Origin of the sequence: Mesorhizobium sp. M1006 (assembly GCF_040318825.1) — a bacterium.
Lineage (GTDB): Bacteria > Pseudomonadota > Alphaproteobacteria > Rhizobiales > Rhizobiaceae > Mesorhizobium.
Window position 1 is genome coordinate 111373 of record NZ_JAMYMZ010000005.1, and the last position, 113787, is coordinate 225159.

General features: G+C 62.9%; 103 protein-coding genes, 1 tRNA gene and 1 pseudogene (2 of these 105 cut by a window edge). 49 read left to right on the forward strand and 56 right to left on the reverse strand.

Features of this window, described 5'->3' with window-relative positions:
• On the forward strand, window positions 1-158 hold the 3' portion of the coding sequence (locus NKH60_RS06595; RefSeq protein WP_023677798.1) for a hypothetical protein. The gene continues 217 nt to the left of window position 1, outside the view; only the last 158 of its 375 coding nucleotides appear in the window; the start codon falls outside the window, past its left edge; the stop codon is at window positions 156-158.
• 111 nt (window positions 159-269) lie between these two features.
• Window positions 270-2258, forward strand: a complete 1989-nt coding sequence (locus tag NKH60_RS06600) for an acetyl/propionyl/methylcrotonyl-CoA carboxylase subunit alpha (RefSeq protein ID WP_352566152.1) — start codon at window positions 270-272, stop codon at window positions 2256-2258.
• Between the two features lie 99 nt (window positions 2259-2357).
• Here the strand turns inward: NKH60_RS06600 and NKH60_RS06605 are convergent, their stop codons facing one another.
• Window positions 2358-3479, reverse strand: coding sequence for a branched-chain amino acid ABC transporter substrate-binding protein (locus tag NKH60_RS06605; RefSeq protein WP_352871534.1), 1122 nt, complete (start codon window positions 3477-3479; stop codon window positions 2358-2360).
• Between the two features lie 390 nt (window positions 3480-3869).
• Window positions 3870-4136, reverse strand: coding sequence for an SEL1-like repeat protein (locus NKH60_RS06610; protein WP_010915070.1), 267 nt, complete (start codon window positions 4134-4136; stop codon window positions 3870-3872).
• A 459-nt stretch (window positions 4137-4595) separates the two neighbouring features.
• Between NKH60_RS06610 and NKH60_RS06615 the strand changes: the two genes are divergently transcribed.
• From NKH60_RS06615 to NKH60_RS06635, 5 genes are all read left to right on the forward strand, one after another.
• Entirely contained in the window at window positions 4596-4940 is a 345-nt protein-coding gene (locus NKH60_RS06615) for a DUF2147 domain-containing protein (RefSeq protein ID WP_023677801.1), read from the forward strand.
• A 210-nt stretch (window positions 4941-5150) separates the two neighbouring features.
• Window positions 5151-5303 carry a hypothetical protein gene (locus tag NKH60_RS06620; protein WP_023677802.1) on the forward strand — a complete coding sequence of 51 codons (153 nt, stop codon included), beginning with the start codon at window positions 5151-5153 and terminating at the stop codon, window positions 5301-5303.
• Between the two features lie 41 nt (window positions 5304-5344).
• Window positions 5345-5539, forward strand: coding sequence for a hypothetical protein (locus tag NKH60_RS06625; RefSeq protein ID WP_352454349.1), 195 nt, complete (start codon window positions 5345-5347; stop codon window positions 5537-5539).
• Between the two features lie 80 nt (window positions 5540-5619).
• A complete protein-coding gene (locus NKH60_RS06630; protein ID WP_352540756.1) occupies window positions 5620-7122 on the forward strand; it encodes an AMP nucleosidase in 1503 nt (500 codons plus the stop codon).
• An 80-nt stretch (window positions 7123-7202) separates the two neighbouring features.
• Window positions 7203-8240, forward strand: coding sequence for an endonuclease/exonuclease/phosphatase family protein (locus NKH60_RS06635; RefSeq protein WP_352871538.1), 1038 nt, complete (start codon window positions 7203-7205; stop codon window positions 8238-8240).
• A gap of 30 nt (window positions 8241-8270) precedes the next feature.
• Here NKH60_RS06635 and NKH60_RS06640 read toward each other — a convergent pair whose 3' ends face one another.
• The 3 genes from NKH60_RS06640 to NKH60_RS06650 all read right to left on the reverse strand — a co-directional run bounded on the left by NKH60_RS06640 (window position 8271) and on the right by NKH60_RS06650 (window position 10947).
• Window positions 8271-8867, reverse strand: coding sequence for a DUF922 domain-containing protein (locus NKH60_RS06640; protein ID WP_352501795.1), 597 nt, complete (start codon window positions 8865-8867; stop codon window positions 8271-8273).
• 111 nt (window positions 8868-8978) lie between these two features.
• Complete coding sequence (locus NKH60_RS06645; protein WP_352871540.1) at window positions 8979-10658, reverse strand: electron transfer flavoprotein-ubiquinone oxidoreductase; 1680 nt, start codon at window positions 10656-10658, stop codon at window positions 8979-8981.
• A gap of 106 nt (window positions 10659-10764) precedes the next feature.
• A complete protein-coding gene (locus NKH60_RS06650) occupies window positions 10765-10947 on the reverse strand; it encodes a hypothetical protein (RefSeq protein WP_198023574.1) in 183 nt (60 codons plus the stop codon).
• On the opposite strand from NKH60_RS06650, the gene NKH60_RS06655 reads away from it, so the two are divergent.
• The 3 genes from NKH60_RS06655 (at window position 10898) to NKH60_RS06665 (ending at window position 13382) form a co-directional block, all read left to right on the forward strand.
• Window positions 10898-11542, forward strand: coding sequence for a hypothetical protein (locus tag NKH60_RS06655; protein WP_023677808.1), 645 nt, complete (start codon window positions 10898-10900; stop codon window positions 11540-11542). The two genes, NKH60_RS06650 and NKH60_RS06655, sit on opposite strands and share 50 nt — an antisense overlap.
• A gap of 37 nt (window positions 11543-11579) precedes the next feature.
• Window positions 11580-12461: a uracil-DNA glycosylase gene (locus NKH60_RS06660; RefSeq protein WP_352501793.1), complete on the forward strand. Its 882-nt coding sequence runs from the start codon at window positions 11580-11582 to the stop codon at window positions 12459-12461.
• 105 nt (window positions 12462-12566) lie between these two features.
• Window positions 12567-13382: a helix-turn-helix domain-containing protein gene (locus NKH60_RS06665; RefSeq protein WP_352685898.1), complete on the forward strand. Its 816-nt coding sequence runs from the start codon at window positions 12567-12569 to the stop codon at window positions 13380-13382.
• On the opposite strand, the gene NKH60_RS06670 is transcribed toward NKH60_RS06665, so the two are convergent.
• Both NKH60_RS06670 and NKH60_RS06675 read right to left on the reverse strand, forming a co-directional pair.
• Window positions 13383-14360, reverse strand: coding sequence for a DMT family transporter (locus tag NKH60_RS06670; protein WP_502896524.1), 978 nt, complete (start codon window positions 14358-14360; stop codon window positions 13383-13385). It abuts the gene before it with no gap.
• The gene (locus NKH60_RS06675) at window positions 14357-14581 is read right to left on the reverse strand and encodes a hypothetical protein (RefSeq protein WP_352685916.1); all 225 of its coding nucleotides are present in this window, start codon (window positions 14579-14581) and stop codon (window positions 14357-14359) included. The genes NKH60_RS06670 and NKH60_RS06675 overlap by 4 nt, the downstream gene beginning before the upstream one ends.
• Before the next feature lie 154 nt (window positions 14582-14735).
• Between NKH60_RS06675 and pepN the strand changes: the two genes are divergently transcribed.
• Both pepN and NKH60_RS06685 read left to right on the forward strand, forming a co-directional pair.
• Window positions 14736-17381 (forward strand): aminopeptidase N, encoded by a 2646-nt coding sequence (pepN, locus tag NKH60_RS06680; protein WP_352871543.1) that lies wholly within the window; start codon window positions 14736-14738, stop codon window positions 17379-17381.
• A gap of 188 nt (window positions 17382-17569) precedes the next feature.
• Entirely contained in the window at window positions 17570-19897 is a 2328-nt protein-coding gene (locus tag NKH60_RS06685) for a PAS domain-containing sensor histidine kinase (RefSeq protein ID WP_352833172.1), read from the forward strand.
• A 51-nt stretch (window positions 19898-19948) separates the two neighbouring features.
• Here the strand turns inward: NKH60_RS06685 and NKH60_RS06690 are convergent, their stop codons facing one another.
• The 15 genes from NKH60_RS06690 to NKH60_RS06760 form a co-directional block, all read right to left on the reverse strand.
• The gene (locus tag NKH60_RS06690) at window positions 19949-20428 is read right to left on the reverse strand and encodes an EF-hand domain-containing protein (protein WP_352833169.1); all 480 of its coding nucleotides are present in this window, start codon (window positions 20426-20428) and stop codon (window positions 19949-19951) included.
• A gap of 145 nt (window positions 20429-20573) precedes the next feature.
• Window positions 20574-23540 carry a bifunctional [glutamine synthetase] adenylyltransferase/[glutamine synthetase]-adenylyl-L-tyrosine phosphorylase gene (locus tag NKH60_RS06695; RefSeq protein ID WP_352871546.1) on the reverse strand — a complete coding sequence of 989 codons (2967 nt, stop codon included), beginning with the start codon at window positions 23538-23540 and terminating at the stop codon, window positions 20574-20576.
• Window positions 23540-25009: a sensor histidine kinase gene (locus NKH60_RS06700; RefSeq protein WP_352819406.1), complete on the reverse strand. Its 1470-nt coding sequence runs from the start codon at window positions 25007-25009 to the stop codon at window positions 23540-23542. Before NKH60_RS06700 ends, NKH60_RS06695 begins: the two co-directional genes overlap by 1 nt.
• A 6-nt stretch (window positions 25010-25015) precedes the next feature.
• Window positions 25016-25690: a response regulator transcription factor gene (locus NKH60_RS06705; RefSeq protein WP_352454335.1), complete on the reverse strand. Its 675-nt coding sequence runs from the start codon at window positions 25688-25690 to the stop codon at window positions 25016-25018.
• 399 nt (window positions 25691-26089) lie between these two features.
• Entirely contained in the window at window positions 26090-27646 is a 1557-nt protein-coding gene (locus NKH60_RS06710) for a Do family serine endopeptidase (RefSeq protein WP_352871548.1), read from the reverse strand.
• Window positions 27647-27762: 116 nt separating this feature from the next.
• A complete protein-coding gene (locus NKH60_RS06715; RefSeq protein ID WP_084641257.1) occupies window positions 27763-28227 on the reverse strand; it encodes a cytochrome c-type biogenesis protein in 465 nt (154 codons plus the stop codon).
• The gene (locus NKH60_RS06720) at window positions 28224-30212 is read right to left on the reverse strand and encodes a heme lyase CcmF/NrfE family subunit (protein WP_352871550.1); all 1989 of its coding nucleotides are present in this window, start codon (window positions 30210-30212) and stop codon (window positions 28224-28226) included. Before NKH60_RS06720 ends, NKH60_RS06715 begins: the two co-directional genes overlap by 4 nt.
• 14 nt (window positions 30213-30226) lie before the next feature.
• Window positions 30227-30670 (reverse strand): cytochrome c maturation protein CcmE, encoded by a 444-nt coding sequence (ccmE, locus tag NKH60_RS06725; protein WP_352471012.1) that lies wholly within the window; start codon window positions 30668-30670, stop codon window positions 30227-30229.
• Window positions 30671-30673: 3 nt separating this feature from the next.
• Window positions 30674-31810: a c-type cytochrome biogenesis protein CcmI gene (gene ccmI / locus NKH60_RS06730; protein WP_352871552.1), complete on the reverse strand. Its 1137-nt coding sequence runs from the start codon at window positions 31808-31810 to the stop codon at window positions 30674-30676.
• 279 nt (window positions 31811-32089) lie between these two features.
• A complete protein-coding gene (locus tag NKH60_RS06735) occupies window positions 32090-32524 on the reverse strand; it encodes an RT0821/Lpp0805 family surface protein (protein ID WP_023677823.1) in 435 nt (144 codons plus the stop codon).
• Between the two features lie 121 nt (window positions 32525-32645).
• A complete protein-coding gene (locus tag NKH60_RS06740) occupies window positions 32646-34073 on the reverse strand; it encodes an ATP-binding protein (protein WP_352471109.1) in 1428 nt (475 codons plus the stop codon).
• Between the two features lie 10 nt (window positions 34074-34083).
• Window positions 34084-34749: a response regulator transcription factor gene (locus tag NKH60_RS06745; RefSeq protein WP_023718390.1), complete on the reverse strand. Its 666-nt coding sequence runs from the start codon at window positions 34747-34749 to the stop codon at window positions 34084-34086.
• A gap of 64 nt (window positions 34750-34813) precedes the next feature.
• Window positions 34814-35113, reverse strand: a complete 300-nt coding sequence (locus NKH60_RS06750) for a hypothetical protein (protein ID WP_352471009.1) — start codon at window positions 35111-35113, stop codon at window positions 34814-34816.
• Between the two features lie 382 nt (window positions 35114-35495).
• Window positions 35496-35906 carry a DUF3168 domain-containing protein gene (locus tag NKH60_RS06755; protein ID WP_352471008.1) on the reverse strand — a complete coding sequence of 137 codons (411 nt, stop codon included), beginning with the start codon at window positions 35904-35906 and terminating at the stop codon, window positions 35496-35498.
• Window positions 35907-35984: 78 nt separating this feature from the next.
• Window positions 35985-36278, reverse strand: coding sequence for a hypothetical protein (locus NKH60_RS06760; RefSeq protein ID WP_352871555.1), 294 nt, complete (start codon window positions 36276-36278; stop codon window positions 35985-35987).
• Between NKH60_RS06760 and NKH60_RS06765 the strand changes: the two genes are divergently transcribed.
• Window positions 36268-36399: a hypothetical protein gene (locus NKH60_RS06765; protein ID WP_352871557.1), complete on the forward strand. Its 132-nt coding sequence runs from the start codon at window positions 36268-36270 to the stop codon at window positions 36397-36399. The two genes, NKH60_RS06760 and NKH60_RS06765, sit on opposite strands and share 11 nt — an antisense overlap.
• A 43-nt stretch (window positions 36400-36442) precedes the next feature.
• The gene (locus tag NKH60_RS06770) at window positions 36443-36634 is read left to right on the forward strand and encodes a hypothetical protein (RefSeq protein ID WP_352501784.1); all 192 of its coding nucleotides are present in this window, start codon (window positions 36443-36445) and stop codon (window positions 36632-36634) included.
• Between the two features lie 30 nt (window positions 36635-36664).
• Here NKH60_RS06770 and NKH60_RS06775 read toward each other — a convergent pair whose 3' ends face one another.
• Both NKH60_RS06775 and NKH60_RS06780 read right to left on the reverse strand, forming a co-directional pair.
• Window positions 36665-36931 (reverse strand): DUF1488 family protein, encoded by a 267-nt coding sequence (locus NKH60_RS06775; RefSeq protein WP_254819951.1) that lies wholly within the window; start codon window positions 36929-36931, stop codon window positions 36665-36667.
• Window positions 36928-37200: a hypothetical protein gene (locus NKH60_RS06780; protein WP_352871559.1), complete on the reverse strand. Its 273-nt coding sequence runs from the start codon at window positions 37198-37200 to the stop codon at window positions 36928-36930. Before NKH60_RS06780 ends, NKH60_RS06775 begins: the two co-directional genes overlap by 4 nt.
• Before the next feature lie 242 nt (window positions 37201-37442).
• Here NKH60_RS06780 and NKH60_RS06785 point away from each other — a divergent pair, with 242 nt between their 5' ends.
• From NKH60_RS06785 to NKH60_RS06810, 6 genes are all read left to right on the forward strand, one after another.
• Window positions 37443-37781 (forward strand): co-chaperone GroES, encoded by a 339-nt coding sequence (locus tag NKH60_RS06785; RefSeq protein WP_352471004.1) that lies wholly within the window; start codon window positions 37443-37445, stop codon window positions 37779-37781.
• Window positions 37782-37882: 101 nt separating this feature from the next.
• Complete coding sequence (gene groL, locus NKH60_RS06790; protein WP_352871561.1) at window positions 37883-39502, forward strand: chaperonin GroEL; 1620 nt, start codon at window positions 37883-37885, stop codon at window positions 39500-39502.
• Window positions 39503-39584: 82 nt separating this feature from the next.
• Window positions 39585-39746 (forward strand): hypothetical protein, encoded by a 162-nt coding sequence (locus NKH60_RS06795; protein ID WP_352871563.1) that lies wholly within the window; start codon window positions 39585-39587, stop codon window positions 39744-39746.
• Window positions 39747-39900: 154 nt separating this feature from the next.
• Window positions 39901-42060, forward strand: a complete 2160-nt coding sequence (locus NKH60_RS06800) for a transglycosylase domain-containing protein (RefSeq protein WP_352871565.1) — start codon at window positions 39901-39903, stop codon at window positions 42058-42060.
• 96 nt (window positions 42061-42156) lie between these two features.
• A complete protein-coding gene (locus tag NKH60_RS06805; RefSeq protein ID WP_352770659.1) occupies window positions 42157-42741 on the forward strand; it encodes a DUF1214 domain-containing protein in 585 nt (194 codons plus the stop codon).
• Window positions 42734-43282: a DUF1254 domain-containing protein gene (locus NKH60_RS06810; protein WP_352471000.1), complete on the forward strand. Its 549-nt coding sequence runs from the start codon at window positions 42734-42736 to the stop codon at window positions 43280-43282. The genes NKH60_RS06805 and NKH60_RS06810 overlap by 8 nt, the downstream gene beginning before the upstream one ends.
• A 14-nt stretch (window positions 43283-43296) precedes the next feature.
• On the opposite strand, the gene NKH60_RS06815 is transcribed toward NKH60_RS06810, so the two are convergent.
• On the reverse strand, window positions 43297-43482 hold the full coding sequence (locus NKH60_RS06815; RefSeq protein WP_352540743.1) for a hypothetical protein: 186 nt from the start codon (window positions 43480-43482) through the stop codon (window positions 43297-43299).
• Between the two features lie 187 nt (window positions 43483-43669).
• Here NKH60_RS06815 and NKH60_RS06820 point away from each other — a divergent pair, with 187 nt between their 5' ends.
• A complete protein-coding gene (locus tag NKH60_RS06820; protein ID WP_352833150.1) occupies window positions 43670-44680 on the forward strand; it encodes a DUF2336 domain-containing protein in 1011 nt (336 codons plus the stop codon).
• A gap of 11 nt (window positions 44681-44691) precedes the next feature.
• On the opposite strand, the gene NKH60_RS06825 is transcribed toward NKH60_RS06820, so the two are convergent.
• From NKH60_RS06825 to NKH60_RS06835, 3 genes are all read right to left on the reverse strand, one after another.
• Window positions 44692-45039: a DUF1491 family protein gene (locus NKH60_RS06825; protein ID WP_352833147.1), complete on the reverse strand. Its 348-nt coding sequence runs from the start codon at window positions 45037-45039 to the stop codon at window positions 44692-44694.
• 94 nt (window positions 45040-45133) lie between these two features.
• Window positions 45134-45901, reverse strand: a complete 768-nt coding sequence (locus NKH60_RS06830; protein ID WP_352833144.1) for a peptidoglycan-binding domain-containing protein — start codon at window positions 45899-45901, stop codon at window positions 45134-45136.
• Window positions 45876-47621: an ATP-binding protein gene (locus NKH60_RS06835; protein WP_352871634.1), complete on the reverse strand. Its 1746-nt coding sequence runs from the start codon at window positions 47619-47621 to the stop codon at window positions 45876-45878. Before NKH60_RS06835 ends, NKH60_RS06830 begins: the two co-directional genes overlap by 26 nt.
• 519 nt (window positions 47622-48140) lie before the next feature.
• Here NKH60_RS06835 and NKH60_RS06840 point away from each other — a divergent pair.
• Both NKH60_RS06840 and NKH60_RS06845 read left to right on the forward strand, forming a co-directional pair.
• Window positions 48141-48509: a DUF5330 domain-containing protein gene (locus tag NKH60_RS06840; protein WP_352771680.1), complete on the forward strand. Its 369-nt coding sequence runs from the start codon at window positions 48141-48143 to the stop codon at window positions 48507-48509.
• A 113-nt stretch (window positions 48510-48622) separates the two neighbouring features.
• On the forward strand, window positions 48623-49051 hold the full coding sequence (locus tag NKH60_RS06845) for a SufE family protein (RefSeq protein WP_352871636.1): 429 nt from the start codon (window positions 48623-48625) through the stop codon (window positions 49049-49051).
• 103 nt (window positions 49052-49154) lie between these two features.
• Here NKH60_RS06845 and NKH60_RS06850 read toward each other — a convergent pair whose 3' ends face one another.
• Complete coding sequence (locus tag NKH60_RS06850) at window positions 49155-49580, reverse strand: Ros/MucR family transcriptional regulator (protein ID WP_023677844.1); 426 nt, start codon at window positions 49578-49580, stop codon at window positions 49155-49157.
• Window positions 49581-50253: 673 nt separating this feature from the next.
• Here NKH60_RS06850 and NKH60_RS06855 point away from each other — a divergent pair.
• From NKH60_RS06855 to NKH60_RS06865, 3 genes are all read left to right on the forward strand, one after another.
• On the forward strand, window positions 50254-52365 hold the full coding sequence (locus NKH60_RS06855) for a S9 family peptidase (protein WP_352871569.1): 2112 nt from the start codon (window positions 50254-50256) through the stop codon (window positions 52363-52365).
• Between the two features lie 77 nt (window positions 52366-52442).
• Entirely contained in the window at window positions 52443-53069 is a 627-nt protein-coding gene (locus tag NKH60_RS06860; protein ID WP_352871571.1) for a LysE family translocator, read from the forward strand.
• A 144-nt stretch (window positions 53070-53213) separates the two neighbouring features.
• On the forward strand, window positions 53214-53597 hold the full coding sequence (locus NKH60_RS06865; protein WP_352683839.1) for an SET domain-containing protein: 384 nt from the start codon (window positions 53214-53216) through the stop codon (window positions 53595-53597).
• Between the two features lie 11 nt (window positions 53598-53608).
• Here NKH60_RS06865 and NKH60_RS06870 read toward each other — a convergent pair whose 3' ends face one another.
• The 4 genes from NKH60_RS06870 to NKH60_RS06885 all read right to left on the reverse strand — a co-directional run bounded on the left by NKH60_RS06870 (window position 53609) and on the right by NKH60_RS06885 (window position 56770).
• On the reverse strand, window positions 53609-54559 hold the full coding sequence (locus tag NKH60_RS06870; protein ID WP_352833135.1) for a cytochrome c: 951 nt from the start codon (window positions 54557-54559) through the stop codon (window positions 53609-53611).
• 9 nt (window positions 54560-54568) lie between these two features.
• Window positions 54569-55012, reverse strand: a complete 444-nt coding sequence (locus tag NKH60_RS06875) for a c-type cytochrome (RefSeq protein ID WP_352449059.1) — start codon at window positions 55010-55012, stop codon at window positions 54569-54571.
• 175 nt (window positions 55013-55187) lie between these two features.
• Window positions 55188-55784: a superoxide dismutase gene (locus NKH60_RS06880; protein ID WP_023677850.1), complete on the reverse strand. Its 597-nt coding sequence runs from the start codon at window positions 55782-55784 to the stop codon at window positions 55188-55190.
• A 107-nt stretch (window positions 55785-55891) separates the two neighbouring features.
• Entirely contained in the window at window positions 55892-56770 is an 879-nt protein-coding gene (locus NKH60_RS06885) for a branched-chain amino acid aminotransferase (protein ID WP_352470990.1), read from the reverse strand.
• A gap of 151 nt (window positions 56771-56921) precedes the next feature.
• Between NKH60_RS06885 and NKH60_RS06890 the strand changes: the two genes are divergently transcribed.
• Both NKH60_RS06890 and NKH60_RS06895 read left to right on the forward strand, forming a co-directional pair.
• Complete coding sequence (locus tag NKH60_RS06890; protein ID WP_352507472.1) at window positions 56922-57584, forward strand: haloacid dehalogenase type II; 663 nt, start codon at window positions 56922-56924, stop codon at window positions 57582-57584.
• A gap of 175 nt (window positions 57585-57759) precedes the next feature.
• On the forward strand, window positions 57760-58584 hold the full coding sequence (locus NKH60_RS06895) for a L,D-transpeptidase (protein WP_352743189.1): 825 nt from the start codon (window positions 57760-57762) through the stop codon (window positions 58582-58584).
• Between the two features lie 145 nt (window positions 58585-58729).
• Here NKH60_RS06895 and NKH60_RS06900 read toward each other — a convergent pair.
• A pseudogene (locus tag NKH60_RS06900) lies at window positions 58730-59122 on the reverse strand (IS110 family transposase); the annotation flags it as partial.
• A gap of 155 nt (window positions 59123-59277) precedes the next feature.
• Between NKH60_RS06900 and NKH60_RS06905 the strand changes: the two are divergent.
• Window positions 59278-60660 (forward strand): IS1182 family transposase, encoded by a 1383-nt coding sequence (locus NKH60_RS06905; protein ID WP_352871575.1) that lies wholly within the window; start codon window positions 59278-59280, stop codon window positions 60658-60660.
• Between the two features lie 176 nt (window positions 60661-60836).
• On the opposite strand, the gene NKH60_RS06910 is transcribed toward NKH60_RS06905, so the two are convergent.
• A complete protein-coding gene (locus NKH60_RS06910; RefSeq protein WP_352832884.1) occupies window positions 60837-62369 on the reverse strand; it encodes a helicase HerA-like C-terminal domain-containing protein in 1533 nt (510 codons plus the stop codon).
• A gap of 275 nt (window positions 62370-62644) precedes the next feature.
• On the opposite strand from NKH60_RS06910, the gene NKH60_RS06915 reads away from it, so the two are divergent.
• From NKH60_RS06915 to NKH60_RS06930, 4 genes are all read left to right on the forward strand, one after another.
• Window positions 62645-64087 carry a methylmalonyl-CoA mutase subunit beta gene (locus NKH60_RS06915; RefSeq protein WP_352832887.1) on the forward strand — a complete coding sequence of 481 codons (1443 nt, stop codon included), beginning with the start codon at window positions 62645-62647 and terminating at the stop codon, window positions 64085-64087.
• A complete protein-coding gene (gene scpA / locus NKH60_RS06920) occupies window positions 64084-66207 on the forward strand; it encodes a methylmalonyl-CoA mutase (RefSeq protein WP_352832890.1) in 2124 nt (707 codons plus the stop codon). Before NKH60_RS06915 ends, scpA begins: the two co-directional genes overlap by 4 nt.
• A gap of 75 nt (window positions 66208-66282) precedes the next feature.
• A complete protein-coding gene (locus NKH60_RS06925) occupies window positions 66283-66513 on the forward strand; it encodes an AbrB/MazE/SpoVT family DNA-binding domain-containing protein (protein ID WP_352501761.1) in 231 nt (76 codons plus the stop codon).
• Entirely contained in the window at window positions 66510-66896 is a 387-nt protein-coding gene (locus NKH60_RS06930) for a type II toxin-antitoxin system death-on-curing family toxin (RefSeq protein WP_352501760.1), read from the forward strand. Before NKH60_RS06925 ends, NKH60_RS06930 begins: the two co-directional genes overlap by 4 nt.
• Here NKH60_RS06930 and NKH60_RS06935 read toward each other — a convergent pair.
• A complete protein-coding gene (locus tag NKH60_RS06935; RefSeq protein ID WP_352501759.1) occupies window positions 66893-67366 on the reverse strand; it encodes a GreA/GreB family elongation factor in 474 nt (157 codons plus the stop codon). The genes NKH60_RS06930 and NKH60_RS06935 overlap by 4 nt on opposite strands.
• Before the next feature lie 131 nt (window positions 67367-67497).
• Here NKH60_RS06935 and NKH60_RS06940 point away from each other — a divergent pair, with 131 nt between their 5' ends.
• Window positions 67498-68874, forward strand: coding sequence for a TIGR03808 family TAT-translocated repetitive protein (locus NKH60_RS06940; protein WP_352832892.1), 1377 nt, complete (start codon window positions 67498-67500; stop codon window positions 68872-68874).
• On the opposite strand, the gene NKH60_RS06945 is transcribed toward NKH60_RS06940, so the two are convergent.
• Entirely contained in the window at window positions 68867-69871 is a 1005-nt protein-coding gene (locus NKH60_RS06945; protein ID WP_352871579.1) for an asparaginase, read from the reverse strand. The two genes, NKH60_RS06940 and NKH60_RS06945, sit on opposite strands and share 8 nt — an antisense overlap.
• A 26-nt stretch (window positions 69872-69897) precedes the next feature.
• A complete protein-coding gene (locus NKH60_RS06950; protein ID WP_352540731.1) occupies window positions 69898-71064 on the reverse strand; it encodes an acetyl-CoA acetyltransferase in 1167 nt (388 codons plus the stop codon).
• Between the two features lie 226 nt (window positions 71065-71290).
• On the opposite strand from NKH60_RS06950, the gene betI reads away from it, so the two are divergent.
• From betI to betB, 5 genes are read left to right on the forward strand one after another with little or no spacing between them, the layout of a single operon-like run.
• Window positions 71291-71881 carry a transcriptional regulator BetI gene (gene betI / locus NKH60_RS06955; RefSeq protein ID WP_352454288.1) on the forward strand — a complete coding sequence of 197 codons (591 nt, stop codon included), beginning with the start codon at window positions 71291-71293 and terminating at the stop codon, window positions 71879-71881.
• On the forward strand, window positions 71878-73407 hold the full coding sequence (gene betC / locus NKH60_RS06960) for a choline-sulfatase (RefSeq protein WP_352832898.1): 1530 nt from the start codon (window positions 71878-71880) through the stop codon (window positions 73405-73407). The genes betI and betC overlap by 4 nt, the downstream gene beginning before the upstream one ends.
• A complete protein-coding gene (locus NKH60_RS06965; RefSeq protein WP_502898575.1) occupies window positions 73407-74414 on the forward strand; it encodes a threonine/serine dehydratase family protein in 1008 nt (335 codons plus the stop codon). The genes betC and NKH60_RS06965 overlap by 1 nt, the downstream gene beginning before the upstream one ends.
• Window positions 74415-74417: 3 nt before the next feature.
• Window positions 74418-76070 (forward strand): choline dehydrogenase, encoded by a 1653-nt coding sequence (betA, locus tag NKH60_RS06970; protein ID WP_352832904.1) that lies wholly within the window; start codon window positions 74418-74420, stop codon window positions 76068-76070.
• A 59-nt stretch (window positions 76071-76129) separates the two neighbouring features.
• Window positions 76130-77593: a betaine-aldehyde dehydrogenase gene (betB, locus tag NKH60_RS06975; protein WP_352832906.1), complete on the forward strand. Its 1464-nt coding sequence runs from the start codon at window positions 76130-76132 to the stop codon at window positions 77591-77593.
• Here the strand turns inward: betB and NKH60_RS06980 are convergent.
• Window positions 77557-79827: an AGE family epimerase/isomerase gene (locus tag NKH60_RS06980; RefSeq protein WP_352832908.1), complete on the reverse strand. Its 2271-nt coding sequence runs from the start codon at window positions 79825-79827 to the stop codon at window positions 77557-77559. The genes betB and NKH60_RS06980 overlap by 37 nt on opposite strands.
• 17 nt (window positions 79828-79844) lie before the next feature.
• On the reverse strand, window positions 79845-81359 hold the full coding sequence (locus tag NKH60_RS06985; RefSeq protein ID WP_502907735.1) for a phosphomannomutase/phosphoglucomutase: 1515 nt from the start codon (window positions 81357-81359) through the stop codon (window positions 79845-79847).
• 205 nt (window positions 81360-81564) lie between these two features.
• On the opposite strand from NKH60_RS06985, the gene NKH60_RS06990 reads away from it, so the two are divergent.
• Together NKH60_RS06990 and NKH60_RS06995 are read left to right on the forward strand one after the other, a co-directional pair.
• A tRNA-Pro gene (locus NKH60_RS06990) sits at window positions 81565-81641 on the forward strand.
• A gap of 501 nt (window positions 81642-82142) precedes the next feature.
• A complete protein-coding gene (locus NKH60_RS06995; protein ID WP_352832914.1) occupies window positions 82143-83168 on the forward strand; it encodes a site-specific integrase in 1026 nt (341 codons plus the stop codon).
• Here the strand turns inward: NKH60_RS06995 and NKH60_RS07000 are convergent.
• From NKH60_RS07000 to NKH60_RS07015, 4 genes are all read right to left on the reverse strand, one after another.
• A complete protein-coding gene (locus NKH60_RS07000; RefSeq protein ID WP_352821482.1) occupies window positions 83143-84762 on the reverse strand; it encodes an ABC transporter ATP-binding protein in 1620 nt (539 codons plus the stop codon). The two genes, NKH60_RS06995 and NKH60_RS07000, sit on opposite strands and share 26 nt — an antisense overlap.
• A 1-nt stretch (window position 84763) precedes the next feature.
• Complete coding sequence (locus NKH60_RS07005) at window positions 84764-85882, reverse strand: ABC transporter permease (protein WP_352832919.1); 1119 nt, start codon at window positions 85880-85882, stop codon at window positions 84764-84766.
• Window positions 85875-86798 carry an ABC transporter permease subunit gene (locus NKH60_RS07010; protein WP_352770573.1) on the reverse strand — a complete coding sequence of 308 codons (924 nt, stop codon included), beginning with the start codon at window positions 86796-86798 and terminating at the stop codon, window positions 85875-85877. Before NKH60_RS07010 ends, NKH60_RS07005 begins: the two co-directional genes overlap by 8 nt.
• Before the next feature lie 166 nt (window positions 86799-86964).
• Complete coding sequence (locus NKH60_RS07015) at window positions 86965-88557, reverse strand: peptide ABC transporter substrate-binding protein (protein ID WP_352771877.1); 1593 nt, start codon at window positions 88555-88557, stop codon at window positions 86965-86967.
• Window positions 88558-88938: 381 nt separating this feature from the next.
• On the opposite strand from NKH60_RS07015, the gene NKH60_RS07020 reads away from it, so the two are divergent.
• Together NKH60_RS07020 and NKH60_RS07025 are read left to right on the forward strand one after the other, a co-directional pair.
• Entirely contained in the window at window positions 88939-89418 is a 480-nt protein-coding gene (locus tag NKH60_RS07020) for a TadE family protein (protein ID WP_084641571.1), read from the forward strand.
• A 1-nt stretch (window position 89419) separates the two neighbouring features.
• Entirely contained in the window at window positions 89420-91204 is a 1785-nt protein-coding gene (locus NKH60_RS07025; RefSeq protein WP_352832921.1) for a pilus assembly protein TadG-related protein, read from the forward strand.
• Between the two features lie 16 nt (window positions 91205-91220).
• On the opposite strand, the gene bglA is transcribed toward NKH60_RS07025, so the two are convergent.
• From bglA to NKH60_RS07075, 10 genes are all read right to left on the reverse strand, one after another.
• Window positions 91221-92849 (reverse strand): beta-galactosidase BglA, encoded by a 1629-nt coding sequence (gene bglA, locus NKH60_RS07030; protein ID WP_352871587.1) that lies wholly within the window; start codon window positions 92847-92849, stop codon window positions 91221-91223.
• Window positions 92839-94872 carry a glycogen debranching protein GlgX gene (gene glgX / locus NKH60_RS07035; protein WP_352871589.1) on the reverse strand — a complete coding sequence of 678 codons (2034 nt, stop codon included), beginning with the start codon at window positions 94870-94872 and terminating at the stop codon, window positions 92839-92841. The genes bglA and glgX overlap by 11 nt, the downstream gene beginning before the upstream one ends.
• Window positions 94872-96500, reverse strand: a complete 1629-nt coding sequence (locus NKH60_RS07040; protein WP_352470957.1) for an alpha-D-glucose phosphate-specific phosphoglucomutase — start codon at window positions 96498-96500, stop codon at window positions 94872-94874. Before NKH60_RS07040 ends, glgX begins: the two co-directional genes overlap by 1 nt.
• 3 nt (window positions 96501-96503) lie before the next feature.
• Window positions 96504-97949, reverse strand: coding sequence for a glycogen synthase GlgA (glgA, locus tag NKH60_RS07045; RefSeq protein ID WP_352832930.1), 1446 nt, complete (start codon window positions 97947-97949; stop codon window positions 96504-96506).
• A gap of 3 nt (window positions 97950-97952) precedes the next feature.
• Complete coding sequence (gene glgC / locus NKH60_RS07050) at window positions 97953-99218, reverse strand: glucose-1-phosphate adenylyltransferase (RefSeq protein WP_352490794.1); 1266 nt, start codon at window positions 99216-99218, stop codon at window positions 97953-97955.
• A 35-nt stretch (window positions 99219-99253) separates the two neighbouring features.
• On the reverse strand, window positions 99254-101467 hold the full coding sequence (glgB, locus tag NKH60_RS07055; protein WP_352871592.1) for a 1,4-alpha-glucan branching protein GlgB: 2214 nt from the start codon (window positions 101465-101467) through the stop codon (window positions 99254-99256).
• 146 nt (window positions 101468-101613) lie between these two features.
• A complete protein-coding gene (locus NKH60_RS07060) occupies window positions 101614-104082 on the reverse strand; it encodes a glycogen/starch/alpha-glucan phosphorylase (RefSeq protein ID WP_352871594.1) in 2469 nt (822 codons plus the stop codon).
• Window positions 104083-104257: 175 nt separating this feature from the next.
• Window positions 104258-105040, reverse strand: coding sequence for an ATP-binding cassette domain-containing protein (locus tag NKH60_RS07065; RefSeq protein WP_352470952.1), 783 nt, complete (start codon window positions 105038-105040; stop codon window positions 104258-104260).
• 2 nt (window positions 105041-105042) lie between these two features.
• Window positions 105043-106104, reverse strand: coding sequence for an ABC transporter permease (locus tag NKH60_RS07070; RefSeq protein ID WP_352503463.1), 1062 nt, complete (start codon window positions 106102-106104; stop codon window positions 105043-105045).
• A gap of 154 nt (window positions 106105-106258) precedes the next feature.
• A complete protein-coding gene (locus tag NKH60_RS07075; RefSeq protein ID WP_502893787.1) occupies window positions 106259-107236 on the reverse strand; it encodes a sugar ABC transporter substrate-binding protein in 978 nt (325 codons plus the stop codon).
• Window positions 107237-107503: 267 nt separating this feature from the next.
• Between NKH60_RS07075 and NKH60_RS07080 the strand changes: the two genes are divergently transcribed.
• From NKH60_RS07080 to NKH60_RS07105, 6 genes are all read left to right on the forward strand, one after another.
• Entirely contained in the window at window positions 107504-108733 is a 1230-nt protein-coding gene (locus tag NKH60_RS07080) for an ROK family transcriptional regulator (protein ID WP_352470950.1), read from the forward strand.
• Window positions 108734-108735: 2 nt separating this feature from the next.
• Window positions 108736-109182, forward strand: a complete 447-nt coding sequence (locus tag NKH60_RS07085; RefSeq protein ID WP_352871597.1) for an RbsD/FucU family protein — start codon at window positions 108736-108738, stop codon at window positions 109180-109182.
• Complete coding sequence (locus NKH60_RS07090) at window positions 109179-110102, forward strand: carbohydrate kinase family protein (protein WP_352871599.1); 924 nt, start codon at window positions 109179-109181, stop codon at window positions 110100-110102. Before NKH60_RS07085 ends, NKH60_RS07090 begins: the two co-directional genes overlap by 4 nt.
• Before the next feature lie 254 nt (window positions 110103-110356).
• A complete protein-coding gene (locus tag NKH60_RS07095; RefSeq protein WP_352490788.1) occupies window positions 110357-111499 on the forward strand; it encodes a DegT/DnrJ/EryC1/StrS family aminotransferase in 1143 nt (380 codons plus the stop codon).
• A gap of 18 nt (window positions 111500-111517) precedes the next feature.
• A complete protein-coding gene (locus tag NKH60_RS07100; RefSeq protein WP_352871601.1) occupies window positions 111518-111724 on the forward strand; it encodes a hypothetical protein in 207 nt (68 codons plus the stop codon).
• 157 nt (window positions 111725-111881) lie between these two features.
• Window positions 111882-112901 carry an LLM class flavin-dependent oxidoreductase gene (locus NKH60_RS07105; protein WP_352871603.1) on the forward strand — a complete coding sequence of 340 codons (1020 nt, stop codon included), beginning with the start codon at window positions 111882-111884 and terminating at the stop codon, window positions 112899-112901.
• Window positions 112902-112939: 38 nt separating this feature from the next.
• Here the strand turns inward: NKH60_RS07105 and NKH60_RS07110 are convergent, their stop codons facing one another.
• Together NKH60_RS07110 and NKH60_RS07115 are read right to left on the reverse strand one after the other, a co-directional pair.
• Window positions 112940-113422 (reverse strand): RES family NAD+ phosphorylase, encoded by a 483-nt coding sequence (locus tag NKH60_RS07110; protein WP_352503465.1) that lies wholly within the window; start codon window positions 113420-113422, stop codon window positions 112940-112942.
• Window positions 113419-113787, reverse strand: the 3' portion of a protein-coding gene (locus NKH60_RS07115; RefSeq protein WP_352470943.1) for an antitoxin Xre-like helix-turn-helix domain-containing protein. The gene runs 66 nt beyond the window's last position; only the last 369 of its 435 coding nucleotides appear in the window; the start codon falls outside the window, past its right edge; its stop codon occupies window positions 113419-113421. The genes NKH60_RS07110 and NKH60_RS07115 overlap by 4 nt, the downstream gene beginning before the upstream one ends.

Here is a 113787-nt window from a genome sequence, read left to right on the forward strand (position 1 = left end):
ATTCCCGGGTGCGTTCGTTGTACATCCTGTGCGGCTCGCGCTTGAATGCGCCCTCGCAAAAGGCTGCCGAGGATATGGCGATGAAATCCTGCCAGGTCACCCGCGACCGTTACAGGGTCACGACCGGGGGAGCTTGCGAAATCGCGGCCTCAAAGTAGGCAGGCCTCCCTTGCCTACCCTTTGACCGCCAGACTACAAAGCAGGGCATTGCCGCAGTTCGCGTGACGAGAATTCGCGCCGTTGGCGGCAGCTCTGCCTGTGGAGGCCCGATGTTCGCCAAGATCCTGATCGCCAACCGTGGCGAGATCGCCTGCCGGGTGATCCGCTCGGCACGCAGAATGGGTGTGCGCAGCATCGCCGTGTATTCCGACGCCGACGCTCACGCCCTGCATGTCGAAATGGCCGACGAAGCGGTGCATATCGGCGCCTCTCCCGCCAACGAAAGCTATCTGCGCGGCGACAAGATCATCGCGGCGGCTTTGGCCACAGGTGCCGCGGCCATCCATCCGGGCTACGGCTTTCTTTCGGAAAACCCCGATTTCGTCGACCAGGTGGTCGCGGCGGGGCTGATCTTCATTGGGCCGTCGGCGGCCTCGATCCGTGCCATGGGACTGAAGGACGCGGCCAAGCGGCTGATGGAAAAGGCCGGCGTGCCTGTCGTTCCGGGCTATCACGGCGAAGCGCAGGAGATCGTGTTGCTCGCCTCCAAGGCGCGCGAGATAGGCTACCCCGTACTGATCAAGGCGCGCGCCGGCGGCGGCGGCAAAGGCATGCGGCGCGTCGAGCATCCCGATGATTTTTCGGAAGCACTGTCGGGCGCGCGGCGCGAGGCGAAAGCCGCGTTCGGTGACGACCGCGTCTTGGTGGAAAAATATGTCGACAAGCCGCGCCACATCGAAGTGCAGGTGTTTGGTGACAATTTCGGCAACGCCGTGCATCTTCACGAACGCGACTGCTCGGCGCAGCGCCGCCACCAGAAGGTGATCGAGGAGGCGCCTGCCCCCGGCATGACGCCGGCACTGCGCAAGGCGATGACGGAGGCGGCGGTGAAAGCCGCCAAGGCAATCCACTATTCCGGCGCCGGTACCATCGAGTTCATCGTCGATGCCTCGCAAGGTCTGAAGGCCGACCGTTTCTGGTTCATGGAAATGAACACCCGTCTGCAGGTCGAGCACCCCGTCACCGAAATGGTTACCGGCATCGACCTGGTCGAGTGGCAGTTGCGGGTAGCCGCCGGCGAAAAACTGCCGAAGACGCAGAGCGAGATCGCGCTCTCCGGCCACGCCTTCGAGGCGCGCATCTATGCCGAGGACGCGGCAAGAGGGTTTTTGCCGGCGACCGGCACCTTGCACCATTTGAAATTTCCGCAGCCGGCACCGGAGGGTGCGACCATGCGCGTCGAAACCGGTGTACGCGCTGGCGATGCGATTTCGCCGTTCTACGATCCGATGATCGCCAAGCTGATCGTTCATGGCAAGGACAGACGGACGGCGCTCATCGCGCTTGGCACGGCACTGTCGCAGACCGAAATCGCCGGCTCGACGGTCAACACTGGCTTTCTTGCCGCGCTGGCCGCTGATGCGGATTTTGCGGCGGGCGATGTCGATACCGGCCTGATCGCCAGGCACCAGCAGGCGTTGACGGCGGTTCCGCCGCCGAGCGGTGAGACGATTGCCGCCGCGGCACTTGCCGCGTCCGGTGCGCGCGACTTGCCGTCCTCGGACGATCCCTGGTCGTCACTGGCCGGCTATGCGCATTTCCACGCTGTAGCGCGGAGCACCCTGCTGAAGTTTGGCGAGCAGGAGATCGGCGCGCGCGTGTCGGTGCGGCCGGACGGGCGGTTCGAGGTGGCGCTGGATGCGCCCTATGACAGCGTCAATTCGCGGGATCTCCGCGCGGCGCCTCGCCTCGCCCGCTGGCCGGGCCACGTCACGGTCTTCGATGGCGCCATCGGCTACGGTTTTGCCGTGCCGGATCCGCTGGCCCGAGCCGACGAAGCCGCCGCCGCTTCCGTCAGCCTGCGCGCTCCAATGCCCGGCCTGGTCAAATTGGTGCGTGCAGGCAAAGGCGAGTCCGTGATCAAGGGCCAGCCGCTGCTGATCCTGGAGGCGATGAAGATGGAGCACACCATTGCCGCGCCCCATGACGGGGTTATCGCCGAGATTGCTGCCGAAGGCGCGCAGGTAACCGACGGCACCGTGCTGGTTCGCTTTGTCGAGGAACCTCAGTTGACTGCTGTTTCCCTATCCACGAAGTGATCTCGAACGCGTGACAAAGGCGTCGCCAAAAAAAATGTGGCCGGGTTTGACCCCCGGCCATGTTCGATTACAGCAGCGCGTCTTGCGGCGCCGCGGCCATCACGGTTGGATCGGCGCGTATTTGCCGTCATGCCACTGGTTGATGTCGTAGCTCGCGTTCTTGAGGTCGCCCTTCTCGTCGAAGGTGACCGAGCCGACAACCGTGCTGATCGGCTGGCCGTTCTTTAACGCTTCGGCGACTTTTGCCGGATCGTCGCTGCCGGCGCGTTTGATGCCTTCGGCGAAGGCCTGGATCACCGCATAGGAAAACAGCGTGAAGCCCTCAGGCACGAAGCCGCCGGCCTTGATCTTGGCGATGGCCTCCTTGGCTTCGGGCTTCGCCTGCGGATTCGATGGGAAGACGAACATGGTGCCTTCGCCGGCCGGACCGGCAACCTGCCAGAATTCCGGCGAAGCGATCGAGTCCGGCATGATCAACTGGAACTTGAGGTTCTGCTCCGCCGACTGGCGCAGGATCAGGCCGGCTTCGGGGTGATAGCCGCCGAAATAGACGACGTCGGCTTTCAGCTCCTTGAGCTTGGTAACAAGAGCGGAATAGTCCTTCTCGCCAGCGTTGATGCCCTCGTAGAGGATTTCATTGAGACCGTTCTGGTTCATCGTTGCCTTCACGGCATCGGCCACGCCCTGCCCATAGGCGCTCTTGTCGTGCAGGATGACGACTTTCTTGCCGGCATATTTCTTGGCGATCCAGGGACCGATGAAAGCGCCCTGCGCATCGTCGCGCGTGTAGAGGCGCATGATCGTCGGCCAGCCGGCTTTCGCCGCTGCATCGGTCAACACCGGGTTCGAGGAAGCCGGACTCATCATCAGCGCACCGGCTTCGGCGTAGACAGCGGAGGCCGGGATGCTGGAGCCCGAGCAGGCGTGGCCATCGATGAACTTGACACCGTTGGCGATGACGCGGTTGGCGACCGAAACCGCCTGCTTCGGATCGCACTGGTCATCCTCGATGTCGAGCTTGATCTGGCGGCCGTCGACGCCGCCCGCCGCGTTGATCGCGTCGGCGGCGGCTTGCGCGCCTTGCTTAAACTGATCGCCGATGTTGGCAAGCTGACCGGTCATCGGTCCGACCACCGAAAAGGTGATGTCATCGGCGAAGGCGACCGGCGCGGTCATCATCAGGCCAAATATGGCTGCGCTGAAAATACTGAATTTCTTCATGGTGACACAACTCCTCCACTCTCGCGCGACCATCCCGGCCGCGCCTCTTCCAGAATGGCGGGAGAATTTCATCCTTCACCGGAGCTGTCTAGACGCATCGTCGGCGCTCGATTGGGCCTGTAATGCGCTGTTCCAAAGACAAAGCCGCGCCAGCCTTGTTCCGGCCGGTCGCAGCTTTTCTCATCGAGTTCCCGAGGTATCCACACCAGGATCCGCTCGCCTTCCCTGTTTGTACGGTTTATGGCGCGGCTCGTCCGCCGTGTTCTTGATCTTGTTGGCCCGGCCGTCTTGCGCGGCCTTGATTTTTCGGGCCCGGCCCTCTGCGCGGCCTTGACCCGAAGCGTCCCTGTCGTGAGGTCAGTACCCCTTGTGAGGTCGATGCCGGCGAATTCAGTGCATCGTCATCCATTCGCGAGCTTCGCGCAGCGCCTTGGCGATCTCGACCTTCGACATGGCGGCAGACAATTCGGAGCGCAGTTCCGCGGCGCGGGCCGAACCCTTGATCGCGGCGATGTTGAACCATTTGTGGGCGGCGACGACGTCGGTCTCGCAATCGCGGCCAGTCGCATACATCATGCCCAACTCGAAAAGAATATCGGCCTGGGCGGTTGCCCCCATGGCGCCGAAGCCGGCTTCAAGCATTTCAAAACGTGCCATTTCAAATCCCCTGTTCTGGCTCCCGAGAGCTGTCTCCGTATGTCCCTCGGTGTCCTTGATTACCGTCGGGGGCGGCCGCTCTTTCGATGCTTTCGAGAATGCCCCGGAGGCTTGAATCCGTCGTTAAATGGCGTGCTTAATTTGAGGAAAACAAAGCTAAAACAAGAGGTAAACACGAAAATTCGTTAAGGATACAAAGCCAGCAATCGCGCCGGTTTGCACAAGATTTGAAGAAAACTTGCGAGGCGCGGATCAAGACTCCGCTAACCACAGAAGACAAAGACGTGTGCGGCCCGTTTCATTTTTCGCCGGCGCGGCCGTTCGGGAGCGGGCAAAAACCCGCAACCCTTCCGTGGCGGCACCGCTTTTGTTTTTCCGGGAGCTGGACTAGCTTACGTTTGCGTAAGGGGCAGACACCCGGGACGGAGCCCGATTGGACTTACCTGAGGGAGGAAAGACATGTTTCGACAAGTGAGCCTGGCCCTCGCGGCCGCAATAATGATGACCGGCGCGGCATGGGCCGATCCGATCGAAGGCAATTGGAAAACGCAAGCCGGATCGACTGCCGCCATTTCGGGTGGCGGCGGGGCATTTTCGATTACGCTCAAATCCGGCAAATTTGCCGGCAAGAACATCGGTTCACTGAAGGTTGCCGGCGACAACAAATATGCCGGCACGATAACCGACCCGGAAACCGACAAGACCTATTCGGGCAAGGCTTCGCTTTCCGGCAGTTCTCTCAAGATGAGCGGCTGCGTGCTCGGCGGGCTGATCTGCAAGAGCCAGACCTGGCACAAGCTCTGATCGTGCCCTTCCTGCCGGGGTGAGCGGGGCCAGTCGGCCCCGTTTTCATGTTATCGGTCTCGCAGCCATGGTGTCGCCATGGGTCGCTGCACTCACAGCGGACCCTCTCAGAGATCATCAACCATTTTTGAACCGCAGATGAACGCCGGGATCAGAGCCGGTTCAGCCGGGGCAAGGCATTGTCATGCGTGTTGAAGGAGACACCGCGCAATGCTTGCCCGCCGCTTCACCATCGTCTGCCTGCTGATGAGTCTGTTCGGCATGTTGTTCGCCGTCCTTGTCGCCGAAGCCGGCCGGCCGTCCCGCTCCTGGGACGTCGCCAGTTCCTGCCGACTCGGTTGCTTGAACCATCTTCACCACTGAAACGACAAAGAGCTGAACCTTTAGAGAAAAGCAAAACGCCAATGAACCGCCTCGCCGCCAACACCCTCAAGACGCTTCGGCTGCTGCCGCGCGCGGCGCTCATCCTGACTGTTCTTTCGGTACCGGTACTGGCCGTGCCGACGATGCGCACCAATGCCGGCTCGACGATCGAGGCGCCTGCGTTGAGGAAGTCAGGCCTCGGCTTTGTGCTGCTGGTTAGCCTGCAGCGCGGTTAGCAGACCGAAAAACGCCGACAGCGCGTATTGAGGCCGCCTTACCCCCTCCCAACCGCGCGTCCAACTCTCTATATTGGGTCATGGAAAAGCGAATCTATCCCCAAGCCATTGAATCGGTGGTCACGCCGGAGCCGTTTGGCCGGCAGAGCTTCAACGACGCCAAGAAGGCGGTCGCCGCCCTACAGGTGCTTTACGACCGCAACACCAAGTTCCTGCGCGATTCATTTACCGCGCTCGCCGCGGGCGGCGACAACAACAAACGCTACCGGGCTTTCTATCCGGAGATCGGCGTCACCACGAGTTCCTTCACGCAAATCGACTCGCGGCAGGCCTATGGCCACATGCCGACGCCGGGGCATTTCTCAACCACCGTCACCCAGCCTGCTCTTTTCGAAAGCTACCTCACCGAACAGCTTCGGCTGATCATGCGCAACCACGGCGTTCCCGTCACGGTTTCGGAATCGACCACTCCCATCCCGCTGCATTTCGCCTTCCTCGAAGGCACGCATGTCGACGGGACTGCTGCCGAGCGCATCAAACGGCCGATCCGTGACCTGTTCGACGTGCCGGATCTCGACGGCACCGACGACCAGATCGCCAACGGCACGTTCGAAGTGGCATTGGGCGAGGCACGGCCGCTGGCGCCGTTCACCGCGCAACGCATCGACTATTCGCTGCACCGGATGTCGCATTATACGGCGACCAGTCCCCAGCATTTCCAGAACTTCGTGCTGTTCACCAACTACCAATTCTACATCGACGAATTCGTCGCCCGTGCACGCGAATTGATGGCCAATGGCGGTGATGGATATGTCGAGTTCGTCGAGCCGGGCAACATCGTGACCAAAGCAGGGGACGGCGCGCCCGGTGAGGGTGCTGCGCCGCCTCGCCTGCCGCAGATGCCGGCCTATCATCTGAAGAAGCCGAATCATGGCGGCATCACCATGGTCAATATCGGCGTTGGGCCTTCCAACGCCAAGACGATCACCGACCATATTGCGGTGCTCCGGCCGCATGCCTGGGTGATGCTCGGCCATTGCGCCGGCCTGCGCAACACGCAGGCGCTCGGGGATTATGTGCTGGCCCATGCCTATGTACGAGAAGACCATGTCCTCGACGACGATCTTCCGGTCTGGGTGCCGATCCCGCCGCTAGCCGAAATCCAGGTGGCTCTGCAGGAAGCGGTCGCCGAGGTCACCGGGCTTTCCGGATATGATCTCAAGCGCATCATGCGCACTGGCACCGTCGCCACTATCGACAACCGCAATTGGGAGCTGCGCGACCAGCGCGGGCCGGTCCAGCGGCTGTCGCAGTCGCGGGCGATCGCGCTCGACATGGAATCGGCGACGATCGCCGCCAACGGCTTCCGCTTCCGGGTGCCCTATGGCACGCTGCTTTGCGTATCCGACAAGCCGCTGCATGGCGAATTGAAGTTGCCGGGCATGGCGACCGAGTTCTACAAGCGGCAAGTAGCGCAGCACCTGACCATCGGCATCAGGGCGATGGAGAAGCTGGCTGAAATGCCGATGGACCGACTGCATTCGCGCAAACTCAGGAGCTTTTCGGAAACTGCCTTCCAGTAAATGCCGAATCGCATGTGTCGGTCCAGGTCAGGACATTTCGTCATCTTGATTGAGCCGCACTTCTGCCGATAGACAAAGCGATGGCACGTGTTCGGGACATGACGGTTGCGCTGGCATTCGTCGCAATGCTTGCACTCTCGGCCGCGCTGGTGGCCGGGTTCTTCGGATCGCTGCATCCGGCCCTCGATTCCTTTGCTCATTTCCGCGTCCATTTTTCGGTGCTGATGGCGCTTTGCGCGCTGCCGCTGCTCGCCACCTCGTTTCGCCTGCAGGCCGCGGTCGCATTGCTGTTTGCGATAGCCTCCTTTGCCACCACGCAGAATGCCTTGCCGCTTTCGCGGCTATGGCAGGTGCAGGCCGCCTACGAAGCCAAACTCGGTGACGAGCCAGTCTACCGCCTGCTGCAGATGAACCTCAGGTTCAACAATCCAACGCCTGAGAAGGTGCTGTCGCTGATCGGCCGGACCCAGCCTGATGTTATCACCCTCGACGAGGTGTCCGAAACGTGGAAGGCAAAGCTTGGGCTGCTATCCGGCGGCTATCCCTACCGGATCCTCTGCCCATATCCCAATGGCGTGTTCGGCGTTGCGCTGCTGTCCAGACGACCGTTTGGCATAGGCACGGAGCCGCACTGCGACAGCCGCGGCGCGATGGCGATCGCCACGGTCGATTTCGGCGGAACCGACGTCGATGTCGCCGCCATCCACCTCACCTGGCCATGGCCGCACAACCAATCACGGCAGATTGGAGGGTTGTCTGACGAAATCGCCTCGCTTGGCGAGACGTCGATCCTGGCAGGCGACTGCAACGCAGCGCCATGGAGCGCCGCCGTCCGGCGCGTCGCATCGCTTGGCAAGCTGACTGTAATGCCGTCGGTCGGGCCGACCTGGCTCTACAGAAGGCTGCCGGATTTCCTGCGCTTCGCCGGACTGCCGATCGACCAGGTCTTCAGCAAGGGCGCCATTGTTATTCAATCGGCGTCGACCCTTGAGGACACCGGCTCAGACCATCTGCCGGTGCTGGTGGAGTTTTCGCTTCGGTCGGATGAACAAAAGCCGCTCGACGAGCACCAGACGGCGACCGCGCTTGCGGCGCTGCCTGGCGGGACGCGAAGCTGAAAATCCGCAGTCCAATCTCGACCTGGCTTATTACTGGCCCACAAAAGCGCGGATGAGGTGCTCGACAGGGCCGCCGTCGCGATGCTCGTGCGCATCGAAGGCGATCTGCTTTGCCTCGTATTCGGCATAGATGGCATTGATCCGGCGCTTTGCCTCGCGACGTGCCTCGAAACAGTGCGGGTCATCACCGACTGTCAGCCCTCGAACCGACTTTTCGGTGGCCCGCATCATCTGTCTGGCGATGCGGCCATGGGTCTCTTCATGGGCGCGAACGCCAGCGAAGAACCGCTTCCAGCGCTTCTGCAGCGCAGGCGACGTGGCTGAGACTAGTTTGGGATAGGTATAGAAGAGATTGAGCGTCCCGTTGGCCTGGCGCAGGCGGCAGACGCCGTTTTCCCGTTGGGCGTCGAAGGTCCAATCATCGACGCTGTAGCCGGTCTGCGCGATGGCGTGGGTCATGAAGCCGTGCTTCGGCCCACTGCGATCCATGGCCTCGATCAGGGCCGCGCCGGTGGTTCCGGCAATGTTGTAAGTTCGTGTCTTGACCAGCACCTTAGTGCCGGCCAAGGCTGCAGGGGCGCACAATGCCCCGATCGCCACAACGCTCGTCAGAACTGCCAGGCGCATTTTTCCTTCCTCCCTGTCGCCGCAGAAAGGAAACACAGGCAGGCGGTTTATTCAACAATCCTACGGTTGCGCTGCTCCTCATCTTGTTTAGTCCGGAGCAAACCTTGTGACTTACATGTTCTGGTAGACCGGGCCCTCGCCGCCCTGTGGCGGCACCCAATTTATGTTCTGGTTCGGGTCCTTGATATCGCAAGTCTTGCAGTGCACGCAGTTCTGCGCGTTGATGACGAAGCGCACATCCTTGGCCGCAGGATCGGCGGCGGCATTGCCATCCTTGTCGACCCATTCGTAGACGCTGGCCGGGCAGTAACGCGTCGAGGGTCCCGCATAGACGTCATGCTCAGAGCGCTTCTGCAGGTCCATGTCGGCGACGAGCAGATGCACCGGCTCGTTCTCCTCGTGGTTGGTGTTGGACAGGAACACCGACGACAGCCGGTCGAAGGTCAGCACCCCGTCCGGCTTCGGGTAGGCGATCTTCTGGTGCGCGGCGGCCGGTTCCAGCGTCGCATAGTCGGCCCTGCCGTGCTTCATCGTGCCGAAGGGCGAGAAGCCGAACAGCGTGTTCAGCCACATGTCGAGGCCGCCAAGGCCGACGCCGACAATGGTGCCGAAGCGCGACCATAGCGGCTTGACGTTGCGCACTTTCTTCAGGTCCTTGCCGATATCGGTGGCGCGCCAGGCGGCCTCGTAGGAGGCCAGCTCGTCATTGGTGCGGCCGGCGGCTATCGCATCACAGACATGCTCGGCCGCCAGCATTCCGGAGAGCACGGCATTGTGCGAGCCCTTGATGCGCGGCACGTTGACGAAGCCGGCTGCGCAGCCGATCAGCGCACCGCCAGGGAAGGACAGTTTCGGCACCGATTGCCAGCCGCCTTCGGTGATGGCGCGGGCACCATAGCCCAGCCGCTTGGCACCCTCGAAGGTGCCGCGGATCGCCGGATGGGTCTTGAAGCGCTGAAACTCGTCAAAGGGCGACAGATAGGGATTCTTGTAGTTCAGGTGAACGACGAAGCCGACTGCCACCTGGTTGTCCTCGAGATGGTAGAGGAAGGAGCCGCCGCCGGTCTTCAAATCGAGCGGCCAGCCGAAGGAATGCTGGACAAGGCCCGGCCGGTGGTTTTCCGGTTTGATCTGCCAGAGTTCCTTGAGGCCGATGCCGTATTTTCCGGGCTCACGACCGTCGGAAAGGTGGTATTTGGCGATCAGTTGCTTGGCCAGCGAGCCGCGCGCGCCCTCGCCGATCAAGACATATTTGCCCATCAGCGCCATGCCCGGCGCAAAGCCCGGACCGTGCGTGCCGTCCTTCTCGACGCCCATGTCGCCGGTGACGACGCCAGTGACCGCACCGGCCTCGTTGTAGAGCAGGCCGACCGCGGCAAAGCCCGGATAGATCTCGACGCCCAGCGCCTCGGCCTTGGTCGCCAGCCAGCGGCAGACATTGCCGAGCGAGACGATATAGTTGCCGTGATTGTTCATCAGCGGCGGCATCAGGATATTGGGCAGACGGAACGAACCGGCGGGGCCGAGAACCAGGAAATGGTCGTCGGTGACCGGTGTCCTGAAGGGATGACCCTCCTCTTCGCGCCAGCCGGGCAGCAGCCGGTCGATGCCGATCGGATCGACGACGGCGCCGGACAGGATGTGCGCGCCGACTTCGCCGCCCTTTTCCAGCGCGACGACGGAAAGCTCGGGATTGACCTGCTTGAGACGGATCGCGGCGGCGAGGCCGGCCGGGCCGGCGCCGACGATGACCACGTCGAATTCCATGCTTTCGCGTTCGATATCGCTCATCGATCCCTCACTGGCTCGCTATTCCCGGCATCTTGCTGGCTCACGCGCTGCATAGCGCATCAAATAGCGACGGGAAACCGGCGCGGACGTGACAATACCGATTTCATCAAAAAGTCGCGTCCTGCCGCACAGATTCGCGGTGACGAGCATCAATCTTCAATCCTATTCCGTTTGCACAGATATGTCGCACTGATGTTTTTAATTGTTCGACGGCTTGCTTATCGGCCATACTTCCCGCCATGCGCATATTCGGGCCGGCTGGCTTTTCATCGACGCGCTTTTTTTTCACGCCCGGCCGGTTTTGCCGTGCGGCGCTCTTGGCGCTTCTGCCACTGACGGCCCTCGATGCCCGTGCCGAGCAGCAACTGGTCTGGGCGACCGGCGCCTATTCCTTTTCCGACGAGCGCGGCGGTTTCCGCATCACCGGGGCTTCCGGCATCGGCACGAAAGAGGATCCGCTGGTCATCACCGAAGAGCTGAATTCAGCGACGCCGGTAACGCTGGCCATTCGCACGACAAGGCCGATCCAGCCGTTCGGCAAGGCGGGAGACTTCGCCAATGGTCTGATGTATATGCGCATCGACGTGCTCAACAATAGCGGCCAAGCCTGGGTCGAGTTCCAGTTCGAACTCCAGGAGATCCTCGACCAGCCGAGCGTGTTCGGCGACGGCCTGTCGTTCGACCAGCGCAACAAAACGCCCGAAAATATCTGGTCGAGCAGCTACGCCGATTTCGACCGCAATTTCGAACCGTATGACCGCCTGCTGTTCAAGAACGGCAAGATCGACCCGCTGAAGACCGCCAGCTTCTATTTCCTGATCACCGACTACACGCCGCGCTGGACGTTCTATCTGGTGCAGGATCCGCGCATACCGTCGAGCTGAACTTGCAAATTCAAGCTCCGCGGCCGAATGTGAAACCATGACTGCCGCCCCCCACACTAGCCGAGCCGATCTCGCCGAGCTGCTGGCCTTCTACGCCAGCGCCGGCGTCGACGAGGCACTTGAAGAACAGCCGGTAAACAGGTTTGCAGAAGCCAGGCCGCCGGAGCGGGTGCCTGCGGCGGCCGCTCTGCCGGCCGGTGAAAATGCATCGCCTCATCGCTCGACGAGCGTGTCGCGCGGCGAAATGGGCGAGAGACCGAATACGGCACCGGCAGTGCGAACGTCCCCGGCCATGTCAACGGTGCCCGACGAGGCGCAGGCGGCATTGGCGCGGCAACTGGCGAGATCGGCGGCAAACCTCGACGAGCTTCGCCAGCACATGGCGGCATTCGACGGCTGCAATCTTAAATTCACCGCCAAGAACCTGGTGTTCGCCGACGGCAATCCGACTGCCGCGGTGATGCTGGTCGGCGAAGCGCCGGGCCGCGACGAGGACATAGAGGGCTTGCCGTTCGTCGGCCGCTCGGGCCGGCTGCTCGACCGCATGCTGGCCGCGATCGGTCTTGACCGGACATCTGCCTACATCGCCAACGTGATTCCCTGGCGGCCGCCGGGCAACCGCACGCCGACGCCGCACGAGACCGAGATCTGCCGGCCGTTCATCGAGCGGCAGATCGAACTGGTCAATCCGAAGGTGCTGGTCAATCTCGGCGGCCCGTCGGCAAAGACCCTGCTCAACACCTCCGAAGGCATATTGCGGCTGCGCGGCAACTGGCGCGTCCACACGACCCCGTCTGGCGTCGCCATTCCCGCCATGCCGACCCTGCATCCGGCCTATTTGTTGAGAACGCCTGCGCACAAGAAGCTGGCGTGGCGGGATTTCCTCGAAGTGAAGGCGAAGTTGCGGGCACTTGGGTAACGGTGCAGAACGCGTCTTCCGTCCTCCCCTTGCGAGGAAGGAAGGGCGGCATCATGATCTCGCAGGTAATTGAAATGCGCCCACTGCCGGCCTAGTCATCTCGTTATGACAGCAGCCCAGATTTCCGCCGGCAGTCTCATTCGCGAATGGCGTACACGCCGGCGCATGAGCCAGCTCGACCTCGCCATGGAGGCCGAGATCTCGCAGCGGCATCTGAGTTTCGTTGAAAGCGGCCGCGCCGCACCCTCGCGTGACATGGTGCTGCATCTGGCGGAGCAGCTTTCGATCCCGCTCAGGCAGCGCAACCAGCTGCTGCTGGCCGCCGGCTTTGCCCCGAGCTTCAGCGAACGACCACTTGACGATGCCTCGATGGCACCGGCGATGGCGGCGGTCGAGACCGTGCTCAAGGCGCACGAGCCGTTCCCGGCGCTTGCCGTCGACCGGCATTGGAACCTGGTGTCGGCGAACGCCGCCATCGGCCCGTTCCTCGCCAATGTCGCCGACGCCTCACTGCTGAAGCCGCCGGTCAACGTTTTGCGTCTCAGCCTGCATCCCGGCGGCATCGCGCCGCGCATCGTCGATCTTGCGGAATGGCGGACGCATCTTCTGGAGCGCCTGAAGCGGCAGAACGACGCTGCCGCCGATCCGGTTCTGGTCGAGCTCGAGCGCGAGCTTCGGGCCTATCCGTCCGGCCTTAAAGGCAGCCGGCCGGCGCCGGTCGAACCGAACGCGATTGTCCATCCGCTCAAGCTTGCCCATGGCGACGCGGTGCTGTCGTTCATCAGCACCATCACCGTGTTCGGCACGCCGCTCGACGTGACGCTGGCGGAGCTGGCGATCGAATCTTTTTTCCCCGCCGACGAGCAGACGCGGGCGGTGCTGATGCGGCTGGCGAAAGAGCGGACCGACGCAGCGGGTTGATCACCCTTCCGGCGCAACGGCCTTGCGGGTGCGGGTGCGTTCGAGACCCAGCTGGCGCTCGCGCCAGATGATGAAAATCCCCGCCGCAACCACGATCATGCCGCCGACCAGCATGTTGATCGTGGCGATATCGCCAAAGACCAGATAGCCGACGACGACGCCGAGGATCATCGAAGTGTATTCGAACGGTGCTACGACGGAAGCCTCGGCATGGCGATAGGCCGAGGTCATCAGGATCTGGCCAAGCCCGCCGCAAAAACCCGCGGCAATCAGAAGCCCCGCCTGCGCTGGCGTCAGCGCCTGCCAGCCGAATGGCAGCGAAAGCAGCGCCATGACGCTCGCGGTTACCGAAAACCACAGCACGATGGTCGCCGTCCGCTCGCTCTGGACGAGGTTGCGAACCAGGAGCATGGCGATGGCCGAGATCGCCGCGGCTATGAGGGCGGCGATGACGCCAAGCACCTCCTGATCGCCGAGGGCAGCGCCCGAACTGAGCAGCGTCAGTTCCGGCCACGAGATGATCAGCACCCCGACCAGGCCGACGGCAACCGCACTCCAGCGATAGATGCGGATGGCTTCGCCGAGGAAGATCGAGCTGAACACCACGACCAGCAGCGGCTGCGCGTAGTTCAGTGTGATCGCCTCCGGCAGCGGCAGCCGCGTCAGCGCGAAGAAGCCGAGCCCCATGGCACAGACACCGACGACGCCGCGCGCAATGTGGTTGAGCGGGCGCTTTGTCGAAAAGGCGGTTCCGAGTTTTCCCTGGAAGGCGAGGAAGGCGATGATCGGAAAAATGGCAAAGAAGGAGCGGAAGAAGACGATCTGGCCCGCCGGCACGGTGCCTGCCGCCTTGATGCAGGACGACATGCCGACGAAGACCGCCACCGATACGATCTTGAGCAAGATCCCGGTCAGCGTGCTGTGCTCGCCGGCAAGGTCGCCAGCTGCAAGCACTGGCAAATCCGGTCTGGCTGTCACGCCCCTTTTGCTTCCTCGATCGCCGCCCAGATGCACGCCGGCGTTGCCGGCATGTCGATATGCCTGATGCCGTAGGTGCGGTAGAGCGCGTCGGTCACCGCATTGAGCGCGGCAGGCGTCGATCCGATCGTACCCGCCTCCCGCGCGCCCTTGATGAAGGCCATATCCTCGCGACGCGACAAAGAGGCGCTCGTTCCGAATTTCGGCGTGACGACGGTCATGGAAGCCTCGCGATGATGCTTGGGAAATGATCGCCTGAAATAGACGTCGCTGCAGTTTTGTCGAGGGAGCGTTTCGTGTAAAGAGCGCAGACTTCAAATTATTTGGACCAGCGGACCCGCCCGCCGCACCCGGATCGACAGGAAAAATCAAGGAATGCGCACAGATACCGGCCAGGTCTTCAAGCTCGAAGACTATCGCCCCAGTGATTATCTCATTCCGGAAACCAGCCTGACTTTCCGCCTTTCGCCTGAAGCAACGCATGTGACCGCCGTGCTGACGGTCGAACGCCGCGACGGGATTGCGGCGTCGGTGCCACTGGTGCTGGATGGCGACGGGCTGACGCTCCGCGGCATCGCCATCGACGGCCAGGAGCCGAGCCCTGCGGATTTTCTCGTCACGCCCGATCAACTGACAATCATCAGCCCCCCTGCGACAAGGCGCTTCCAGCTGAGAATTGAAACCGTGTTGGCGCCGGCGCAGAACGAAGCGCTGATGGGCCTCTATCGCTCGAGCGACGTCTATTGCACGCAATGCGAGGCCGAAGGCTTTCGCCGCATCACTTATTTCCTCGACCGTCCCGACATCCTGTCGGTCTATACGGTGCGTATCGAAGCTGAGCGCAATGAGGCGCCGCTGCTTTTGTCCAACGGCAACCCGGCCGGCAGCGGCGAGCTTGCCGGCGGCTGGCACTATGCGGTCTGGCACGACCCCTTCCCCAAGCCGTCCTATTTGTTTGCGCTGGTGGCGGGCGACCTCGGCAAGATCTCGGACAGTTTTGTCACCCTGTCTTGCCGCAGGGTCGAGCTCGGAATCTATGTCGAACCGGGCAAGGAGAGGCTCGCCGGCTACGCCATGGACGCTTTGAAACGGTCGATGAAATGGGACGAGGAGGCATTCGGCCGCGAATACGACCTCGATGTCTTCAACATCGTCGCCGTGTCCGACTTCAATATGGGCGCAATGGAGAACAAGGGTCTCAACATCTTCAACGACAAATATGTGCTGGCCGACCAGGAAACCGCGACCGACGCCGATTTCGCCAATATCGAGGCCATCATTGCCCATGAGTATTTCCACAATTGGACAGGTAACAGAATCACTTGCCGCGACTGGTTCCAGCTTTGCCTGAAGGAAGGCCTGACGGTTTTCCGCGACCACGAATTCTCCGCCGATCAGCGCTCGCGCGCCGTCAAGCGCATCGCCGAGGTTCGTACGCTGCGCGCCCATCAGTTTCCCGAGGACCAAGGGCCGCTGGCGCATCCGGTCCGGCCTCGCCGCTACCGCGAGATCAACAATTTCTACACGGCGACGGTCTACGAAAAAGGCTCGGAAGTCGTGCGCATGATCCATACCATCCTCGGCGCCGAGACGTTCCGCGCCGGCATGGACCTCTACTTCGAACGTCACGACGGCCAGGCGGCGACGATCGAAGACTTCATCAAAGTGTTCGAAGACGTCTCGGGTCGCGACCTGTCGCAGTTTTCGCTGTGGTATCATCAGGCCGGTACGCCGAACCTGACCGTCAGTTCGGCGTATAATCCGGCAGCGCGGGAATTCACGCTCGAAATCGAGCAGTCGGTGCCGCCAACGCCGTCGGAAAGCCGCAAGCGGCTGATGCACATTCCGCTTGCCTTCGGCCTGGTTGGCGCCGGTGGCGAGGCGATAGCCCACAGCGGCGCCGAAGGGGCGAACGTCGAGGACGGTGTCATCCATATCCGCAAACGCCGCCATGTCGTCAGGTTTTCCGGGATTGCCGAGCGTCCAGCCATGTCGCTCAACCGCGGCTTTTCGGCGCCGGTGACACTTTCGGTCGAGCAGCGGCCCGACGACCGGTTTTTTCTGGCTGGCCACGACAGCGACGCCTTCTCGCGCTGGCAGTCGTTCAACTCGCTTTTGACCGATGCGCTGATTGCAGCCTTCCGCCAGATCCTGGACCACAAGCAACCCGAGTTCAGCGCCCGGCTGACCGGGCTTGCCGGCAAAATAGGCGGCGACGAAGCGCTCGAACCCGCCTATCGGGCACTGGCGCTGGCGCTGCCCGGCGAGGCCGATATCGCCCGCGACATCGGCAAGAACATCGACCCCGACGCCATTTTCGCGGCGCGCGAGGCGCTGGCGGTTGCGATCGCCGAGACCAACCGCGAGATATTCTCCAAACTTTACGATCGGCTCGCCGACAACGGTCCGTTCAGCCCGGATGCGGCCAGTGCCGGGCGGCGGGCGCTGCGCAATGTCCTGCTGGATTATCTGTGCTTGCTGCCGGGAGGTGCGGAACTCGCTGCCCGGCACTTCCAGTCGGCGACCAACATGACCGACCGGGCCGCGGCGTTGACCGTGCTTGCGCACCGTCACCATGGCTCACCGGAGGCGACCAAGGCGCTGGCGGATTTCGAGGCGAAATATGCAACCGATCCGCTGGTCATGGACAAATGGTTCCAGATCCAGGCCAGCGTGCCCGGCCCGCAAACCGTCGACGCGGTGCGCGCCTTGACAGGCCACCCTGCGTTCTCGATGGCCAACCCGAACCGGGTACGGGCACTCATCGGCACGTTTTCCAGCGCCAACCAGACCGGCTTCCATCGCACCGACGGCCAAGGCTACCGGCTTTTCGTCGAAACGGTGCTGCAGGTCGAAAAACGCAACCCGCAGGTGGCCGCCAGGCTGGCGACGGCGCTCAGGTCGTGGCGCTCGCTCGAACCGGTGCGGCAGGCCAAGGCAAGGGAGGCGTTGCTTTCGATCGCCAATACCGAGAAGCTGTCGGCCGATTTGCGAGACATCGTCGAGCGCACCCTGGCGTAAGCGACCTCCGTTGTCCCCTTGTGGGAAAAAGGGAAGACCTCCCGAAAACCCAGTTATTTTAGTCGATTTTTAATCTTTTTTCGCCGCGCCTCTGGACAAGGCGAATCACCTTTGATTCTTTAGTGACGATTCGGAAGTGCGGCGTTGCCGGATCGTCAAGCGGGACAGAAAATCGGGGAGTGCCATTTATGGCGAAGGCGGACGCGTGGGGCGCGCCCGGTGGGACGGCTTTTGGGCGGCGCGAGGCGCGAAGCGACGGTCTCGCGGGCAATACGCGGCTCATCGCCGAACCTGCCTACCGACGGCTGCTGGCAGCCGAGCCGCTGTTGCGGCGATCGATACCGGCCCTCATTATCATGTTTCTGTTGATCATCGCAGTACTGCGCTTTCTGTCACTGATGAACGAGCGCGACGAGATCGAGCGCGACGCCAAGGCGATCCTTGCGCTGGCCGCCGGCCAACTGGCCAGTTCGATCGCTGCCGATGCGACCATGGGTTCCACGCCCGGCGCGATCCAGGACCTGCTGGAGAGCACCGGTCGTCAGGGCGCGATGGGCCGAAGCCACGTACTGGCGATCACCGATAGCGCCTTCAAGATCATTGCCGTATCGCCGCAGTCGATGCACTGGGAGGGCCGGTCGCTCGATGGCGTCGTACAGGGCGGGCAGCCGCTGTTCATGTTCGGCGACCGCGCCGGGGTGATGGAGGTCAGCATCGGCGGACAGGACTGGTACGCGGCAGTGAGCCTGGCGAACGGCCGAAAGGGTGCCGCGGCAGCGTTCGTGCCGCGGGAGGCAGTTTTTGACGCCTGGCGCAAGACGGTCTCACTCAACGTCACGCTGTTCGTGCTGACGGCCGGTGTGCTGATCATCATCCTCTACGCCTATTTCGGCCAGGCGGCGCGCGCCCAGGCCGCCGATCGCATCTATCTCGAAGCCCACCAGCGCATCGACATGGCGCTGGTGCGCGGCCGCTGCGGCCTGTGGGATTGGGACATGGTGCGCGGCAAGATGTACTGGTCGCGCTCGATGTACGACATGCTGGGCTACGAGCCTTGTGACACGATGCTGTCGTTCGGCGAAGTCGATGAAATCATTCATCCCGAGGACGGCGATTTGTTCGAACTCGCCAACAGGATCGTCGCACGCGAGATCGACCATATCGACCAGGTGTTCCGGATGCGCCATGCCGACGGGCAATGGGTTTGGATGCGCGCAAGAGCACACGTTATCGACCCGGAAGCGCCGGAGATCCAGCTGATCGGCATCGCCGTCGACGTCACCGAGCAGCGGCATCTGGCGCTGCGCTCCGAAGCGGCGGACCTGCGCCTGAGGACGGCCATCGAAAACATCAACGAATCTTTCGTGCTGTGGGATTCGTCCGAGCGCCTGATCATGTGCAATTCCAAATACCAGCAGGACAACGGCCTGTTGGATCGCGACGTGATGCCGGGCGCTCCGCGCGCCGTTCTGGAGGAACGCATGCTGGCCTTCGCCTCGGAGCGGCGGCTTGCCAACACCAACGGACCGCAGGGAGGCGTTACCTTCGAGCGCCAGCTTGCCGACGGCCGCTGGCTGCAGGTGAACGAGTTGCGGACAAGGGACGGCGGTACCGTCTCTGTCGGCTCCGACATCACCCAGATCAAGCTGCACCAGGAGAAGCTGGTCGACAGCGAGCGCCGGCTGATGGCGACAATCCATGACCTCAGCCTTGCCCGCCGCGCGGAAGAAGAACGGGCGCGCGAGCTCGTCGAACTCAATCGCAAATACATGAAGGAAACCGAGCGCGCCGAAGCGGCAAACCGGGCCAAATCCGAATTCCTGGCCAACATGTCGCACGAGTTGCGCACCCCGCTCAACGCGATCATCGGCTTCTCGGAACTGATGGAGCGGCGGCTGTTCGGGCCGCTGGGCTCGCCGCGCTACGAAGAGTATGCCACCGACATCAACGGCAGCGGCAAATATCTTCTCGGTGTGATCAATGACATCCTCGACATGTCGAAGATCGAGGCCGGCCAGTTCGCCTTGGATCAGGAAGAAATCGATCTCTGCCCGCTCATCAGGGAGACGGTTCGCGTCGTTTCTCTGCAGGCGGCGGAAAAGTCGATCACCGTCGAAACCCGCATCGCCGATTCGCTGACGCTGTTCGCCGACCGCAGGGCGATCAAGCAGATCCTCATCAACCTTCTGTCCAATGCGGTGAAGTTCACCGGGCAAGGCGGCCACATCTCGGTCAGAGCCCGCAGCATTTCCAGCGCGCTGATCCTGACGATCGAGGACAATGGCTGCGGCATCCCGAAGGCGGCGCTGAGCAAGCTCGGGCGGCCATTCGAACAGGTGCAAAACCAGTTCTCCAAGAGCCATGCCGGCTCCGGCCTCGGCCTCGCCATCTCGCGCTCGCTGGCCGAGCTTCAGGGTGGCGCGTTGAAGATCCGCTCGACCGAAAGCGTCGGCACGATCGTCTCGGTACGCATCCCGATCAAGAAAGCCGCGCAGGCGGTCAGGGCGGCTGCCTGAATGACAAAATAAGTCTCCGGCGGCTCGCGCCGCCGGAGCGGTTGTCAATTCTCACTGCATTCCGTCAGCGCCGTCATTGCCCTCGCCGTCCCATTGGCGGTGACCGCCGGGACCCTTCGGCAGTTCGTTCTTCTCGATCTTGCCGTCATTGTCACGGTCGAGCACGGCGAAGACCTTCTTCTGGCGGCTGGTGATGTCGTCGGCGGTCAGCGTGCCGTCGCCCTTGGTGTCGTAACGGGCGATGATGCGCCTGGCCATCTGCTCGAAGCGTGCTTTCTCGAGCGCGTCGGCGAGCTGTGCCACGGTCAGCTTGCCGCCATTGTCGGCGACCATCTTCTTCAGCCGCGCGTTCATGGCGTCGGAGAACTGGTCGAAGGTGATGGTGCCGTCATTGTCCTTCATGACCTTGCCGAGGCGCATCATCATGCCGTCGCGCGGCCCGGCCACGGAGTGCTCGTCTGCATAGGCAGCGGTGCCGACGGCGCCGGCCAGGGCTGCGAAAACGAGTGCAAGTCTGGTTGTCTTTCTCATGGTCTTCTCCTGTTGCATCGTCACCCCCGATGCTAGAGCGGCGGACCTTCAATCCCCCGCTCTATCTCTTTGATTGAACATCGGAACCTCCCAAAGCAGGTCGCAATTTTGGGCCCGATGCTCTCGCCCGTACGGCTGGTTGCCGTCACGGTTGTTTCGCACGAAGCAGAAGGTCGAAATCCTTTCTGACCTTCTGCGACGTCTCCTTGAGGTGCGCTTCAAGCACCCCGAAATCCGGCAGGTCGGTGACCGCAAGAAGCAGATCGGAAAGCCCTGGCGGAACGTCGTCGCGTTCGAACGCGCCGGTGAGGCAAAGCCGTATCATCTGGGTCAGCGCCAGATAGAGCGAATAGGCATCCACCAGTTCCTGCCTGACCCGGGCCTTGGCGAAATCCGGCGCCAGGCGCGACAGGACCTCAGCCGTGCCGGTGGCCCTGCGGCCTGCCTCGATCTTTCCGGTGATCAGCGCAACCTGGGCAATGAATTCGAGATCGATGAGGCCGCCCGGGATCAGCTTGATGTCCCAGGGATCGCGCGGCGGCTTCTCCTTGTCGACCATGGCGCGCATCTCGGATGCCTCGGCCATCACCTTGGCTGGATCGCGCGGCAGAGCGAGTACTGCGGCAACGTCCCCTTCGATCTCGCGGCAGAGCTCGGCATCGCCGCCGATCGTGCGGGCCCGCGCCAGCGCCATGTGCTCCCATGTCCAGGCGTCCTGGCGCTGATACTTCTTGAAGGCGTCGACATGAGTGGCCACCGGCCCCTTGTTGCCGGACGGCCGCAGGCGAAGGTCGAGCTCGTAGAGCACGCCCTCGGCGGTCGGCGCGGAAACGGCGGCGATCAGCCGCTGTGTCAGCCGGCTGTAGTAATGCGACGGGGCAAGCGGCTTGTCGCCGTCGGACTCCTCCGCATCGGCGTCGTGATCGTAGAGCAGGATGAGGTCGACGTCGGAGCCCGCCGTCAGTTCGCGGCTGCCGAGCTTGCCCATGCCGAGCAGCGCGACCCGGCCGCCGGCAATATAGCCATGACGCAAAGCGAATTCCGCCATCACCGCCTGCAATGCCGCCTCGATGGTCAGGTCGGCGAGATCGGAAAAAGCGCGGCCGGCGCGCGACGGGTCGATCGACCCGGCAAGCAGCCTGACGCCGATCAGGAATTTTTGCTCCGAAGCAAAGATGCGCAGCCGGTCGAGCACGTCTTCATAGGCTCTGTCGCCTTCGAGGAAGGCGGCAAGGCGCGCCGACAGATAGGCGCGGTTTGGCAGTTCGCTCAGCAGCGCCGGATCGAGCAGCCCATCGAAGACATGCGGCCGGCGCGTGATGATGGCGGCCAGCCGCGGTGCCGCGCCCATGATAGTCGCCATCAGCTTCAGCAAAGCCGGATTCGACTGCAGCAGCGAAAACAGCTGGATGCCGGCAGGCAGGCCGGCAAGGAATTCGTCGAAGCGGATCACTGCCTCGTCCGCCCGCCGCGTCTGGCCGAAGGCTTGCAGCAGCGCCGGCGTCAGTTCGGTCAGCCGCTCGCGCGCTTCCGCCGACCTGGTGACGCGGTAGCGGCCGAAGTGCCAGCCGCGGATAACCCGGCAGATGTCGCTCGGCCGCTGGAAGCCGAGCCGCTGCAAGGTCTGCAAGGTATCGGGATCGTCGACGTCGCCGGTAAAGACCAGATTGCCGATGCCGGCCGAAAGCTCCGGCGCGGTTTCGAACAGCGCTGCATAGTGGCGCTCGACCTGGTGCAGCGCCGCGCGGAACGTTTCGGCAAAGCCTGCCGCATCGGCAAAGCCCAGCATGCGGGCGACGCGCTCCAGCCCCTCTTCGTCCTCCGGCAGGATATGCGTCTGCTGGTCGGCAACCATCTGGATGGCATGTTCGACGCGGCGCAGGAACCAGTATTGCCTGGTGAGCGCATCGCGCGCGTCGGCGGTGATCCAGCCGCGCGCGGCGAGCTCGCCCAGCATCGGCACGGTCTCGCGGCCGCGCAGTTCGGGAAAGCGGCCGCCGGCGATAAGCTGCTGGGTCTGGACGAAGAACTCGATCTCGCGGATACCGCCGCGACCGAGCTTGACATTGTGGCCTTTGACCGCGACCTCGCCATGGCCTTTGTGGGCGTGGATCTGGCGCTTGATCGAATGGACGTCGGCAATCGCCGCATAGTCCATGTATTTGCGCCAGATATAGGGCTGCAGTTCCTTCAGGAACGCGGCGCCGGCGGCAAAATCGCCGGCCACCGGGCGGGCCTTGATCATGGCGGCGCGCTCCCAGTTCTGGCCGCGCGCCTCATAGTAGCGCAGCGCCGCCTCGACCGGGATCGCCAGCGGCGTCGAGCCGGGGTCGGGACGAAGCCTGAGATCGGTGCGGAAGACGTAACCGTGCTCGGTGCGGTCCTGGAGAATACGGACAAGCCGGCGGGTCAGGCGCGAAAACAGCTCTGTGGCATCGAGCGGATCGACGACGGCAGGCGCATCGGGGTCGAAGAAGACGACGAGGTCGATGTCGGAGGAGAAGTTCAGCTCATGCGCGCCGAGCTTGCCCATGCCGAGCAGGATCCAGCCCGAGTGTCGCGCCGGATTTTTGGCATCCGGCAATCGGAGCTTGCCTTGCTCATGCGCGTCGCGGAGCAGGAAATCGACAGCCGCACGCGTGCAGGCGTCGGCAAGGTCGCTCAGTCGCCGCACCGTCAGCGAGGTCTCGGCCTCGCCGGCGAGATCGGCCAAGGCGATCAGGAAATGCGCCTCCGCCTTACATTGGCGCAGCTCCATCATCAGGCTGCTTTCGGAGACGGCCTCTACGCGTGCTGCCTTGTCGACCGCGGCGCCGATCGATGACAGCCGCGCCTCGACGCTCCCGTCGAAAAGCGCATCGAGTATCCGTGGCCGGCGGCGCGCGGTATCGCGCAGGAACGGCGACAGGTCGAACACGGCGGCGAGGAAATCCTGGACGACCCCCTTGCCGGCGAGAAATTTCGCCAGTCGCGGCAGTTCCTTTTGCCGCGCGGCGTCGGCGATCTCCGACAATTCCTGCCTGGCGCGGCTTGCATCCAGCGGAACGAGCTCTACCGCTGGCTTCAACAGCCAGTCCGTTTCGAGGCGTCGCACTGCTATCCTTGCAACCATCAGCGATCGTCCCGCCCGGGAAAACTCATGACGACCGACAATCCGGGATTGCCGGGCAGAAGCTCAAGCCGTCCATTGTGGAATGTCATGATCGCCTTGGCGAGGCTCAAGCCAAGGCCGGAACCCGGCTGCGAGCGGCTCTTTTCCAGCCGCACGAAACGCTCGGTCACCCTGGCGCGGTCGACATCGTCGGGAATGCCCTGGCCGTTGTCGGAGACGGCGAGTCTGATCTCGCTACCGACACGCTCCAGCGTCACGCGAACCGTAGGCCTGGAGGTCGAGTCGGTCGAATATTTGATCGCGTTGTCGACGATGTTGGACAGCGCCTGGCCAATCAGCTCGCGATTGCCGTTGACGGCGAAGGAACCTTGCACCGAAGTTTCGAGCGTCACGCCCGCCTCCTCCGCTACCGGCTCGTAGAGTTCGACGACGTCGTGCACGGCAGCGGCCAGATCAACCCTGGTGGTGCTTTCCGAGGAATAGCCGGCTTCCAGTCGCGAGATCATCAGGATGGCGTTGAAGGTCTTTATCAGCTGATCGGATTCGGCGATCGTTCCTTCCAGCGCCTGCCGGTAGTCGCTGGTGTTGTGCTTGCCGGAAAGCGTCGCCTCGGCGCGATTGCGCAGCCTGGTGAGCGGCGTTTTCAGGTCGTGGGCGATGTTGTCGGAGACCTGCTTCAGGCCCTCGTTCAGCGTGGCGATCCTGGCCAGCATGGAATTGAGGTTTTCCGACAGCCGGTCGAACTCGTCGCCGGCGCCGGTGACCGGCAGCCGGCCGGAAAGATCGCCGCCCATGATGCGGCGGCTCGCCTCCGACACGCTGTCGATGCGCTTCAGCGCCGCGCGCCCGACGAAGAACCAGATCAGCAGCCCGCCGACGCCCATCATGCCGAGCGCCAGCATCAGAGCGCGGCGAATGACGGCGCGGAAGCGCTCCGGCTCGCCGAGGTCGCGGCCGACCAGCATGATCATCTGGTTGGGCAGGCGCAGCACCAGGGCAATGGCGTTATGGCCCTTCTCGCCTTCGGCCTGTACTTCGCTCTGGGCGGGCTCGTTCGGGTCGGAGACCGGGTTGCGCTGCCGCTCGAGCTCGCCCTCGCCGAAGCGGCGGTAGGAGAACGGCTCGGTGGTCCAGCCCTCGGCCTCGATCACGCCCGGCTCCAGACTCTGCACGTTGCCGGTCAGGATCTGGCCGTTGGCATCGGCGATCAGATAGAGATTGGCGCCGGGCTGGCGGGAGCGCTGCTCGACGACGCGGACCAGCAGCGGGAGGCCGCCGCGCTGATAGGCGCGGGCGAGGCCGAGCACCTCGTCGTTGATCGTGTCCTGGGTCTGGCCGGTCAGCATGCGCGCCGACAGCGAGGTCATGTAGAACACGAGCAGCACCGCGCAGATGGCGAACAGCAGGAGGTAGAGCGCCGAAAGCCGCGCTGCCGTCGTCTTCATGATGGCCGGCACGGAAAGAGCCATGGGGTTCTAGCCGCTTTTCAGCATATAGCCGGCGCCGCGAACCGTGTGCAGGATCGGCTTGTCGAAGCCCTTCTCGATCTTGCCCCGCAGCCGCGAGATATGAACGTCGATGACATTGGTCTGCGGATCGAAATGGTAGTCCCAGACATTCTCGAGCAGCATGGTGCGGGTCACCACCTGGCCGGCATGGCGCATCAGATATTCGAGCAGGCGGAACTCGCGCGGCTGCAGCGTTATCTCGCGCCCGGCGCGGCGCACCGAGTGCGACAGCCGGTCGAGTTCGAGATCACCGACCCGGTAGACGGTTTCGGCTTCCCTGGCGCTGGCGCGGCGGTTCAGCACCTCGACGCGGGCGAGCAGTTCCGAAAAGGCGTAGGGTTTGGTCAGATAGTCGTCGCCGCCGGCGCGCAGACCGGTGACCCGGTCGTCGACTTCGCCGAGCGCCGACAGGATCAGCACGGGCGTCGTATTGCCTCTGGACCTGAGCCCGGCAATGACCGACAGGCCGTCGCGGCGCGGCATCATGCGGTCAATGACCATGACGTCATAGTCGCCGGAATCGGCGAGCGCAAAGCCGGTTTCGCCGTCGCCGGCGACATGGGCGGTATGGCCGGCCTCGGCGAACGCCTTCTGCAGGTAGTCGGCTGCCTCGCGATCGTCTTCTATGACGAGAATCTTCATAGAACCGTTATACGCGATTTCGCTGGAAGATTGAGTGGCCGGCATATGCATCGTGGCCTTCTCCATGGCGTATCGCGAACAAAGTGATTCAGGGATACGCGGTAAGTCTTTGTTTTAGCATGTCGTAGCCTAAAACCGCTTCACGCCTTGAGCGGCATGTTCGAGCGGCAGCGGGCGATGGGAGGCCCGCTGCCGCCGGGGCGGAACACGATGACTGACGAACGTATTCAGGCCCCGTGCTTTCCCTTGCGGCGGCTCGGGGGTGTTGAAAACCGCCACACCGGAAAAGTCGACCACTAGAGCGCCGCGCGTCCTCTTGAACGCGCAAAGGACGCTCTAGCACCTTGAATCGGCGCATGAGCCTTTCCGAAAACGGAATACGTGTTCGGGGTCATGCGCTCAGCCCTTGGCGACAGGCAGTGCGACGAAGCGGTTGCTGTCATCGCGGGTGATCTGCATCAGCACCGCCTTGCGGCCGGACTTCACCGCGTCGGCCATCGCCTTGTCGACGTCGCCGGTGCCGTTTACTTCCGCCGAATTGACGGAGGTGATGACGTCGCCGGGCTGGATGCCGCGATCGGCGGCATCGCTGTCAGGGTCGACATCGGTCACCACAAGGCCCTTGCCATTGTCAGACTTGGTGACGGTCAGGCCGAGATCGGCGAGCGTGTCGGTCTTCGGCGCTGGGGCAGGCTGCTGGTCGGCCGAGGCCTGCTTGTCGCTCGACGGCAGCTTGCCGAGATCGACCTTGACCGCCTCGCTCTTGCCGTTGCGCCACACCGTGACATCGACAGATTTGCCGGGCGGGTAAGCGCCGATCAGACGGGCGAGTTCCTTCGGCGAAGCAACGTCCTTGCCGTCCACCTGGGTGATCACGTCACCGGCGGTGATGCCGGCCTTCTTGCCGGGACCGTTGTCCTGCGCGCTGGCAACGAGCGCGCCCTTGCCGGACCCAAGGCCAAGCGACTCGGCGATTTCGGGGGTGACCGGCTGGATCTCGACACCGAGCCAGCCGCGCTGCACGGTGCCGTTCTTCATCAGATCCTGCACGACCTGCTTGGCGGTCGAAGCGGGAATGTCGAAGGCAATGCCGACGCTGCCGCCCGAGGGCGAGAAGATCGCGGTGTTGATGCCGACAACTTGGCCGTTGAGGTTAAAGGTCGGGCCGCCCGAATTGCCGCGGTTCACCGAGGCGTCGATCTGGATGAAGTCGTCATAGGGACCGGCGCCGATATCGCGGCCGCGGGCCGAAACGATGCCTGCGGTAACCGTGCCGCCGAGGCCGAACGGATTGCCGACAGCCACCACCCAGTCGCCGACGCGAACCTTGGAATCGTCGGCGAAGTCGACATAGGTGAACTTGCTGCCGTCATCGACCTTGAGCACGGCAAGATCGGTGCGCGGGTCCGTGCCGATCAGCTTGGCGTCGAGTTCCTTGCCGTCATTGGTCACCACGGTGAAGGCGGTGCCCTCCTCGACGACATGGTTGTTGGTGACGAGATAGCCGTCATCGGAGATGAAGAAACCGGATCCCTGCGCCACCGGCCGCGGCTGGTCGTTGTTGCGGTCACGGTGTCCAAAACGGCGCATTCCGTTCGGGCCTTGATCGCCGCCTTGATCGCCAAAGCCGCGGAATTCGCGGAAGAACCGGCGCAGCTGCGGGTTGTCGGGAAGATTGCCTAAGCCGTCCTCGTCGTCCATCTGGCCGGAACCGTCATCGGCCGTCGACTGGATCTTGGCCTTGACGCGCACGCTGACGACCGCCGGCGAAACGCGCTCGACCACATCGGCGAAGCTCGGGACCTGCGGTGCCTCGACACGCACGGCGTCGGCCAGCACCGGGGCTGTCCCGGTGGCAACAGCACCAAAGCCGATCGCGCCGGCAATGGCCAGGGATGCGGCTGCGGCCAGCAGGCGTTTGCGGGTGCGCAGATATGAATTGGGGGCAACATTCATGGTTCTCGTATCCTCTTTTCAAGGGACGCCCCTTGATTGGCATCCTCGACAAAGGAAATAGAGAGCCGCACATTACGGCGCCATTTCCGGTACATGAAACTTTCGTAATGTATCGATCAATCGCGGCGGAGCATCTTGTCCAGCGCCGCCTGTTCCTCGGCAGTTAATGCAGCGGTCACCGTCGAACGGCGCGAGCGGGCGGCCAGCAGGATGAATGTCCCGCCAACGAGCAGCAGAAGAACTGGCGTCCCCCAGAGCAAAACATTGCGCAGATTGAAGCGTGGCTTCAGCAGCACGAATTCGCCGTAGCGCGAAACGACATAGTCCATCACCTGCCGGTCGGTATCGCCGGCGACGAGGCGCTGGCGCACAAGGATGCGCAGGTCGCGGGCGAGGTCGGCATCGGACTCGTCGATCGACTGGTTCTGGCAGACCATGCAGCGCAGGCCTTCCGACAAAGCGCGCGCCCTCGCCTCGAGTGCCGGGTCGGCGAGCACCTCGTCGGGCTTGACCGCCTGCGCGGCGCCGGCGAACAACAGCGCCAGCAGCAGGACCAGCGAGGCCAGCGTGACCCTTTTCATTGCGGGCTCGCCGATGGCACGCCGGCCGCAGCCTTGCGGCGCGACGGTGCGCCGACGCGCAGGCGGCGGTCGAGCAGCGACATCGCCGCGCCCGCCATCATCACCAGTGCGCCGCCCCAGATCAGCGTCACCAGCGGCTTCCACCACAGACGAACGACCACAGAGCCATCGCTGCCCTCGTCGCCAAGCGAAAGATAGAGCTGGCTGAAGCCGATCGTCCTGATGCCGGATTCGGTTGTGGTCATCTGGCGCACCGGATATGAGCGCTTGGCCGAGGTGATCTCGCCTGCGACGCTACCGTCGGCGCCAAGCAGGGCGAAGCGGCCGCGATCCTCACTGTAGTTCGGCCCCTGGGCCGGGTAGAGCCCCTCGAAGCGCAGCTTGTGGCCGGACAGTTCGACGGTCTCGCCGGCATGCATCGACAGGATTTTTTCGGTCCCGAAGCAAAGCGTGCCGACAATGCCGAGCGTTGTCAGCCCGAGGCCGAGATGCGCAAGCGCTGTGCCGAAGACCGAGCGCGGCAGGCAGGCGAAGCGCCTGAGCATGGTGGCGGGCGCGACGGTGCCGAAGCCGGATTTGACGGCGAGATCGGTGAGCGCGCCGCAGATCAGCCAGAAGGCAAGGCCGACACCGAGTGCCGCCAACACCGAAGCGCCATCGATGAACAGGGCCGTCACCAGCACCGCGAGCAGCGCCGCCGCGAAAGCCGCCATCAGGCGCTGGGCGACCGCGAAAATGTCGCCGCGCTTCCAGGCGAGTAGCGGCCCGAACGGCACGACGACCAAGAGCGGCACCATCAGCGGGCCGAATGTCAGGTTGAAGAACGGCGCGCCGACCGAAATCTTGTCGGCAGATAGGGCTTCGACGACGAGCGGGTAGAGCGTGCCGACCAGCACGGTGGCGGTGGCGGTGGTCAGGAACAGATTGTTCAGGACCAGCGCGCCTTCGCGCGAGATCGGGTGAAACAGGCCGCCGGCCGTCAGCCGGGAGGCGCGCAAGGCAAACAGCGCCAGCGAGCCGCCGATGAACAGCGTCAGGATGCAGAGAATGAACACGCCACGCGTCGGATCGGTGGCGAATGCGTGCACCGAGGTCAGCACGCCGGAACGCACCAGGAAGGTGCCGAGCAGCGACAGCGAGAAGGTCAGGATCGCCAGAAGCAGCGTCCAGATCTTCAGCGCCGAGCGCTTTTCCATGACGATCGCCGAATGCAGCAGCGCCGTGCCCGCCAGCCACGGCATGAAGGATGCGTTCTCGACCGGATCCCAGAACCAGAAGCCGCCCCAGCCGAGCTCGTAATAGGCCCAGTAGGAGCCCATGGCGATGCCGCCGGTGAGGAACATCCAGGCAACCAATGTCCACGGCCTTACCCAGCGCGCCCACGAAGCGTCAATGCGGCCCTCGATGAGGGCAGCGACAGAGAAGGAAAAGCAGATCGAGAAACCGACATAGCCGAGATAAAGCAGCGGCGGATGGATGGCGAGGCCGAGGTCCTGCAGGATCGGGTTGAGATCGCGGCCCTCGATAGGCGCCGGATTGAGCCTGACGAACGGGTTCGACGTCGTCAGGATGAACAGGAAGAAAGTGGCGCCGATCGCTCCCTGCACGGCAAGCACATTGGCCCGGAGCGTCGCCGGAAGATTGCCGCCGAAGACGGCGACGAGCGCGCCGAAGAAGGTCAGGATCAGCACCCAGAGCAGCATCGAACCTTCGTGATTGCCCCAGGTTCCGGTGATCTTGTAGATCAGCGGCTGCAGCGAATGCGAGTTCTCCCAGACGCTCTCAACCGAGAAGTCGGAGCCGGCGTAGGCGGTTGCCAGCGCCACGAAAGACAGCGCCGTCAAGGCAAAGCCGGTCAGCGCGGCCGGTGCGCCGACGGCCATCATCTTGTGGTTGCCGGTGCGCGCACCGAACAGCGGCACCATCGTCTGCACCAGGGCCAGCGCAAACGCCAGGACCAGGGCGAAATGTCCGGTTTCAACCATTGTCACCGCACCCGCTAGTCACTCTTGCTCTCCTGCCATACGCCCTTGGCCTTGAGGCCGTCGGCCACTTCCTTGGGCATATAGGTCTCGTCATGCTTGGCCAGCACGCTGTCGGCGACAAAGATTCCGTCAGGGCCAAACGAGCCTTCGGTGATCACGCCCTGTCCTTCCCGGAAGAGGTCGGGAAGAATGCCGGTATAGGTGACCTTGACGTCCTTCTGGTTGTCGGTCACCGAAAAGGCGACGGTGGCGCCTTGGCCACGCTCGACCGTGCCTTTTTCGACAAGACCGCCGAGCCTTATGCGCTGGCCCGGCTGAAGGCTGGCGGTGGCCAGATCGGCCGGCATGTAGAAATAGGAGGCCTTCTGGCCAAGCGCATAGAAGGTCAGCCCCGTGGCAACACCGAGAAACCCCAGCCCCGCTGCGATCACCGACAGTCGTTTCTGCTTGCGCGTCATCGTCTACTCCGTCGCCGTCACGCCAAGCGAGGCGGCAAAGGCGGTGAATTTCCTGGCCTGGTCACTGTCCGCGCCAAAGACGGCGATACCGCGATTGAGCGCGTCACGCGCCTGATCTGTCTTGCCCAGTACGGCATAGGAACGAACGAGCTGCATCCACCCTTCCTCGTCGCGCGGATTTTGCCGAAGCCTTTCGTCGAGGCCGGCAACCATGGTGCTGATCATGGCTTGCCGGTCCTGCGGCGACATCGAGGAGGCAGCATCGATATCCTCGGCGGTCGGCCCTTTGGCGGGCGCCTCCGAAGCGACGCTGCGGGCGGCGGATTCGGCCAGCGCCTGCTCGACGGCGCCGCGCCACGGCGAGCCCTGCGGCAAGGCGGCAAGCATCTTTTGCCAGGCCGCCGTGGCTTCAGCTATGCGGCCTTCCTGTGCCATGCCCATGGCGAGATAGAACGCGGCCTTCGGATTGGCCGGATCGAGCTTCAACGCCGCCTCGAAAGCCGCCTGCGCTTCGGCGGAGACAATGCCGCCGGCCGCATTGGCGATCGCCTCGCCAAGACCCGCCTGGCGGGCGGCGCTGTCGCCGTCGAGGCGGATGGCGTTGCGATAGGCGGTCACCGCATCGGCGTATCGCTGCATGCGCAGATAGACCGGCGCCAGCACGTCCCAGCCGCGGCCATCGGATGGGTTGGCCGCCAGGTGCGCCTCGGCGCGGGCTATCAGCTCGTCGACCGAGCTGTCGGCGGGGTTCTTGGCCAGGCGTTCGCTGAGCGGCTGCGACGGCAGGTCGGGTGAGCCGAGCTGGCCATAGAGGCCCCAGCTGACCAGCGGAACCAGCAGCACGGCCGCCGTCGCCACCAGCCTTGTCGACCGCGACGGCTGCGTCGCCGTCTCGGCGGCGTGGCCGGCATTGCTCAGGCGAAGGATGCGGCGGGCGATTTCGGCGCGTGCCTCTTCGGCCTCCATTGGCCGGATCAGGCCACGCGCCATATCGCGGTCAAGCTCGGCCAGCTGGTCGCGATAGACTTCAAGGTCGTGATCGCCGGCAGCGGACGCGTTCTTCGATCCGCCGGCCAACGGCAGCAGCACCGCCAAGCTTGCGCCCAGCGTCAGGAGTGCGGCTATGACCCAAAACAGCATGGCTCTTCCAATAGAACGAGACCCTTGCCCTGCCAACACAAGCGTGCTGCGACGCTTTGGCGGGGCCGCTCCGATCGATAATGCATGTCGCGCAAAAGTGTGCAGCGGTTTTGCGATAACGACCATGCATCAAAACAAGAACCTATAGCGCGTCGCATGACGCCGGTCGAACGCGACGCGCTTTAGTGCCGGACCGGTATCGGCGGATCGACGGCCGGGCGTCTTTGTTTTTGCGCAATTCCGGACGGAAAACCGTTTCACACTTTTCCTGGAATTGCGCTACGTCAGCGGCGTCCAGCTGCCGTCGGCATTGCGGCAGGCGGTTCCGCGCGCGGTGGCGCCGGCGGTGCCGGTAAACACCGTATGGGTGTATTGCCGGCAGTCCTGCGAGCCGACGCGATAGGGCTGGGCGGCGACCACTTCGCCGCGATGGGCCGAACTGTCGCTCTTCCAAGCCACTTTCTGGCCGCTCGCCGTGTATTCAAGCGCCTTGTATTCCGCCTCGAGCGCGCTGCGCTTCTCGGTCTCGCTCAGGCCGGCGCCGATAGAACCGCCGACGAGGCCGCCGCCCATGGCGGAGATGATCGTCGTCGCCACCTTGGCGCCGCTGGGGGGCGTCGCGGCCGGCGTCACCGTAACGGCCGGGCCCTTGCCGAGCGTCGTGCAGCCGGAGACGGCGAGCAGGGCGGAAACGAGCGCGACGCGAATCTTCATGCCAATACCGGCTTTCTTGAGCTGGACCGCCGCGCTGTCAGCAGCTGGCGCGGCCATAATGTCGATGTTTGTCGGAAATTTGGCCGCAGCCAGCCACCTGGAAAAGCAATCTGGAAAAGCATTACTGAAGGCTCCGCAATCGAACCATCGCCTTCAATCCACCCATGATGGATCGTTCCAGCGCCAGAGAGCCTCCATACTCGTTGACAAGGTCGGCGACAATGGCAAGTCCGAGCCCGCTGCCCGGTTTTGTCTCGTCGAGCCGCCGGCCGCGCTGCAACACCTCGCGCGCCTTGTCGTCGGGAATGCCGGGGCCGTCATCCTCGATGCTGATCTCGAACAGGTTGGCTGCGCCTTCCGTGCCAGCGCCACCTTTGCTGGAGATTGGCTTGACCGAAACGGCGACCGCGCTCCTTGCCCATTTCATCGCATTGTCGAGCAGATTGCCGAGCAGCTCCTCCAGGTCCTCGCGTTCGCCGGCAAAGACGATGTCGGTGGCCGGCAGCGACAGCGACAGCGCCGTCTGCGGGTTGAGCTTTTGCAGCACCCGAACCATGCGCTGGACCAGCGGCGCCACCGGCGTACGGTAGACGACGCTGTCGCGCTGCGCGGCGACGCGGGCACGTTGCAGATAATGGTCCACTTGCTTTTGCATGGAAGCGGCCTGCTCGGCGATCAGCTGGCCCTTGGCGCCACCCAGCGCCCGTCCCTCGTTGAGCAGCACGGCAAGCGGCGTCTTCAGCGAGTGCGCGAGGTTGCCGACCTGCGTGCGCGACCGCTCGACGATACGCCTGTTGTTCTCGATCAGCGCATTGGTCTCGTTGGCGAGCGGCTCTATCTCGGCCGGGAAACGGCCGTCTAGGCGCTGCGCGGTTCCTTCGCGCACCATGGCAAGCGCATTCCTGACCCGGCGCAGCGGCTGCAGGCCGAGCAGGATGGCAATCGCATTGATGGCGATCATGCCGACGCCGAACAGCGACAGATAGGTCAAAAGGCGCCGCTGGAAGGTGGCGATTTCCTGCTCGAGCTCGGTCTGGTTGCCCATGACGCGGAAGCGCGCGGCGCGGTTTTTCGCATCGAGCACGAACTCGCTCTCGAACACCTCCAACTGCTCGCCTTCGATGCCGTCCGCTGAATAGCTGCGCTGGAAGCTGGCATTGAAGGGCACCTCGGCAACGCTTGGCGACGGGATCGCCTTGGTCATCGACGACGAATGGAGATCGCCGTGCACGCCTTCCGAGGCAGGCTCGACCGACCAGTACCAGCCGGAATTCGGTTCCGAGAACCTCAAATCACCAAGGTCGGGGGCGCCGGTCAATTGGCCGCTTTCAGAAACGCCGACCGAGCCGATCAGGTTGAACAGATGCGCCGAAAGCAGGCTGTCGAAACCGCGCTCGCTGGCCTGGCGATAGAGCGTGGTGATCAAGGTGAAGATGACGACCAGAGTGAGGATCGCCCAGACGGTGGAAAAGGCGATGACGCGAAACGCCACCGAACGCGGCCATGACCGCAGCGACGGCGTGTTCGAGACGGCGGGTTTTGTAGGCAGCGGTTCCGCGTTACGCCTCCGGCTTACGCATGCGGTAGCCCATGCCGCGAACAGTTTCGATCATGTCGATGCCCATCTTCTTGCGAAGCCGTCCGACAAAGACCTCGATCGTGTTGGAATCGCGGTCGAAATCCTGGTCGTAGAGATGCTCGACCAGCTCGGTCCGGGACACCACCTCGCCCATGTGGTGCATCAAATAGGCAAGCAAGCGGAATTCGTGCGAGGTCAGCTTCAGCGGCACGCCGTCGACGTCGGCCTTGGAGGCCTTGGTGTCGAGGCGGAGCGGCCCGCAGGTCAGTTCGGACGAAGCGTGCCCGGCAGCACGCCGGATCAAGGCCCGCACCCTGGCCAGAATTTCCTCGATGTGGAAGGGTTTGGTGACGTAGTCGTCGGCGCCGGCGTCGATGCCGGCAACCTTGTCGCTCCAGCGGTCGCGTGCCGTCAGGATCAGCACCGGCATCTTGCGGCCGCCGCGCCGCCATCGCTCGACCACGCTGATGCCGTCCATCTGCGGCAGGCCGATGTCGAGCACCACGGCATCGTAGGGCTCGGTGTCGCCGAGAAAGTGCCCTTCCTCGCCGTCGAAGGCGCGGTCGACGACATAGCCGGCATCGACCAGCGCGTCGCCGATCTGCCGGTTGAGATCCTTGTCATCTTCGACGACGAGTACGCGCATGCGGAAGGCCTGTTGAAGCTGTTCAGATATAGGCCGATTCCGGCAGACTGGGAAACGGCACGGTTCAGTTCAGCGGAACGACGATCTCCGAGCGACGCGGACGCTGCCCTTCCTTGCCCGGAACCAGCACGACGATGACGCAGACCGGCTGGCCGCCGCGTGTCGACTGCGAGGCCTTGGCCAAGGTGCCGCCATTCTGCTCGGCCACCTGCTGGCCGATCGCATAGCAGTCGGAGGCGGCGAGGACGACCGGTTGGGGCTGCTCGGGCACGACAACGGGGATCGCCATCGCCTGCGACGCAAGCAGACCGGCGGCTGACAGCGCCAGTGCCGCGGTCCGGAAGTGGGAGCGAAGGGTTTTCATGGTCAGCGTTCTAACGCGCCGGTGCTGAACGTCATATGAACGGTGAACGCTCGAATGCATGCCCGCCACACCCCTGAAGCGCGAGATTACTGGATTGCCATTTCGCCGCCCCATCCCGCGAAATTGCCAATTTTTAACCTAGCCCTCCGATCCTTCGCCGACAACCGGGCATCGTTTGGCAGTGAAAGGCAATCGCTTCAGGTTTGCCCCGACTTCGACAATCGATCCGGCAACCGAAGGCAGATTCAGGCGAACCGACCGGAAATAAAAAACCGCCTCTGCGGCGGGTCGCTGGCGCCATCAGCACCATAGGCGAATTAGTAGCATAGCTGCCGGCACAAAGCAAGAACAAAATTGCCGGATTTGTAAAAATGCCCGGTGGTCAGCCCTCGTCCTTGATCACGGCGCGGAAGCGCAGCAGCCCGTGATGGGCCGAAAGGTCCTCGTCGTAGCGGGCTTCGGCGAATTCGAGCTTGAGGTAGGCGCGGCGATGTTCGCCGAGCGAGAGAGCCGTATCGCGCAGGCGGGTGCTAACAAGGTCCATGATGTCATTGGTTTCCTTGCTGGCCTCTGATTTCGACCAGACATGCAACGTCAGCAACTGTTCTGCGTCGTTCTCCATTCCCGTTGCCCAATCGTAGACGCTGGTGCGGCCGAAGGTCATGTGGGGGAACGCAACATTTTCCGGCGCACGGTCGAACAATCGTGCGTCGCCCAGTGCCGCCGATAAATCGGGATCGTCATTCACTGCCTCGAATATGGCCTTCTGCAATTCGACGGCCGGCGCGGTCATCGTCTTTCCCTTCGTCCGTCGCGTCGACCTCCCGGCTGCGTAGCTGCGTTGCATGAAGGCATCCCGCCAAAGCGCGAATCAGCGCGTCTCATGCGGATTATGAACCTTCATGATCTCGGCAATAAGCCCTGCTCCTGGAATGCGCGACGCCCCCGGCCGTCCGCGCCACGGACCCTTGAGGGTGATGCCAACCTGCGCGAAGTCATTTGGCATGCAGGAGTTCGAAAAAAGGATGCTATGACGATGTCTGGTTTCCAGACATTCGAGGTCGTTTTTCGTGCGCGAGCCGTCGCTGCTGCCTGTCTTCGGAAAGCTTGGGGCCAAGGCGCCGCCGGTCGCGATTGCGGCGTCGACCATGTCGATGACCGTCAAGAGTCTGGTCAACCACACTCGGGAGGTGCTCTCGGCGTACGGTAGCCTGGCCCTGAAGCTGTCCGTCGTTTTGTGGACGGTGCTTGTCGTGGCGGCAGTATTCTTCATCGCCCAGGCCTGATCGAGCGACATTCATTGATTGGGCGGAAACGAAAGGACCCAAGATGGCAAAGCGCTACGCGCTCCGTATGGAACATCCTCACAGCTGGACCGTCTTCGACGTCTTCACCGGCCAGCCGGTCGAGCTCAAGCAGCAACTCACGGCCAGTTTGAACACGCGCGATGCGGACGCGATGGTCGACCGGCTGAACGGTCGCGACGTCAAGCGGCGAGCGAAGGCGGACCGGAAGCCCTGAGAAAGCGTCTTGTGGACGGATCGCGACGGACTAGCGAAAATCGGCCGCAGTCAGCACATATATGCTCCTGCGGGTGCGGGCATAGGCATTCCTGGCGACATCGTGGATCGAGTTGGAAGCCGTGTCGAAGGCTGCCAGGTAGGTAGCTTCTGAGGCCGCCGTTCCCGGCTGCATCTTGGAGATGGCATCGGTTGCGACAGAGAAGGAAATCTGGAACATCCCGTCATGGCCGACGAAGCGGATGCGTTTGCTTGCCTCGTCGTAGCTGCGGCTGGGATTGGGAAATGTCAGGCTCATGATTTCGCCTCCGTCGATGCAGATACGGCCTTCTTGACTGCCCGTGACGCCCGCTTCTTCTTTGGTGCGACCGGATTCAGAGCTTCCGCCGCGCGGTCCGCCTCTTCCTTGGCCAGTCGCAATTCCCTCAGCCTTGCCGTTTTGATGCTCCTCGCCTTGGCTTCCGAGAGATATTCGGCAGCTGCTTTGTTCCGCTCCGCCGTCTTCTTTTGATTTTCCATGAAGCGGGCCTGAGCTTTTTCCATGATGTTCTGATTGCCTTCGGCCATCGGTAAAATCTCCCTTGCAGCGAAAGTCGTGAATGTGAATTCACCATAAAATAGGTGTTCAAAGATAGAAATTCAATTTCATTAATATTCGGCAAGGCCCGAACACCAGGGGATAACCAGGCAAGATAATACGTTCAATATTTCATGTGCCCTATGAATATTTTTTGGCGCTCCTATCAATCGAGTGCCAGGGCGCCTATAGAGAGGGGCGGCCGCCTAAGCTGGCCCCAGAAAGAGTCCCCATGAAATTCCGGCCACTCCACGATCGCGTCGTCATTCGGCGCGCCGAAAGCGACACCAAATCCAAGGGCGGCATCATCATCCCCGACAATGCCAAAGAAAAACCGCAGGAAGGCGAAGTGATCGCTGTCGGGCCGGGCGCGCGGGACGAAAGCGGCGCGCTGATCCCGCTCGACGTCAAGGCCGGCGACCTCATTCTGTTCGGCAAATGGTCCGGCACCGAGGTCAAGATAGACGGCGAGGACCTTCTGATCATGAAGGAGGCCGATATCATGGGCATCATCGAAAAAAGCGAGACGGGCATCATCGACAAGACCGTGGCTGCCAAGAAGGCCGCCTGATTGGAAGGCCGCGCGCCCTCCCGCGCGCGCGCAAAGGACGCTCCGAGCTTTGATTCAGGCGCTGCAAGCGCCTTGCCACGACAACCGAACTGGAAAAGATCATGTCTGCCAAGGAAATCAAATTCTCCACCGACGCGCGTGACCGCATGCTGCGCGGCGTCGAAATCCTCAACAACGCCGTCAAGGTGACGCTCGGCCCCAAAGGCCGCAACGTCATTATCGACAAGGCCTACGGCGCGCCGCGCGTCACCAAGGACGGGGTGGCCGTGGCAAAGGAAATCGAGCTTTCCGACAAGTTCGAAAACATGGGCGCGCAGATGGTGCGCGAAGTGGCCTCGAAGACCAACGACCTTGCCGGCGACGGCACCACCACCGCCACGGTGCTTGCCGCTTCCATCCTGCGCGAGGGCGCCAAATTCGTTGCCGCCGGCATGAACCCGATGGACCTCAAGCGCGGCATCGATCTTGCCGTCAGCGCCGTCGTCCAGGAAATTCAGGCGCGCGCCAAGAAGGTCAAGTCCTCAGGTGAAATCGCGCAGGTCGGCACCATTGCCGCCAATGGCGACACCAGCGTAGGCGCCATGATCGCCAAGGCGATGGACAAGGTCGGCAATGACGGCGTCATCACCGTCGAGGAGGCCAAGACCGCCGAAACGGAGCTCGACGTCGTCGAAGGCATGCAGTTCGACCGCGGCTATCTCTCGCCCTATTTCGTCACCAATGCCGAGAAGATGCGCGTCGAGCTGGAAGAGCCCTACGTGCTCATCCACGAAAAGAAGCTCGGCAATCTGCAGGCGCTGCTGCCCATCCTCGAAGCCGTAGTGCAAAGCGGCAGGCCGCTGCTGATCATCTCCGAGGACGTCGAGGGCGAAGCGCTGGCAACGCTGGTCGTCAACAAGCTGCGCGGCGGCCTCAAGGTAGCGGCCGTCAAGGCGCCTGGCTTCGGTGACCGCCGCAAGGCGATGCTGGAAGACATCGCCGTGCTCACCGCCGGACAGATGATTTCCGAGGATCTCGGCATCAAGCTGGAGAACATCACCATAGACATGCTCGGCCGCGCCAAGCGCGTGCTGATCGAGAAGGACACCACCACGATCATCGACGGCGCCGGCGAGAAGACCACCATCCAGGCGCGCGTCCAGCAGATCAAGGGGCAGATCGAGGAAACCACTTCCGACTATGACAAGGAGAAGCTGCAGGAACGTCTCGCCAAGCTGGCGGGCGGCGTTGCCGTCATCCGCGTCGGCGGCGCCACCGAATCCGAGGTCAAGGAAAAGAAGGACCGCATCGACGACGCGCTGAACGCCACGCGCGCGGCCGTCGAAGAAGGCATCGTTCCCGGCGGCGGTGTCGCGTTGCTGCGCGCCAAGGCTGTGCTGAACGGGATGACCGGAGCCAATGCCGATGTGACAGCGGGCATTTCGATCGTGTCGAGAGCGCTCGAAGCGCCGATCCGGCAGATCGCCGAGAATTCCGGCGTCGAAGGTTCGATCGTCGTCGGCAAGCTCGCCGAGGGCAAGGATCACAATCAGGGCTTCGATGCCCAGAACGAGGTCTATGTCGACATGATCAAGGCCGGCATCGTCGACCCGGCGAAGGTGGTACGGACGGCGCTGCAGGACGCGGGCTCCATTGCGGCGCTTCTGATCACGGCGGAAGCCATGATCACCGACGTTCCGGCGAAGGAAGCCGCTGCTTCGCCCGGCGGCATCGGCTATTGACCAGCCACTGCCGGAAACAAGCCTGAAAGACAGCCGCCGGGGTATCTTCCCCGGCGCGCACCATCGGCAAGGAGATCGATCAATGATCGCATTCGTCCCGAAGCCAAAGGCAGCGGCGAAAATCGAAGTGGCCGAGGAAAGCCGCTTCGATCGCATTCGCAGGCTTGCCGACAAGCACAGGAAAGCCAACGCCGGCATGATAGGCCGGCACCCGAAAAAGATCGCGGACAAGCGTCCCATGTGACGACTGCCAATGCTCGGCACCTCGCGCAAGCGCGGAACCTTCATCGCCCTTGTAGGCAGCGCCAAAATGGACGAATAGTCATAGCGGCGCGCCGCCGTGAAATTGCCGGCATGCGGTTTCTCAGTTGGCGGCATCGCCGCAGCCGGATCCTGGAATGGCCAGTCCTTTGGAACCACGCAAGAGAAGAGGTCCGATCGCCGCAAGGCTGCTGGCGGTGGATGCGTGGATTGATTCCTCGGTCTACGAAATCGGCTTCAGGGCGCGCCAGTTCTGGGAAGCGGCGACCATCTTCTCGCGGCGTTTCCGTGTCGACGGCTGGCGCCGCGGCCTGATCGAACTGTTGAGTGAAGGCTTTACGCTCGGTGCCGGCGGCATCGTCGTCCTTTTGGCGCTGGCCTTGCCGGCCTTCCAGATAACCGCCGGCGACTGGCGCACGCAAGGCGACTTCGCCGTCACCTTCCTCGACCGCTACGGCAACGAGATCGGCCAGCGCGGCATCATCCAGCGCGATTCGGTGCCGGTCGACGAGATGCCCGACCATGTCATCAAGGCGGTGCTGGCGACCGAAGACCGCCGTTTCTTCGACCATTACGGCATCGATGTGCTCGGCCTGTCGCGCGCCATATTCGAGAATGTGCGGGCAAATTCCGTCGTCCAGGGCGGCTCGAGCATCACCCAGCAGCTGGCCAAGAACCTGTTCCTGACCAATGAGCGGACATTCGAGCGCAAGATCAAGGAAGCCTTCCTGTCGCTGTGGCTCGAAGCCAATCTGTCGAAGAAGGAAATCCTGCAACTTTACCTCGACCGCGCCTATATGGGTGGCGGCACCTTCGGCATCGAGGCGGCAGCCGATTTCTATTTCGGCAAGAGCGTCAAGGACCTGAACCTTGCCGAGGCGGCGATGCTGGCCGGCCTGTTCAAGGCGCCGACCAAATATGCGCCGCACATAAACCTGCCCGCCGCCCGGGCGCGGGCCAACGTGGTGCTGTCCAATCTGGTCGATTCCGGCTTCATGACCGAAGGCCAGGTGCTGCAGGCAAGATTGCACCCGGCCGAAATCGTCGACCGCGGCGAGCAGAAGAGCCCCGACTACTACCTCGACTGGGCCTTCGACGAGGTCAAGAAGATCGCCGCCAAGGGCGGCCCGCACTCGCTTGTCGCCCACACCACCTTCGACGCCAACATCCAGAAGGCGGCCGAAGAATCGATGGAGTTCCACCTCCGCCAGTTCGGCAAGGAATACAACGTCACCGAGGGCGCCATCGTCGTCATCGAGACCAATGGCGCGGTCAGGGCGATCGTCGGCGGCCGCGACTACGGCGCCAGCCAGTTCAACCGCGCCACCAAAGCGCTTCGCCAGACCGGCTCCTCGTTCAAGCCCTATGTCTACGCGACGGCGATGGAGCATGGCTTCACGCCGGATTCGGTGGTTTCCGGCGGGCCCATCTCCTGGGGCAGCTGGTCGCCCCACAATTACAATGGCGGGTCGGCCGGCAACGTCACGCTGATCACGGCGATGGCCAAATCGATCAACACGGTGCCGGTGCGGCTGGCCAAGGATTATCTCGGCATCAAGCCGATCAAGGCCATGGCCGAGGCGATGGGCGTCGAGTCGCCGCTGGAATCACACAAGACCATGGTGCTCGGCACGTCGGGCATGACCGTGATGGACCAGGCGACGGGTTACAGCGTATTTGCCCAGAACGGCCTTGCCGGAACCCGGCACGGCGTCAGCCAACTCTTCACCCGTACCGGCGAGGTGGTCTACGACTTCGCCAAGGATGCGCCGCCGCCGCATCGGGTGCTGTCGGAGAAGGCGCTCAAATACATGAACACCATGCTGGCGGCGGTGCCGGTGATCGGCACTGCCCGGCGCGCGGCCCTTCCAAACATCGTCGTCGCCGGCAAGACCGGCACGACCCAGTCCTACCGCGATGCCTGGTTTGTCGGCTTTACCGGCAACTACACGGCCGCCGTCTGGCTCGGCAATGACGACTTCACCGCGACCAACAAGATGACCGGCGGCACGCTGCCGGCCATGGTGTGGCAGCGCCTGATGGTCTATGCGCACCAGAATATCGACCTCAGACCGATCCCCGGCCTCGATCACCCCTTCGTCGATGCCGAAATTGCCGCCAAGGCCGAGGACGCGGAAAAGAAGAACGCCGAACAGGCAGCTGCCGATGCCGCCGCCGAGCGTCCGCCGGTGCTGTCCAGCCGGACCACCCAGACCCTGAAGGAACTGACCAAGCTGTTCCAGGCGGCACCCGTGCTCGACGCGCCCGCTGCACCGGAAACCCTCTCGGCGCTGTGACGCCCAATTGCGCGGGGCCGCTTGCCACAAGGCCCTGCGCCGCGATATCCCCGAGCGGCAATCTTTCAGTCCCGGCCTTCGGTTCCCTGCCTCCTCATGCTCAAGAACGCCTTCCTGACACTGCTTTCGCTTGCCATCGCCGTCGTCGGCGGTGGCGGCAGCGTCTGGTATGCACTGAAGCTGCAGGATGGCGTCGGCGCCATCAGGATCGGCCAATGGACCGCCTTTCCCGACATCGGCACGCCGACGGCAGATCCCTATTCGAAGGCCCGCGTGGCTCGCGAAGGCGTGCTGGCGCTCGGACAGGCGGAAGGACTGTCCTTCATAGCCGAGCGCGATTCCGGCGGCGAACAGCTCCGGCGGCAATGTGCCTACAAGATTGCGGGCGGCTTTCCCACCGCCCGGTTCTGGACGCTTTATGCCGCCGACCAGTCGCTTGCCGTGGTCGAGACCGGCAAGCCGAGGCCGGCTGCGCTGCAGTCCTATCAAGTGCTGCGCCAGGCCGACAATGCGGTGGTCATTTCCGTCGGCAGCCGCCCTGCGCCCGGCAACTGGCTGCTGACCAGCGGCGCCGGCAAGATGTACTTGGTGCTTACGTTCTACGACACGCCGATCGCCAGCAGCACCGGTCTCTCGGACGTCACGCTGCCGCAGATCCAGAAGGTCGGCTGCAATGCGTAGCCTGCTGCATGCCGTGCTGCTCGGCCTGCTCGGCGCCGGCATCGTGCACATCATCGTGCTGCTGCTCGTCCCCGAGTTCTCCGAACGCGACGCCTGGTCGCGATTGGCCATGGCTTCGGATCTCTACAAGATGACCAGGCTCGACGCGGAAGCCGGCGGCGCGCCGGTGGTGAAATCGGTCGATCCGCTATTTTATGCGGCGGCATGCCGCTTCGACCTTGCCGAGGGGATGGTGCGGGTCAAGGCGCCGGGCAAGGTGCCGTTCTGGTCGATATCGGTCTATGACCGCGGCGGCCACAACATCTACTCGTTCAACGACCACAGCGCGACCGCAGGCATGCTCGACACCGTTGTGCTGACGCCGGCCCAGATGATCGAGGTCCGCAAGGATCTTCCCGAGGAACTGCAAGGGGCCATCTTCGTCGAGGCGCCGATAGAGGAAGGCGTATTTGTCATCCGTTCGTTCGTGCCCGACGACAGCTGGAAGCCGATCGTCTCGCGGTTTCTCGAACAGAGTTCCTGCGAACTGCAGGATTTTTAAGCCGGTTCCGATGCTCAGTGATGCGGTACCGGCAATGTTCCCGAAGGTCCCGGCTTGTCAGGGCCGGCCGGCCGCGTTTCGCCGGTCTGCGGCCGCTGTTCGTAGCGGACCCCGGGAAAGATGATCACTGCCGCCGGCGCGGTTTGTTGTGCTCGATTGGTTGCCGCCGTTCGCGGCACGAAAGACAGTACCATGCCCATGGTTCGCGTATTCCTCTCGGTTGCCCCGGAGCACAACGCAACGCCTCCATAGTCGATTAAGAAGGCAGTAGGTTAACGGAGCGCTAACGGATCGCCGCTAAATTGATCTTTGTTCTTGGGAAACGCGAAACCGGTACAGCCCGGCGGAGCGCTGTCCAGATCGTGTCGAGTGTCGGGCGTATCCTTCGTGTCAGCTTCGGATTTCAGGCAAATCGCAGCAGGAGCTGAATCGGGAAAGGCCGAAAGGCTGTTTCGCGCCGCGGTATCGGCGTTCTGCTCGCTCACCCGGCCTTCGCGCCGGGAAATCGCGCAGCTCGAAGACCTGACGCTGCCGCTGTTCGAGAATGTCTCGGTCGAATCGCGCCGCTACGTCGCGGCAGCCCTTTCCGAATGCGAATATGCACCCGCCGCGCTGGTGCGGCGGCTTTGCCAGGAGCGGGTCGACATCGCCGCTCCGCTGCTCATCCGCTCGCGCGCCCTTAGCGACGTCGACCTGATCGCGCTGATCGGACGTCACGGCCTGCCGCATGCCCGTGCCATTGCCCGCCGCAAGGATCTCAATCAAACGATCGCGGATCTCATCAAAGTGCTCGAAAGGCCGACGCTGGTGCGGTCGCAGCAGCAGCCGGAACCAACCGCCAAAGCCGCGTCCGAAAACGCCGAAGTGGTTGCGGGCGAGGTCAACAGGCAAGAGGCTTCCGATGCCGCTGAAACTGTACGCCGCCGGTTGCGATCCATGATGCGGGCCGAGAGCGGCGCCTCCATCAGTCCGTTCGTCGAGCCACAAACCTATGTCAAGCTGCGCGAGACCGCGCTGACCGGCAATGCGGCATTCTTCCAGACAGCGCTCGCCGATGCGCTCGAAGTCGATTTTTCAACGGCGCGGACGCTCACCGCGAGCCACAATTACACACCGCTGCTGGCCGCCTTGCGGGCGCTCGACCTCAGCGAAGACAAGGCGTTCCTGATCACGGCCGCCATCTATCCGACCGAGTTTCCGCACCCGCAGGCGATCCGCATCTTCCTCGACCGCTACCGCCTGCTGCACCGCGACGCGGCGTTGGACAGGCTCCGCGGCTGGAAGGCCGAGACCGTGTCGAAAATCGTTCGCAAGCCTGGGCGCGTCGCCGCAAATGCCGACCTGCGCAAGCCGAACAGCGCCGATATGACCGCCACCCCAAAGGCGCGTCGCGTCTGAAGGGCTTGCCGTTAAGACGCCTTGACCGAGATAAGCTGCTCGACGGGAATGGCGCCCGCCTCGATCTCGACCACCCAGATATCCGGATCGAATCTCTTCTCGCGCTCCAGCCGCGCGTCGAAGATGGCGGCATCGTCGCCTTCGCCAAGCAGGCTGAAAAAACGGTCGTCCGGCCTGGCTGAATCGTAACTCGTCTGCGGCGCCGGCCCGAACAGCGCCATCTCCCCTTGCCTGCCCCGCGCCAGCACGAAAACCGCGCCGGCTTCCGTCGCGCCGCGCTTGACCACGGCGGCAAAGCCGCCGGCGCTGAAAACCCGGCGCAACAGCGCCGACACCCACAGATCGGTGGTTACCCGCATGGAGTATTCCTGGACATGCGGCGGTCCTTACAGCATTGGCCGGAAAACCGTAACCGGTCTTTGCCGAGCGACCGGCGAGCGGCCGTCACGACCCTCAGTTGGTCAGGCCGATCTCGCGCATCTTGACGTAGACGATCTCGTCGGGCTCGCCGGTCTCCGGCAAGCCGAACAGCGCTTGGAATTCCTTGATCGCGGCCTTGGTGCGCGCGCCTACGACGCCATCCAATTGCATGTCGTCATTGCCGAACGCTTTCAGTCCGGCCTGGATCTTGACGATGCGGGGATCCGGCGCCGTCGCATTTGCCGGTGCGGACACCGGAATGGCGGCCGGAGCAGCGGCCGTTTCGACCGGCCGCGGCACCGGATGCGGCACCACGGCCGCGGTCTTTGGCGTGGCGCCCAGTTGATCCAGCAGGACGCTGTCGATCTCGCCGGAGGCATTCAATCCGACCTTCTGCTGATAGGCCTGGATGGCCTTGCGCGTATTCGGTCCGGGAATGCCGTCGACAGTGCCGGAATAGAAATCGAGATCCTTCAATATGCCCTGGACCTGCTCGACGACCGGGTCGCTCTTGATCGGCGCAGCGGCCGGACGCACGATATTGATGGTGGTTTCGGGCTCGTCGCTGTCCGCCCGGGGAAAGCGCTCGATGCTCCTGGTGGCGAAAAACGCGCCGGCATGCGGAAAGGGCTGGTACCAAAGCGCGTTCGCCGAGACGTAGAACAGCGTCACCAGGAACGCGGTCGAGCCGCCGACCACAATAGGATTGCGCGAGATCAGGCTGCCCAGCGCCATCGCTCCGTGCTCGAAGGCATTGCCGCGGCGTTTGACCGCCTTAGGCTGTTTTGCGGAGCGACCCATTGCTCTCCCCTTTGCCACCGTCCGCTCTGGCTTTGGCTGCGGACATCGGCACCACGCCGGTTTTCTCCGTCGAACGCCCTGTCGGCCCACTCACGGGAAGGCTGATCGTCACCGTGGTGCCCTCGCCCGGCATGCTTTCGATCGACATTGTGCCCTCGTGCAGCGCCACCAGCCCCTTCACCAGCGAAAGCCCGAGGCCTGTACCTTCGAAACGGCGGGTATAGTCGTTCTGGATCTGCATGAACGGCTTGCCGAGATTGACGAAGTCTTCCTCGGCGATGCCGATGCCGGTGTCCCGCACCCAGAAATGCAGCCGCGAGCCGATGCGCTTGGCGCCGATGACGACATTGCCGCCTTCGGGCGTGAACTTGATCGCGTTAGAGACGAGATTGATCAGGATCTGCTGCACGGCGCGACGGTCGGCATTTATTTCGCCTGCGTCCGGCGCGATCTGGGCCTGCAGATCGATGGCCTTTGCCTCGGCTTGCAGCCGCATCATCGATTGGCACATCTCGACCGCTTCGCGGAAGCGGAACGGTTCCGGTTCGGTCGCGTAAGCGCCCGATTCGATCCGTGATACGTCGAGTATCGAGGTGACGACGGCAAGCAGGTGCTGGCCAGAATCCCTGACCAGCCCGACATATTCCTTCTGGCGCGGATCCTTGAAGCTGCCGAACATCTCGTGCAGCAACATGTCGGAAAAGCCGATGATGGCATTGAGCGGGGTGCGCAACTCATGGCTGACGACGGCAAGGAAGCGTCCTTTCGCCACCTCGGCGGAGGCAGCCGCCTCATTGGCAGCGGCAAGCTCCTGGCGCAGTCCGGCCAGTTCGTCGTTCTCGCGCAGAAGAAGCGTGAAGACAGTCTCCTGCCCCGGCGCGCGCATCATCTCGAGCGAGAACGGCCGGTAATTGTCGGCCGTCACGCCGCTGCTCTGCGGCAACCTTACGCGAAGGTCGAGCCGGGTCGACAGGTCGCCATCGCGCATATCGGCCAGCGCACTGAGATACGGGACGCGGTCGGACAGATGGATGCGATCGAAAAGTCCGGTGCCGAAAAGCAGCTCCGGCGGCAGCCGCAGCATAGTGCGTGCCTTAGCCGAGACGTCCAGAACCTCGCCATGCGCCGCGATTCGCAGCACGACGGCGTCGATGAGGTCTTCGAGCCGGTGGCTGCCGGCCGGATCGAGCTGTGCGTTGGCGGCGCCGCGAAGCGGAGCGATACGCGGAATGAGCGTGAGTGCCCAGGCCAGTGGTACCAGCCAGTGCCATGCGGCGATTTCGGTCTGGCCGAGCGGCAAGACCGAACCGGCGAAAGGCTGCAGCAAGACTGCGACCAGGGCCGATATGGCGCCCCAGATCACGGCACGGCGCGACTGGCCGATCCACCAGGCTTCAAACGGCAGCGCTACCGCAAGCAAGGCAACCGGCGAGGCCACACCGCCGGCGGCAGCGATAAGGGCACCGAGGGCAACGCTGCCGACGACCAAGGCGAGTTGGCCGGCCAGGGTCATCTTGCCCGATGCCGCCACCAGCAGGGCGGCGAACCAGCAAAGGCCAAACGCCGCAAAAATCGCAGCCACAGTCAAGGCGGCGCCCATGCCCGACGTGACCAGCGTCACCGCTGCACCCGCGCTGAAGAAAGGAGCCGCCAGCATGACGCCAATGAACCGGCTGTGGCGGCGACGATCGCTCTGGCCGAGCACGGACGGATGAACCATCCGTTCGCAACCGGCGGCTATCGCGCCCGGCAACTCGGCGTATCTGGCCTTGATCGCACTCAACTCAACGCACCCGGTCGTGAACGGCCCTGCTTTGCAGGCGGCTTTTGTCGATCCGAAACTCGCATCCAGCGTTTAAGGAATGGATAAGGCTGGGCCGATCGTCCCCCGGCAGGCTGCAAATATCGGGATACCGGCGGAGAAAAACCGGGGCAATTGCCGCCATAGTAAACGGAGCGTTATCCGGACCGCTCGCGCCTGCACCTACGACCGATGGCATCAAACTGTCGCCGATTAAGAAAATGACCACGAAAAACAATAGGTTGGATGGTTATCATTTGCTGAATAAAATCTGAGCCGTTCGAGGCAAATGAACTTCAAAACGCTTCGTTTCGAATCTACCTAAAATTTAAGGAAAACTGTTGCTTTCGGGACAAGCCGTCCTTTGCGCGTCTGTGTCAGTATCGCGGTACAAGGGTCGTGCGGTTCGGAGGCATGACCGTCATAAAGGACAGACAGATGGGCTTTCTGATAAGAGCTGCTTTCTGGTTTTCGCTGGTGCTTCTGGCGCTGCCGCTGGGTGTCGGCGCCGATGATGCGGGCCGCGAAAGCGTCGGGCCGCTCCAGGCGCTGTTTGCGGCGCGCGAAGCCGTCGGCGACATCGCCGGTATCTGCGAGCGCAAGCCGGACGTGTGCGAGACCGGCAAATCGGCAATGCATACCATCACCGCCCGGGCCCGGGAGACCGCCAAGATCGCGGCTGCCATGCTGGACGACAAGGCCGCTGAACCCGATACAGTGACGACTACCGGCAGCGTGCCCGGGGAAATCGTCTTGCCGGCGAAAGTCGATCTGCCGGCGAAACTGCACTTGCCGGCGAAGAACTGAGACTGTTTCGGCCGAATTCATCGCCGGACCGCAAGGCTCCCCATGCCCGGCGCCTGCGGCATTTCTCCTCTTTTTCCGTGACGTGGCAGCGCCGGATGACTATATCCAGGGGCATGACGCCGACGATCCAGACCATCCGCGACGACTTTTCCCTGCTCGACGAGTGGGAAGACCGCTATCGCTATGTGATTGAACTGGGTGAAGCGCTGCCGCCGTTTCCCGACGAGCAACGCATGCAAGCCAACAAGGTGCCCGGCTGCGTCAGCCAGGTCTGGCTGACCACCGAGCAAGGCGGGGGTGTCGACCCCGTTATCACCTTCAAGGGCGATTCCGACGCCCATATCGTGCGCGGCCTGGTCGCCATCATGCTGGCGCTATTTTCGGGACGGCCGGCCAGCGAAATCCAGAGGACCGACGCAGAGGCCACATTGAAGGCGCTCGGACTTGACGAGCACCTGTCGCCGCAGCGCGCCAATGGTCTTCGCTCGATGGTCAAGCGCATCAAGCGTGACGCCGAGGCAGCGTTGAAGCAGACCGCCTGACCGCACGGCAGTTGCCGGCAGCATGGCGGGTTCGACCTTGACCCCATAATACAAAACGGCGCCTGTAGGCGCCGTTTGAGTATCAAACCGGAAGAGCCGCTTGTCAGCGTCCCTTGCGCTTGCGGCCGAGACCCATCTTCTTGGCGAGCTGCGAACGGGCGGCCGCGTAATTGGGCGCAACCATCGGATAGCTTGGGTCCAGGTTCCACTTTTCACGATACTGGTCGGGCGTCAGATCATAGTGGGTCATCAAGTGACGCTTGAGCGACTTGAACTTCTTGCCGTCTTCGAGACAGATGATGTAGTCGTCATGCACCGACCGCTTCGGATTTACCGCCGGCTTCTGCTTGTCGGCAGGCGGCTGCTCGGCGGCCCCGCCGACACGCCCGAGAGCGGCATGAACATCGGCGATAAGGTTCGGCAGTTCGCCGACCGGTACGGGATTGTTGCTGACATAGGCAGCCACCACATCGGCGGTGAGCTCGATCAGCGCGTCACTGTTTCTGGAAGGTGTTTCGGTAATATCCATGGCGTTCAGGTCCCAACGAGAATTGTTTCTGTCTACGCCCTATTTTTGGCAGGCAGGGCATCGCGCGAACTTGTGCAGGAAAAAGCCTCCGCGATTCGCGTCGCGGCATCTTAATGAGCCTGGGCGTCAAGTAAGTCAATTCGCTTCTTGCGGTCTATTCAGCGATACAAGTCAAATATTCCTCATTCAGCTTCACTCTTTCGTGCAAAGTGTAACTTTGCCGTTTTTTCTGGTCAGACCAGTATCGACTGACGCGGCGGCAAGCAGCCATTACACAAACGGCAGCACGTAAATAGAGTTCGATGCTTGACCCTGCCGGCGGCATTACAGCCAGGGTGATCGGCGGATTCAGTAAAATCATAGGTTGCGAAGCGTTACTGTTGCTCGCGAGCCGTCGCCGGAGCGGTGCGCTGTGTCATTGAAATGGGGTAATGTATTTCCGTAGACCCAGCCATATCGGCCACTTGCCAAGCCGCGAAGGCAGTTGCATGAGATTGACCGGCACTGGCAGGGTCATCGCAGCGACGGCGAGAACCGCGGCAGTCCGAGAAGAAATATTCGTTATCCGCTCCTCCAGCCGTCCTCTCGAGCCACCACGACGATAGATCATAGCCCTTGAACCCGCGCTCGGCGTGTTCATTCGCCATTCAAGTAGCTTCCACAGCGAGACGCAATGACCAGAACCCCAGTGTTTCCGACCGCCACGCCGCCGCAGCCGGAGAAGCGGCCGATCTTCGACACGCATCACGGCATAACGCGGACGGACGATTATGCCTGGCTGAGGGCCGCCAATTGGCAAGAGATGTTCAGGGATCCGTCCCTGCTCGACGGCCAAATCCGCGCCCACCTCGAAGCCGAGAATGCTTACCAGGCGGCGCTGATGGCCGATACCGTCCAACTGCAGAAGCAGCTTTTCGCGGAAATGAAGGGACGCATCAAGGAAGACGATTCTTCCGTGCCGATGAAGGACGGACCTTACGCCTACGGCTCCTCCTTCAAGCTTGGCGGCCAGCAGCCGCGTTATTTCCGCACGGCGCGTGACGGCGGCGACAAGCAGATATTGCTCGACGGCGATGCCGAGGCCGAGGGCAAGCCCTATTTCCGCCTGGGCGGCGTCGATCATTCGCACGACCACAGCAAGCTGCTCTGGGCCTTCGACGACAAGGGTTCCGAATTCTACACGCTGCGCGTCCGCGATCTGGCCGGCGGCAACGATCTGGCGGACAGGGTCCCGGACACCGGCGGTGGCGGTGTGTGGGATGCCGGCAATGACGGTTTTTTCTACACCCGCCTCGACCCCAACCACCGTCCTTCCAAAGTGCTGTTCCATGCGCTTGGCGACGGTCCTGAAAACGACCGGCTGATCTACGAGGAGACCGATCCCGGCTTTTTCATGGATGTCGGCGGCACGCGCTCCAACGAGTGGATCATGATCGGCATCAACGATCATGAGACCTCGGAATACCGCATCATGAGCGCCAACGATCCGTTCGCAGAGCCGAAGCTGGTTGCGGCGCGCCAGACCGGCCTGCAGTACGAACTCGAGGAAGGCGGCGACATCTTCTTCATCCTCACCAATGCCGACGGCGCCAAGGACTTCAAGATCATGACGGCGCCGGCCCACGATCCGGTGCGCGCCAACTGGCAGGAACTGGTGCCGCACGAAGCGGGCCGGCTGATCCTTTCGGTGATCGGCTTCAAGGACCACATGGTCCGGCTCGAGCGCAAGGAAGGCCTGCCGCGCATCGTCGTACGCGACCGCAAGAGCGGCGAGGAGCACCTGATCTCCTTCGACGAGGAAGCCTTCTCGCTCGGCCTGTCCGGCTCCTACGAATACGACACCGAGATCATGCGCTTTTCCTATTCGTCGATGACGACCCCGGCGCAGGTCTTCGATTACAACATGCGCACCCGCGAGCGGGTGCTGCTCAAGACCCAGGAAGTGCCGTCCGGCCACGACCCGGAGCACTACGTCACGCGCCGGCTGATGGCGCCTGCCGCCGACGGCGAACTGGTGCCGATCTCGCTCCTCCATCACCGCGACACACCGCTCGACGGGTCCGCCCCTTGCCTGCTTTACGGCTACGGCTCGTATGGCATCACCGTGCCGGCCGCGTTCAACACCAATCTGTTTTCGCTGGTCGACCGCGGCTTTGTCTACGCGATAGCCCATGTTCGCGGCGGCAAGGACAAGGGCTATGGCTGGTACGACGACGGCAAGCGGGTGAACAAGATGAACACGTTCACCGATTTTGTCGCTGCCGCCCACCACCTCGTCGCCGAACGCTATACGCAGCATGACCGCATCGTTGCGCAAGGCGGTTCGGCCGGCGGCATGCTGATGGGCGCGGTCGCCAACATGGCGCCGCAATGCTTCGGCGGAATCGTCGCCGAGGTTCCCTTCGTCGACGTGCTCTCCACCATGCTCGACGCCAGCTTGCCGCTGACGCCGCCGGAATGGCCGGAATGGGGCAATCCGATCGCGTCGGCGGAGGATTACCGGACGATCGCCGCCTACTCGCCCTACGACAATGTCGCCGCACTCGACTATCCGCCGATCCTGGCACTGGCCGGCCTGACCGACCCGCGCGTAACCTATTGGGAGCCGGCCAAATGGGTGGCGCGGCTGCGCGACCGCAAGACGGGTGAAAATCCGGTGCTGTTCAAGATCAACCTGGATTCAGGCCATGCCGGCGCCTCCGGCCGGTTTTCAAGACTGGAGGAAATCGCCTTCACCTACGCCTTCGCGCTCAAGGTGACAGGCAAGGCCGAGCTTGCGGCGTGAACATCGGCGGATGAGCGGTCATTGCCTTCCGTTCCGCGACGTGGCTTCATTGGCGGTGAGAGTTGCGGAGCCCACCAATGATCGATCTCGCCACGTTGATAGCTTATGTCGCGGTTGTGCTTGGCTTTGTCTTCATCCCGGGTCCGGCCACCCTTCTGACCGTGGCGCGGGCTACTAGTTCCGGAACCAGGGTTGGCATCGCGACCGGCGCGGGGATCGCGGCCGGCGACGTGGTTCACACCTTCATGGCGATCGTCGGCATTTCGGCGATCATTGCCACGTCGGCGGCGCTTTTCAGCATCGTGAAGTACATCGGCGCAGCCTACCTCATTTATCTCGGCATTCGCGCGATCATCGAGAAAACGCCGGCCTATCCGGCCGCCGGCGCACTCGCGATCCCCGCTGCCAAAGCATTTCGGCAGGCTGTTTTGACCGAGGTTCTCAATCCCAAGACCGCGCTTTTCTTCCTCGCATTTCTTCCGCAGTTCGTGCGGCCTGAAAACGGATCGGTGATGCTTCAACTGGCGATATTGGGCGTCATCTTTGTTCTGTTGGGCCTCGCCAGCACGGTGGTTTTCGCCGTGGGTGCGGGCGGCCTCGGTGCATTCCTGCGCCGAAACCCGACGGTGCTGAGATGGCAAGGCAAGGCTGTCGGCGGCATCTATTGCGCCTTGGGCATCCGGCTGGCGCTGCAACAGCGCTAGGGTCTCGACAAGCGACGCCGTATGAGGCTTCGGATACTAGGCAGGCACAGTTGATTTTCCGCTCGCAATTGCAAAGGCCGCGCGCTACCCAGTGCGCGGCCTTTTCACGGTCGCCGCCAACACTCAATCACGCAGGGATCTGCCATGTTGCTCGTCGATGTCTATCTCGACAAATCGCCCATCCAGGGCATCGGCGTCTTTGCCAAGAACCACATTGCCCGCGGCACGCTGGTCTGGAAGCTCGACCCTAAATACGACCGGCGCATCGAGGTGGAGACCTATGAGCGGGAAACCGGGCCGGTCAAAGCCTATCTCGACCGCTACGCCTATCCGGACCGGCGCGACCCGAACTACATCGTCTTCGAGGCCGACGATGCGCGCTACATGAACCATGCCGACGACCCGAATTGCGACGTCTCGCAACCGGAGGAGACCTATGCCTTGCGCGACATTGCGCCCGGCGAGGAAATGACCTGCGACTACAATCACTTCTTCGAAACCGGCTTCGACTTTCTCGGCGACCGCTGACGCAACAGCTGTCAGCTCGCCGGCTTCTTGCGCGCCGGATAGCCGTTGGGATGCGGCGGCACGGCTTTCAGGTAGGCGGCGATCGCCGAGCGGTCCTCCGGGGTCAGCACGGCCATGTTCCGCTGCACGTCGACCATAGCGCCGCCGACCGTATCGAAATCCGGCGTAAAGCCGGTTTCGAGATAGTTGGCGATGTCGGCTTCGGACCAGTCGGCGATGCCGCCCTCGCCCGACGTGATGTTCGGCACGATGCCGCTGCCTTCGGCGGCGGCCGCACCTGCCAGCCATTGGCTCTTGCTGGTGCCGCCGGCAAGATCCCGCGGCGTGTGGCATTCGCCGCAATGGCCGGGGCCTTCGACCAGATAGCGGCCTGTCAACACCGGATCCGGTGTGCCGTCGGGAAAGGAAACGACCGGCTGGTCACTCAAATAGAGCAGCTTCCACAAGCCAAGACCGCGTCGGACGTTGAAGGGAAATGCCAGCGAATTGGCGGGCGCCTTGCCGGCGACCGCGGGTAACGTCTTCAGGAATGCATAGAGATCGGCAATGTCGGCCGGCTTCATGCGCGCGTAGGAAGCATAGGGAAATGCCGGATAGAGATGCTCGCCCGACGGCGACACGCCCTTCAGCATGGCGTTGGCAAGATCCTCGACCGACCAGGCGCCGATGCCGTCCCTGGTATCCTGCGATATGTTCGGCGGCACGAAGCTGCCGAACGGCGTCTTGAGCTCAAGGCCGCCGACCAGCCGAAGGCGGGCGTCGCCTTGCGAGCCGGGCTTGGCATGACAGGATGTGCAGCCGCCGGCGTAGAAGATGCGCTTGCCCCTGGCGGCGTCGCCGGGACCAAGCTCAGCCAGCGTTGCGGCATCGAGCCTGACCGGAGCCGACAGCAACCAGCCGGCAATCGCGGCCGCGCCGCCCAGAACGAGGGCGGCGCCGACAAATTTCTTCAGCAAGCGCATTGCCCGCTATCAGCCTTTTTTTACCCGGTAGTTTTGATGGCAGTTGCCGCAGCCGCCGCCAATGGTGTTGAACTGCGCCTTCAACGCGTCGGCATCCGCAGGTGCTGCGGCGACCGCCGCCTTGACGTCGGCGAGGTACTTGCCTTCAGCCGTCTTGAAGCCGGCCATGTCCTGCCAGATTTTTGGGGACGCCGTGGTGTCGCCGGTGTCGCTGCCGGCCGGGAAAAGCGTGTCGACGCCGGCATGGAATTTCTCGGCATTGACCTGCAGTGCCTGCAACGCCGTCAGCACCGAAGCTGCGTCGTAGGGCGTCTCGCCCTTGACCACTTTCGACAAGCCGGCGGCGATCTTGCCACGTTCCTTCATCAGGGCCTGCCGGTCGGCTACCGGGTCGGCAAATGCCGCCGAACCAGCGAAGGCGAGCATCGAGATGGCGAGGATAAGCTTTCTCATTCACTTGGCTCCATGTTGAAGGCAGTTCAGGATGCGGTCCCACCCCGATGACAAACGGCAAGGATGGCTTAAAAATTCCGACGCTTCGCCTCACGCTTGCGTGAAATTTTTGCAGCTGTCGTTCTGATGCTGAAAAAGAAAAGCCCCGGTTCTGCCGGGGCTTTTCTGGAACGGATCAGGCCTTTTCGTAGAGCTCGAGCACATAGTCCCAGTTGATGAGACTGTCGACGAAGGCTTCGAGATATTTCGGCCGGGCGTTGCGATAATCGATGTAATAGGAATGTTCCCAGACATCGACGCCGAGGATCGGCGTCGCGCCATGGACGAGCGGGTTCTCGCCATTCGGCGTCTTCGAGATCGCCAGCTTGCCGTCCTTGACCGAGACCCAGGCCCAGCCCGAACCGAACTGGGTGGTGCCGGCGGCGATGAAGTCGGCCTTGAACTTGTCATAGCCACCAAGATCGCTGTCGACCGCCTTTTGCAATGCGCCCGGCAGCTTGTTGCCACCGCCGCCCTTCTTCATCCATTTCCAGAAATGGATGTGATTGTAGTGCTGGGCGGCATTGTTGAAGAGGCCCGCATTCTTGCCGAAGGACTGTTTGACGGCCTCTTCGACCGACAAATCGCCCATGCCCGCCTCGGCGGCCAGCTTGTTGCCGTTGTCGACATAGGCCTTGTGGTGCTTGTCGTGATGATATTCCAGCGTTTCCTTGGACATATAAGGCTGCAAAGCCTCGTAATCATAGGGCAAGGCGGGCAATTCAAAAGCCATCGGTCGTACTCCCTCGTGGAAAAATCCGGTGTCGATACCGGACTAACATAGGACTGGATTGGTCTGGAACAACTCCGGAAACGAAGCGCCGGCCGCTTTTTAGCGGGTCAGCCGGGCGAAGTCGAATGCGCCCATTCCCAATAGAGTTCGCGCGCCTTCTTGGCCACCGGTCCCGGCTGTAGATTGCGATCCTCGATACGGGTGACCGGCACGACTTTCGAGTGGTTTCCGGTCGAGAAGATTTCGTCCGCCTCGAGGAAATCGCGGATCGACAGCGTCTTTTCCGTCGTCGTGAACCCGTATTCGCCAAGCAGGGCCATGGTGCGCGCGCGGGTGATGCCGGAAAGGAAGGTGCCGTTCGGCGCCGGCGTCAGGACATGGCCGTCCTTGACCAGAAAAATATTCGACGTGCCGGTCTCGGCGACATTGCCCAGCATGTCGAGCACGAGCGCATTGTCGAAGCCGCGCATCTTGGCTTCGAGGATGGCCCGGCCGTTGTTGGGATAAAGGCAGCCGGCCTTGGCATTGGTCGGCATGGTTTCGATGGTCGGGCGCCGGAACGGCGACACCGTCACCGAAAAACCCGCCGGCGAGATCATCGGCGATTCATAGAGGCAAAGGCAAAAACGCGTCGAGGCCGGGTCGGCCGGCACGCCCATATAGCCGCCATGCTCGGCCCAATACATCGGCCTGATGTAGACCGCCGTCTTGCCGTCGAACTTCTTCAGCCCGTCCCAGGTCAGCCCGACGATCCTGTCGGTGCTCATCGTCGGCTTCAGGCCGAGCGCGATCGCCGAGGCATTTACCCGCGCTGCATGGCGATCGAGATCGGGAGCGACGCCCTCGAACCAGCGGGCGCCGTCGAACACGCTGGTGCCGAGCCACATGGCGTGGCTGCGCGGCCCTAGAATGGCAACATTGCCCTCGTACCAGTCGCCGTCGACGAAGGTCCATGTCGCGGATTGCGCCGCAGTCGCCAGTGTCATTGCCAGGTTCCGTTCGATGCTTGTTGCGGCGCATTGGAAGATGCTTTGGCGGCCGCCGTCAACCGGCTTGGCTGAGATTTGTTGAGGCCAGCGGGCTGGCGGACTGCAATCAGCGCTTGCGCCTTGCCTTACGCGGCCTCAAAACTGTCGAATGCAGTTCGCGGCTTACGTTTTCGACGCCTATGGCACGCTGTTCGACGTGCATGCGGCCGTGCGCCGTCACGCCGACCAGATCGGGCCGGACGGCCAGTTGCTGTCCGATATCTGGCGCGCCAAGCAGCTGGAATATTCCTGGGTCAGGACGCTGATGGGGGCCTACGCCGATTTCTGGCAGCTCACCGAGCAGGCGCTCGACTTCGCCCTGCGCAAGGTTCCATCCGCGGATGCCGGGCTGAGGGCGAAGCTGCTCGAGGCTTATTGGCGGCTGGACTGCTATCCGGAGGTGCCGGCCGTGCTCAAGGCGCTCAAGGCATCGGGAGCAAGGCTGGCGATCCTGTCCAACGGTTCGCCTGAGATGCTGGAAGCGGCCGTCAAATCCGCCGCGCTCGACCAGGTCCTGGACGACGTCTTTTCCGTCGACAGCGTCAGGCGCTTCAAGACCGATCCGTCGGTCTACGACATGGTCACCACGGGCTGGCGCCTCTATCCGGGCGCTGTCTCTTTCCAGTCATCCAACCGCTGGGACGTCGCCGGCGCCACCAAATTCGGCTTCAGGACGGTGTGGATCAACCGCGCCAATCAGCCAGAGGAATACCGGGATTTTCCACCGGCCCTGATCCTGCCGTCCCTTGAAGGTCTGGTCGCCGGGGTTTGACGGCCGGACATGTTGCCTCGGCGCAACAGTGACGATCCAGTCACAGCTTTGCCTTTGTTTGTCCACCCTGCGGCCAGAATTGGAACCGCCTATCGCGCCGGGCATTGCTCGGGCAACCGCGCGCAACCGGGCGTATTCATGCTTTGTTGCGATTTGAGACTTAAAAAAGGCAATCATGTTCACACCACCATCGTCCTCTCTGCGCCTGAGCCGTCGCGGTTTTCTCAACGCAGCAGCGCTTGGCGCCGCCTCGGTCGCGGTCTCCAGTTGCACCACGCTGTCGCAACAACCGGTCGAGCCACCGCCGCCGACCTATGTCGAGCCGGCGCTCGGCGACTATGTGACGATGTATGGGCCGATGTCGGATGGCGGCTTCGAGCTGCCGGCCATACCGGTCGACAAGATCGACCCGCAGTTCCTGCGGCAGATCGTGGACGATCCGACCGGGCAGCAGCCGGGCACCATCGTCGTCGACACCACCAATCACTTCCTCTATCTGGTGCGCCCGGGGGGCCAGGCGATCCGCTACGGCGTCGGCCTCGGCCGCGCCGGCTTCGAATGGTCGGGCGATGCCGTGGTCCAATGGAAGCAGAAATGGCCGAAATGGACGCCGCCGGACGAAATGATCACCCGCCAGCCCGAACTAAGACCGTACAGCGCCGACAATGGCGGCATGCCCGGCGGGCTCAAGAACCCGCTTGGCGCGCGGGCGCTTTATCTCTTCCAGGGCAACCAGGACACGCTCTACCGCTTGCACGGTTCGCCGGAATGGCGGTCGATCGGCAAGTCGGTGTCGTCGGGCTGTGTGCGCCTGATGAACCAGGACATTATCGATCTCTACGACCGAGTGCCGAACAAGACCCCGGTCGTGGTGACGGCCGACATCGGTCAGCCGATGGTGGCGACAGCAAACCGCAAAGCCATTCCGATCGACGCCGGCGTGCCGGAAGGATCGATCCTGCTCGGCCCGATAAAATCGATCACAAACTCGATCTTCTGAGCTGATCGAAAGCACAGGGGCGGGATTGCTCACGGCTCCTGCTGGTTTTGCCGAGCGTCGGCTTGCCCGTGCCCGCCTTTGGATTTGATGCTTACGTTGAGGCGGACTTTGCCGCACGTGTGTGCAGACGCCACCAGTGACAGCTCTTGCGCGCCGTCAGCAGCGCGCGGCGCTTTTGGCTCGTCAGCGTCTTGACATGCACCGGGCGGAACAGGTTGACGCGCATCATCTGTGCGATGCCGCGCGCATCATTGCGATCCGTCTTGTTCGGCCGCGCCTTGAGGAATGCCTTGGTGTGTCGGGTCTCGATGCAGATTGCCGGCAAACCGGCCTTGGCCAGGCCTTCGAACAGCCATTGCGACAACGGTCCGGCCTCGAGCCCGATCCGCTCGATGCGCAAGGCGGGACCTTTCAGAACCGCGGTGAGGTCGTCGGGGTGGCTGACCACCTTGACCTCGCGGCAGATCTTGCCAGTTTCATCGACAATGCAAACGGCGGTCTCTTTTACCGAGATATCCAATCCGGCATAATGCTTCATGCTGCGTTTCCTTTCCTGATGCTTGTGGCTGTAGCTGCAGACCACGTTCTATCATCAGCTCGGAGCGCAGCACCTCCGTCCATCACCGTCGAAGATGGGGCTCAAGCCGAATATCCCATCTGATTCAGTCTCCTTGGGAAAAGGAGATTGAGTCGATGATGGGCGAGCGGACCGTGATGCAGGAAGCGCTGTTCTACGAGTTCAGCATCGAACGTCACGTGCCATCAGACCATCTGCTTCGCTCGATTGACCGGTTCGTCGACCTGTCTGAACTGCGCTCGCATCTGCGGCCGTTCTATAGCGAGATCGGCCGGCCCTCGATCGATCCGGAACTGATGATCCGGATGCTGATCGTCGGCTACTGCTTCGGCATCCGCTCCGAGCGCCGGCTCTGCGAGGAAGTACATCTGAATCTCGCCTATCGCTGGTTTTGCCGGCTTGGCCTGGAGGGTGATGTCCCGGACCATTCCACTTTCTCCAAGAACCGGCACGGCCGCTTTCGCGACAGCGATCTGCTGCGCGAGTTGTTCGAGACTACGGTTCGCCGCTGCATCGAAGAAGGTCTCGTCGGCAACGAGGGCTTCGCCGTCGATGCCAGCCTCATCAGAGCGGACGCGAACAAGCAGCGCTCAGCCGATGGATCGGAGCAGGTCGACTGGGAGACGATGGCGGCAACACGCCGCTCGGTACAGGAGTATCTCGACACGTTGGACGATGCCGGGTGGGGTGCAGCCAGCGAGGTGAAGCCGAAGTTCGTGTCGAGGTCCGACCCAGCGGCGCAGTGGACCGGAGCGATGAAGGGGCATGCCTTCTTTGCCTATGCCACCAACTATCTGATCGACCTGAACCACGCCGTCATCGTGGACGTCGAGGCGAGCCGCGCAATCCGGCAGGCGGAGGTCGGTGCGGCACGTACCATGATCGAGCGCGTCCAGGATCGCTTCAATCTCTATCCGGAGCGGCTGGCCGCCGACAGCGCGTACGGTTCGGCCGAGATGCTGGGTTGGCTCGTGCACGAGCGCGGGATCGAGCCGCACATCCCGGTCTTCGACAAGTCGGAGCGTCGCGATGGGACCTTCGAGCGGGCAGAATTCAGCTATGATCGCAGGCGCGACCTCTACACTTGTCCAGGCGGCAAGGAACTCAGGCAGTATCGTCGGCGCTTCGCCTCACCCCGCGAGGGTGTCGACGACGAGGGCTTCATGCGCTACCGCGCCAGCAAGCTCGACTGCGACGCCTGCGCTCTCAAACCTCGATGCTGTCCGAACGCTCCAGCCCGCAAGATCCTGCGCTCCATCCACGAGGGTGCGCGCGACATGGCCCGTGATATCGCCGCCACCGACACCTATGTGACCTCGCGCCGCGAGCGAAAGAAGGTCGAGATGCTGTTTGCGCATCTCAAACGCATCCTGAAACTCGATCGCCTGCGACTACGGGGACCGAATGGCGCCCGAGACGAGTTCCACCTGGCAGCAGCCGCCCAGAACCTCCGGAAACTGGCCAAGCTGATCCCGGTGCGGATGCCGAAACCGGCGTGAGAGCCCTGGCCTTCGAACATCCTCAAATGGCGACAAACGAACACGCTGTCATCAGTCGACTTCTTCAACACAATCGGCGCCTAGCCGCCGTCCGCTGTCCTCCAGATCTGGCTACTGGCGCTTGATGCCAGGACAGAATTACCAACACTGACGCCCGCCTTCGGGTCCGATGCCCCTCACCTGCCCCTAGACAAGCTCCCCAAAATCCCGCGGACGATCGCCCGTCCGACCGACGACCCGACCGAGCGCACGACTGATTTGATCGCCGCCTCCGCCACCGTCTGGCGGTTGGAGGGGCGCGGCGCGCGGCGGCCGCCGGTCGGCTGGGGATCGTCATTGCCGAAGCCGGGAATGGTCCAGCGCGAACGGCCTGGGTCCTGTTGCTGCGCCTGTGCCTCCTGGGCGTCCCTGGCCTTCTTCTGCAGCATCTCGAAAGCCGATTCGCGGTCGATGGTCTGGTCGTATTGTCCGGCAACCGGGCTCTCAGTGATCAGCTTGCGGCGCTCGTCGGGCGCGATCGGGCCAAGCCGCGACGATGGCGGGCGGATCAGCGTTCGCTGCACCATGGACGGCACGCCCTTGGCTTCCAGCGTCGAGACAAGCGCCTCGCCGGTGCCGAGCTGCGTGATAACGGTTGCGCAGTCGAAATCGGGATTGGGCCTGAACGTCTCGGCCGCCGTCTTGACGGCCTTCTGTTCGCGCGGCGTATAGGCACGAAGTGCGTGCTGCACCCGGTTGCCGAGCTGAGCCAGCACTGTTTCAGGGATATCCAGCGGATTTTGCGTGACGAAATAAACGCCGACGCCCTTCGAACGGATCAGTCGGACCACCTGTTCGACGCGGTCGATCAGCACCTTCGGGGCGTCGTCGAACAGAAGGTGTGCCTCGTCGAAGAAAAAGACCAGCTTCGGCTTGTCCGGGTCGCCGACTTCCGGCAGTTCCTCGAACAGTTCCGACATCAGCCACAGAAGGAACGTCGCATAGAGCCTGGGATTCATCATCAGCTTGTCGGCGGCGAGCACGCTGATGGCGCCGCGTCCATCGCGCGTGGTGCGCATGATGTCGGATATCCGCAATGCCGGCTCGCCGAAGAAATTGGCAGCGCCCTGCTGCTCCAGGACCAGCAGCGTGCGCTGGATCGCGCCGACCGAAGGCTTCGTCACATTGCCGTAGCGGGCGCCGATCTCTTCGGCGCGGTCGGCGATATTGGCCAGCAGTGACTGCAGGTCCTTCAAATCGAGCAGCAGAAGGCCTTCCTCGTCGGCGATGCGGAAGGCGATGTTCATGATGCCTTCCTGCGCCTCGGAAAGGTTCATCAACCGCGACAGAAGCAGTGGGCCCATCTCCGAGATGGTGGCGCGGATCGGGTGGCCCTGCTCGCCGAACAGATCCCAGAAGATGACCGGGAATTCCTGGAATTCATAGGGATCGAGCTTGACCTGCTCGGCCCGCTTGACCAGGAAATCCTGCGCTGTGCCCATCATGGCGATACCCGACAGGTCGCCCTTGATGTCGGCGCAGAATACCGGCACGCCGGCATTTGAGAAACCCTCGGCCAATATCTGCAGGGTCACCGTCTTGCCGGTGCCGGTCGCGCCGGTGACCAGGCCGTGACGATTGCCATATTGCAGCAAAAGCTGTTCGGGCCGCTGATAGCTGTCGTCCGGCTTGCGGCTGGCCCCTATGAAGATACTGGTATCGTCGGCCATGTGTCCGGTCTCCGCAAACCTATAGGGTTGAATGCCCTGATCCCTTGAAGAAAAGGGAGCCCCGCCGCAGGTATAGTGAGGCCATTGCGCAGCGACAATGGGCGTTGTCGAAAATGGCCTTTGGAGCTTGCGGAACCTGCCCATGTTTGGCAATCGGTTGACGGTCACCATCACGGAAGGCGCGTTGCACGGCATGTGTGCTGCATTGTGATATCGGGCCGGGGACCGTAGACTGACATAGTCGGCCGCTGCGGCCGCTAGAACGAGGAGAACCGATGGGCGCCGGTGCCTTGACCCAGGATGCCGAACTTCCGAACGCCGACCGGCAACGATGGCTGGCGCTGGCGGAGAAGGCGCTGGCCGGCGGGTCCTTCGAGGAAAAGCTCGTCTCGCATACAGACGACGCCATCCGCATCGAGCCGCTCTACGAGCGTTCGGTCACGGCGGAGCCTGTCGTGCGCGCCAACCCGGGATCACCGTGGATCGTCAGCCAGCGCATCGACGATCCGGACATAGGCCGCGCCAGTGCGCAGGCGCTGGAAGACGTCGCGCAGGGTGCCACCGGACTGTCGCTTGTCTTCGAGGGTGCGCCGAACGCCTTCGGCTATGGCTTGCCGAGGACGGCGGAGGCGCTGGAGGGCGTGCTCGACGGCGTGCCGCTCAACCGCATCCAGATCCGCATCGACGCCCATCCCTGGAGCCGTGCCGTGGCCGACTGGCTGGTGGCGTTTTTGACCAAGCGCCGCTCCGACCCGGCAAAGCTCAACCTCTCCTTCGGCATCGATCCGGCCGCGATCTTTGCCGGGACCGGCAGGCTGCGCATGTCGATCGAGGCTTTGCAGGCTTCGATGCCGCAGTCGCTGGCGCATTTCTTTTCGATGGGTGTGCCCGGCGTGCTGCTGGAGGCCGACGGGCGGGTATTCCACAATGCCGGCGCCAGCGAGGCGCAGGAGCTTGGCACCATGCTCGCCTCGGCCGTCTCCTATTTGAGGCTGTTCGAGAAGGCGCGCCAGCCGCTCGTCTACGCGGCGCCGCATATCGGTTTTGCGCTCAGCGTCGACCAGGACCAGTTCGTTTCGACGGCCAAGGTCAGGGCGTTGCGCAGGCTGTGGGCGCGTGTCCAGGAGGCCTGCTCGATACCGCCCTCCAGCGCCAGCGTCCATGCCGAAACCTCCTTCCGGATGATGACGGCGGCCGACCCGGAAACCAACATCCTGCGCACCACCATCGCCGCTTTTGCGGCTGCCGCCGGCGGCGCGGATTCGATCGCCATCCTGCCGCACACGATCGCGCACGGCCTGCCCGCGGGTTTTGCCCGCCGCGTTGCCCGCAACGCGCAACTGATCATGGCCAATGAAAGCAATATCGACCACGTCGCCGATCCGGTTTGCGGTTCGGGGGCCGTCGAAGCGCTGACTGCGGAGCTCTGCGCCGCGGCCTGGCAGGAGTTCCAGCAGATCGAGGCGGAAGGCGGCGTGCTGACCAGCCTTGAGCAAGGCCACATCCAGAGGCGCGTCCAGGCAGCTTCCGCCCGTCGCAACGCAGCCTACCAGGCGGGCGAACGGGCGATCGTCGGCACGACGCTGCACCCGTCGAAGACCGAGCGTCCGGTCGAGACGCTGGCGGCGGAGCGGCGGCCTGCCTTCACCGAAGGCGTTGCGGTGTGCGAGCCGCTATTTCCGATCCGCATCGATCAGTCGATCGGAGCCGTGCCATGATCCCGGATTTCAGCCAGATCGCCTGGTCGCCGCCGCGGCGGGCGCCGGTCGAGATCAAAGGCCAGCGGATGACGCCGGAAGGAATCGCCGTCAAGCATCTCTACAACCAGGGCGATCTCAAGGGCTTGCCGCACCTCGATACCTATCCAGGCCTGCCGCCTTTCGTGCGCGGCCCCTATCCGACGATGTATGTCCAGCAACCCTGGACGATCCGGCAATATGCCGGCTTCTCGACGGCCGAAGAGTCCAACGCCTTTTACCGGCGCAACCTTGCCGCCGGCCAGAAAGGCCTGTCGGTCGCCTTCGATCTCGCCACGCACCGCGGCTACGACAGCGACCATCCGCGCGTCGCCGGCGATGTCGGCATGGCCGGCGTCGCCATCGATTCCATTCTCGACATGCGCCAGCTGTTCGACGGCATCCCGCTTAACGAGATGACGGTATCGATGACGATGAACGGCGCAGTGCTGCCGATCATGGCGCTCTATATCGTCGCGGCGGAGGAACAGGGCGTTGCGCAGAAGGACCTCACCGGGACCATTCAGAACGACATCCTGAAAGAGTTCATGGTGCGCAACACCTACATCTATCCGCCAAAACCTTCGATGCGGATCGTGTCGGACATTTTTTCCTACACGTCGAAGCACATGCCGAAGTTCAATTCGATCTCGATCTCCGGCTACCACATGCAGGAGGCGGGAGCGACGGCGGACCTCGAGCTCGCCTACACGATTGCCGACGGTATCGAATATGCCCGCGCCGGCGTCGCGGCTGGCCTCGACATCGACCGTTTCGCGCCGCGCCTTTCGTTCTTCTGGGCGATCGGCATGAATTTCTTCATGGAAGTCGCGAAGCTGAGAGCAGCGCGCCTTTTGTGGGCCAGCCTGATGCTGAGGAACTTTTCGCCGAAGGACGAGCGCTCGCTGTCGCTGCGCACCCATTGCCAGACTTCGGGCTGGTCGCTGACGGCGCAGGATCCCTACAACAACATCATCCGCACCACGATCGAGGCGATGGCGGCGACTCAAGGGCATACGCAGTCGCTGCACACCAATTCCTTCGACGAGGCAATGGCGCTGCCGACCGACCATTCGGCCCGCATCGCCCGCAACACACAGCTCATCCTGCAGAAGGAGTCCGGCACGACGCGCATCATCGACCCGTGGGGCGGCTCCGCCTATGTCGAACGGCTGACGCATGATCTGGCGGCGCGTGCGCTTGCGCATATCGAGGAGGTCGAGAGCCTCGGCGGCATGGCCGCGGCGATCGAAAAGGGCCTACCGAAGCTGCGCATCGAAGAGGCTGCCGCGCGCACCCAGGCGCGCATCGATTCAGGCGAACAGATCGTGGTCGGTGTCAATGCTCACCGTCCCGGCACGGACATCGAAGTCGACGTGCTGAAGATCGACAATGCCGAAGTCAGGGCGCGGCAATTGTCGAAGCTGCAGCGGCTAAAAGGCACGCGTGACGTCGCCGCTGTCGAGAGCGCGCTCGATGCGCTTACCCGTGCTGCCGGGAGTAACGCAAACCTGCTGGAATTCGCCATCCGGGCCGCACGGGCCAACGCCACGGTCGGCGAGATTTCGCTGGCGCTGGAAAAAGTTTTCGGCCGCCATGTCGCCTCGGTGCAGACGATCTCCGGCGTCTATCGCAACGCGCTCGGCGACAATCCGGTGGTCGACCGGCTGCAGGACAAGATCGTCGCGTTCGAGGAAAAGTCCGGCGGCAAGCCGCGCATTCTGGTCGCCAAGATGGGGCAAGACGGCCATGATCGCGGCCAGAAAGTGATCGCCACCGCCTTTGCCGACCTAGGCTTCGACGTCACCGTCGGGCCGATGTTCCAGACTCCGGACGAGATCGCCAGGCTGGCCGTCGAGCATGACGTGCACATCGTCGGCGCCTCGTCGCTGGCTGCGGGCCATTTGACGCTTATTCCCGAACTCAAGCATGCGCTGAAGAAGCTCGGCCGCGACGACATGCTGATCGTCGCCGGCGGCGTCATTCCACCGCAGGATTACGACGCAGTCCGGCAGGCAGGCGCCACTGAAATCTTCCCGCCCGGCACGGTTATCCCCGAAGCGGCGGAGCGGCTGATGGACCGGCTGCTTAAGGTCGGCTGATGCGCTGTTGTTATAATGTCTGTTGCCACAGAAACACGGTTGGTTATAATCAGCGTTGCAACAGGATGTCTCACCATGAACACGACCATTCGCAAGATCGGTAATTCCGAAGGCGTGATCCTGCCGAAGGAAATTCTCGACCGCATGAACCTGAAGGCCGGCGACAGCATCGTCATCGTCCAGGAGGGCGATGAGCTTCGCCTGCGCCGCACCGAGGACACTGCCGAAGAATTCGAGCGCAAGATGAAGATCGCGCGCGAGCGGATGAAGAAGTACGAGGTTGCCTACCGCGCGCTCGCAAAATGACCGAGCATCATTCGAGGGAGTTCGTGGAGGCGCTTCACGCCGAGCAGTTGCGCCTCCACGGCGGCGCAGCGGGAATCCGCGATCAAGGAATGCTGGAGTCGGCGCTTTACAGGCCGCAGCAAAGAGAAATCTATGGCGAGCCCGATCTCTGTGAACTCGCAGCCGCCTATCTTTTCGGCATTGCCAAGAACCATCCATTCGTCGACGGCAACAAGCGCACGGCTTTTGCGGCGGCCGATCTGTTCCTTTATTTCAACGGGCTGAGCATCGAAGCCGAGCAGGCGGACATTATTCAACTGGTCATGATGGTCGCCGCCGGCGAAATCGACGAGGCCGGCGCCTCAGCGTTCTTCCGCGATCATGTCGTCAAGCTCGAAGACTAACTGTCGGAGAGCTTGACGATCTCCCATTCCTTGCCATTGACCACGGCAACTTCGCCGACCTTCTTGCCGAACAAGGCCATCGCCATCGGCGACATATGAGAAATTGTCCCCTTAGCGGGATTGGCTTCGTCCTCGCCGACGATCTTCCAGTGAACCTTCTTGCCGTCGTGGCTTTCCAGCGTGACGCCCATGCCGAAGCGAACCATGTCGCTGCCCGGTTCCGGCACCGAAAGCTCGGCGCTTTCGCGCCGCGCCGTCCAGTAGCGGAGATCACGCGACACCAGCGCGATACGCTCGCGGTCGGCCCTCTTTTCGGCTCTGCCCAGTTCGTCGCGCAGAGCGGCCACCTCCGCATCGATCAGCGTCAGGCCGCGTTCCGTCACCAGATTGCGGTGATGACTGATCGGCCGCTCGCCGATGCCGGCGATGGCGTTTTCGCTGTCTTCCTCGCGGGTGAAAGCCCTGCTCATTTATCGAACTTATGCCTGACGCGACGACTCCACAAGCCGTAGCCGGCGAACCGACGTCGGAGCCGATCCGGGCCGATCCTGTCTGGCACGAATCCTGCGGCGCGACCGTTGAACGCAAGGAATCTGTGCCGATGTTGAACAGACGAACGCTGCTTGCGCAGACCGCCGGCTTTGCCGTCATGGGGCTTTCGCTCGGCAAGGCAGCGGCGAAAAACCTGCCAAGCATCGAGAAAGCCGCGATGCGTGGCGCGATCAACGCGACCGAGCTCGGCGTCCGGCCCGGTGCGCTTGACGATCAGAGCAAGGCTTTCACCAAGCTGCTGCGCGACGCGCACGACCGCGACATGCCGGTGTTCCTGCCGCCGGGGATCTATATCGTTTCCAACCTGTCGCTGCCCGGCCGCGTGCGCCTGTCCGGCGTGCCGGGCGCATCGCGGATCGTCTATGGCGGCAATGGCCATCTCATCATGGCCGAACGGGCCGAGCACATCGAACTCAGTGGGCTGGTGTTCGATGGCCGCAAACGCTGGATGGGCGACTACACGCAAGGCCTGCTCGATCTGCGCCGCATCGCCCATCTGGTCGTCGACAATTGCCAGCTTACCGGCAGCGGCAAGAACGGTCTGGCGCTCGAGCACGCCTCGGGCCGCATCGAGCGCTTGGAGATTTCCGGTGCGGCCGATGCCGGCATCTATTCGGTCGAGGCCGATGGCCTGGAAATATCAGGCAATAGCGTCTCCGACTGCGCCAATGGCGGCATTCTCGTGCACCGCTGGCAGGCGGCTGAAGACGGCACCATCGTCAGCGGCAACCGGATCGAGCGCATCCAGGCGCGCAGCGGCGGAACCGGCCAGAACGGCAACGGCATCAATGCGTTCCGCGCCGGCAACGTCATCATCTCCGGCAATATTGTCTCGGACTGCGCGTTCTCGGCGATCCGCGCCAACACTTCCAGCAATTTGCAGATCACCGGCAACACCTGCTCGCGTTCGGGCGAGACGGCCGTGTATTCCGAATTCTCGTTCGAAGGCGCCGTCATCGGCAACAACATCGTCGATGGCGCCGCGAACGGTATTTCGATCGTCAATTTCAATGAGGGCGGCCGCATGGGCGTGTGCTCCGGCAACATCGTCCGCAATCTGTCGACCAGCGGCCCCTACCCTGCCGACGCGCCCGGCTTCGGCGTCGGCATCAGCGTCGAGGCCGACACCACCGTTTCCGGCAACGTCATCGAGAATGCGCCGCTCTACGGCATGCAGATCGGCTGGGGACCGTTCATGCGCAATGTGGTCGCCACGGGAAACATCGTCCGCAAGGCCGGAACCGGCATCGCCGTCAGCGTGGTTGAAGGTGCCGGAACGGCAATCATCTCCGACAATGTCATCGACGGAGTCCAGAACGGCGCGATCGTCGGCCAACGCTGGGCCGAGCGAGTGACCGGTGACCTCGCCGCATCAGGCAATGCCGGCTACGCGCATTTGACCGTCGAGCGCAACCACGTCAGTTGAAGGTGGCCGTCGGCCGGAGCGCGCCAACCTTGGCGCCGATCCGGCTCTCGATAGGCGGATTTGCCTGTTCGGTCAGTTTCGCTGCGAGCGCCTGGTCGGCTTGCAAAAGCTTAGCCAGCACGGCCGCGACCATCACTTCAGCGGCGCGGCCGGCGCCATCGTCGCACTTCAGCGCGATGCCAAGGCCAAGCTCCGGAAGGGCTGCACAAAAAACACCTTCGGCGCCTCCCTTGACGAAAATCCGGCCCGGTGCGGCGTCCATCATCGCGACATCGGACCTGCCCGTGCCGGCGACGAAAAACGGCTCGGCCATGCAGGCGGAAAGCAGCCGCTTCGCCGCCCGGGCGCGCACCGGCTCGAACCCGGCACCTGTCGCCATGCGGGCAAAGCCAAGGGCAAAGCTGCGCAGCGGCACGGCATAGGTCGGAATCGAGCAGCCGTCGGTGCCGCGGTGATCGGCGTCATGGGCAGCACCGGTCACCGCCTGCATCGCTTCGCGCACCATCTCCTGCGAGGCATGGCCAGCCTTGACGTAACCACGATGGGCGATGCCGCTGTGAACGCAGGTGCAGAGAAAGCCCGAGTGCTTGCCGGAACAATTGTTGTGCAGCGCGTTCGGCACTCTGCCGGCGCGGGCAAGTGCCAGGGTCGCTCCATGGCTCGAAGGCCAATGCGCGCCGCATTCGAGTGCCGTCTCGTCCAAGCCGGCCTTCGCCAGCATGGCGCGCGCCAGCTCGACATGTGGCGGCTCGCCGGAATGCGAGGCGCAGGCCAGCGCCAGCTCCCGATCACCGAAGCCGTAGGCATCGGCAGCGCCGCTCTCGACCAGCGGCAGCGCCTGGATCGCCTTGACCGCCGAACGCGGGAACACCGGTTGTGCCGTGTCGCCGATCTCCCAGACAGGCTTGCCGTCGGCGTCGAAGACGGCAACAGCGCCGCGATGAGCACTCTCGACGATTGCGCCGCGCAAGACTTCGACCAGAACCGGATTCGCCATGTCACCTCCCGCGAATGCGGGCGGGTTTATCTGATCCGGTCGAGAATGGAAACGTAGTTGGCGACCGCGGCACCGCCCATGTTGAAGATGCCGCCGAGTTTTGCTCCCGGCACCTGGATGCCGCCCGCCTCGCCGACAAGCTGCATGGCGCTCAGCACATGCATCGATACGCCGGTGGCACCGATCGGGTGGCCCTTGGCCTTCAGTCCACCGGACGGATTGACCGGCAGCCTTCCATTTTTCGCCGTCTCGCCATCCAGGGCCAGCTTGGCGCCCTCGCCCGGCTTTGCCAGGCCCATCGCCTCATACTCGATCAGTTCGGCGATGGTGAAACAGTCATGCGTCTCGACGAAGGACAGGTCGCCGAGCGTCACGCCCGCCTGCTTCAGCGCCTGGTTCCACGCCTGCTCGCAGCCTTCGAAGGCGAGAATGTCGCGCTTCGACATCGGCAGGAAATCCTGCACATGCTCGTTGGCGCGGAAGGCGACGGCGCGGCGCATCTTCAGCGCCGTGGCCGTGTCGGCAAGGACAAGCGCGGCGGCACCGTCCGACACCAGCGAGCAGTCTGTGCGCTTCAGCGGACCGGCGACGAAGGGGTTTTTTTCGCTTTCCTGCCGGCAGAACTCGTAGCCGAAATCCTTGCGCATCTGCGCGTAGGGATTGTCGACGCCGTTCTTGTGGTTTTTGGCGGCGATCATCGCCAGCGCATCCGACTGGTCGCCGTAGCGCTGGAAATAGGCTTGGGCGATCTTGCCGAAGACGCCGGCGAAACCTGCCGGCGTGTTGCCGTCCTCCGGCAGATACGAGGCCTTGAGCAGGTTCTTGCCGATCTCGGGACCGGGCGTCGTCGTCATCTGCTCGGCGCCGACCACCAGCACGATACGGGCGGCATTGGCGTCGATGGCGCGGATGCCTTGCCTGACCGCCGCCGAGCCGGTGGCGCAGGCGTTCTCGACGCGGGTCGCAGGCTTGAAGCGCAGCCGGTCGTCTGCCTGGAGGACCAGGCTCGCGGTGAAATCCTGGGCGGAAAACCCGGCGTTGAAGTGGCCGAGCACGATCTCGTCGACGTCATCCGGACCGATGCCGGCATGATCGAGCGCCTCGACTGCCACCTTGGTGATCAGGCCCTCCAGCGTCTCGCCTTCGAGCTTGCCGAAGCGCGAATGCGCCCAACCGACGATGCATGCTGTCATGGCGATCTCCATCCTGTGGACCCGGGCTACGCGATACTTGCAGCGCGCCTCAGCATTGTTCAAGCATGAACCGTTCCGCCGGCTTCGTGAAGGGGCCAGAACCGCACAATCGCTTGATCTTGATCATCTGGTCATAGTGCCTGGCTTTTGCCAGCAAATCAGGCCGGATTTTTGTTGATTGATGCGTCAATAAAAAATAATCTTGCCCCAACAGGCCGGAGCAAGAATGCCGAAACTCGGAATGGAGCCGTTGCGCCGCAGGGCGCTAATCGATGCAACGATCTCGGCGATCGGCGAGCGCGGTTCGCTTGATGTGACGATGTCGGAAATCGCCGGGCGCGCCGGCGTGTCCTCGGCGCTTGCCCACCATTATTTCGGCGTCAAGGACGAATTGCTGTTGGCGACGATGCGGCACATCCTCAGCGAGCTCACCGCCGATACGCGCCGTGCACTTCGCGCGGCCGGCACGGCGCGCCAGCGCGTCTCGGCGGTGGTCGCGGTCAATTTCTCCGACATCCAGTTCCAGCCCGAAACGATCGCCGCCTGGCTCGCCTTCTATGTCGAGGCGCAGAAATCGGCAGCGCTTCGACGGCTGCTCAAGGTCTATGCGCGGCGGCTGCATTCCAATCTGCTCAGCGGGCTGGCCGGGATCCTGCCGAGAAGCGAGGCCGACCGGGTCGCCGAAGCGACGGCGGCGCTGATCGACGGGCTCTATATCAGGCGCGCGCTGAAAGACGGTGTTCCCGATGCCGCGACCGCGATCGCACTGGTCGAGGACTATCTCGAAACGAAGCTCAGCGGACGGCAGAAGCAGTGACATCCAAGCGACCCAACATCCTGATCGTCATGGTCGATCAGCTCAACGGAACGCTGTTTCCGGATGGGCCGGCGGACTTCCTGCACGCGCCGCATCTGAAGGCGCTCGCCGCGCGTTCGGCGCGTTTTTGCAACAATTACACGGCCTCGCCGCTCTGCGCGCCGGGCCGCGCCGCATTCATGAGCGGCCAGTTGCCGTCACGCACCGGGGTCTATGACAACGCCGCCGAATTCGCGTCTTCGATCCCGACCTTTGCCCATCATCTGCGCGCCGCCGGTTATCACACCTGCCTCTCCGGCAAGATGCATTTCGTCGGGCCGGACCAGTTGCACGGTTTCGAGGAGCGGCTGACCACCGACATCTATCCGGCCGATTTCGGCTGGACGCCCGACTATCGCAAACCCGGCGAGCGCATCGACTGGTGGTATCACAATCTCGGCTCCGTCAGCGGCGCCGGTACTGCTGAGATCACCAACCAGCTGGAATATGACGACGAGGTCGCCTTCCATGCCGTGCAGAAGCTTTATGATTTTGCCCGCGTCTCCGACGATGCCGCACATCGGCCCTGGTGCTTGACGGTTTCTTTCACCCATCCGCACGATCCTTACGTCGCACGGCGGCAATACTGGGACCTCTACGAGGATTGCCCGGCGCTCGAGCCTGAGGTCGGCTTCATTCCTTACGACAGGCAGGACCCGCATTCGCAGCGGCTCTACCGCGCCAGCGACTATGACAGGTTCGACATCACCGCTGAGCAGATACGCCGCGCACGGCGCGGCTATTTCGCCAACATCTCATATCTCGACGACAAGCTCGGCGAGCTGCTGTCGGTGCTCGAGCGCACGCGCATGCTCGACGACACGATCATCCTGTTCTGCTCGGATCACGGCGACATGCTCGGCGAGCGCGGCCTGTGGTTCAAGATGTGCTTCTTCGAAGGTTCGGCGCGGGTGCCGCTGATGATCGCCGGCAAGCGTATCGCCGCCGGGCTGATCGACACGCCGGTCTCCAACCTCGACGTGACGCCGACGCTTTGCGACCTCGCCGGCATCGACATCAGCGCGATTGCGCCGTGGACCGACGGCCAGTCGCTGCTGCCGCTGCTGAATGGAAAGAAGCGCTCCGCGCCGGTGCTGATGGAATATGCCGCCGAAGGCTCGAACGCGCCGATGGTGGCGCTGCGCGAGGGCCGTTACAAATTCATCCATTGCGAGATCGATCCGCCGCAACTGTTTGATCTTGAATCGGATCCGCTGGAATCGACCAACCTCGCCGCCGATCCGGCCAATGCGGCTTTGGTGACCGCTTTCTCCGACAAGGTGCGGGCGCGCTGGGACATGGCGGCGTTCGATGCAGCGGTGCGTGCCAGCCAGGCACGCCGCTGGGTGGTCTACCCGGCGCTGCGCAACGGCACCCATTATCCCTGGGAATTCCAGCCGCTGCAGAAGGCATCGGAGCGCTACATGCGCAACCACATGAACCTCGACCTGCTCGAAGAGCAGAAGCGCTTTCCGCGAGGCGAATGATGGCAGATAGTCTCGTCCCCTCGCTCGACCATCTCAGGCAGGCCTATGCCGTCACCTCCAAGGCGACGCAGATCACGCCGCTCCTGGAATCGGCGGCACTTGCCCGCGAGACCGGCGCCGCCCGCGTCTTCGTCAAGGCCGAATCGCTGCAATGGGCAGGATCGTTCAAGGTGCGCGGCGCCTACTGGCGGCTGAAGAAGCTCTCGCCTGACGAAACCAAAAAGGGCGTCGTCGCCTACTCCTCCGGCAATTTTGCGCAGGGGCTAGCGGCGGCTGGCCAAGCGCTTGGCATTCCCGTCACCATCGTCATGCCGATCGACGCCCCTGCCGCCAAACGCGATGCCACGTCAGGGTATGGCGCGCGCGTGGTGCTGACTGACCATGGCGAACGCGCGCGTGAGGAAGTCGCCGCCGCCAGAGCGCGTGAGATCGCCGCGAGCGATGGCTTGGCGCTGCTGCACCCGTTCGACGATCCGGAGATCGTCGCCGGCCAGGCCGGCGCCGGACTGGAGGCACTCGACCAGCTCGCCGCCAGGCAAGTGGAGGCCGATGGCTTGTTCTGTTCGGTCGGCGGTGGCGGGCTGATCGGTGGCGTTTCGCTGGCCTTCCACTATCTGTCGCCCGCCACGGAGATCATCGGCGTCGAGCCGGAAGGTTTTGACGGCATGGGCTCGTCGCTCGCGCATGGCGCCATCGAAACCATGCCGATCGGACCGAAATCGATCTGCGACGGGCTGATGTCGCGGCGGCCCGGCGACGCGCCGTTCGCAGCGGTGAAGGCCGCCGGCGTTCGCGGCGTCACCGTCGACGATGCTTCGGTGCGGCGCGCCATGCGCCTCGCCTTCGAGCGGCTGAAGCTGGTGCTCGAGCCATCCGGCGCTGCCTCGCTGGCGGCGGTGCTCGGCGGCAAGGTCGACATAACCGGCAAGACCGTTCTGGTGATGGCAACCGGCGGCAACGTCTCGCTGGCCGATTTCATTGCGCATATGAACCACGGGCGCGCATGAACCATGCTTGAAGCGGATTTCGTCATCATCGGCTCCGGCTCGGCCGGCTCGGCCATGGCCTACCGGCTGTCGGAGGACGGCAAGCATTCGGTGATCGTCATCGAATATGGCGGCAGCGATATCGGGCCGCTGATCCAGATGCCGTCGGCGCTGTCGATCCCGCTCAATATGAGCCTTTACGACTGGGGCTTCGCCAGCGAGCCGGAGCCGCATCTCGGCGGCCGCGTGCTGGCGACGCCGCGCGGCAAAGTCATCGGAGGCTCATCCTCGATTAACGGCATGGTCTATGTGCGCGGCCATGCCCGCGACTTCGACCATTGGGCCGAACAGGGCGCGACCGGCTGGGGCTTTGCCGATGTGCTCCCGTACTTCAAGCGCATGGAGGACAGCAATGGCGGCGAGAATGGCTGGCGCGGCCACGGCGGCCCGCTGACTGTGCAGCGCGGCTCGAGGACGAACCCACTCTACGGCGCCTTCGTCGAGGCAGGCCGTCAGGCCGGTTTCGAGCTGACCGACGACTATAACGGCGCGAAGCAGGAAGGCTTTGGGCCGATGGAGCAGACCATCCGCGGCGGCCGTCGCTGGTCGGCCGCGAGCGCCTATCTGAGGCCGGCGCTGAGGCGGAAAAATGTCAGCCTGGTCAAGGGTTTCGCCCGGCGGGTAATCATCGAGAATCAACGCGCCACCGGCGTCGAGATCGAAGTGCGCAAACGGATTCAGATGGTCAGAGCGCGGCGCGAGGTGATCGTTGCCGCGTCCTCGATCAACTCGCCCAAGATCCTGATGCTGTCCGGCATCGGCCCCGGCCAGCACCTTAGGGAGAATGGCATCCCGGTGATTGTCGACCGGCCCGGAGTCGGCCGCAATCTGCAGGACCATATGGAACTTTACATCCAGCAGGAATCGACAAAGCCGATCACGCTGAACTCCGTCTTGAACCCGTTCTCGAAGGCGCTGATCGGGGCACAATGGCTGTTCTTCAAGTCCGGCCTCGGCGCCACCAATCATTTCGAGGCGGCCGCCTTCGTACGCTCGCGCGCCGGCGTCGACTATCCCGATATCCAGTATCATTTCATCCCGGCCGCGGTCCGCTATGACGGCAAGGCGGCGGCCAAGGCGCACGGCTTCCAGGCGCATGTCGGGCCGATGCGGTCGAAGTCGCGCGGTTCGGTCACGCTGCGCTCGCCCGATCCCAAATCGAAGCCGGTGATCCGCTTCAACTACATGTCGCATCCGGACGACTGGACGGAGTTCCGCCACTGCATCCGGCTGACCCGCGAGATCTTCGGGCAGGCGGCCTTCGATTCGTACCGCGGCAAGGAACTGTCGCCAGGTTCACATGTGCAATCGGATGAGGAGCTCGACGCCTTCATCCGCGACCACGTCGAAAGCGCCTATCACCCGTGCGGCACCTGCAAGATGGGCCGTGCCGACGATGCGATGAGCGTCGTCGATCCAGAATGCCGCGTCATTGGCGTCGAAGGGCTTCGGGTCGCCGATTCCTCGATCTTCCCGCGCGTCACCAATGGCAATCTCAACGCTCCGTCGATCATGACCGGCGAGAAGGCCGCCGACCACATTCTCGGGCGTACGCCGCTGCCACCTTCCAACCAGGAACCATGGATCAATCCGCGCTGGCAGGTGTCGGACAGATAGGCCATGATCCGGCGGACGCATATTCCGCATGCCGCGACAAGACGATTTGGAGAACAGTCATGCGCGCCCAGCCAACGGCATCGCATTATGTCAACGGCCGCTATATCGACGACGAGCGCGGCGCAGCGCTGCCGGTTATCTATCCGGCAACCGGCGAGACCATCGCCATGCTGCGCTCGGCGACGCCGAACGTGCTGGAGCTCGCGATCGAGGCCGCGCGTGCAGCACAACCGGCCTGGGCGCGGCTGAAGGCGGTCGAACGCGGCCGCATCCTGCGCCGCGCCGCCGACATTTTGCGCGCGCGCAATGCCGATCTGGCGCGCATCGAGACGCTGGACACTGGTAAACCGATCCAGGAGACGCTGGTTGCGGACGCCCCGTCGGCGGCCGACTGCCTGGAATATTTCGGCGGCGCCGTCGCCGCCTTTAATGGCGAGGCCGTGGATCTCGGCGGACCCTTTGCCTATACCAGGCGCGAGGCGCTCGGCGTTTGCGTCGGCATTGGCGCCTGGAACTATCCGATCCAGATCGCCGGCTGGAAATCCGCACCCGCCCTCGCAATGGGCAATGCGATGGTTTTCAAACCATCGGAAAACACGCCGCTATCAGCGCTGGCGCTCGCCGAAATCTACACCGAGGCCGGGCTGCCCGACGGGCTGTTCAACGTGGTCCAGGGTTTTGGCGATGTCGGCGCCGGCCTTGTCGGCCACGATGTCGTCGCCAAGGTCTCGGTGACCGGCTCGGTGCCAACCGGCCGCAAAGTGCTGTCGCTCGCCGGCTCAAAGATGAAGCACGCAACGATGGAGCTCGGCGGCAAGTCGCCGCTGATCGTCTTCGAAGACGCCGACCTCGAAAATGCCATCGGCGGCGCGATGCTCGGCAATTTCTATTCGACCGGCCAGATCTGCTCCAACGGCACGCGGGTCTTCGTGCAGAGCGGCATCCATGACCGTTTCGTCGAGAGGCTGACCGAACGGACGAAGAAAATCCGCATCGGCGATCCGCTCGATCCGGACACGCAGATGGGGCCGCTGGTCTCGAAGGCGCAGCACGACAAGGTCGTCTCATACATAGAGGCCGGCAAGCAGGATGGCGCGGTGCTCGCCTGCGGCGGCAATGTGCCTTCGCTGCAGGGTTTCCAGGATGGCTTCTTCGTCGAGCCGACGGTGTTCACCGGTGTCACCGACACGATGCGCATCGCCCGCGAGGAGATTTTCGGGCCGGTTATGAGCGTGCTGAAGTTTGACAGCGAGGACGAGGTGATCGAGCGCGCCAACGACACCGAATTCGGCCTCGCCGCAGGCGTGTTCACGCGAGACCTGGCGCGCGCCCATCGTGTCATCGCCGAACTGCAGGCCGGCACCTGCTGGATCAACGCCTACAATCTGACGCCGGTCGAAATCCCCTTCGGCGGCTTCAAGCAATCCGGCATCGGCCGCGAGAATTCGCTCGCGGCACTGGCGCTCTATTCGCAGCTGAAGTCGGTCTATGTCGAGACCGGGGATGTCGCCAGCCCGTACTGATCCTTGGGCGCCGTGCCGTCCAGATACTGCGTCAGCGCGCAGACGAGATGATAGAAGATGCTGGCCGGCACCTCGCTCGCCAAGGAGCGGCCACGCTCGTCGATGCGGTCGATCCACAGGCCGAGCGGCGCCGGATTGATGTGCCAGCGGAACAGCCGGCCGACCCGTGCTTCGATCTCCGGCTTCAGGTCGGGACCGCCCGAACCGTCCAGCGCGATCGCCGCCTTGATCGCTTCGGCCTGCGGCCAGCTGCGCGAGACGCGGTCGAGCGGCAGGCCTTGCCGCGAGACGGCGCCGTAGGCGAGGCCCGTGGCGCGGTTCAGGCCATTGGCGATCGCCGACGCGTAGAGCTTCCGCGCAAGGCCGGTCAAGCCGCTCTGGCCGCTGCGGCCGGCGAAGTCGACCAGCAGCGAGGCCCATTCGAAATGATGGCCGGGTTCGGTCCACGTGCCCTTCTCACCAGGGGTCGGCCGCCATTCATGGTCGAAATACTCACCCAGCGTCCAGCTTTCCGGGTCGAAGAAATGGCTGCGAAACAGATCGACGATGCGCGCGGCGCGACGAAGATGGGCGCGCTCGCCGGTCGCCTGATGCCAGGCCAGGAATGCCTCGAGCAGATGCATGTGCGGGTTGGAGCGGCGCTCGCCCTCGCCGCTCGAGGTCTCGCGGAAGCCGGTCAGGCGTTCGTCCTCGAGATGCGCGTCGATGAACGCAAAGGTCTCCTGGCCAAGCCGCAACGCATCGGGATTGCCGCACATATGGGCATGCGCCAGCGCCAGGAGCACGCAGGAATGGTCATAGGCATCCTCGGCGGCGTCGGCGACGGTGCCGTCGACGTTGAGCGTGCGTACCCAGCCGCCATTGTCGGTACGTCCGTGCCTGGCCATGAATTCGAGGCCGTGGCTGATCAGCCGATCGGCCGGGCCGTTCCAGCCGCGCGCCTTGGCGACGGCGAAGGCGTAGATCTGCCTGGCCTGCGTGCGCATGCGCTTGGGTTTCATCAGAGGGGCGGCATCGAAGCCGAGCGCCTCGTGGAACCCGCCGTGGCGCTCATCGACGCCGACCGTCGACCATAAGGGCACCGTCTCCTCGAACAGCCAATGGTGCACGCGGCGCTGCCAGGCGCCGCTTTCGATGACGCGGTCGTCGGCGGGCGTGAACCTGGTCTCAAGGCGGCCGCTTTTTTCGAGCTGCTCGACGATCTTCTTGACGTTCTGGCTGTGACTGACCGGAGCAACGAAAGTGGCGTCGGCGGTCGACACGATGGCGACGTCCTTCAGGCCTATGGCCGACAGCAGGCGGCCGTCGCTGCGGATATAGGAGTTCTCGCAATCGATGGCGACGACATCGCCGACGATGACATTGCCCTGCGTGTCGGAGGGGCCGACGTCGAGCAGCGATTGCCAGGAGCCGAGATCGTTCCAGCGAAAGCCGGCCGGCACCATGGCGATGCCGCTGGCGCGCTCCATGATCGCATAGTCGATCGATGTCGATGGGATGGCGGCATAGAGATCCAGAGGCATGTAGAGGCCGGAAAGATCCGATGTCGCAGCCTGGTAGGCAGCCTCTGTGGCGCTCCAGATGTCGGGCTGGAAGGCCATGAACGCGTCGCGCATGGCACTTGCGCGAAACAGAAAGATGCCGGTGTTCCAGTAGAAGTTGCCAGCCTTGAGATAGCTCTGCGCCGTGGCGAGATCGGGTTTTTCGACGAAACGCGAGACATCGCAGATGCCATCGCGCTCGCCGGCCACCTCGATGTAGCCGTAACCGGTCTCGGGTTGGGCGGGCTTGATGCCGAACACAACCAGCCTGCCTTGGCGCGCGGCCGCCGTGCCGGCCTCGATGCTCCGCCAGAATTGCTGTGGCGTCGCGATCTCATGATCGGACGGCACCACCAGCACCAGGCTGTCGCCGAATTCCGACAGCGTGCGCAGGCTTGCCAAAGCGACGGCCGCCGCGGTGTTGCGTCCGGTCGGCTCGAACAGCGGGCCGCCGCCGGAAAGCTCGTGACCGGCAATGTCGGCATGAACGCGGTCGGCGTGCCTTTCCGAGGCAATCAGGAAAACCGGCGTTTCGCCTTCCGGCCGCGCGGTCAGCCGCCGCAGCGTCTTGGCCAGCATTGAGCCGTCGCCCGAGAAGTCATGGAACTGCTTGGGATTGTCCTCGCGCGACAACGGCCACAGCCGCGAGCCGACGCCGCCGCTCATCACAAAACTGACGATCCGTTCGGTCATGAAAACAAGCCCCGCGTTCAAAAAGTCTGATTGTAGGCGCCGACTTCGGGGCTGCGGCGCAGCACCGCATCGACGGCTTCGAACATCTGCCGGCGCCGCTCGGACGATACCGGGCTCTCCACCACCACCACAAGCTCCGGCTTGTTCGATGATGCCCGCACCAACCCCCATGTACCATCCTCCGCCACGACCCTGACACCGTTGACGGTGATCAGTTCGGCGATCTTCTGGCCGGCGAAGACCGTGCCCTCGTCCTTCATCTTGCGAAAGTCGCCTACGACGCGCTCGACGACGCCGTATTTGAGCTCGTCGGCGCAATGTGGCGACATGGTCGGCGTGCCAAAGGTCAGCGGCAGATCGCGATAGAGGTCAGCCATGCTGCTTTGCGGGCTGCGATCCAGCATCTGGCAGATGGCGATGGCCGTGACCAGGCCATCGTCATAGCCGCGGCCGATCGGAGGATTGAAGAAGAAGTGGCCCGATTTCTCAAAACCGGCGACAGCGCCGAGTTCGGCCACGCGCCGCTTGATATAGGAGTGACCGGTTTTCCAATAGTCGGTGACCGCGCCATTTTCCCGCAACACCTTGTCAGTCATGAACAATCCGGTCGACTTGACGTCGACGACGAAAGTCGAGCCGGGATAGAGGTGCGAAATGTCGCGCGCCAGCATGACGCCGACCTTGTCGGCGAAGATCTCGTTTCCTTCATTGTCGACCACGCCGCAGCGATCGCCGTCGCCGTCGAAGCCTAGCCCGACATCGGCGCCCGTTTCCAGCACCTTGTCGCGAATGGCGTGCAGCATCTGCATGTCTTCGGGGTTGGGATTGTAATTGGGAAACGTATGATCGAGCTCGACGTCGAGCGGGATGACCTCGCAGCCGATCCTTTCCAGTGCCTCGGGAGCGAAAGCCCCGGCGGTGCCGTTGCCGCAGGCGGCCACCACCTTGAGCTTCCTGGAGATACGCTTTCCCGCGGTCAGATCGTCAAGGTAGGTTTTGCGGAAATCCGCAACGAAGGCGTAGGAGCCACCACCGACAAGGTCGAAATCGCCTGACAGCACGATCGCCTTCAGCGCGCTCATCTCCTCCGGACCGAAGGTCAGCGGACGCGCCGCGCCCATCTTGACGCCGGTCCAGCCATTCTCGTTGTGTGAGGCAGTGACCATGGCAACGGACGGCGTGTCGAGCGCGAACTGGGCGAAATAAGCCATCGGCGACAGGGCAAGCCCGACATCCTTGACCCGTGCGCCGGCCGCCATCAGCCCGGAAACCAGCGCCAGCTTGATGGCAAGCGAATAGGAGCGGAAATCGTGACCGGTGACGATGTCGGGTCCGGCACCCAGGCGACGGATCAGCGTGCCGAGCCCCATGCCGAGCGCCTGGACGCCGATTAGATTGAGTTCCGGCGTTTCGTTCGAGCCGGGATGGCCGAACCACCAGCGCGCATCATATTCGCGAAACCCGGACGGCATGACGAGCGCCGAGGTTTCGAACTCGAATGTGTTTGGTCTGGCATCGCTAACGATCTTCATCGACAAGGCTGCAAACTCCAGGCGGCTGAATCAGGTGCTTCGAGGCAAGTGGACGGTTACCCAGATGCCCTTTAAGCCGTGTTTGTGCGACAGGAAACTGAAACCTGTATGACGTGGCGGCGAAAGCGAAAGAAATGCGACAGAAGCGCTGCCATTGGCGCTTGCAGTAACCAAACTCGGCGGCTATAAGCCCGCGGTCTGGTCACGGAGTGTAGCGCAGCCTGGTAGCGCACATCGTTCGGGACGATGGGGTCGCAGGTTCAAATCCTGCCACTCCGACCAGAAAAAACATTGTCCAACCCGGGAGGCAATGGCTCAGGGCTCGTAGGGGCTCTTCCAAGTTGCGCCTGTACATTCGACAAAAAGAGGTTTGGCCGAGGAGAGGCTACGCGGTGCCCGCAGTGGCATCGGATCGCGGCTATTGCTAACGCATGTTCGTCACCGAAAAAAGCGAGATTTCCAAGGCATCGGAAACCTCCCCCGCTTCGAAATGCCAAATCGTCCCGTGAAGGCCGGCGTGAGATTTACACCTCGGTTGCAACCGGAACATGGGATAGCCCGAGCCACCATTTTGATGCGGCTGTCAGCCGCCCTCCGGGAATGCACCAAGACTCGTCATCCGGCGGGAAAGCCAAGCCGGCGGGATTCTGCGCCGCCTTTCGCAAGTCTTTGCATCTCACGGCACTATCGCCCATTTTGCTTGTTGCAAAGCCGGTCTTGTTGCCTCTTCTAATGATCCCCGTCCGCAGGACGAACAACTTCGGAGCAAAAAAGGGGACCATCGTGACGACCCATCATCATGCCCGCACGGGAGCGGTGTCTAGCGCTTCAGGTATGCTGCGCCCTCAACTCGGGCCTGCCGCCGCCGGCAAATATCAGCCCCCGATCTCCAGGGCCGATGCCCGCCGCCTGACTGTCGGTGACATCCTCGCCGCCTATACCGAAGCACGCCAGGCCAAGATTGCCGGTCGCAAGGAATTTCTCGCCAGGATGCGTTTTCTGAACGAATTCTTCGGCACCGAGCCGGTCGCCAACATCAATGGAAATCGCTGCCGCGCCTATGTCGAGCACCGTTCGCGCGAGCGCAATCGGGTAGAGCGTGAGCGAATCGCCAAGCTCAACGCTGCGGCGATGGAGACCCGCCGTGGGTTACTCCCGGCGTGGCGAGACAAGGACTTTACATCAGGCCCGCGTCGCGATCTTGAGGACCTCCGCTCGGCGATCAACTTTTGGGCCAAGGAATACGGTCTCGATCCGAAGCCGTCCGTCACCTTGCCAGACAAACCAGCAGCGCGCGAGCGCTGGCTGACGCGCGAGGAAGCAGCGGGACTGCTGCGCGCGGCATTGCGGCTGCGCCGGAAGCACGGTCAGTACGCTCATCTCTGCCGCTTTATCATTGTGGGGCTCTACACTGGCTGCCGACATCGTTCAATCCTGCAACTCAATTGGGATGGCGAGGCCGCAGAAGCTTGGCCGGACCTAGGCCGCGGCGTGCTCTATTGCAAAGATCAGCACGCGAAAAAAAGCAAGAAATGGCGTCCGCCGACGCGACTGCCGTCACGGCTGATCGCCCATATGCGCCGCTGGAAGCGTATCGATTGCGACTGCGGGCCGGTCGTCCATGACAGCCTGGGCGAACCGACAAAGCGCATCGAGAAGGCGTTCCGCACCTGCCGCGTGGAAGCCGGGCTCGGCGACGATGTCACCCCGAATGTGCTTCGCTATACCCGCGCCATGTGGCCTGTGCTGTGCGACGTCGACATGTGGCGGATCGCCAGCAAGGCTATGCGCTCAGGCGAAATCGCGTGACATCGATGGCCGCGGCCATCAGTGTCTGTGTGTAGGTTGCCTGCGGATTGCTGAAGATCGCCTCGGCCGGCCCCTCCTCGACGATCTTGCCCTGTTTCATGACGATGATGTAGTCGGCCATGGCGCGCACGACGGCGAGATCGTGGCTGATGAACAGATAGGACAGTTCGTGGTCGGCCTGCAGCTTGCGCAGCAATTCGACGATCTGCTTCTGCACGGAGCGGTCCAGCGCCGAGGTCGGCTCGTCCAGCACCACCACTTTAGGCTTGAGTATCATGGCGCGCGCAATGGCGATGCGCTGCCGCTGACCGCCGGAGAATTCATGCGGATAGCGGTTGCGCGTGTTCGGGTCGAGCCCGACTTCGAGCAAGGCATCGACCGCGCGGAGATCGCGCTGCCTGCCCGACAGATTGGGCTCATGGACCAGGAGCCCCTCGGTGATGATCTGGCCGACGGTCATGCGTGGCGACAGCGAGCCGAACGGATCCTGGAAAACCAGCTGCAATTCGCGCCGCAGCGGCCGCATCGCCTGGCGGTCGGCGTGGGAAATGTCGCGGTCACCAAGCCGGATGATACCGTCGCTGGGCAGGAGCCGCAGCAAGGCGCGGCCGAGCGTCGATTTTCCCGAGCCGGATTCGCCGACGATGCCGATCGTCTGGTTGCGCTTCAGCCGTATCGAAATGTGATCGACGGCGCGCAGCAGCAGCGGCTCGCCGCCAAGAAATCCGCCGCCGATCTTGAAGGTCACCTCGACGTTCCTGCCTTCAAGCAGGACAGGGGCATTCGGAGGCGGCGGCGCCTTGGTGCCGGTCGGCTCGGCGGCAAGTAGCATCTTGGTGTAGCCGTGCTGCGGGTTGGCGAAGATCGCTTCCGCCTCGCCCTCCTCGACCACCTCGCCATAGCGCATCACATAGACCCGATCGGCAAAGCGCCGGACGATGCCGAGATCGTGGGTGATGAAGACGATCGCCATGCCGAGCTTGCGCTGCAATTCGGCGAGCAGCATGAGGATCTGCGCCTGGATGGTGACGTCGAGCGCGGTCGTCGGCTCGTCGGCGATCAGTATGTCGGGGTCGTTGGCCAGCGCCATGGCGATCATGACGCGCTGGCGCTGACCGCCCGACAACTCGTGCGGATAGGATTTCATCCGCCGCTCCGGATCGGGAATATGGACCAGCCGCAGCAGCTTGAGCGCCTCCTCGCGCGCCGCGGCGGCGCCAAGTCCGCGATGCTTGCGGATCGGCTCGATCAGCTGGTTGCCGATCGAATAGAGCGGGTCTAGCGAAGTCATCGGCTCCTGGAAGATCATGCTGATCTTGCGGCCGCGGATCTTGTTGAGCTCGGGTTTGCTCAAGGTCAAAAGATTGCGGCCGCGATAATCGACTGTGCCGCTGGCTTCGCCGTTCGAGGCGAGCAGGCTCATCGCCGCCATCATCGTCTGGCTCTTGCCGGAACCGGATTCGCCGACGACGGCGACGGTTTCGCCTGATTTGACGTGGATATTGATGCCCTTCACCGCCTCCACCACACCGTCGAGGGTGCGGAAGCGGACTCGAAGGTCCTTGACGCTGAGAATGGTATCGGAAGCAGCCATCTCAACGATCCTTCGGGTCGAGCGCGTCGCGCAGCCCGTCGCCGACGAAATTCAGCGCGAACAGCGTGGAGACGAGAAAGAAGGCCGGGAACAGAAGCAGCCAGTTGGCCGAGCCGATGTTCTGGGCGCCAACCGAGATCAGCACGCCCCAGCTGGTCATCGGCTCCTGGACGCCGAGCCCGAGGAACGACAAAAAACTCTCCAGGATAATGACCTGCGGCACCAGCAGCGTCATGTAGATCACCACCGGCCCGAGCAAATTGGGGATCACATGGCGCAGCAGAATGCCGCGCTGGCCGACGCCCAGCGCCTCCGCCGCCTGGACATATTCCTGCCGGCGGATCGACAGCGCTTGTCCGCGCACGATGCGCGCCATGTCGAGCCACAGCACCGCGCCGACCGCCAGGAACATCAGCACGAAATTCCTGCCGAAGAACACCACCAGCATGATGACGAAGAAGATGAACGGCAAAGAATAAAGCACGTCGACGACACGCATCATCACCTCGTCGACCCTGCCGCCGGCAAGGCCGGCGGTGGCGCCGTAGAGCACGCCGATGACCACGGCCACAATGCCGGCAAGCAGGCCGATGGCCAGCGATATGCGCCCGGCCATCAGCGTTCTGGACAGGAGATCGCGGCCGGTATTGTCGGTGCCGAAAAGGAAATATTGCTGCTTGATCGAGGCACTCATCACCATTTCGAGACCGTCCGGCGATTTGCTCTCGATCTTTGTGTCATCAAAGGTATCGGAACGATCAAGGTAGCGAATGTTGCGGTCGTCGATCGGCTTGGACGATTTGACGGTAACGAACACACGGCTGCCCTCTTGCCGCCACTCCTTGATGTCGACGCGCATACGCCTGATCGCCTCATCGAGAGCGCCTTCGATCATGTCGGCCTTCGGATAGGCGGAGAAGCTCGGCGGCGTACGGACATAGTCGGCATAGATGGTGGTGTATTGGTGCGGCACGAAAGAGGGCCCAAACACGCTGATGACGGCGATGAAGGCAAGATAATAGAGGCTGAACATGGCCGCGCGATTGGCCTTGAGGCGCGCCCAGGCGTCACCCCACAGGGACCGGCCGACGACCGGTGCGGCAACTGCGATATCAGTCATAGCGCACCCTCGGATCGACGACCCCATAGAGGACGTCGACGATCAGGTTGAAGACAATGGTGAAGAGCGCGATGACCACCACCGTCCCCATCACCAGCGTGTAGTCGCGGTTGAGTGCAGCAACGACAAAATGGCGGCCGATGCCCGGGATAGAGAAGATGGTCTCGACGATGACCGAGCCGGTGAGAAGGGCTGCGGCTGCCGGACCGGTGAAGGAGACGATCGGCAGGATGGCGCCGCGCAGTGCATGCTTGACGACGACTGACCAGTCGGACAGGCCGAGAGCGCGCGCGGTGCGGATGTGATGCGAGTGCAGCGATTCGATCATCGAGCCGCGCATCAGGCGGGCAACAATGGCGATCTGCGGCAGAGCGAGCGTCAGCACCGGGCCGACCTTGTTGATGAGGGCTCCGTCGCCCCAGCCACCGATCGGCAGCAGCTTCCAGGTCAATCCGAATACAAGCTGGATTACCGGGGCGATGACAAAGGTCGGTATGGTGCTGCCGGCGGTCGCCAGCGCGATCACCGAATAGTCGGCAAGCTTGTTCTGGTTGAGCGCGGCAACAGTGCCGAGCACGCTGCCGAGGAGCAGCGCCAGAACGAGCGCCGAAGCGCCGAGTTGGATCGAGATCGGCAGGCCTTCCCTGAACAGCTCGCCGACGGTGAAATCCGGCATGTTGTAGCTGGGGCCGAAATTGCCGCGCAGAAGATTGCCTAAATAATGGAGGTACTGCAGCCAGAGCGGGTCGTTGAGCCCGAACTGGGCTTCGAGATTGGCCCTGATCTCGGGGCTCAGGCCCCGCTCCTGGTTGAACGGGCCGCCCGGCGCGACGCGTATCAGGAAGAACGCTATAGTCACGATGACGAACAGCGTCGGGATGGCGGTCAGGAGCCGCCGGAAAACGAATCGCAGCATCGATGCCCCGCTTGATCCAGAGCAGCGCGCGTCCGGCTGGACGATTGCGCTCTAGCCTTCAAATCTTCGCACCGACATTGTCGAAAATCGAATCCGGTTCCCGGGCCGATGCGATGGCAAACCGGCGCCGCCGCGCATTGAGTCGCGCGGCGGCCTGGCTAAGGGATCAGTCCTTGCTGATGAAGCGGGACGGATGGATGTCCATCACATTGTCGTCGAAGCCGTGCAGCTTCGAGGAAACGATGTCGTGGTAGCTGTAGTAGAGAAGCGGGATCTCGCCGACGTCGTCGACGAGGATGCGCTCGGCCTCGGCGAGTTCCTTCATGCGCTGGTCGGGCTTGCCGCCGGCGGCGGCAGCCTTGTCCATGGCCGCCTCGAATTTCGGGCTGTTATAGCTCGAATAATTGTTGCCGCTGGCCTTGCGAGATATGCCGAGGAAGGTTTCCGGGTCCTTGTAATCGGCGATCCAGGCGGCACGCGCCACATCGTAGTCGCCCTTCTGCTCGAGGAAGGAGTAGTGGGTCTTGGTGTCGGTGTTGAGCAGCGTGACCTCGACGCCAAGCGGCTTCAACTGTTCCTGGATGGCGACAGCGGTGTTCTTGTGGTTTTCCGAGGTGTTGTAGCGGATCTGCATCTTCAACGGATGCTCGGGTGTATAGCCGAGTTTCTCGAGGATCTTCTTGGCAGCGTCCTCGCGGTCGATCTGCGGCATGTCGGCGTATTTGGCCAGTGCCGGCGTGTAGCCCTGGATACCCGGAGGGACCATCGAATAGCCGGGCAGCATCGAATTCTGCCAGACTTTTTCAGCGAGGAAGTCGCGATCGATCGCCATCGAGATAGCGTTGCGCAGTTCGACGTTGTCCCAAGGCGCCTTGTCGGTCTTGATCGCGTAATAGTAGATGCCGAGATATGGCCCGACACGGACCTGGTCGCCGAATTTGGTCTTGAGATCGGCGAGCTGTTCGGTCGGCAGGTCACCGTAACTGTCGAATTCGCCGGCCTCGAAGCGCTTCATCGCGGACGAGCGATCCTCGGTCGGGATGTAGTTGACCACGTCCAACTTGACGCTGGCGGCGTCCCAGAATTTCGGATTCTTGACCAGCTTCAGATGGTCGTTGGGAATCCACTCTGCCGCTGTAAAGGCCCCGTTCGAGACCAGCTTGCCTGCCTTGATCCAGTCGGCGCCAAGCTTTTCGATAGACGCCTTGTTAACCGGATAGGTCGCCTGATGGGTCAGCATCTCCAGGAAGTAAGGCGTTGGCGCCTTGAGCGTGACTTCGAGGGTATTTGCGTCAATCGCCTTGACGCCCATATCCTCCGGCTTGCCCTTCTTGGTGTTGACTTCCTCGGCACCCTTCACTGGATAGAGCATGGAAGCGTATTCCGCAGCGGTGGCCGGATCTTCCAGCCGACGGAACGAATAAACGAAGTCGTCCGCCGTCACCGGGCTGCCATCCGACCAGAGGCCGTCCTTGCGCAGCTTGAAGGTGTAGACAGTGCCGTCGTCGGACACCGTCCAGCTTTCAGCGGCGCCCGGAATGAGATTCGTCTTCTGGTCATGCATGACGAGGCCCTGGAACAGGTCGCGTATGATATCGGCTTCGTAGACCGTCGAGGTCTTGTGCGGATCGAGCGTCTCCGCTTCGGCGGCGGCTCCGCGGTTGTAGACGGTCTCGGCGAAAGCCGGCGTGTAGAACGTACCGGCAGCCAAGACCATGGTCGTGGCGAGTACCGTCGCCTTCAGCACATGTTTCAGCATGGAGTTCTCCCTAACGACGTCGCCCTTCGGCCACGTCTCTAAGTGTTGACGCCCCGAAACCGATTGGCTGGTTCCTTTCGAGCGCGCAGCCGGTTCCCTTTCCGGCAGCTGGTGGCCAAACAGTAACGTGGAGATTTTTTATTTCAACAGACTCTCGGGGTCACCCAAAGTAAGGGGGCCGGGGCAGTCGTTTTGCGGGCGGCCAATCAATGGTCGAAACCATGAGTTTGACTGGGTTTCCTGGCCAGAACGCCGATCTGGGAAATAATCTGGCCGATCTTTTCAGTTTACCGGAATGTATTAATTGGTTCTTAGGCAACCAAGGGTTACAAATTTCGATGGAATCGGCACATCGACCTTGGGTTCCAACGGGCAAGGGCAATGAACAAGATAGACAGTAATACTGTCGCATTGAAGCGTAAAATACTGCGCCACATACGGACGAATCTACGCAAAATTGGAGAAGAGTCCGGAACTTCCGCGGTCGAGTTCGCCCTGCTTTCCCCAATCTTTATCCTTCTTTTGCTCGGAATGGTTGCATATGGTATCTATTTTGGTGCAAGCAACTCCTTGCAGCAAATCGCCGCCGATGCCGCCCGCACCGCAATTGCCGGATTGAATCAAACCGAGCGCCAGGCGCTGGTGGCGAGTTTCGTCAAAAACAATGCCAGTGGATACCCGTTTGTCGATTCCGGCAAGCTGACCTATCAGGCGACGGACAGCACGGCCGACGGAAATCAGTTCGTCGTGTCGATCCAGTACGATGCCAGCAACCTGCCGATCTGGAACCTATTACCAAGCCTTGCGATGCCGCAAACCACGATGTCGCGCAGATCTACCATCAGGATTGGAGGCATTTGAAATGTCGCAGTTCTTGCTGAGGAGCATCGGGCGGATCGCTCGCTCGATGGTTGGCGACAAGAAGGCGAACTTTGCCGTCATGACGGCGCTGACAGCGCCATTCGCGCTGGGGCTGGCTGCCTTTGCTGTCGACGAAGGTTCGATCTACACGGAGCGCAGGGAAGCCCAGGCGATGACCGATCTGGCGGCGATCACCGCGGCGTCGAACATCAACAATTTGGAAGCCGCGGCGGTAACCACGCTCAGTGACAACCGAATGCCCGGCATCATTGTTCAAAAGGCAGGTCAGACAATCGTTCCCACGGTTGGCAAAACCGTCGTGTCGGTCACCGGCGGCCGATACTCAGCGGCGTCCTCCGTTGGTGTCGACAAGCGCTTCGAAGCCGGCAAAACGCCTTACAACGCCGTTCGCGTCACTCTGCGAAAAATCCCCGCCCGGTATTTTGCCAGTTCGCTCATCCCTACTCCGGTTGTCGGCACCGAAGCCATTGCCAGCGTGACCCCGCAAGCGATGTTCTCGGTCGGGTCCAGGCTCCTCAGCGTCAATGGCGGCATCCTCAACGCGCTTCTCAGCAAGTTGCTGGGCGCCAACATTTCGCTCAGCGTCATGGACTACAACGCGCTGATCTCGGCCGATGTAAACGTGCTTTCGTTCGTCGATGCCCTTGCCGTACAGTTGCAACTGACAGGTGTCAGCTATTCCGACGTGCTGGCGTCAAAAGCGACGGTAGGCCAGATCGCGACCGCCATGGCCAATGCGTCCGGGTCGGGCAGCGCCAGCAAACTTGTGCTGCAGACGATCGCGTCGAGGGCCACCAACACGGTCAAGATACCCCTCAGTCATCTTATCGATCTTGGCTCGATCGGCAGGCTCGGCCTCGGACAAAAGTCTCCCGGCTTTTCCGTCGACGCAAGCGCGATGGGCATGCTGGGTGCCGCCGCCTCGCTGGCCAATGGCTCAAACCAGGTCCAGGTCGATCTCGGCGCCACTATTCCGGGACTTACCTCCACCACGCTCGCCATCGCCATCGGTGAACCGATGCAATACTCACCCTGGCTGGCCGTCGGGGAAAAAGGCACCGTGGTGCGCACCGCGCAGACGCGCATCAAGCTGGTCACCACAGTGGGCATCGGCAATTCCAATCTCGGCGGCGGCATCAGCCTGCTGTCCGTCAACCTGCCTCTGCATGTCGAAGTCGCCTATGCGGAAGCCAAGCTAACCGACATCAGCTGCCCGACCGGCCGGCCGGATAGCATCAAGGTCTCGATCGCCGCGCAGCCTGGCGTGGCCTCGCTGCACCTTGCCGCCAGCGACGCCGACAACAACCCATCGGCCTTCGCCGATTTCAGCAATCCGCAATCGTTCTCCGATGCCACGATTGCCCAGGTAAGCGTGAAGCTTCTGCTGCTTACCCTCAATCTGCTTGATGTGAAGGGTTCGTCATCACTTGCCATCACCAACAACGATCCGACCACATTGACGTTCGACAGCACCGATATCGCCAACAAGACGATAAAAACTGTCGCCACAAAAAACCTGACGCAATCACTCACGACATCGCTGGTCAGCGGCCTCTCGCTCTCGGTCAATGCACTGGGCCTCGGGCTGGACGTGACGGCCCTGCTCGGAACGGTTAAGCCGGCGGTGGTAACGGTTCTGAACGGCGTGACGGCGCCGGTCGACGAACTGGTCTATAACGTGCTTGCAGCTGTCGGCGTGCATGTCGGCGAGGCCGATGTGCGGGTTGTCGGCGCGACTTGCGGGCGCTCCGTGCTTGTTCAATGAGATGATGAAATAGAGCTCAGCCAATCCGGCCGAGGAAGCAGCCCAGCGGCGGCAGCGACAGAGTTCTTTCCTGCAAGACGCCGGCAGCACCGCCAAGATCTCTCGGCTCTATCGCTTCCAGATCCGTTGGCAATTGCCAGCCGGCCGGCTCGTCGGCGAAATTGAAGACACAGAGCAGCTTTTCGTCACCGCCTTCGCGAATGAAAGCCAGGACGTCGCCTTCGGCATCGAGGAACCGGATCGAGCCTCGAACCAGCGCCGGATGCTGCTTGCGCAAGGCCAGCATCGCCCGGTAGCTCGCCAGGACGGAGGTTTGCTCGCCGTCCTGGACGTCGACCGCCCGGTCGCGATGGCTTGCCGGGACCGGAAGCCACGGCTTGCCCGTCGAAAAGCCGGCATTGTCGGCGCCAGCCTCCCAGACCATCGGCGTTCGGCACCCATCCCGCCCCTTGATCCCCGGCCAGAAGCGGATGCCGAAAGGATCACGCAAATCCTCGAACGCCAGTTCGACCTCCTCCAGCCCGAGTTCTTCGCCCTGGTAGAGGCAGATCGATCCGCGCAGGCAGGAAAGCAGCACGATCGAGAATTTCGCCACCCTGTCCGGATCGCCGCCCGGCCTTGTCCATCGACTGACATGGCGCACGACATCGTGGTTGGAGAACGCCCAGCAAACCCAGCCGTCGAACACCTTACTCTCGAAGGCCTCGACACAGCCACGCACATGAGACGCCGAGAATTGCGGGCCGAGCAGGTCGAAGGTGTAGGACATTTGGAGCTTGTCGCCACCGCCGGTATAGGCGGCGAGTGTCTGCAAGGAACGCGTTTCGTCGCCAATCTCGCCGACAGCGGCGCGGCCTTCATATTCGTCAATCAAGGCCCGGAAGCGCCTGAGGAAAGCAAGGTTTTCCGGCTGGCTCTTGTCGAACAGATGCTCCTGATAGAGATAGGGGCTGGTTGCCGTATTGGTGCCGGCGACGCTTTCCGCCAAAGGCGGGTTGCTGCGCAGCCAGCGGTCGTGGACGTAATAGTTGACCGTATCCATCCGGAAACCGTCGACGCCGCGCTCCAGCCAGAACCGCACCGTTTCCAGCAAGGCGTCCTGCACCTGCGGGTTGTGGAAATTCAGGTCCGGCTGCGAGGCGAGGAAATTGTGCAGGTAATATTGCCTGCGCGTTGCGTCCCATTCCCAGGCCGGGCCGCCGAAAAGCGACAGCCAGTTGTTGGGGGCGGTGCCGTCGGGCTTCGCATCGGCCCAGACGTACCAGTCGGCCTTGGGGTTGTCGTGGCTCGTGCGGCTTTCGACGAACCATTCGTGCCGATCCGACGAATGCGACAAGACCTGATCGATGATCACCTTCAGGCCGAGCCGGTGCGCCTCCGCAATCAGTGCGTCGAAATCCTCTAATGTGCCGAACATCGGATCGACGGCGCAGTAATCCGAAACGTCGTAACCCATATCGGCCATTGGCGACTTGAAAAAAGGCGACAGCCAAACGGCGTCGGCACCGAGCGATGCGACATGGGCCAGCCTCGAGGTGATGCCGCTGAGATCGCCGCTGCCGTCGCCTGTCGTGTCCTGGAAGGAGCGCGGGTAGATCTGGTAGATGACGCAGCCGCGCCACCATTCGGCATTGTCAGCCATCATGGCTCTCCCCTGCGCCCGCCCGCGCGGGCCTGCTTTCGATCATGAACAGGACTGTTCGCCCAGGCACCGGCCGCGAGATATCGCTACTATCCGGTTCGATAGCTGGGCGCCAATGAAAACCCGCCCGTTCCGGCAGCGTGAACATGCAGGCCCGGCGGTCGCCATTGATGACCACCGCAAGGCGACTGTTCTCACCGCTACCGAGAACCATGACCAGCCGGTGCCGCCTGGCATCGTCCCAGGCTGCCTCTTCGAACGGCACGCCGGTTTCCGTCAGCCAGGCTACGTCTGGGATTTCCGAACCCGCAGGCTGTTCTCCGGTCAGGAATGCTGTGTCCAAGAGCGCCGGCACGGCGCGACGCATCCTGGCGAGCAGAGCCGTATGATGCTCGAGCGCCAGGTCGCGCCCGGCCCAGTCGAGCCAGGTGATGTCATTGTCCTGCGCGTAGGCGTTGTTGTTGCCGCGCTGCGTGCGGCCGAACTCGTCGCCGGCCGTCAGCATGATCGTGCCGCGCGAGGCAAAGAGCGTCGCCAGCAGCGCGCGCTGGTCATCGAAACGGGCCGTAACGATTGACTGGTCGCTGGTCTCGCCCTCGACGCCATCGTTCCAGGACAGGTTGTCGTCGTGACCATCGCGGTTCAGTTCGCCATTGGCCTCGTTGTGCTTGTGCCCATAAGCGACGATATCGGCCAGCGTCATGCCGTCATGCGCGGCGATGAAGTTGATGCTGCGGCTCGTTGTCTGGCCTGCTTTGGCAAAGACGTCGGACGAACCGGCAAGCCGCGTCGCCAGGGCACCGATCATGCCGCCGTCGCCGCGCCAGAAGCGGCGGATATCGTCGCGGTATTTGTCGTTCCATTCGAGGAAGGGCGGCGGAAAATTGCCGAGCTGATAGCCATCCGGTCCGATATCCCAAGGCTCGGCGATCAGCACCCGGTCGCCAAGAACAGGGTCGTTGCGAATGGCGTTCAGCAGCGGCGCATCGGCGTCGAAAACGCCGTCGACGCGGCCGAGGATCGGCGCCAGGTCGAAGCGGAATCCGTCGACACCGGCGCGCTGGACAAAGTGGCGAAGCGTGTGGAGGACCATTTCCCGGACGACCGGATGCTCGCAGGCGAGCGTATTGCCGGTTCCGGTGTCATTGACCAGAGCGCCGTCCGGCTCGTGCCGATAATAGGCGCGGCTGTCGAGCCCGCGCAGCGACAATGTCGGGCCGAGCCGGTCGCTTTCGCCGGTGTGGTTGAACACCAGGTCGAGAATGGTGCCGATGCCGGCCTCGCGCAGCGCGGCGACCGTTCCGCGCAACTCGGCCAGACCGCCGGGCGCCAGTCGCGGATCGAGCGCCATGAAGGTCACGGGATTATAACCCCAGGCGTTGCGCAGACCGAGCGGCGGTAAATGCCGTTCGTCGATCGATGCAGTCACCGGCATCAACTCAATGGCTGCCACGCCGAGTTTTTGCAGATGCTCGACAACGAGGGGGTGAGCGAGCGCTGCAATGGTGCCGCGTTGCTTCTCGGGAATGGCGGGATGCAGCTTTGTGAAGGCGCGTACCGGCACTTCGTAGATAAGGCCGCCGGGCCGAAACAGCGGCGGCAAGGCGGGCAAGGGTTCCGGCAAGGCGCCGGCGATGGCTTTCGGCATCAGCGGCGCAGTGTCGGCCCCCTCGCCTCGGCGCGCGGCGAGCCGGCCGTCATAGGCATAGGGCCTGTCGATCTCGACGGCATAGGGATCGGCCAGCAGCTTGTCGGGATCGAACCAGAGACCGTGTTCCGGCGCGTAGTCGCCATCGGCGCGGAACCCGTATCGGGTCCCGGCGGCGAGACCGGCAACAAAAAGTGCATGGACGCCCTCGTCTTCCGACTGGAGTTCCAGCCGGTCGACTTCGCGGTTGCCGTGTTCGTCGAAAATCGAAACCCAGATGCGCCGAGCCGACGAGGACCATGCGGCGAAGCGGATACCGCCCTCCCCGGCAAGCCCGCCAAATCGCGGACGATAGCCGGCGGATAGTCCCGACGACATCAGGTGATGACGCTCGGCTTGGCGCGGCCGGTATGGCTGCGAATCCCGGCAATGTCGTCGGCCGCCGCGATCAGATCGGCAAGCGCCTCCTGGGTGTCGAGATCGTGGCGGTTCTTGTCCGGCTCGTAGCGCTCGACATAAAGCCGCAGCGTCGCGCCCGAGGTGCCGGTGCCGGACAGGCGGAAGACGACGCGTGAGCCGCCTTCGAACAACACCCTGATGCCCTGGTTCTTGCTGACCGAGCCGTCGACCGGATCGTGATAGGCGAAATCATCAGCGCTGGCGATCGTCATGCCGCGCACGCGGGTGCCAGGCAGCGAGCCGAGCTTGGCGCGCAACTCGCCGACAAGCGCGTTGGCACGATCGGTCTCGACCTCCTCGTAGTCGTGGCGCGAATAATAGTTACGGCCATAGGCCGTCCAATGCTGGGTGACAATCTGCTTGGCGCTTTCGCCGCGAACGGCAAGGATGTTGAGCCATAAAAGCACAGCCCACAGGCCGTCCTTTTCGCGGACATGGTTGGAGCCGGTCCCCGCACTCTCCTCGCCACAGATCGTTGCCATGCCGGCATCGAGCAGATTGCCGAAAAATTTCCAGCCGGTCGGCGTCTCGTAGATGCCGATGCCGAGCTTTTCGGCGACCCGGTCGGCAGCACCGCTGGTCGGCATCGAGCGGGCGATGCCTTTCAGCCCCGCCTTGTAGCCCGGCGCCAGATGGGCGTTGGCGGCGAGCATCGCCACCGAATCCGACGGGGTGATGAAAATTCCCTTGCCGATAATCAGGTTGCGGTCGCCGTCGCCATCCGAGGCGGCGCCAAAGTCTGGCGCATCCGGCCCCATCATCTCGTCGTAGAGGTGTTTTGCGTGCACCAGATTGGGATCGGGATGATGGCCGCCGAAATCCGGCAGCGGAATGAAATTGCGGGCGGTGCCGTTGGGCGCGCCGAGCCGGTTTTCGAGGATCTCCTTGGCGTAGGGGCCGGTCACCGCATGCATGGCGTCGAAGCGCATGCGGAAGCCCGACCTGAACAGCGCCCGCAATGCGTCGAAATCGAACAGGCTTTCCATCAGTTCGGCATAGTCGGCGACAGGATCGATGATTTCGACGGTCATGTCCCCCGTCTTGACCGTGCCGATCGTGTCGATGTCGACCTGCCCGATATCGGCGATCTTGAAGCTTGAAATCGCCTTGGTTTTTTCGAAGATCGCGTCGGTCAGCTTTTCCGGCGCCGGGCCGCCATTGCCGGCATTGTACTTGATGCCGAAATCCTCATGCGGGCCACCCGGATTGTGGCTGGCAGACAGGATGATGCCGCCAAAGGTCTCGTATTTGCGGATGACATGCGAAGCGGCCGGCGTCGACAAGATGCCGCCCTGCCCGACCATCACCTTGCCGAAGCCGTTTGCCGCGGCCATGGCGATGGCCTTCTGGATGACCTCGCGGTTATAGAAGCGGCCGTCGCCGCCGATCACCAGGGTTTTGCCCTCGAACCCGTCCAGCGCGTCGAAGATCGACTGGATGAAGTTCTCGGCATAGTGCTCCTGCTGGAACACCGGGACCTTTTTACGCAGCCCGGACGTGCCGGGCTTCTGGTCGGGATAGGGTTTGGTGGCGACGGTGCGGATCATCAGTCAGGCAGCCCTTTTCGAAAGCAGCAAGCGATAGAGTTGGACATATTTTTCGGCGCTTTTGTCCCACGAAACGTCGGCCTTCATGCCTTGCCGCTGCATCGACGTCCACACTGCGGGATTGGCACGCGCCTCGACAAGGCGGCGGACGGCGTGCAGCAAGGCGCCGGCATTGGCGGGCGCAAACTGGAAACCGGTCGCCACGCCGGCAGAGATGGCGGCTTCGTTGGCATCGATGATCGTGTCGGCAAGGCCGCCGGTGCGCGCGACGACCGGCACGCAGCCATAGCGCAGGCCGTAAAGCTGTGTCAGCCCGCAAGGTTCGAAGCGCGATGGGATAATGATTGCGTCGCAGCCGCCCTGCATGGTGTGGGAGAGTCCCTCGTCATAGCCGACGACGACGCCGATGCGGCCGCGATGGCGGGCTGCGGCGGCAAGCAACGCGCCTTCCAGCCCAGCGTCGCCGGAGCCGAGGATCGCCAGCCGTGCACCTGCCGCGACGATGCCGTCGATGGCCGCAGCCAGTATGTCCATGCCCTTTTGCCAGGTCAGCCGGCTGACGACGCAGACGATCGGGCTGTCATCGCGATCGAGGCTGAAACGGTCCTCGACCGCGGCCTTGTTGGGCATTCGCGCCTTGAGCGTCTTTGCGGTGTAGTTGGAGACCAGATGCTTGTCGGTTTCCGGGTTCCAGATCTCGGTATCGATGCCGTTGACGATGCCATGGAGATCGACGGAGCGCATGTTGATCAGGCCGTCGAGGCCCATGCCGAATTCGGGCAAGCGGATTTCCTGCGCATAGGTCGGGCTGACCGTGGTGATCGCCCACGCCGCCTGCAGGCCGGCCTTGAGGAAGCCGACGCCGCCGTAATATTCGACGCCGTCGAGCGCCATCGCCGCCGCCGGCAGGCCAAGCTCGCCAAAGATGCCGGCGCCGAACTGGCCTTGGAAGGCGAGGTTGTGCACGGTGATCATCGACGGCGTGCCGACCGCCTTGCCGTAGCGCATGTAGGCAAGCGTCATTGCCGACTGCCAGTCATGGGCATGGACGATATCGGGCAGGTAGCCCGAGATCGCACCGCCGGCAATATCACCGCCTACCTGGCTCAAGGCCGCGAACCGGCGCCAATTGTCCGGCCAGTCGGCGCCTGTCGCGTTGCCGTATGGGCCGCCGGGACGGTCGAAAAGATGCGGCGCGTCAAGCACGAACAGGTCGAGCCCGGCGATCTGGGCGGCATACACCGAAGCCTTGCCGCCCTGCAGCAATGGATATTGCTGAACCGGCTTCTTTTTCCTGAAGGCGCCCATCACCTGAGGATAGCCGGGGACGAGCGTGCGCATGGTGACGCCCTTGCCGGCCAATGCCACGGGCAAGGCGCCGGTCACGTCGGCGAGCCCGCCCGTCTTGACCAGCGGAAAGATCTCGGGCGCCACCGACAGAACCTGCATGCACTACGATCCCAGCCTGTTGATCATGTCCTGCGTGACGAGGCAGATGCCTTTTTCCGAAACGCGGAAACGCTTGGCGTCGAGGACGGGATCCTCGCCGACCACCAGACCCTCCGGGATCCTGACGCCGTGATCGATGACCACGCGCTTCAGCCTGGCGTTGCGGCCGACATGGACGTCCGGCAGCATGACGACCTCCTCCAGCGTCGAATAGGAATTGATGCGCGCGCCGGTGAAGATCAGGCTTCGCTTCAGCGAAGCGCCCGAAACGATGCAATCGCCCGACACGAGAGACGACACGGCCGACCCGCGGCGGCCATCCTCGTCATGCACGAATTTTGCCGGCGGCTTCAACTCGGCATAGGTCCAGATCGGCCAATCGCGGTCGTAAAGGTCGAGTTCCGGCGTGATGTCGGTCAGGTCGATATTGGCCTCCCAATAGGCGTCGACCGTGCCGACGTCGCGCCAATAGGCCTCGTTCTCGGCGGTCGAGCGCACGCAGGATTTGGCAAAACGATGGGCGATCGCCTTTCCGTGCTCGACGATGTAGGGGATGATGTCCTTGCCGAAGTCGCGGCTCGAGCCGGGCTCCGCCGCATCGCGACGCAATTGCTCCATCAGGAATTTGGTCTTGAACACATAGATGCCCATCGAGGCCAGCGCGAAATCCGGTTTGTCGGGAATGCCCGGCGGATCGGCGGGCTTTTCGATGAAGGAGATGATGGTGTCCTTGGGATCGACATGCATGACGCCGAAGCCGGTGGCTTCCATGCGTGGCACTTCGAGGCAGCCGACGGTGACGTCGGCGCCGGCCTCGACATGCTGGCGCAGCATCATTTCGTAGTCCATCTTGTAGATGTGGTCGCCGGCCAGGATGACCATGTATTCCGGCCCGTAGGCCTCGATGATGTCGATGTTCTGGTAAACGGCGTCGGCCGTGCCCTCATACCATTGCGTTTCCGATACACGCTGGCTGGCAGGCAGGATGTCGAAACTCTCGTTGCGCTCGGGCCGCAGGAAGTTCCAGCCGCGCTGCAGATGGCGGATCAGCGAATGCGCCTTGTACTGGGTGGCGACGCCGAGGCGGCGGATACCGGAATTGAGCGCATTGGAGAGCGCGAAATCGATGATGCGGGTCTTGCCGCCAAAATAGACCGCCGGCTTGGCGCGGCGGTCGGTCAGTTCCTTGAGCCGGCTGCCACGGCCGCCTGCCAGCACATAAGCCATGGCGTCGCGTGCCAGCGGCTGTGTTCGTTTTATTTCAGCCATTCCTATCCTCCCAGGTTAGATGCTCCAGACATAGCTCAGTCCGGGACGAATTCGAGCATGATCGTCGACAGCGGCGGCAAAAGCATCGTCGCCGAAATCCCTCCCCCTTCCGCCCGAGCCTCGACGACGCCGCTATTGCCCTTGCCGGAACCGCCATAATCCGTGGCATCGGTGTTGATGATCTCGCGCCATTTTCCGGCCTGCGGCAACGGCACGCGGTAATTGTCGCGCGGCACCGGCGTGAAGTTGGAAATGACGGCGACCGGGTTGCCGCCCGGCGCGCTGCGCAGCCAGGCAAAGACCGAGTTCGCGCTGTCGTCGACGATCAGCCAGGAAAAGCCCTCCGGCTCGCAGTCGCGGGCATGCAGCGCGGGGCGCGAGCGGTAGAGATAGTTGAGATCGCGCACCGTCTGCCAGACGCCACGGTGGAACCGGAAATCGAGCAGGTTCCAGTCGAGCGCGCGCGCCTCGCTCCACTCGCGGCGCTGTGCGAACTCCTGGCCCATGAACAACAGCTTCTTGCCAGGATAACCCCACATGAAGGCGTAGTAGGCCCGCAGCGTCGCGAATTTCTGCCAGTCGTCGCCGGCCATCTTGTTGAGCAGCGTGCCTTTGCCGTGCACCACCTCGTCATGGGACAGCGGCAGCACAAAATTCTCGCTGAAAGCGTAGACCAGGCCGAAGGTGATGTCGTTGTGGTGATGCTTGCGGAAGATCGGCTCCTTGGAGAAATACTCCAAAGTGTCATGCATGAAACCCATGTTCCACTTGAAACCGAAGCCCAGTCCGCCTTCATGCACCGGCTGCGAGACTTTCGGCCACGAGGTCGATTCCTCGGCGATGGTCATCACACCTGGATGGTGGCCGTAGACCTCCTTGTTCATCCGCTGCAGGAAGCTGACCGCTTCGAGGTTCTCTCGCCCGCCCTTCTCGTTGGGAATCCATTCACCGGCCTTGCGCGAATAATCGAGATAAAGCATCGAGGCGACCGCATCGACGCGCAGTCCGTCGACGTGATATTTCTCGGCCCAGAACAGCGCATTGTTGACCAGGAACGAAATCACTTCGCGACGGCCGAAATTGTAGATCGCTGTGTTCCAGTCGGGATGGAAGCCCTTGCGCGGATCGGCATGTTCGTAGAGCGCGGTACCGTCGAACTTTGCCAGACCGTGTTCGTCAACCGGGAAATGCGCCGGCACCCAGTCAAGGATGACGCCGATGCCTGCACGGTGGGCGCCGTCGACGAAGCGGGCAAAACCGTCCGGATCGCCAAAGCGGGCAGTCGGCGCATAAAGACCCGTCGTCTGGTAGCCCCAGGACGGGTCATAAGGGTGTTCGGAGATCGGCATGAATTCGATGTGGGTAAAACCGGTCTCGACCACGTAAGGGATCAGCCTCTCGGCGAGCTCGTCCCACGACAGGAAGCTGCCGTCGTCGTGAAGCCGCCATGACCCGGCATGGACCTCGTAGATCGATACGGCTTCGCGCCTGTGGTCGGCATTGCGCCAGTAGTTCCGGTGCGCCTCGTCGCCCCATTCGTGCGCCGGCGGCAGCGCCGTCACCGAGGCGGTGGCCGGGCGCAGTTCGGACTTGAAGGCGAACGGATCGGCTTTGAGCGGCAATCTCACGCCATCCGGCCCGATGATTTCATATTTATATGGGCGGCCAGCGCCGATGTCGGGAATGAACAGCTCCCAGATGCCGGTGTCGCGGCGGACGCGCATGGTATGCCTGCGGCCGTCCCACTCGTTGAAGTCGCCGACCACCGAGACGCGCCTTGCATTGGGCGCCCACACCGCAAAATGCACACCCGATGCACCTTCATGGTCGATGAGATGGGCGCCGAGCTTGTCGAACAGCCTGAGATGCGACCCTTCGGCGATGTAATAATCGTCCAGCGGGCCGAGCACGGGACCGAAGGAATATGGATCGGTCAGCCACCAGTCACCGCCGGAATTCCTGGCGTGATAGCGCAGCGGCTGGCGTTTGCGCAGCGACAGTTTGCCTTCGAAGAAACCGCGGTCGTCGCGTCTCGACAGCTCGCCGGCCTTCTTGCCGGTCAGCGTATAGGCGGTGACGAACTCGGCATGAGGGACGAAGCAGCGGGCGACAAAGCCCTTTCCCGCCTCATGCACGCCAAGCACGGCAAACGGATCGCCGTGCGTGCCGGCGACAATCGCCGCGACATCGCCGGCTGGCGCCAGTCCGTCCGGCCCGCTTGTCGCAACGGTCGCGCGCGGCTTGCTCATCAGGCAGTGACCCTCCCCGGGCACCAAGTGTATGTTTCTAGTGAAGTTTTGAGTTCGACAGTCGCCATGCCGCCTTACCCTCCAAGGGATGCGAGGGTCAAATCACTCCACTAGGGCCACATTGTTCCTGGTCTCATGCAATCACATCAGGCGGGCACGTGCCAGATGTCTTTCGCATATTGGCGAATCGTTCGATCGGACGAGAACCAGCCGACGCGCGCGACATTGCGGATCGCTCTGGCGTACCAGTCCGGGCTGTTGCGCCAGACGGCATCGACGTCGCGCTGGGTGGCGGCGTAGGCATCGAAATCCGCGGCGACCATGAACCAGTCGCTCTGGTAAAGGCCGTTGATCAGGTCGCGATAACGGTCCGGATCATCAGGTGAAAAAACCCCGGACGAAACCGCGGCAAGCGCCTGCGCCAATTCAGGCGATCCCTCGATCACAGCGCGCGGATCGTAACCATTGTTGCGCCGCTCGGCGACTTCCTCTGTGGTCAGCCCGAAGATGAAGATGTTGTTGTCGCCCACACATTCCTTGATCTCGACATTGGCGCCGTCGAGCGTGCCGATGGTCAGCGCGCCGTTCAGCGCGAACTTCATGTTGCCGGTGCCGGACGCTTCCATGCCGGCGGTCGATATCTGCTCCGACAGATCGGCGGCCGGCATCATGATCTCGGCCAGGCTGACATTGTAGTTCGGCACGAATACCACTTTCAGCAAGCCGCGTACCGCCGGGTCGCGGTTGATGACTCGGGCGACGTCATTGGCAAGTTTGATGATCAGCTTGGCGTTGTGATAGCTGGGCGCCGCCTTGCCGCCAAAGAATTTGACGCGAGGCATCCAGTCGCGCTCCGGATGCGAGCGGATCTGGTCGTAAAGCGCGACCGCTTCGAGAATGTTCAAGAGCTGGCGCTTGTATTCGTGGATGCGCTTGACCTGGATGTCGAACAGCGCCGACGGGTCGACCTTGATGCCGAGCCGGTCTGCAACGAGATTGGCAAGCCTCGTCTTGTTCGCCCGTTTGACGGCGGCGAACTTGTCGCGGAAGGCGGCGTCCTCGGCAAGAGGATCAAGCCGGTTTATCTCGTCGATGTCGTCGAGGAAGCCATCGCCAATCGCCTCTCGGGTGAGTGCAGTGAGGCCAGGATTGCACTGTATCAGCCAGCGCCGCGGTGTGATCCCGTTGGTCTTGTTGTTGATGCGATCCGGGTAGAGCCTGTGGAGGTCGGCAAACACCGTCTCCTTCATCAATTCCGTATGCAGTGCCGAGACGCCGTTGATCGAGTGCGAGCCGACAAAGGCCAGATTGCCCATACGCACGCGGCGATCGCCATTTTCCTGGATCAGCGAGATGCGGCTGATCTGCTCGTCCGAGAACTGGTCGGAGGCGCGCGCCTCGAGCAGCACCTCGGCGTTGATGGCGTAGACGATCTGCATGTGGCGCGGCAACAGCCGCTCGAACAGCGGCACGGGCCAGCTTTCCAACGCTTCGGGAAGGAGCGTGTGGTTGGTGTAGCCGAAGGTGCGCTTGGTGATGCTCCAGGCCTGGTCGAAATCCATGCCGTGGACATCCATCAACAGGCGCATCAACTCGGGGACGGCGATGGCCGGATGGGTGTCGTTAAGATGGATCGCCGCCTTGTCGGGCAGCGATTGCAGGTCGCCATACTGGCTGAGATGACGCTGGACGATGTCCTGCAGCGAGGCGGTGGAGAAGAAATACTCCTGCCTGAGCCGCAACTCCTGGCCGGCCTTGTGGGAATCGGCCGGGTAAAGGACGCGCGACAACGCATCGGCCTTGTTGCTTTCGGCGAGCGCACCGATGTGATCGCCGGCATTGAACTTGTCGAGCAGGATCGGGTCGACCGGCATGCCGGACCACAGACGCAGCGTGTTGACGCGGTTGGCCCGCCAGCCAACCACCGGCGTATCGTAGGCAACGGCCAGAACATGTTCGGTCGGCTTCCAGACGTGCCGCTCGAGCCTGCCGTCCTTCGAGGTGATCGATTCCACCGAGCCGCCGAAGCCGACCTCGAAGGAGCGTTCGCGGCGCTCGAACTCCCAGGGATTGCCGTGATCGAGCCACGTCTCGGGCAGCTCCACCTGCCAGCCGTCATGGATCTCCTGCCGAAACATGCCGTTGGCGTAGCGGATGCCGTAGCCATGCGTGGGGATATTGACGGTCGCCATGCTTTCCATGAAGCAGGCGGCGAGCCGGCCAAGACCGCCATTGCCAAGGGCAGCGTCCGGTTCGAGCGCTGCAATGATGTCGAGGTCGACGCCAAGCGACGACAGCGCCTCGCGCATATTGTCCATCAGGCCGAGATTGGAGAAGGCATCGCGCATCAGGCGGCCGATGAGGAATTCCAGTGACAGGTAGTAGACGCGCTTTTCCTGCTGGGCGTAGGCCTCTTGGGTCGCCTGCATCCAGTGATCGACTATGCGGTCGCGTACAACCTTGATCGAGGCGGTGAGCCAATCGTACTGGGTTGCAACGTTGGTGCCCTTGCCGAGCCTGTATTTGAGGGCTTGCAAGACTTCCTCGGCGAGCGTCTTGGGATCCGGGTTTTTGAGCGTGGGCAGAGGAGCTTCGGTTGTCATCGCGCGCGTCATGCTGCCTCTCGTGACGTTGCCAGGATCATGCGGCTTTCACCATCTCTGCCAATGCTAGTGCATCCCACCGGATGTTCAATCGATTCAGGTGATCGCAAGCCGGGTTGCCCTGCGGCAATTTGGCATTTGGAAACAGCGCGTTTGGGACCCTTGGCGATGGGCCTCAAGTTCTTGCTCAAGCCGCCAGCGCCGCTTCCGGCGGCACCTTGGCGCCCGTCATGAAGGCGACCGCGTCGGACATCGTATACTGCTTCGGATCGATGACGCACAGGCGACGGCCGAGCCGGTGAATGTGGATGCGGTCCGCCACCTCGAAGACATGCGGCATGTTGTGTGAAATCAGCACGATCGGCAGGCCTCGCTTCTTCACGTCGAGGATCAGTTCGAGGACGCGGCGGCTCTCTTTGACGCCAAGTGCCGCCGTCGGCTCATCCATGATCACCACCCGGCTGCCAAAGGCGGCGGCGCGCGCCACCGCCACGCCCTGACGCTGGCCGCCGGAAAGCGTTTCCACGGCCTGGCTGATGTTCTGGATGGTCATCAGGCCAAGCTCCGTGAGCTTGTCGCGGGCGCGCTTTTCCATCGCCGGGCGGTCGAGCATGCGCAGCCATTCGCCGAGGAATCCCGGCTTGCGGATCTCCCGGCCGAGGAACATGTTGTCGGCGATGGACAGCGCCGGCGACAGAGCCAGGTTCTGATAGACTGTTTCGATGCCGGCCTCCCGTGCCTCCATCGGCGACTTGAACGCAACGGGCTTGCCTTCAAGTCGTATCTCACCTTCGTCGGGCACGACCGCGCCGGAAATCGCCTTGATAAGCGACGACTTGCCGGCGCCGTTGTCGCCAATGACGGCAAGGATTTCGCCCGGATAGAGGTCGAAATCGGCGTTGTCGAGGGCGGTGACGCGGCCATAGCGCTTGACCAGACCGCGCGCGATGAGGATGGGTTCCTGGGTCATGGCTATGCCGAAACCTTTCTGATCCATTGATCGATCGCCACGGCGCCGATGATCAGCACGCCGGTGAGCAGCACCTTCCACTGCGGATCGGCGCCCAGCATGTTGAGGCCCATCGAGACGACGCCGACGATCATGGCGCCGAACAGCGTGCCGAGGATCGAGCCGCGCCCGCCGAACAGAGAAATACCGCCGATCACCGTCGCGGTGATGGCCTGAAGATTGTAGTCGGTGACAGCGGCGGAAGGAGAGATCGAGCCATTGCGGCCGATGGAGACCCAAGCTGCGAAGGCGGCGATCAGCCCGGCAAGGGCATAGACGGTCATCAGCACCTTCTTCGTCTGGATGCCCGACAGTTTCGCAGCCTCCTGATCGTCGCCGACCGCGTAGACATGGCGGCCCCATGCGGTGTGGTTGAGCACGTACCAGAGGACCAACACGAGAACGACCATGGCAATGACGCCAAGCGTCAGCACGGCCGTGCCGACCTTAAAGCTCAGGGCAAACAGGTGCAGCAGAGGCGCCTGGACGTCGACGTCGGTGTCGCGGATCGTCTCATTGGCCGAATAGATGAAGTTGGTGGCCATGACAATGTTCCAGGTGCCGAGCGTCACGATGAAGGGCGGCAGCTTCATGTAGGCGACCAGCACACCGTTGAGCAGGCCGCACGCGCCACCGGCGAGAAGCCCGATCGCCACCGCGAGCACGGCCGGCATACCGTAGCTGACCGCGCAATTGCCCATGATCACAGCCGAAATCACCATGATCACGCCAATCGACAGGTCGATGCCGGCAGTCAGGATCACCAGCGTCTGTGCGGCGCCCAGAATGCCGACAATGGCGATCTGCTGAAGGATCAGCGTCAGCGTATAGGATGAAAAAAAACGCCCGCCGATGGTGATACCAAAAATAATGATAGCCAGAACCAACACGATAAGCGGCACTGCTGCCGGCGTGGAATGCAGGAAATGCTGGGCACGCTTGACGGCCGATTTATGGTCGTCGAACGCGGCGACGCTTGTGTCGCTGCTCGATAGAACTTTTTCGAATTCTTGTGCTTGAGCCATGTTTCCTCCCCTGGGCTTCGGCCAACCGCCGACGCCATCCACGCCTTCCGGTCTGCCGCCGGCACTATTTGCGTTTAGATCGGCACATCGTCCACCCGGAGCGGCCGGGGATCAAGCCCCGGCCGATCGCGATCTGTTGCCGGTCAGGCCAGGCTCAACCCCAGCACTTGGCGAGGCCTTCCTTGGTGTCGATGGACTTCACACCGTTGGCGGGCTTGTCGGTGACAAGATTGACGCCGGTATCGAAGAAGTTCTTGCCTTCGGTCGGCTTCGGCTTCGTCCCGTCCTTGGCGAAAGTGGCGATCGCCTCGATGCCGAGCGCCGCCATTTGCAGCGGGTATTGCTGCGAGGTAGCGCCGATCACGCCTTCGGTCACCGATTTCACGCCGGGGCAGCCACCGTCGACCGAGACGATCAGCACCTGGCTTTCGAGACCGACGGCCTTCAGCGCCTGGTAGGCGCCGACAGCTGCGGGCTCGTTGATGGTGTGGATGACGTTGATGGTGTTATCCTTCTGCAGAAGGTTCTCCATCGCCTTGCGACCACCCTCTTCATTGCCGTTCGTCACGTCGTGGCCAACGATGCGCGGATCGTCCTCGTCGCCGATCTTGTTGGGGTCCTTCACGTCTATGCCGTAGCCCATCATGAAACCCTGGTCGCGCAGCACATCCACCGTGGGCTGCGACGGCGTCAGGTCGAGGAAGCCGATCTTGGCATCCTTGGCCTTATCGCCAAGCGTCGCGGCGGCCCATGCGCCGATCAGCTTGCCGGCTTCCAGATTGTCGGTCGCGAAGGTCGCGTCAGCCGCATCGATCGGATCAAGCGGGGTGTCGAGCGCGATCACCAACAGCCCGGCGTCCCGCGCTTTCTTCACGGTCGGCACGATACCCTTGGTGTCGGACGCGGTGATGAGGATACCCTTGGCGCCGTCGGCGATACAGCTCTCGATTGCAGCCACCTGGCTCTCGCTGTCGCCGTCGATCTTGCCGGCGTAAGTCTTGAGATCGACGCCAAGCTCCTTGGCCTTGGCCGCCGCACCTTCCTTCATCTTGACGAAGAAGGGATTGGTGTCGGTCTTGGTGATCAAGCAGGCGCCGACCCCGGCGGCCGATGCCGTCGACGCAAAGGCCATCAGGCTCAGTCCGGCCGCGGCAAACACGGTGGATTTCAACAGTTTTGACGTGGTCACGATTTTCCTCCCATGGAACCATTTAGGATGCCGGCCAACCGGCATCTGCAGCGCGTCCGACGAAATCTCCCAGTGTCGGCGCCGACCTCAAGAGACACCAGTCCGGCAGCACTGTCAATAATTAAATCACTCTTATTTATTATTGACAACGCAGGATTGTTCACTCACTCTAGACCAAAAGCATTGAGGGGAAACGACGGGAGGAACAGGGTGGAGACCGGCATTACGAGGCACGGCTCGCCCGATGCGGCCGAAAGCCGCCTGCACCGCGGCACCAATCAAAGCGGCATGCGGGACCACAATGAGCGGCTGGTGCTGTCGCTGGTGCGCCAGCACGGCAGCCTGGCCAAATCCGACATCGCACGTATGACCGGCCTTTCGGCGCAGACAGTGTCGGTCATCATGCGCGAGCTGGAGGAGGACGACCTGCTCGTCCGCCAGGCGCCGTTGCGCGGCAAGATCGGCCAGCCCTCGATACCCATGGCGCTCAATCCCGACGGCGCCTATTTCATCGGCCTGAAGATCGGCCGCCGCAGCGCCGAATTGGTGCTGATCGATTTCCTCGGCAGTGTGCGCTCGATGCTGCAGCATTCCTACCGCTATCCGGCGCCGCGCGAAACGGTGGAATTCGTCACAAGCGGCATGAAGAAGATGCGCGGCGAACTCACCCCGGCGCAGGATAAACGCATTGCCGGGCTTGGCATCGCCATGCCGTTCGAATTGTGGAACTGGGCCGACACCGCCGGCGCGCCGCGTGAAATCATGGACGAATGGCGCCATCGCGACATCCGCGCCGATATCCAGGCGCAATGCGAATTTCCAGTCTATCTGCAGAACGACGCCACCTCGGCCTGCGGCGCCGAGCTCGTGTTCGGCCACGCGGCGGGTGCGGCACGCGATTTCGTCTATTTCTATATCGGTGCCTTTGCCGGCGGCGGCATCGTGCTGAACGGCCGGTTGTTTGGTGGCCCAACCGGCAATGCCGGCGCGCTGGGCTCGATGCCGGTGCCAGGGCCGGACGGCAAGCCGACGCAGTTGATCGACGTGGCGTCGATCGCCATGCTGGAAAAGGCGCTCAACGCGCGCGGCATCGAGGCCTCGCATCTGTGGACATCACCGGGGGACTGGGGCGAGATCGGCGCCGAGCTTGACGACTGGATCGCCAGCGCCTCGCAGGCGCTTGCCTATGCCATCGTTTCGGCCTCCTCCGTCATTGACTTCGATGCCGCGGTGATCGACGGATGGATGCCGCTTGCCGTGCGCAGGCGGCTTGTCGATGCCGTTATCCAGGCCATCGGCCGGATCGACGGCGAAGGCCTGAGGCTGCCGGCCGTTCGCGAGGGAACCGTCGGCATCCATGCGCGGGCGCTGGGTGGCGCCAGCCTGCCGCTGTCGGAGCGCTTCCTCATCGGCTCGACCACGATTTCCCGGAGCTTCTGAGCATGCTGATCGGCATCCCGGCGCTGCTCGGCCCCGAGCTTCTGGCGATATTGCGCGCCATGGGCCATGGCGACGAGATCGCCTTGGTCGACGGCAACTACCCGGCCGAGCAGCAGGCACAGCGGCTGGTCCGCGCCGACAGTCATCATCTCGTCCCCGTGCTCGATGCGGTATTGAGCGTATTGCCGGTCGACGACGCCGTGCCGCAGGCGCTGTTTCGCGCCTCGGCCAAAGGCGATCCCCTGCTCGCCGATCCGGTTCACTATGAGATGGAAGCGATCTGCGCCAGGCGTGCGCCGGGCCGCAAGGTGGTTGCGCTTGCCGGTGCCGACTTCTATGCACGGGTCAAGGCCGCGCACGCGATCGTCGCGACGAGCGAGCCGCGACTTTATGCCAACATCATCATTCGCAAGGGCGTGATCTATCCGCCGGAAAGCAAGACTTCATGATCCTCTGCTGCGGCGAAGCCCTGATCGACATGCTGCCGCGGACCACGACGGAGGGCGAGCCGGCCTTTGCCCCCTATGTCGGCGGTGCCGTCTTCAACTCGGCCATTGCGCTAGGCCGGCTCGGCGCGCCCGCTGCCTTTTTCTCCGGCCTGTCGTCGGATCTGTTCGGCGTGCAGTTCAGGGAGGCGCTGGGGAACAGCAAGGTCAGCTCGACCTATGCGCACACTTCGCCGCGGCCGACCACGCTCGCCTTCGTGCGGCTCACCAACGGCCAAGCGACCTACACCTTCTATGACGAGAACACCGCCGGGCGCATGCTGACCATCGAGGACCTGCCGGAACTCGGCAGCGAGATCGAGGCCATGCTGTTCGGCGCCATCAGCCTGATCTCGGAGCCGGCCGGATCGGCCTATGAGGAGTTCATGCGGCGCGAACATGAGCGCCGCGTGATGATGCTCGACCCCAACATCCGGCCAAACTTCATTCCCGACAAGGCCAAGCACCTCAGGCGCATCCGCGGCATGATGGCGATGGCCGACATCGTGAAACTGTCGGACGAGGATTTGAACTGGTTCGGCGAAGCCGGCTCGCATGAGGACGTCGTCCGCAACTGGCTGGATCGCGGCCCGAAGCTGATCGTCGTCACCCACGGCAGCGAAGGCGCGGTCGGTTACAGCAGCCAGCACCGGGTCACCGTCGTGCCGGACAAGGTCGAGGTGGTCGATACGGTCGGCGCCGGCGACACATTCAATGCCGGCATTCTTGCCTCCTTGCACGAACAGGGTCTGCTGTCGAAGACGGCAATCGCCAGTTTGCCGGAAGACGCCATCCACAAGGCGCTTACGCTCGGTGCCAAGGCGGCGGCGGTGACGGTATCGCGGGCCGGCGCCAACCCGCCATGGCGGCATGAAATCACTTGACCGGCTGGTGCGCAGCCCATGGACTGCTCACCGACGATCACTTTATGTTTCGTCCAGCCTGGCGGGCGGGATGCGAAGCCTGTATCAGGCCGGCCGAAGCCCGCATTTCCACGCGTTTAAGAGGGCAGATCGGAAATCAGAGGTAACAGGCTGCGACACTTGAGCAATTCAGGGTTTTTGCCCTGCGGCTTTCTCGGCCGTACCAAGTCTGCTACCAGCGGCCGGTTATCTGACTAAAACCGTTTGAGGCCGACATGCAGTTCATCGATCTTGGCGCGCAGCGCGAACGCATCCGCGACAGGCTGAAAGCGGCAATCGACCGGGTTGTCGACGAAGGCCGCTATATTCTCGGACCGCAGGTCACCGAATTCGAAAACAAGCTCGCCGCCTATATCGGCACCAAGCACGTGGTCGCTTGCGCCAACGGCACCGATGCGCTGCTGCTGCCGCTGTTTGCCGCCGGCATCGGCCCGGGCGACGCGGTGTTCGTGCCGAGCTTCACCTTCGCCGCCACGGCCGAAGTGGTGGCGCTGACCAAGGCCGAACCGGTGTTCGTCGATGTCGATGCCGACAGCTACAATATCGACATCGCCAGCCTCGAGGCGGCAATTGCCATGATCAAGGCGGAGGGCCGGCTGAGGCCGAAGGCAATCATTCCCGTCGACCTGTTCGGCCTCGCCGCCGATTACGAGGCGATCATGGCCATCGCCGATCGCGAAGGCCTGATGGTCATCGAGGATGCGGCGCAGGCGACCGGCGGCTCGGCTGACGGCAAGATGTGCGGCTCGTTCGGCACCGTCGGCTCGACCAGCTTCTATCCGGCAAAGCCGCTCGGCTGCTATGGCGACGGCGGTGCGATGTTCACCAATGACGATGCGATGGCCGAACAGCTGCGCTCGTTCGCCTTCCACGGAAAGGGCGAGACGCAATACGACAATGTCCGCGTCGGCATCAATTCACGGCTCGACACGCTTCAGGCGGCGATCCTGATAGAGAAGCTGGCCATCCTCGAGGACGAGATGGTGGCGCGGCAAGCGGTCGCCAATCGCTATGCCGAAGGTCTCGGCGATATCGTCAAGGCGGCGCGCAATCTGGGCGGCGGCCGCTCGGCCTGGGCGCAATACGCCATCGAAACGCCGAAACGCGACGGGCTCAAGGCACATCTCGGTGAAAAGGACATTCCGTCGGTCATCTACTATGTGAAACCGCTGCACAGCCAGATTGCCTATCGCGATTATCCGCGCACGCCGACCGGCCTTGCCGTTTCGGAAGAGCTGCCGAAGCGCATCCTGTGCCTGCCGATGCATCCCTATCTGAGCGAGGCTGACCAGGACCGGATCATCGAAACGATCCGAAACTATATCGGCTCGAATTCGGCGCATGTAGCGGCGGCATAAATTCGAAAGCTTCGAAGCATGGTCGCGGAATACATCGACGAGTTCATCATGTTCTGCGCCGGGTTGTGGATGGCTGGCGTCGGCTTCGGATTTCTCGCGGACCCGTTCCAAGCTCGCCCCGGCCAGCAGCAAGCATGGTGGACCAACTTTGGGACTCGCTTCAAATGGATGGGACCGCTGTTGATCCTCATCGCGATATTGCTCGCGTTCGCGGCACCTTTCTAGACTCGCGTCCGACGGCAGCTCGGCACGGTCGGCCATCGTTGATCAACAACCGCCGATTCAAGTTTTGCGCGTCAAGGCAGGCGGTCATCGGCACCGATTTTGCGATGCTTTGCTTCGCGCCGCAGCATAGTCTGCACCTGGCTCCCCTTTAGGCTGGTTGAAGAAGATTGGTTTCCTCTCGTTCGGGCATTGGACGCCCTCGCCGCAATCGCAGACACGAACGGCAGCCGACGCGCTTTTGCAGTCCATCGACCTGGCCGTCGCGGCCGAGGAGCTGGGTGCGGACGGCGCGTATTTCCGCGTGCATCACTTCGCCCGCCAGCTCGCCTCGCCCTTCCCGCTGCTGGCGGCGGTTGGGGCGAAGACCAGCCGAATCGAGATCGGCACGGCGGTGATCGACATGCGCTATGAGAACCCGCTCTACATGGCCGAGGACGCCGGCGCCGCCGACCTAATCGCCGGAGGGCGTCTGCAGCTGGGCATCAGCCGAGGCTCGCCGGAGCAGGTGATCGAGGGATGGCGCTACTTCGGCTACGCCCCGCAAGAGGGCGAGAGCGATGCCGACATGGCCCGTAGACACACCGGAGTGCTGCTCGAAGTGTTGCTGGGCAAAGGCTTTGCGCAGCCCAACCCGCGGCCGATGTTTCCCAACCCGCCTGGCCTGCTTCGCGTCGAGCCGCACTCGGAGGGCCTGCGCGAGCGCATCTGGTGGGGCGCCGCCACAAACGCCACCGCCGAATGGGCGGCGAAACTGGGGATGAACCTGCAGAGCTCCACGCTCAAATTCGATGAAGGCGGAAAGCCGTTTCACGTCCAGCAGGCCGAACAGATCCGGGCTTTTCGTGAGGCCTGGAAGGCGGCCGGACACACGCGCGAGCCGCGGGTGTCGGTGAGCCGGAGCATTTTTGCGCTGGTCGACGATCGCGACCGAGCCTATTTCGGCGGCAACCAGAGCGGAGATCATTTCGGTTACATCGAGGCAGACAGACGCGCGGTGTTCGGCCGCTCCTATGCCGCCGAACCGGACGTCCTGATCGAGCAGCTAAAGGGCGACGAAGCCATCGCCGAGGCCGATACGCTGCTGCTTACCGTCCCCAACCAGCTCGGCGTCGAGTACAATGTCCATGTTATCGAGGCGATCCTGACCCATGTCGCTCCAGGCTTGAGTTGGCGCTGACGGGTTGTGTTAAGTAGGAACCTGCCTCTCTGCCCGGCTCAGGAGCCAAACAGGCGGCTATCCCAGTATACGGGTTGATGCAGGCTGGCCGTGATCAGGGAAAACTCCGGATGTGCCGGATTGATCAACACGTTGTTGTCGGGGCGAGCCACGACGCTTGGCACGATCAGGATCGCGCTGCGGCGCTCGACACACCATGTCTCACCGAATTCCTTGCTCACCGTTGCCGGCATCATATCCCATCCGGGCAACGACGGCTGAGAAAAGATTTCGTAGCTCAGCCCGCGCGGAAGCATGATCTGGACGTAAGGCTGGTTGGGCGGCAGTCTGCCGCTGCCGTGCACCAGCTTTTCCAGCAAGGCCGTTGAATAATGCTCGCTGGTGTAGATCAACGGGCTGCCGGGCGTGTTCCAGCGGCCAGGCGCTATCGTCGAGCCCGTCGCGTCGAAGATCGGATATGTGCCGGCTGGATCGCCGATCCTGAAGCACTGCAGCATGCGATCGAGTATCTGTGCCGTCAAGCAGCGGTGCCGTACTTCAGGCCTGCAAGGATATCGAGCACCAGTTCGGCGCCGATCTCGCTTTGAATGACCACGTCGATCGGGCGTCGGTCTTCCAGCATGGGATGAGACCGAAACAGAAAGTCACGAGCCTCACCTTCGATCTGCCAAACGTCGAGGGCCAGGTTCCATAGGCGCGCCACCCGCGCCACCCGCATGCCCTCTTCCGAAGAGAGTCGGAGAGCACCTCTCTTGCGGCGCTCATAAGTTGCCTTTGGGACGAGGCGATATTTGAATTGCGTATCGGCCGGTGCCAGCAATTGTGAGACGCGTTCAAGCGCACCCAACGGCAATCCGTCTTCGATTCGAGCCATCAGCCCGAATGG

Excerpts from the sequence above, each read along its gene's own strand:
- NKH60_RS06940 (WP_352832892.1), top strand. The coding sequence starts at position 67,498 with ATGTTGAACAGACGAACGCTGCTTGCGCAGACCGCCGGCTTTGCCGTC.
- NKH60_RS07065 (WP_352470952.1), bottom strand. The coding sequence starts at position 105,040 with ATGACCCAGGAACCCATCCTCATCGCGCGCGGTCTGGTCAAGCGCTAT.
- NKH60_RS07100 (WP_352871601.1), top strand. The coding sequence starts at position 111,518 with ATGGTCGCGGAATACATCGACGAGTTCATCATGTTCTGCGCCGGGTTG.
- pepN (WP_352871543.1), top strand. The coding sequence starts at position 14,736 with ATGCGCACAGATACCGGCCAGGTCTTCAAGCTCGAAGACTATCGCCCC.
- NKH60_RS07025 (WP_352832921.1), top strand. The coding sequence starts at position 89,420 with ATGTCGCAGTTCTTGCTGAGGAGCATCGGGCGGATCGCTCGCTCGATG.
- NKH60_RS06745 (WP_023718390.1), bottom strand. The coding sequence starts at position 34,749 with ATGCGCGTACTCGTCGTCGAAGATGACAAGGATCTCAACCGGCAGATC.
- NKH60_RS06640 (WP_352501795.1), bottom strand. The coding sequence starts at position 8,867 with ATGCGCCTGGCAGTTCTGACGAGCGTTGTGGCGATCGGGGCATTGTGC.
- NKH60_RS07060 (WP_352871594.1), bottom strand. The coding sequence starts at position 104,082 with ATGACGCGCGCGATGACAACCGAAGCTCCTCTGCCCACGCTCAAAAAC.
- NKH60_RS06755 (WP_352471008.1), bottom strand. The coding sequence starts at position 35,906 with ATGACCGCGCCGGCCGTCGAATTGCAGAAGGCCATATTCGAGGCAGTG.
- NKH60_RS06720 (WP_352871550.1), bottom strand. The coding sequence starts at position 30,212 with ATGGTTGAAACCGGACATTTCGCCCTGGTCCTGGCGTTTGCGCTGGCC.
- NKH60_RS07070 (WP_352503463.1), bottom strand. The coding sequence starts at position 106,104 with ATGGCTCAAGCACAAGAATTCGAAAAAGTTCTATCGAGCAGCGACACA.
- NKH60_RS06625 (WP_352454349.1), top strand. The coding sequence starts at position 5,345 with ATGAACCGCCTCGCCGCCAACACCCTCAAGACGCTTCGGCTGCTGCCG.
- NKH60_RS06835 (WP_352871634.1), bottom strand. The coding sequence starts at position 47,621 with ATGGTTCATCCGTCCGTGCTCGGCCAGAGCGATCGTCGCCGCCACAGC.
- betA (WP_352832904.1), top strand. The coding sequence starts at position 74,418 with ATGCTTGAAGCGGATTTCGTCATCATCGGCTCCGGCTCGGCCGGCTCG.
- NKH60_RS06800 (WP_352871565.1), top strand. The coding sequence starts at position 39,901 with ATGGCCAGTCCTTTGGAACCACGCAAGAGAAGAGGTCCGATCGCCGCA.
- NKH60_RS07085 (WP_352871597.1), top strand. The coding sequence starts at position 108,736 with ATGCTGATCGGCATCCCGGCGCTGCTCGGCCCCGAGCTTCTGGCGATA.
- NKH60_RS07015 (WP_352771877.1), bottom strand. The coding sequence starts at position 88,557 with ATGCTGAAACATGTGCTGAAGGCGACGGTACTCGCCACGACCATGGTC.
- glgC (WP_352490794.1), bottom strand. The coding sequence starts at position 99,218 with ATGGCTGAAATAAAACGAACACAGCCGCTGGCACGCGACGCCATGGCT.
- NKH60_RS06705 (WP_352454335.1), bottom strand. The coding sequence starts at position 25,690 with ATGAAGATTCTCGTCATAGAAGACGATCGCGAGGCAGCCGACTACCTG.
- NKH60_RS06630 (WP_352540756.1), top strand. The coding sequence starts at position 5,620 with ATGGAAAAGCGAATCTATCCCCAAGCCATTGAATCGGTGGTCACGCCG.
- ccmE (WP_352471012.1), bottom strand. The coding sequence starts at position 30,670 with ATGACGCGCAAGCAGAAACGACTGTCGGTGATCGCAGCGGGGCTGGGG.
- NKH60_RS06845 (WP_352871636.1), top strand. The coding sequence starts at position 48,623 with ATGACGCCGACGATCCAGACCATCCGCGACGACTTTTCCCTGCTCGAC.
- NKH60_RS06710 (WP_352871548.1), bottom strand. The coding sequence starts at position 27,646 with ATGAATGTTGCCCCCAATTCATATCTGCGCACCCGCAAACGCCTGCTG.
- scpA (WP_352832890.1), top strand. The coding sequence starts at position 64,084 with ATGATCCCGGATTTCAGCCAGATCGCCTGGTCGCCGCCGCGGCGGGCG.
- NKH60_RS06675 (WP_352685916.1), bottom strand. The coding sequence starts at position 14,581 with ATGACCGTCGTCACGCCGAAATTCGGAACGAGCGCCTCTTTGTCGCGT.
- NKH60_RS06925 (WP_352501761.1), top strand. The coding sequence starts at position 66,283 with ATGAACACGACCATTCGCAAGATCGGTAATTCCGAAGGCGTGATCCTG.
- NKH60_RS06890 (WP_352507472.1), top strand. The coding sequence starts at position 56,922 with ATGCAGTTCGCGGCTTACGTTTTCGACGCCTATGGCACGCTGTTCGAC.
- NKH60_RS06785 (WP_352471004.1), top strand. The coding sequence starts at position 37,443 with ATGAAATTCCGGCCACTCCACGATCGCGTCGTCATTCGGCGCGCCGAA.
- NKH60_RS06765 (WP_352871557.1), top strand. The coding sequence starts at position 36,268 with ATGACCGTCAAGAGTCTGGTCAACCACACTCGGGAGGTGCTCTCGGCG.
- NKH60_RS07075 (WP_502893787.1), bottom strand. The coding sequence starts at position 107,236 with ATGGCCTTTGCGTCGACGGCATCGGCCGCCGGGGTCGGCGCCTGCTTG.
- NKH60_RS06635 (WP_352871538.1), top strand. The coding sequence starts at position 7,203 with ATGGCACGTGTTCGGGACATGACGGTTGCGCTGGCATTCGTCGCAATG.
- NKH60_RS06750 (WP_352471009.1), bottom strand. The coding sequence starts at position 35,113 with ATGAAAACCCTTCGCTCCCACTTCCGGACCGCGGCACTGGCGCTGTCA.
- NKH60_RS06775 (WP_254819951.1), bottom strand. The coding sequence starts at position 36,931 with ATGAGCCTGACATTTCCCAATCCCAGCCGCAGCTACGACGAGGCAAGC.
- NKH60_RS06895 (WP_352743189.1), top strand. The coding sequence starts at position 57,760 with ATGTTCACACCACCATCGTCCTCTCTGCGCCTGAGCCGTCGCGGTTTT.
- NKH60_RS06980 (WP_352832908.1), bottom strand. The coding sequence starts at position 79,827 with ATGACCGAACGGATCGTCAGTTTTGTGATGAGCGGCGGCGTCGGCTCG.
- NKH60_RS06850 (WP_023677844.1), bottom strand. The coding sequence starts at position 49,580 with ATGGATATTACCGAAACACCTTCCAGAAACAGTGACGCGCTGATCGAG.
- NKH60_RS07095 (WP_352490788.1), top strand. The coding sequence starts at position 110,357 with ATGCAGTTCATCGATCTTGGCGCGCAGCGCGAACGCATCCGCGACAGG.
- NKH60_RS06885 (WP_352470990.1), bottom strand. The coding sequence starts at position 56,770 with ATGACACTGGCGACTGCGGCGCAATCCGCGACATGGACCTTCGTCGAC.
- NKH60_RS06985 (WP_502907735.1), bottom strand. The coding sequence starts at position 81,359 with ATGAAGATCGTTAGCGATGCCAGACCAAACACATTCGAGTTCGAAACC.
- NKH60_RS06685 (WP_352833172.1), top strand. The coding sequence starts at position 17,570 with ATGGCGAAGGCGGACGCGTGGGGCGCGCCCGGTGGGACGGCTTTTGGG.
- glgA (WP_352832930.1), bottom strand. The coding sequence starts at position 97,949 with ATGCAGGTTCTGTCGGTGGCGCCCGAGATCTTTCCGCTGGTCAAGACG.
- NKH60_RS06840 (WP_352771680.1), top strand. The coding sequence starts at position 48,141 with ATGGGCTTTCTGATAAGAGCTGCTTTCTGGTTTTCGCTGGTGCTTCTG.
- glgB (WP_352871592.1), bottom strand. The coding sequence starts at position 101,467 with ATGAGCAAGCCGCGCGCGACCGTTGCGACAAGCGGGCCGGACGGACTG.
- NKH60_RS06660 (WP_352501793.1), top strand. The coding sequence starts at position 11,580 with ATGACTGCCGCCCCCCACACTAGCCGAGCCGATCTCGCCGAGCTGCTG.
- NKH60_RS06875 (WP_352449059.1), bottom strand. The coding sequence starts at position 55,012 with ATGAGAAAGCTTATCCTCGCCATCTCGATGCTCGCCTTCGCTGGTTCG.
- groL (WP_352871561.1), top strand. The coding sequence starts at position 37,883 with ATGTCTGCCAAGGAAATCAAATTCTCCACCGACGCGCGTGACCGCATG.
- NKH60_RS06915 (WP_352832887.1), top strand. The coding sequence starts at position 62,645 with ATGGGCGCCGGTGCCTTGACCCAGGATGCCGAACTTCCGAACGCCGAC.
- NKH60_RS06830 (WP_352833144.1), bottom strand. The coding sequence starts at position 45,901 with ATGGGTCGCTCCGCAAAACAGCCTAAGGCGGTCAAACGCCGCGGCAAT.
- NKH60_RS06945 (WP_352871579.1), bottom strand. The coding sequence starts at position 69,871 with ATGGCGAATCCGGTTCTGGTCGAAGTCTTGCGCGGCGCAATCGTCGAG.
- NKH60_RS06600 (WP_352566152.1), top strand. The coding sequence starts at position 270 with ATGTTCGCCAAGATCCTGATCGCCAACCGTGGCGAGATCGCCTGCCGG.
- glgX (WP_352871589.1), bottom strand. The coding sequence starts at position 94,872 with ATGTCGTCGGGACTATCCGCCGGCTATCGTCCGCGATTTGGCGGGCTT.
- NKH60_RS07040 (WP_352470957.1), bottom strand. The coding sequence starts at position 96,500 with ATGATCCGCACCGTCGCCACCAAACCCTATCCCGACCAGAAGCCCGGC.
- NKH60_RS06715 (WP_084641257.1), bottom strand. The coding sequence starts at position 28,227 with ATGAAAAGGGTCACGCTGGCCTCGCTGGTCCTGCTGCTGGCGCTGTTG.
- ccmI (WP_352871552.1), bottom strand. The coding sequence starts at position 31,810 with ATGCTGTTTTGGGTCATAGCCGCACTCCTGACGCTGGGCGCAAGCTTG.
- NKH60_RS06930 (WP_352501760.1), top strand. The coding sequence starts at position 66,510 with ATGACCGAGCATCATTCGAGGGAGTTCGTGGAGGCGCTTCACGCCGAG.
- bglA (WP_352871587.1), bottom strand. The coding sequence starts at position 92,849 with ATGATGGCTGACAATGCCGAATGGTGGCGCGGCTGCGTCATCTACCAG.
- NKH60_RS06645 (WP_352871540.1), bottom strand. The coding sequence starts at position 10,658 with ATGAGCGATATCGAACGCGAAAGCATGGAATTCGACGTGGTCATCGTC.
- NKH60_RS06825 (WP_352833147.1), bottom strand. The coding sequence starts at position 45,039 with ATGCGGGTAACCACCGATCTGTGGGTGTCGGCGCTGTTGCGCCGGGTT.
- NKH60_RS06815 (WP_352540743.1), bottom strand. The coding sequence starts at position 43,482 with ATGGGCATGGTACTGTCTTTCGTGCCGCGAACGGCGGCAACCAATCGA.
- NKH60_RS06605 (WP_352871534.1), bottom strand. The coding sequence starts at position 3,479 with ATGAAGAAATTCAGTATTTTCAGCGCAGCCATATTTGGCCTGATGATG.
- betB (WP_352832906.1), top strand. The coding sequence starts at position 76,130 with ATGCGCGCCCAGCCAACGGCATCGCATTATGTCAACGGCCGCTATATC.
- NKH60_RS07020 (WP_084641571.1), top strand. The coding sequence starts at position 88,939 with ATGAACAAGATAGACAGTAATACTGTCGCATTGAAGCGTAAAATACTG.
- NKH60_RS06700 (WP_352819406.1), bottom strand. The coding sequence starts at position 25,009 with ATGGCTCTTTCCGTGCCGGCCATCATGAAGACGACGGCAGCGCGGCTT.
- NKH60_RS06665 (WP_352685898.1), top strand. The coding sequence starts at position 12,567 with ATGACAGCAGCCCAGATTTCCGCCGGCAGTCTCATTCGCGAATGGCGT.
- NKH60_RS06795 (WP_352871563.1), top strand. The coding sequence starts at position 39,585 with ATGATCGCATTCGTCCCGAAGCCAAAGGCAGCGGCGAAAATCGAAGTG.
- NKH60_RS06805 (WP_352770659.1), top strand. The coding sequence starts at position 42,157 with ATGCTCAAGAACGCCTTCCTGACACTGCTTTCGCTTGCCATCGCCGTC.
- NKH60_RS07090 (WP_352871599.1), top strand. The coding sequence starts at position 109,179 with ATGATCCTCTGCTGCGGCGAAGCCCTGATCGACATGCTGCCGCGGACC.
- NKH60_RS06690 (WP_352833169.1), bottom strand. The coding sequence starts at position 20,428 with ATGAGAAAGACAACCAGACTTGCACTCGTTTTCGCAGCCCTGGCCGGC.
- NKH60_RS06860 (WP_352871571.1), top strand. The coding sequence starts at position 52,443 with ATGATCGATCTCGCCACGTTGATAGCTTATGTCGCGGTTGTGCTTGGC.
- NKH60_RS06695 (WP_352871546.1), bottom strand. The coding sequence starts at position 23,540 with ATGGTTGCAAGGATAGCAGTGCGACGCCTCGAAACGGACTGGCTGTTG.
- NKH60_RS06880 (WP_023677850.1), bottom strand. The coding sequence starts at position 55,784 with ATGGCTTTTGAATTGCCCGCCTTGCCCTATGATTACGAGGCTTTGCAG.
- betI (WP_352454288.1), top strand. The coding sequence starts at position 71,291 with ATGCCGAAACTCGGAATGGAGCCGTTGCGCCGCAGGGCGCTAATCGAT.
- NKH60_RS06810 (WP_352471000.1), top strand. The coding sequence starts at position 42,734 with ATGCGTAGCCTGCTGCATGCCGTGCTGCTCGGCCTGCTCGGCGCCGGC.
- NKH60_RS06910 (WP_352832884.1), bottom strand. The coding sequence starts at position 62,369 with ATGGCCGACGATACCAGTATCTTCATAGGGGCCAGCCGCAAGCCGGAC.
- NKH60_RS06735 (WP_023677823.1), bottom strand. The coding sequence starts at position 32,524 with ATGAAGATTCGCGTCGCGCTCGTTTCCGCCCTGCTCGCCGTCTCCGGC.
- NKH60_RS06780 (WP_352871559.1), bottom strand. The coding sequence starts at position 37,200 with ATGGCCGAAGGCAATCAGAACATCATGGAAAAAGCTCAGGCCCGCTTC.
- NKH60_RS07005 (WP_352832919.1), bottom strand. The coding sequence starts at position 85,882 with ATGACTGATATCGCAGTTGCCGCACCGGTCGTCGGCCGGTCCCTGTGG.
- NKH60_RS06905 (WP_352871575.1), top strand. The coding sequence starts at position 59,278 with ATGATGGGCGAGCGGACCGTGATGCAGGAAGCGCTGTTCTACGAGTTC.
- NKH60_RS06620 (WP_023677802.1), top strand. The coding sequence starts at position 5,151 with ATGCTTGCCCGCCGCTTCACCATCGTCTGCCTGCTGATGAGTCTGTTC.
- NKH60_RS07000 (WP_352821482.1), bottom strand. The coding sequence starts at position 84,762 with ATGGCTGCTTCCGATACCATTCTCAGCGTCAAGGACCTTCGAGTCCGC.
- NKH60_RS06770 (WP_352501784.1), top strand. The coding sequence starts at position 36,443 with ATGGCAAAGCGCTACGCGCTCCGTATGGAACATCCTCACAGCTGGACC.
- NKH60_RS06655 (WP_023677808.1), top strand. The coding sequence starts at position 10,898 with ATGCGCATATTCGGGCCGGCTGGCTTTTCATCGACGCGCTTTTTTTTC.
- NKH60_RS06610 (WP_010915070.1), bottom strand. The coding sequence starts at position 4,136 with ATGGCACGTTTTGAAATGCTTGAAGCCGGCTTCGGCGCCATGGGGGCA.
- NKH60_RS06870 (WP_352833135.1), bottom strand. The coding sequence starts at position 54,559 with ATGCGCTTGCTGAAGAAATTTGTCGGCGCCGCCCTCGTTCTGGGCGGC.
- NKH60_RS07010 (WP_352770573.1), bottom strand. The coding sequence starts at position 86,798 with ATGCTGCGATTCGTTTTCCGGCGGCTCCTGACCGCCATCCCGACGCTG.
- NKH60_RS06950 (WP_352540731.1), bottom strand. The coding sequence starts at position 71,064 with ATGACAGCATGCATCGTCGGTTGGGCGCATTCGCGCTTCGGCAAGCTC.
- NKH60_RS06935 (WP_352501759.1), bottom strand. The coding sequence starts at position 67,366 with ATGAGCAGGGCTTTCACCCGCGAGGAAGACAGCGAAAACGCCATCGCC.
- NKH60_RS06855 (WP_352871569.1), top strand. The coding sequence starts at position 50,254 with ATGACCAGAACCCCAGTGTTTCCGACCGCCACGCCGCCGCAGCCGGAG.
- NKH60_RS06865 (WP_352683839.1), top strand. The coding sequence starts at position 53,214 with ATGTTGCTCGTCGATGTCTATCTCGACAAATCGCCCATCCAGGGCATC.
- NKH60_RS06965 (WP_502898575.1), top strand. The coding sequence starts at position 73,407 with ATGGCAGATAGTCTCGTCCCCTCGCTCGACCATCTCAGGCAGGCCTAT.
- NKH60_RS06615 (WP_023677801.1), top strand. The coding sequence starts at position 4,596 with ATGTTTCGACAAGTGAGCCTGGCCCTCGCGGCCGCAATAATGATGACC.